At 66.9% G+C, this 91,730-nt stretch carries 77 protein-coding genes, 1 other RNA gene, 1 pseudogene and 2 riboswitches (1 of these 81 running past the window's edge); of the genes and pseudogenes, 54 read left to right on the top strand and 25 right to left on the bottom strand.

The features are described 5' to 3' along the window. Positions 1-600 precede the first annotated feature (600 nt). From AC5P78_RS16830 to pncB, 3 genes are all read left to right on the top strand, one after another. Complete coding sequence (locus AC5P78_RS16830) at positions 601-1,452, top strand: glycosyltransferase family 2 protein (protein ID WP_062607827.1); 852 nt, start codon at positions 601-603, stop codon at positions 1,450-1,452. Continuing rightward, positions 1,449-2,288 carry a glycosyltransferase family 2 protein gene (locus tag AC5P78_RS16825; protein WP_043033840.1) on the top strand — a complete coding sequence of 280 codons (840 nt, stop codon included), beginning with the start codon at positions 1,449-1,451 and terminating at the stop codon, positions 2,286-2,288. Before AC5P78_RS16830 ends, AC5P78_RS16825 begins: the two co-directional genes overlap by 4 nt. Before the next feature lie 101 nt (positions 2,289-2,389). Further along, positions 2,390-3,571 (top strand): nicotinate phosphoribosyltransferase, encoded by a 1,182-nt coding sequence (pncB, locus tag AC5P78_RS16820; RefSeq protein WP_099484707.1) that lies wholly within the window; start codon positions 2,390-2,392, stop codon positions 3,569-3,571. 22 nt (positions 3,572-3,593) lie between these two features. On the opposite strand, the gene AC5P78_RS16815 is transcribed toward pncB, so the two are convergent. Continuing rightward, entirely contained in the window at positions 3,594-3,959 is a 366-nt protein-coding gene (locus AC5P78_RS16815; RefSeq protein WP_005408037.1) for a hypothetical protein, read from the bottom strand. 459 nt (positions 3,960-4,418) lie between these two features. Between AC5P78_RS16815 and AC5P78_RS16810 the strand changes: the two genes are divergently transcribed. The 8 genes from AC5P78_RS16810 to AC5P78_RS16775 all read left to right on the top strand — a co-directional run bounded on the left by AC5P78_RS16810 (position 4,419) and on the right by AC5P78_RS16775 (position 18,071). Beyond that, a complete protein-coding gene (locus AC5P78_RS16810; RefSeq protein WP_005408038.1) occupies positions 4,419-4,958 on the top strand; it encodes a fimbrial protein in 540 nt (179 codons plus the stop codon). An 85-nt stretch (positions 4,959-5,043) separates the two neighbouring features. Beyond that, positions 5,044-5,772, top strand: coding sequence for a fimbrial biogenesis chaperone (locus AC5P78_RS16805; protein WP_088436096.1), 729 nt, complete (start codon positions 5,044-5,046; stop codon positions 5,770-5,772). A gap of 92 nt (positions 5,773-5,864) precedes the next feature. Then, positions 5,865-8,429, top strand: coding sequence for a fimbria/pilus outer membrane usher protein (locus AC5P78_RS16800; RefSeq protein WP_495217302.1), 2,565 nt, complete (start codon positions 5,865-5,867; stop codon positions 8,427-8,429). Continuing rightward, the gene (locus tag AC5P78_RS16795; RefSeq protein ID WP_099484705.1) at positions 8,420-9,451 is read left to right on the top strand and encodes a fimbrial protein; all 1,032 of its coding nucleotides are present in this window, start codon (positions 8,420-8,422) and stop codon (positions 9,449-9,451) included. Before AC5P78_RS16800 ends, AC5P78_RS16795 begins: the two co-directional genes overlap by 10 nt. 267 nt (positions 9,452-9,718) lie before the next feature. Beyond that, entirely contained in the window at positions 9,719-10,903 is a 1,185-nt protein-coding gene (gene wecB / locus AC5P78_RS16790) for a non-hydrolyzing UDP-N-acetylglucosamine 2-epimerase (RefSeq protein WP_099484704.1), read from the top strand. Continuing rightward, on the top strand, positions 10,900-13,101 hold the full coding sequence (locus tag AC5P78_RS16785) for a hypothetical protein (protein ID WP_414498559.1): 2,202 nt from the start codon (positions 10,900-10,902) through the stop codon (positions 13,099-13,101). The genes wecB and AC5P78_RS16785 overlap by 4 nt, the downstream gene beginning before the upstream one ends. Before the next feature lie 6 nt (positions 13,102-13,107). Beyond that, a complete protein-coding gene (locus AC5P78_RS16780) occupies positions 13,108-15,255 on the top strand; it encodes a glycosyl transferase family protein (RefSeq protein WP_414498560.1) in 2,148 nt (715 codons plus the stop codon). After that, positions 15,252-18,071, top strand: coding sequence for an NfrA family protein (locus tag AC5P78_RS16775; RefSeq protein ID WP_049461021.1), 2,820 nt, complete (start codon positions 15,252-15,254; stop codon positions 18,069-18,071). The genes AC5P78_RS16780 and AC5P78_RS16775 overlap by 4 nt, the downstream gene beginning before the upstream one ends. On the opposite strand, the gene AC5P78_RS16770 is transcribed toward AC5P78_RS16775, so the two are convergent. The 3 genes from AC5P78_RS16770 to ettA form a co-directional block, all read right to left on the bottom strand. After that, positions 18,065-19,069 carry a DUF4434 domain-containing protein gene (locus tag AC5P78_RS16770; RefSeq protein WP_414498561.1) on the bottom strand — a complete coding sequence of 335 codons (1,005 nt, stop codon included), beginning with the start codon at positions 19,067-19,069 and terminating at the stop codon, positions 18,065-18,067. The two genes, AC5P78_RS16775 and AC5P78_RS16770, sit on opposite strands and share 7 nt — an antisense overlap. A gap of 251 nt (positions 19,070-19,320) precedes the next feature. Next, complete coding sequence (locus tag AC5P78_RS16765; protein ID WP_005408048.1) at positions 19,321-20,637, bottom strand: NCS2 family permease; 1,317 nt, start codon at positions 20,635-20,637, stop codon at positions 19,321-19,323. Between the two features lie 163 nt (positions 20,638-20,800). Continuing rightward, complete coding sequence (ettA, locus tag AC5P78_RS16760; RefSeq protein ID WP_005408049.1) at positions 20,801-22,465, bottom strand: energy-dependent translational throttle protein EttA; 1,665 nt, start codon at positions 22,463-22,465, stop codon at positions 20,801-20,803. A gap of 253 nt (positions 22,466-22,718) precedes the next feature. Between ettA and AC5P78_RS16755 the strand changes: the two genes are divergently transcribed. The 7 genes from AC5P78_RS16755 (at position 22,719) to ribD (ending at position 27,896) form a co-directional block, all read left to right on the top strand. Then, on the top strand, positions 22,719-23,192 hold the full coding sequence (locus AC5P78_RS16755; protein WP_033834700.1) for an RcnB family protein: 474 nt from the start codon (positions 22,719-22,721) through the stop codon (positions 23,190-23,192). A gap of 188 nt (positions 23,193-23,380) precedes the next feature. Further along, positions 23,381-24,634, top strand: a complete 1,254-nt coding sequence (glyA, locus tag AC5P78_RS16750; protein WP_010481990.1) for a serine hydroxymethyltransferase — start codon at positions 23,381-23,383, stop codon at positions 24,632-24,634. Between the two features lie 66 nt (positions 24,635-24,700). Next, on the top strand, positions 24,701-25,174 hold the full coding sequence (locus AC5P78_RS16745; protein WP_049397397.1) for a hypothetical protein: 474 nt from the start codon (positions 24,701-24,703) through the stop codon (positions 25,172-25,174). Between the two features lie 6 nt (positions 25,175-25,180). After that, complete coding sequence (locus AC5P78_RS16740) at positions 25,181-25,597, top strand: hypothetical protein (protein WP_049397398.1); 417 nt, start codon at positions 25,181-25,183, stop codon at positions 25,595-25,597. Positions 25,598-25,624: 27 nt separating this feature from the next. After that, positions 25,625-26,074, top strand: coding sequence for a hypothetical protein (locus AC5P78_RS16735; RefSeq protein ID WP_049397456.1), 450 nt, complete (start codon positions 25,625-25,627; stop codon positions 26,072-26,074). Between the two features lie 136 nt (positions 26,075-26,210). Next, the gene (nrdR, locus tag AC5P78_RS16730; RefSeq protein ID WP_049397400.1) at positions 26,211-26,732 is read left to right on the top strand and encodes a transcriptional regulator NrdR; all 522 of its coding nucleotides are present in this window, start codon (positions 26,211-26,213) and stop codon (positions 26,730-26,732) included. 78 nt (positions 26,733-26,810) lie between these two features. Then, on the top strand, positions 26,811-27,896 hold the full coding sequence (gene ribD, locus AC5P78_RS16725; protein WP_049397401.1) for a bifunctional diaminohydroxyphosphoribosylaminopyrimidine deaminase/5-amino-6-(5-phosphoribosylamino)uracil reductase RibD: 1,086 nt from the start codon (positions 26,811-26,813) through the stop codon (positions 27,894-27,896). Between the two features lie 25 nt (positions 27,897-27,921). On the opposite strand, the gene AC5P78_RS16720 is transcribed toward ribD, so the two are convergent. The 4 genes from AC5P78_RS16720 to AC5P78_RS16705 all read right to left on the bottom strand — a co-directional run bounded on the left by AC5P78_RS16720 (position 27,922) and on the right by AC5P78_RS16705 (position 31,090). Beyond that, on the bottom strand, positions 27,922-28,335 hold the full coding sequence (locus tag AC5P78_RS16720; RefSeq protein WP_223846467.1) for a hypothetical protein: 414 nt from the start codon (positions 28,333-28,335) through the stop codon (positions 27,922-27,924). A gap of 55 nt (positions 28,336-28,390) precedes the next feature. Continuing rightward, positions 28,391-29,302, bottom strand: a complete 912-nt coding sequence (locus AC5P78_RS16715) for a hypothetical protein (protein WP_133050600.1) — start codon at positions 29,300-29,302, stop codon at positions 28,391-28,393. 129 nt (positions 29,303-29,431) lie between these two features. Beyond that, positions 29,432-30,316 carry a hypothetical protein gene (locus tag AC5P78_RS16710; protein ID WP_049397403.1) on the bottom strand — a complete coding sequence of 295 codons (885 nt, stop codon included), beginning with the start codon at positions 30,314-30,316 and terminating at the stop codon, positions 29,432-29,434. A 153-nt stretch (positions 30,317-30,469) separates the two neighbouring features. Continuing rightward, a complete protein-coding gene (locus AC5P78_RS16705; protein ID WP_049397405.1) occupies positions 30,470-31,090 on the bottom strand; it encodes a hypothetical protein in 621 nt (206 codons plus the stop codon). A gap of 187 nt (positions 31,091-31,277) precedes the next feature. Continuing rightward, positions 31,278-31,423, top strand: a riboswitch (FMN riboswitch). A 74-nt stretch (positions 31,424-31,497) separates the two neighbouring features. Between AC5P78_RS16705 and AC5P78_RS16700 the strand changes: the two genes are divergently transcribed. From AC5P78_RS16700 to thiL, 5 genes are all read left to right on the top strand, one after another. Further along, the gene (locus AC5P78_RS16700) at positions 31,498-32,124 is read left to right on the top strand and encodes a riboflavin synthase (protein WP_049397406.1); all 627 of its coding nucleotides are present in this window, start codon (positions 31,498-31,500) and stop codon (positions 32,122-32,124) included. Next, positions 32,121-33,221 (top strand): 3,4-dihydroxy-2-butanone-4-phosphate synthase, encoded by a 1,101-nt coding sequence (gene ribB / locus AC5P78_RS16695; RefSeq protein WP_099472890.1) that lies wholly within the window; start codon positions 32,121-32,123, stop codon positions 33,219-33,221. Before AC5P78_RS16700 ends, ribB begins: the two co-directional genes overlap by 4 nt. Positions 33,222-33,368: 147 nt before the next feature. Further along, the gene (ribH, locus tag AC5P78_RS16690; protein WP_012479138.1) at positions 33,369-33,836 is read left to right on the top strand and encodes a 6,7-dimethyl-8-ribityllumazine synthase; all 468 of its coding nucleotides are present in this window, start codon (positions 33,369-33,371) and stop codon (positions 33,834-33,836) included. Further along, entirely contained in the window at positions 33,833-34,312 is a 480-nt protein-coding gene (gene nusB / locus AC5P78_RS16685) for a transcription antitermination factor NusB (RefSeq protein WP_012479139.1), read from the top strand. The genes ribH and nusB overlap by 4 nt, the downstream gene beginning before the upstream one ends. A 203-nt stretch (positions 34,313-34,515) precedes the next feature. Then, positions 34,516-35,478, top strand: coding sequence for a thiamine-phosphate kinase (thiL, locus tag AC5P78_RS16680; protein WP_080334762.1), 963 nt, complete (start codon positions 34,516-34,518; stop codon positions 35,476-35,478). Between the two features lie 113 nt (positions 35,479-35,591). Here the strand turns inward: thiL and AC5P78_RS16675 are convergent, their stop codons facing one another. Next, complete coding sequence (locus AC5P78_RS16675; protein WP_012479141.1) at positions 35,592-36,314, bottom strand: fimbrial biogenesis chaperone; 723 nt, start codon at positions 36,312-36,314, stop codon at positions 35,592-35,594. Positions 36,315-36,370: 56 nt separating this feature from the next. Next, entirely contained in the window at positions 36,371-36,886 is a 516-nt protein-coding gene (locus AC5P78_RS16670) for a fimbrial protein (RefSeq protein WP_043033817.1), read from the bottom strand. Positions 36,887-37,084: 198 nt separating this feature from the next. Here AC5P78_RS16670 and AC5P78_RS16665 point away from each other — a divergent pair, with 198 nt between their 5' ends. The 4 genes from AC5P78_RS16665 to AC5P78_RS16650 all read left to right on the top strand — a co-directional run bounded on the left by AC5P78_RS16665 (position 37,085) and on the right by AC5P78_RS16650 (position 43,401). After that, the gene (locus AC5P78_RS16665; RefSeq protein WP_157804578.1) at positions 37,085-38,056 is read left to right on the top strand and encodes a fimbrial protein; all 972 of its coding nucleotides are present in this window, start codon (positions 37,085-37,087) and stop codon (positions 38,054-38,056) included. Between the two features lie 86 nt (positions 38,057-38,142). Beyond that, entirely contained in the window at positions 38,143-40,629 is a 2,487-nt protein-coding gene (locus AC5P78_RS16660) for a fimbria/pilus outer membrane usher protein (RefSeq protein WP_099470549.1), read from the top strand. Continuing rightward, entirely contained in the window at positions 40,626-41,129 is a 504-nt protein-coding gene (locus AC5P78_RS16655; RefSeq protein WP_012479145.1) for a fimbrial protein, read from the top strand. The genes AC5P78_RS16660 and AC5P78_RS16655 overlap by 4 nt, the downstream gene beginning before the upstream one ends. Before the next feature lie 271 nt (positions 41,130-41,400). Then, entirely contained in the window at positions 41,401-43,401 is a 2,001-nt protein-coding gene (locus tag AC5P78_RS16650; RefSeq protein WP_087802842.1) for an acyltransferase family protein, read from the top strand. Positions 43,402-43,503: 102 nt separating this feature from the next. Here AC5P78_RS16650 and AC5P78_RS16645 read toward each other — a convergent pair whose 3' ends face one another. The 4 genes from AC5P78_RS16645 to AC5P78_RS16630 form a co-directional block, all read right to left on the bottom strand. Further along, the gene (locus tag AC5P78_RS16645; protein WP_012479147.1) at positions 43,504-44,889 is read right to left on the bottom strand and encodes an FAD-binding oxidoreductase; all 1,386 of its coding nucleotides are present in this window, start codon (positions 44,887-44,889) and stop codon (positions 43,504-43,506) included. Next, on the bottom strand, positions 44,886-45,464 hold the full coding sequence (locus tag AC5P78_RS16640) for a metal-dependent hydrolase (RefSeq protein WP_012479148.1): 579 nt from the start codon (positions 45,462-45,464) through the stop codon (positions 44,886-44,888). The genes AC5P78_RS16645 and AC5P78_RS16640 overlap by 4 nt, the downstream gene beginning before the upstream one ends. A gap of 110 nt (positions 45,465-45,574) precedes the next feature. After that, entirely contained in the window at positions 45,575-45,943 is a 369-nt protein-coding gene (locus AC5P78_RS16635) for a YraN family protein (protein ID WP_012479149.1), read from the bottom strand. Next, positions 45,933-47,654 carry a penicillin-binding protein activator gene (locus AC5P78_RS16630; RefSeq protein ID WP_049459446.1) on the bottom strand — a complete coding sequence of 574 codons (1,722 nt, stop codon included), beginning with the start codon at positions 47,652-47,654 and terminating at the stop codon, positions 45,933-45,935. The genes AC5P78_RS16635 and AC5P78_RS16630 overlap by 11 nt, the downstream gene beginning before the upstream one ends. Before the next feature lie 81 nt (positions 47,655-47,735). Here AC5P78_RS16630 and rsmI point away from each other — a divergent pair, with 81 nt between their 5' ends. Together rsmI and rnpB are read left to right on the top strand one after the other, a co-directional pair. Next, positions 47,736-48,554: a 16S rRNA (cytidine(1402)-2'-O)-methyltransferase gene (rsmI, locus tag AC5P78_RS16625; RefSeq protein ID WP_005408070.1), complete on the top strand. Its 819-nt coding sequence runs from the start codon at positions 47,736-47,738 to the stop codon at positions 48,552-48,554. Between the two features lie 155 nt (positions 48,555-48,709). After that, positions 48,710-49,061, top strand: an RNA gene (rnpB, locus tag AC5P78_RS16620) — RNase P RNA component class A. Between the two features lie 138 nt (positions 49,062-49,199). On the opposite strand, the gene AC5P78_RS16615 is transcribed toward rnpB, so the two are convergent. Together AC5P78_RS16615 and AC5P78_RS16610 are read right to left on the bottom strand one after the other, a co-directional pair. Then, complete coding sequence (locus AC5P78_RS16615) at positions 49,200-49,670, bottom strand: DM13 domain-containing protein (RefSeq protein ID WP_049397418.1); 471 nt, start codon at positions 49,668-49,670, stop codon at positions 49,200-49,202. A 101-nt stretch (positions 49,671-49,771) separates the two neighbouring features. Further along, positions 49,772-50,548, bottom strand: a complete 777-nt coding sequence (locus tag AC5P78_RS16610; protein ID WP_201863833.1) for an NRDE family protein — start codon at positions 50,546-50,548, stop codon at positions 49,772-49,774. Positions 50,549-50,871: 323 nt separating this feature from the next. On the opposite strand from AC5P78_RS16610, the gene mraZ reads away from it, so the two are divergent. From mraZ to lpxC, 15 genes and pseudogenes are all read left to right on the top strand, one after another. Further along, entirely contained in the window at positions 50,872-51,318 is a 447-nt protein-coding gene (gene mraZ / locus AC5P78_RS16605) for a division/cell wall cluster transcriptional repressor MraZ (protein WP_004143635.1), read from the top strand. Positions 51,319-51,332: 14 nt separating this feature from the next. Then, positions 51,333-52,301, top strand: a complete 969-nt coding sequence (rsmH, locus tag AC5P78_RS16600) for a 16S rRNA (cytosine(1402)-N(4))-methyltransferase RsmH (RefSeq protein ID WP_012479154.1) — start codon at positions 51,333-51,335, stop codon at positions 52,299-52,301. Then, complete coding sequence (ftsL, locus tag AC5P78_RS16595) at positions 52,298-52,561, top strand: cell division protein FtsL (RefSeq protein WP_005408074.1); 264 nt, start codon at positions 52,298-52,300, stop codon at positions 52,559-52,561. The genes rsmH and ftsL overlap by 4 nt, the downstream gene beginning before the upstream one ends. Then, positions 52,558-54,402 carry a peptidoglycan D,D-transpeptidase FtsI family protein gene (locus AC5P78_RS16590; RefSeq protein WP_049451412.1) on the top strand — a complete coding sequence of 615 codons (1,845 nt, stop codon included), beginning with the start codon at positions 52,558-52,560 and terminating at the stop codon, positions 54,400-54,402. Before ftsL ends, AC5P78_RS16590 begins: the two co-directional genes overlap by 4 nt. After that, complete coding sequence (locus AC5P78_RS16585) at positions 54,399-55,907, top strand: UDP-N-acetylmuramoyl-L-alanyl-D-glutamate--2,6-diaminopimelate ligase (protein WP_065183601.1); 1,509 nt, start codon at positions 54,399-54,401, stop codon at positions 55,905-55,907. The genes AC5P78_RS16590 and AC5P78_RS16585 overlap by 4 nt, the downstream gene beginning before the upstream one ends. Then, positions 55,904-57,298: a UDP-N-acetylmuramoyl-tripeptide--D-alanyl-D-alanine ligase gene (locus tag AC5P78_RS16580; RefSeq protein ID WP_005408077.1), complete on the top strand. Its 1,395-nt coding sequence runs from the start codon at positions 55,904-55,906 to the stop codon at positions 57,296-57,298. Before AC5P78_RS16585 ends, AC5P78_RS16580 begins: the two co-directional genes overlap by 4 nt. Continuing rightward, a complete protein-coding gene (mraY, locus tag AC5P78_RS16575) occupies positions 57,288-58,373 on the top strand; it encodes a phospho-N-acetylmuramoyl-pentapeptide-transferase (protein WP_004154219.1) in 1,086 nt (361 codons plus the stop codon). The genes AC5P78_RS16580 and mraY overlap by 11 nt, the downstream gene beginning before the upstream one ends. 1 nt (position 58,374) lies before the next feature. Next, a complete protein-coding gene (ftsW, locus tag AC5P78_RS16570) occupies positions 58,375-59,694 on the top strand; it encodes a putative lipid II flippase FtsW (RefSeq protein WP_005408078.1) in 1,320 nt (439 codons plus the stop codon). Further along, a complete protein-coding gene (murG, locus tag AC5P78_RS16565) occupies positions 59,691-60,779 on the top strand; it encodes an undecaprenyldiphospho-muramoylpentapeptide beta-N-acetylglucosaminyltransferase (RefSeq protein ID WP_005412247.1) in 1,089 nt (362 codons plus the stop codon). The genes ftsW and murG overlap by 4 nt, the downstream gene beginning before the upstream one ends. Positions 60,780-60,819: 40 nt before the next feature. Next, complete coding sequence (gene murC, locus AC5P78_RS16560) at positions 60,820-62,256, top strand: UDP-N-acetylmuramate--L-alanine ligase (protein WP_005408080.1); 1,437 nt, start codon at positions 60,820-60,822, stop codon at positions 62,254-62,256. Further along, on the top strand, positions 62,253-63,215 hold the full coding sequence (locus AC5P78_RS16555; RefSeq protein WP_049402364.1) for a D-alanine--D-alanine ligase: 963 nt from the start codon (positions 62,253-62,255) through the stop codon (positions 63,213-63,215). The genes murC and AC5P78_RS16555 overlap by 4 nt, the downstream gene beginning before the upstream one ends. Continuing rightward, a pseudogene (locus AC5P78_RS16550) lies at positions 63,212-63,889 on the top strand (cell division protein FtsQ/DivIB); the annotation flags it as partial. The gene AC5P78_RS16555 and the pseudogene AC5P78_RS16550, both read left to right, overlap by 4 nt. 68 nt (positions 63,890-63,957) lie before the next feature. Next, positions 63,958-65,193 (top strand): cell division protein FtsA, encoded by a 1,236-nt coding sequence (ftsA, locus tag AC5P78_RS16545; RefSeq protein ID WP_005408083.1) that lies wholly within the window; start codon positions 63,958-63,960, stop codon positions 65,191-65,193. A 169-nt stretch (positions 65,194-65,362) separates the two neighbouring features. After that, positions 65,363-66,598: a cell division protein FtsZ gene (gene ftsZ / locus AC5P78_RS16540; protein WP_005408084.1), complete on the top strand. Its 1,236-nt coding sequence runs from the start codon at positions 65,363-65,365 to the stop codon at positions 66,596-66,598. Between the two features lie 192 nt (positions 66,599-66,790). Next, positions 66,791-67,702: a UDP-3-O-acyl-N-acetylglucosamine deacetylase gene (gene lpxC / locus AC5P78_RS16535; RefSeq protein ID WP_005408085.1), complete on the top strand. Its 912-nt coding sequence runs from the start codon at positions 66,791-66,793 to the stop codon at positions 67,700-67,702. Between the two features lie 282 nt (positions 67,703-67,984). Here the strand turns inward: lpxC and AC5P78_RS16530 are convergent, their stop codons facing one another. Further along, positions 67,985-68,434 carry a DciA family protein gene (locus tag AC5P78_RS16530; RefSeq protein ID WP_005408086.1) on the bottom strand — a complete coding sequence of 150 codons (450 nt, stop codon included), beginning with the start codon at positions 68,432-68,434 and terminating at the stop codon, positions 67,985-67,987. Between the two features lie 12 nt (positions 68,435-68,446). On the opposite strand from AC5P78_RS16530, the gene AC5P78_RS16525 reads away from it, so the two are divergent. From AC5P78_RS16525 to AC5P78_RS16515, 3 genes are all read left to right on the top strand, one after another. Then, the gene (locus AC5P78_RS16525; RefSeq protein WP_005408087.1) at positions 68,447-69,403 is read left to right on the top strand and encodes a M23 family metallopeptidase; all 957 of its coding nucleotides are present in this window, start codon (positions 68,447-68,449) and stop codon (positions 69,401-69,403) included. Between the two features lie 278 nt (positions 69,404-69,681). Then, complete coding sequence (gene secA / locus AC5P78_RS16520; RefSeq protein WP_005408088.1) at positions 69,682-72,414, top strand: preprotein translocase subunit SecA; 2,733 nt, start codon at positions 69,682-69,684, stop codon at positions 72,412-72,414. A 102-nt stretch (positions 72,415-72,516) separates the two neighbouring features. After that, the gene (locus AC5P78_RS16515; RefSeq protein ID WP_099475460.1) at positions 72,517-73,473 is read left to right on the top strand and encodes a Nudix family hydrolase; all 957 of its coding nucleotides are present in this window, start codon (positions 72,517-72,519) and stop codon (positions 73,471-73,473) included. A gap of 51 nt (positions 73,474-73,524) precedes the next feature. On the opposite strand, the gene AC5P78_RS16510 is transcribed toward AC5P78_RS16515, so the two are convergent. Next, entirely contained in the window at positions 73,525-74,109 is a 585-nt protein-coding gene (locus AC5P78_RS16510) for a DUF4124 domain-containing protein (RefSeq protein ID WP_060380070.1), read from the bottom strand. Between the two features lie 40 nt (positions 74,110-74,149). After that, complete coding sequence (gene metF, locus AC5P78_RS16505) at positions 74,150-74,977, bottom strand: methylenetetrahydrofolate reductase [NAD(P)H] (RefSeq protein WP_005412254.1); 828 nt, start codon at positions 74,975-74,977, stop codon at positions 74,150-74,152. 203 nt (positions 74,978-75,180) lie between these two features. Between metF and AC5P78_RS16500 the strand changes: the two genes are divergently transcribed. The 3 genes from AC5P78_RS16500 to AC5P78_RS16490 are packed head-to-tail and all read left to right on the top strand — an operon-like array spanning position 75,181 to position 77,906. After that, positions 75,181-76,107, top strand: a complete 927-nt coding sequence (locus tag AC5P78_RS16500; protein ID WP_060380071.1) for an alpha/beta fold hydrolase — start codon at positions 75,181-75,183, stop codon at positions 76,105-76,107. Between the two features lie 24 nt (positions 76,108-76,131). Further along, a complete protein-coding gene (locus tag AC5P78_RS16495; RefSeq protein WP_060380073.1) occupies positions 76,132-77,178 on the top strand; it encodes a sensor histidine kinase in 1,047 nt (348 codons plus the stop codon). Next, a complete protein-coding gene (locus AC5P78_RS16490; RefSeq protein WP_005408094.1) occupies positions 77,175-77,906 on the top strand; it encodes a LytR/AlgR family response regulator transcription factor in 732 nt (243 codons plus the stop codon). The genes AC5P78_RS16495 and AC5P78_RS16490 overlap by 4 nt, the downstream gene beginning before the upstream one ends. Before the next feature lie 6 nt (positions 77,907-77,912). Here the strand turns inward: AC5P78_RS16490 and AC5P78_RS16485 are convergent, their stop codons facing one another. Then, complete coding sequence (locus AC5P78_RS16485; RefSeq protein WP_099484692.1) at positions 77,913-79,430, bottom strand: amidohydrolase family protein; 1,518 nt, start codon at positions 79,428-79,430, stop codon at positions 77,913-77,915. A gap of 137 nt (positions 79,431-79,567) precedes the next feature. On the opposite strand from AC5P78_RS16485, the gene AC5P78_RS16480 reads away from it, so the two are divergent. Next, positions 79,568-80,125, top strand: coding sequence for a DUF3228 family protein (locus tag AC5P78_RS16480; protein WP_049441723.1), 558 nt, complete (start codon positions 79,568-79,570; stop codon positions 80,123-80,125). A gap of 75 nt (positions 80,126-80,200) precedes the next feature. Here AC5P78_RS16480 and AC5P78_RS16475 read toward each other — a convergent pair whose 3' ends face one another. From AC5P78_RS16475 to ahcY, 3 genes are all read right to left on the bottom strand, one after another. Beyond that, on the bottom strand, positions 80,201-80,686 hold the full coding sequence (locus AC5P78_RS16475; RefSeq protein ID WP_012479167.1) for a hypothetical protein: 486 nt from the start codon (positions 80,684-80,686) through the stop codon (positions 80,201-80,203). Continuing rightward, the gene (gene ybaK / locus AC5P78_RS16470; protein ID WP_012479168.1) at positions 80,686-81,159 is read right to left on the bottom strand and encodes a Cys-tRNA(Pro) deacylase; all 474 of its coding nucleotides are present in this window, start codon (positions 81,157-81,159) and stop codon (positions 80,686-80,688) included. The genes AC5P78_RS16475 and ybaK overlap by 1 nt, the downstream gene beginning before the upstream one ends. 201 nt (positions 81,160-81,360) lie before the next feature. Further along, a complete protein-coding gene (gene ahcY / locus AC5P78_RS16465; protein ID WP_004154241.1) occupies positions 81,361-82,806 on the bottom strand; it encodes an adenosylhomocysteinase in 1,446 nt (481 codons plus the stop codon). A 36-nt stretch (positions 82,807-82,842) separates the two neighbouring features. Beyond that, positions 82,843-82,926, bottom strand: a riboswitch (S-adenosyl-L-homocysteine riboswitch). A 120-nt stretch (positions 82,927-83,046) separates the two neighbouring features. On the opposite strand from ahcY, the gene AC5P78_RS16460 reads away from it, so the two are divergent. Continuing rightward, entirely contained in the window at positions 83,047-85,563 is a 2,517-nt protein-coding gene (locus AC5P78_RS16460; RefSeq protein WP_012479169.1) for a S9 family peptidase, read from the top strand. A gap of 172 nt (positions 85,564-85,735) precedes the next feature. Continuing rightward, positions 85,736-88,447, top strand: a complete 2,712-nt coding sequence (gene ppc, locus AC5P78_RS16455; RefSeq protein WP_012479170.1) for a phosphoenolpyruvate carboxylase — start codon at positions 85,736-85,738, stop codon at positions 88,445-88,447. Positions 88,448-88,534: 87 nt separating this feature from the next. Here ppc and AC5P78_RS16450 read toward each other — a convergent pair whose 3' ends face one another. Together AC5P78_RS16450 and metK are read right to left on the bottom strand one after the other, a co-directional pair. Further along, positions 88,535-89,041, bottom strand: coding sequence for an acyl-CoA thioesterase (locus AC5P78_RS16450; protein ID WP_414498579.1), 507 nt, complete (start codon positions 89,039-89,041; stop codon positions 88,535-88,537). Positions 89,042-89,204: 163 nt separating this feature from the next. Next, positions 89,205-90,416 carry a methionine adenosyltransferase gene (gene metK / locus AC5P78_RS16445; protein ID WP_005408103.1) on the bottom strand — a complete coding sequence of 404 codons (1,212 nt, stop codon included), beginning with the start codon at positions 90,414-90,416 and terminating at the stop codon, positions 89,205-89,207. A 323-nt stretch (positions 90,417-90,739) separates the two neighbouring features. On the opposite strand from metK, the gene olsF reads away from it, so the two are divergent. Beyond that, a protein-coding gene (gene olsF, locus AC5P78_RS16440; protein ID WP_049459460.1) for a bifunctional ornithine lipid synthase OlsF crosses the window boundary here: on the top strand, positions 90,740-91,730 show its 5' portion. 725 nt of this gene lie beyond the right edge of the window; 991 of the gene's 1,716 nt are visible here — the first part of the coding sequence; it begins with the start codon at positions 90,740-90,742; its stop codon lies off the right edge, out of view.

Raw genomic sequence — 91,730 nt, 5'->3', positions numbered from 1 at the left:
CCAGCAACTGTTCGGGCGGATCAAGGGAGATTCCGGCGTGGGCGCCAAGCTACATGGCGATCGTCGAGATCCAGGCTCGTACGGCGGCCCACGCCGGCTCTCGACACCTACGCTGACAGATTTTCATCAGATAAGGCTTGGTCGCCGCATCCATGCGGCTCACACCCCGCAAACCCACAGTGCCCCGCCTTCGACAGTTGCCTGCTGCTGTTGGTAGGTGTCGACCTTGGTCGACACGATCCACGCCATGCGTGGATGACTCTCCATCGAAATCGAATATTTCGAGATCTGAAACATCTGAGCCGAGCATGGCTCGGCTCTACAGAAGGCAATGCCCGACAGATCGCGGAAAACTGTCGAAGGCGGGGTGGGTCCGGTTGTGGGGGCGTGAGCCGCATGGATGCGGCGACCGAGCTTACATGGACGTACTTGCAGCGTCCCCCGCAACCGGACCCACCCCGCCATCCCCCAGGAACCCAGCTTTTGCTCCGGCTGTTGCTTCGGCTCTGGCTCTGGCCTCTGCCGGTGCCGGTGCCGGGTGCAACCCGGCCGATACCCTCCCGGTGCTAGGCTGTGGCTAACGACAACCACGGAGGCGGGATGGGGGCGATCGTGTTGTTGCCGCTGTGCGTGGACGATGCCGCGCTCGACCGCTGCCTGGCCGCACTGGATGCCGGCACCGCGCCGGGCACCGCGGTCTGGTTGGCCGACGATGCGCAGACCGGGCCGCGCGCGCAGGCGGTGGTGGAACATTGGTTGGCGCATACGCCACTGCAGGCCGAGTACACCCGCCGCGCGCGGCCGCTGGGCGAGGTGGCCCACCTGGACGAGATGTTGCGCGCCTGCGATGGCATGGACGTGGCGGTGCTGGCACCGGACAGCGTGCCCGCGCCGGGCTGGCTGCAGCAGCTGCAGGACACCTTCGCCCGCGATGCCGCCATCGCCACCGCAACCCCGTGGTGCAATGCCGGCGAAACCGCTGCGTGGCCACGGCTGGGCGAAATCAATCCCGAACCCCATGATCCGGCCCTGCTGGCGCATACCTGTGCCACATTGCCAACCCTGCACCCCGAGCTGCCGTCCGCAGTCACCCATGCGGTGCTGGTGCGGGGCAACGCGCGTCGACGTGCCGGGGGCCTGGACGTGGACAGCTACGCCGGCTGGAACGCGGCGCTGGTGGACCTGAGCCTGCGCATGGCCGGCCTGGGATGGCGCAACGTGCTGTGCGAGACCGCCTTCGTCAGCCGGGCAGGGGAGGCGGTCAGCCGTGACGGCGATCTTGAAGCGCTGGCTGCGCGCTGGCCGGGCTGGGTGCCTCGGTTGGCGGACTTCCTGATGCACGACCCGCTGCGCGGGCTGCGTGCCGACCTGCAGCAGCGCATGCGGCAGGCGATAATGCCGAAGGAACAGGGCGACCTGTTCGTTCCTTCCGCGCCGGAGCCACCCGTTTGAATGTTGCCATCGCCGCCATCGTCGTCACCTACCAGAGCGGCAGCACCATCGATGCCTGTCTCTCGCGCCTGCGCCAGGCGCGGGACGTGGCCGAAATCCGGGTGATCGACAACGGCTCGATGGATGGCACGCTGGATATCGTGCAGCGCCATGCCAGCCACGACCCGCGCGTGCGTTTTGTCGGCAATCCGGACAATCCCGGCTTTGCCGCCGCAAACAACCAGGGGGTGGCCGATTCGCACAGCCCGTGGCTGGCCTTCATCAACCCGGACCTGATGGTCGAGCCCGATACTCTGGCCGAGCTGCGCAGCCGTGCCGAACGGTTGGGGGATTGCCTGCTGGGTGTCGAACAGCTGGACGAGCATGGCCATGCCGACGAGGCCGTGCGCCGTCGTGATCCGGATTTCCTGTTGATGCTGCGTTCGCCCGGCAAAGGCTCGAAGCTGTCGGTCCCGCGCGATCCGCAGCAGGCGCTGCAGCGGGTGCCGGCGTTGTCTGGCGCGCTGCTGCTGATGCCGCGTGCGCTGTTCGACCGCATCGGTGGCTGGGACGCTGGCTATCGCCTGCACGCCGAAGACCTGGACTTGTGCCGGCGCGCACGTGAGGCTGGCGCGGTGGTGGCGATCGCCAACGACCTGCAGGTCACCCATGTGCGCGGTGTCTCCAGCCGCTCACGGCCGTTCTTCGTGGAATGGCACAAGCACCGGGGCCTGTGGCGCTATTTCCAGAAGTTCGAGGCCAGTCAGCGTTCGCTGCCGGTGCGCGTGGCGGTGTGGGGCGCGATCTGGGCGCACGCCCTGATGCTGGTGCCGCGCCTGCTGCGCAGGTCGTTGTAGAGCCGAGCCCACGCTCGGCTGCATGGATAGGGTCATCCACGCATGGTGTGGATCCACTGGCCGCGCCCCCGGTTCACCCTGCTGGGCGCATAATCCGCCCCATGCCTATCATCCAGTCCCTGCTCGACACCGACCTGTACAAGTTCACCATGATGCAGGCGGTGCTCCACCAGCACCCCGGTGCCCAGGTGCAGTACCGGTTCAAGTGCCGCACGCCCGGCATCGACCTGGCCCATTACATCGACCAGATCGACGAAGAGATCGATCACCTGTGCAGCCTGCGTTTCAGCGACGCGGAGCTGGATTACATGCGTGGCCTGCGCTTCGTGAAGCCCGACTTCGCCGATTTCCTCGGCCTGTTCCACCTCGACCGCAAGTACATCCAGCTGCGCGCGTCGAAGACCGTGCCCGGCGAGATCGAACTGGACATCACCGGCCCGTGGCTGCACACCATCCTGTTCGAAGTGCCGCTGCTGGCGATCATCAACGAAGTCTGGTTCCGCAACACCACCACGCCTGACTTCGCCGAAGGCGAGCGCCGCCTGCAGGCCAAGGCCGCGCTGCTGCGCGATACCCCCGGTTTCGAACAGTGCCGCATCGCCGACTACGGCAGCCGCCGCCGCTACTCGCGCGACTGGCACGCGCGCCTGCTGCCGCTGCTGCGCGATGCACTGGGCCCGCAGCTGGTCGGCACCAGCAACGTGCACTTCGCCCGCCTGTATGGCATGACCCCGCACGGCACCATGGCCCATGAGTATCTGCAGGCCTTCCAGGCGCTGGGCCCACGCCTGCGTGACTCGCAGGTGGCGGCGCTGGAATCGTGGGCACGCGAGTATCGCGGCGACCTCGGCATCGCGCTGTCCGACGTGGTCGGCCTGGATGCGTTCCTGCGCGACTTCGATATGTACTTCTGCAAGCTGTTCGACGGTGTCCGCCACGATTCGGGCGATCCGTTCGACTGGGGCGACCGCATGCTGGCGCACTTCCAGCAGCGCCGCGTCGATCCGCGCAGCAAGGTGCTGGTGTTCAGCGATGGGCTCGACATCGCCAAGGTCATGCGCCTGTACGACTACTTCCGTGGTCGCTGCCAGGTCGCGTTCGGCGTCGGCACCCACCTGACCAATGATCTGGGTCCGACGCCGCTGAACATCGTGATCAAGATGGTCCGCTGCAACGGCCAGCCGGTGGCCAAGCTCAGCGATTCGCCGGGCAAGAGCATGTGCGACGACCCCGGCTACCTGGCCTACCTGCGTCAGGTCTTCGAGCTGCCGCAGCCGGAGTAACCGCGCCGGCCTTCAGTGCTGCTTACAGGTAGTCGACCACCACCAGGTAGGCACCCTGCAGCGGCTGCTGCTTCGAAGCCTGCACGCTGTAGCGCTCGGAGAAGGCGATATCGCCGGCGCGCATCGCGCTGGCCGACACCGACAGCTTCTGCCCCTGGCGCTTGCCGTCGCGCAGCGTCGCGGCCTGGCCATCGGCCAGCGCCGTCACAGCCACCGTCGAGCCCTTGGCCGACGGCGGGCAGGCCGCCAGGCTCAGCTCGCCCTGGGACAGGTTGGTCATGCAGCCCGGCTCGGCGATACGGCCGCTGAAACGAATGCTGCCGCTGCTGGCCTGGGCCAGCGCACTGACGGACATCAGGGCCACGCACAGCAGAAGGGAGGTTCTCATGACACGTTCTCTGGTTCGGTGTGTCCTAGTTAGCGACAGGTTCGATCCGTCTTTAATAGGACGATTCCGAATCTGCTAGGGCCATCACCAACAAAGAGTGATGCGCATCAAATAAGGTGATTTCCACCTTAAAAAGGCCTGTTTCCGCGCATGCCGAATGCGCCGCCAGGTGCGTCATGCAGGGTCGTTTGTGGCCTGATCCGGCCACCGTCAAATTCCTTGCGCTCCCCCAACCATGATTTCGCCTAACACGTCACATTTGAGGCGTCAATGAATTGGCGTTCAGAAAAATAATGAGACTTTCATCACAGTTGTGCCTATACTTGCGTCACGGATTCAGGGGAAGGTATGTCCGAGTCCGGCCACAGGTGAGACGCAAGGATGGGTCTTGATAGCCCGGCAGTGCTCCTTGCTTCCTCCTCTACTTCTCATCTCTTCAGTAGGGTTAGGTAAAAGCGAATGCACAAGATCAACCTCATTGCCGCTCTGATGCTGGCCGCCGCTCCGCTGGCCGCCAACGCCGCCGACGGCACCATCACCTTCAACGGCAAGGTGACCGACAAGACCTGCACCATCTCGACCCCGGGCGGCAAGGACTTCGCCGTCAACCTGCCGACCGTGTCCAAGAACACCCTGGCCACCGCCGGTGCCGTCGCCGGTCGTACCCCGTTCGCCATCAACCTGACCAAGTGCAGCGCCGGCAACGTCGCGACCTACTTTGAGCCGGGTTCGACCGTTGACTTCAACACCGGCCGCCTGCTGAACCAGGCCTCGGCCAACGCTGCCACCAACGTGCAGCTGCAGCTGCTGGGCTCGAACAACCAGGTCCTGCCGATCAAGGCTGCCGGCGCTGGCCTGGCCCAGACCAACTCGCAGTGGGTCACCGTCGGCACCGACGGCTCGGCCGACCTGAACTACTACGCTGAGTACTACGCCACTGCCGCCGCCACCCCGGGCGACGTCACCAGCAGCGTCAAGTACACGATCATCTACAACTGATCGTAGCCGTACCCGCACTGGCCGGCGTACGCGCCGGCCCGTGCATCGCGGCCCCTGGCCACATACCTCGAGCGTAGTACTTCCGATGAAAGCATTCTTTCCCCGGGCGCTGCTGCTGGCAGCGTTCACGCTGCCCTTCTGCCAGAACGCTCTGGCCGGCGTGGTGGTCAATGGCACGCGAGTGATCTATCCGGCGCAGGCGCGCGAAGTCACCGTGCAGGTCGACAACGTGGGCGATTCGCCGGCGCTGGTGCAGGCCTGGATCGACAGCGGCGACGCCAACCAGACCGCCGATACCAGCGATGCCCCGTTCGTACTGACGCCGCCGATCGCGCGCGTCGAGCCGGGCCGCAGCCAGGCGCTGCGACTGATCTTCTCCGGCGCGCAGTTGCCGACCGACCGCGAGTCGGTGTTCTGGCTCAACGTGCTGGATGTGCCGCCGTCCCCGGACAACGCTGACAGCGGCGAACAGAATTACCTGCAGGTCGCGTTTCGTTCGCGCCTGAAACTTTTCTACCGGCCGCAGGGCCTGAAGGGCGTCGCCAACGATGCACCGGCAGCGCTGCGCTGGACCCGCAATGGCGACCGCCTGCGGGTGGAAAACCCGAGCCCCTTCCACGTCACTCTGGCCGAAGTACATGCCGTGAGCGGCAGCAGTGAAAAGGCCGTCGAGGACAAGGGCGCGATGGTCGCGCCGAAGCAGAGCCTGGAGTTCGCCGCACCGGCGGGCACCGACCAGGTCCGCTTCATCACCATCAACGACTACGGCGGCCGGGTGGAACACACCATCCGCCTCGGCAGCACCGGGGGCTGAACGCGCCGCGCCGGCCCCTGGCCTGCGCATCCCGCCACCGCCGCTGTGCGGCGAATTGAAGGAATGTCAGTGTGATCGGAAACAGATTGACATTGTCGATCCATCAGGCGCTTTGCCTGCTGGTTGCTGGTGTGGCCTGCCCAGGATGGGCGCTGGCTGCCCCGGCCAATCTCGGCGAACAGGCGCTGATGGCGCAGAGTGGTGCGGCCAATGCGCGTGCACCGGAATCGGCGCAGTTCAACTCCAGCTTCCTGTCTGGCCAGGCCAAGCAGGTGGACCTGGCGGCCTTCAGCAACGGCAACCCGATGGTGGCCGGCAACTATCGTGTCGACGTGTACGTCAACGGTGCCTGGCAGGGCCGTCGCGATCTGCAGTTCAAGGCCGATGCGCAGGGCCGTGTCGACGCCTGCCTGCCGCTGCCGATGCTGGAAGAAATGGGCGTGGACAGCGAGGCCATGCTGCTGCAGCAGGATCCGTCCGTGCCCACCGACAAGACCAGCTGCGTGCCGGTCCAGCAGCGCATGGCCAATGCCTATGGCGTCTATGACAGCGGCAACCTGCGCTACGACCTGAGCATCCCGCAGGTGTTCCTGCGCCGCGAGGCGCGTGGCTACGTCAACCCGGCGCTGTGGGACCGTGGCATCAATGCCGGTTTCGTCGGCTACAGCTTCAATGCCATCGACAGCGACAGCCGCGTCGAAGGTGGCCAGCGCAACCGCAGTGCCTACCTCGGCCTCAACGCCGGCATGAACCTGGGTGGCTGGCAGTTCCGCCACGATTCGAACCTGACCTGGTCCGAGGGCGACGGCCGCCATTGGCAGAGCATCGCCACCTATGCGCAGCGCGGCATTCCGCAGGTGCGCGGCATGCTCACCATCGGTGAGGCCTACACCACCGGTGAACTGTTCGATTCGATCGGTTACCGCGGTGCCAGCCTGGCCAGCGACGACCGCATGCTGCCCGATTCGCTGCGCGGTTACGCGCCGGTCGTGCGCGGCATCGCCGAGACCAACGCGCGCATCGAAGTGCGCCAGAACGAGCAGCTGATCTACTCCTCCACCGTGTCGCCGGGCAGCTTCGTCATCGACGACCTGTACCCGACCGGTTACGGCGGTGATCTGGAAGTGAGCGTGATCGAGGCCGATGGCCGCCGCCGCGAATTCAAGGTGCCGTTCGGTTCGGTGCCGCAGATGCTGCGCGAAGGCGTGTCGCGTTACTCGCTGACGGCCGGCCAGGTGCGCAACAAGCTGCTGGCCGATGAGCCGTGGCTGGTGCAGGGCACCTACCAGCGCGGTATCGGCAACCAGCTGACCCTGTACGGTGGCAGTGCACTGAGCGATGGCTACCTGTCGCTGCTGTACGGCGTCGGCCTGTCCACGCCGGTCGGCGCATTCGCTGCCGACGTCACCCATGCGCGTACCTCGTTCGATCACTACGGCAACCACACCGGTGCCAGCGTGCGCTTGAGCTACAGCAACATGATCGGCGAGACCGGGACCAACCTGACGCTGGCCGCCTACCGCTATTCGACCGAAGGCTTCTACAGCCTGCAGGACGCGCTGTACGGCCGTGATTCGGACAAGCGCGGCATCGATCCGACCACCCGTGGCCGCCAGCGCAGCCAGTTCCAGGTAACGCTGAACCAGCCGCTGGGCCGTCGCGGCGGTGCGCTGTACGTGACCGGTTCGGTGCGTGACTTCTACGACCGTTCCGGCACCTCCAAGCAGTACCAGGTGGGCTACAACAACGCTTGGCGTTCGGTGAACTACGGCTTCTCGGCGCTGCGCACCGAAGAGGGCGTGCTGGGCCGTTCCGACACCCAGTACCTGTTGTCGATGAGCGTGCCGCTGGGCCGTGGTTCCCACCCGGTGTCGTTCAGCGCCGATCTCGGCGTGCGCGACCGCGGTGGCTATGACAACAGCCACGTCGGCATCACCGGTTCGGCCGGTGTCGACAACAACTTCAGCTACGGCGTGGCCCTGTCCGATTCCCGCGAAGGTGGCACCACCGCGGTCGGCAACGCCGAGTACCGCAGCCGCTACTCCGCGTTGAACGCGACCTACAGCCACTCGCGCGATTTCCGCCAGGCTTCGGTCGGTGCCAACGGCAGCGTGGTCGTGCATCCGGGCGGCTTCACCTTCACCCCGCAGCGTGGCGACACCATGGTGCTGGTGGAAGCGCCGGGCGCACGCGATGCGATCGTCAGCAACGCCCCGGGCCTGCGCGTCGATGGCCGCGGCTACGCGGTGGTCCCGTACGTGTCGCCGTACCGCCTCAACACCGTCACCCTCGACCCGCAGGGCATGGCCCACGACGTCGAGCTGGAAAGCACCAGCCAGTCGATCGCGCCGTTCGCCGGTGCCATCAGCTACCTGCGCTTCGATACCCGCAAGGGCAACGCGCTGCTGATCCAGGTGCGCAACCCGGATGGCCGCACCATGCCGTTCGGTGCGCAGGTCAAGGATGAGCAGGGCCAGCCGGTGGGCATGGTCAGCCAGGGTGGCCGCCTGTACGTGCGCAGTGAAAAGAACCAGGGCAGCCTGCTGGTGGAGTGGGGCGCCGGCGCCGACCAGCGCTGCACCGTCGATTACCAGGTTCCGGCGGGCGCAGATGCGTCCAAGACCGGCTTCATTCCGCTGGAGGCAGCATGCCGATGATTTCTTCCCGTGGCCGCAAGGCATTCACCGGCCTCGCATTGCTGGGCGGTGTGTTGCTGGCACAGCAGGCCAGTGCGGCCTGCCGCATCCAGATCAACGGTTTCGTTGCGCAGGACGTCACCATGGACATGGGGCAGATCGTGATCCTGCCCAGCACGCCGGTCGGTGGCGTGATCAAGGAAATCAGCGAATCGATCAACCAGCGTGACCGGGTTGCCAGCTGTGACTGGAACGGCGGCTACTCGCGCGGAGAGTATGTCAACGCGGCGCAGAGGCGTCCGGTACCGGGATTTGCAGACACCTTTGAAACCGATGTCCCAGGCGTTGGCATCAAGCTGTTCCGAGACGCAGGGACGTTCCAGGTCTATTACCCGCATTCGATTCCCTTCGGCTACACGACCGTCACGCTGAACGGCGGTCGCTTCCGCATCCAGCTGATCAAGACTGCCGCTCAGACCGGTTCCGGCGTGATCGCGCCGAATGGCCGCTTCACCACGTACTACTTCGACGGCGATGGCCCTGGCCGGCCGGTGCTGACCTCGACCTTCAAGGGCTCGGGCACCACCGTGGTCAGCCCGACCTGTGAAGTGCAGGCCGGCAGCCGCAATATCGCCGTCGATTTCGGCAGCGTGCCCAACACTACCTTCACCGGTGTCGGTTCCAAGGCCGTTGACCGCGATTTCGAGATCCGCCTGAACTGCCAGGGCAGCAATGTCGCGCAGTACCAGAGCAAGATCGGCATCCGCCTCGATGCCGATCAGGACAGCTCGAACATGCCGGGCGTGCTGAAGCTCAGTGCGGCCACCAACAGCGCCACCCGCATCGGCATCCAGATGGTCCAGCGCGATGGCACCACCGAGCGCGAAGTGCGCTTCGGCCAGACCGTCAATGTCGGTACCACTACCCCCGGCACCAGCACGATGACCTTGCCGCTGCGCGCCCGCTATGTGCAGACCCAGGCCGGCACGGTCGGTGCCGGTGTCGCGAACGGCCAGGCCACCTTCACCATCCAGTACGAGTAAGGCGGCCCCAGGCCGCAGCCACTGCTGCGTTCCACCGCAACGTCGCCCGTGACACGGGCGACGTTGACTGCGTCTTGATCTTCCAACGATGAAGATCAATGCCACGACGCGCGTACCATCATTCGAATGTGATGTACGTCGCGATTTTGGAGTCTCCTCATGAGGTGACCGTCTCCTGCCTGCGGGTATTGGACGGGAACGCCGAAAGGATCCAGACGTGGCTACAGCTCCTGGCATTTCCCCGCACCGGCTGTCCGGAGCGCTGCGGTGAAGGTCCTGTCGGTGTTCGGCACGCGACCGGAAGCGATCAAGATGGGGCCGCTGGTGCGAGCCCTGGCCGAGGCTGCGGACATCGAATCGGTGGTCTGCATCACCGGCCAGCACCGGGCGATGCTGGACCAGGTGATGTCGCTGTTCGAGATCACCGCCGACCATGACCTGGATGTCATGGTGCCCAACCAGACCCTCAATGGCCTGTGTTCCAGGCTGTTCGAACGGCTTGACGCGCTGTACACGCAGGTCCGTCCGGACCGGGTGCTGGTGCACGGCGATACCACCACGGCGATGACCGCGGCGCTGGCCGCGTTCCACCACCGCATTCCGATCGGTCATGTCGAGGCCGGACTGCGCACCGGTGACATCAACCGGCCGTGGCCGGAGGAAATGAACCGGCGGGTGATCGATGTGGTCGGCCACCAGTTGTACGCGCCCACGCCCAGCTCGCGCGCCAACCTGGCCGGTGAACACCTGGGCGGGCAGATCCTGGTCACCGGCAACACCGTCATCGATGCCCTGCAGCAGACTGTAGAGCGCCTGGATGCCGACCCGGCGCTGCGTGCGCGGGCTGACGAACCCTTCCACATGCTTGACCCCGATCGTCGCCTGCTGCTGGTCACCGGCCACCGCCGCGAGAGCTTCGGGCAGGGCTTCGAGGACATCTGCCGTGCGCTGGCTGAACTGGCACGACGGCCGGACCTGCAGGTGCTGTACCCGGTGCATCTGAACCCGAACGTGCAGGGCCCGGTCAACGCCCACCTCGGCCATCTCGACAACGTGCACCTGGTGCCGCCGCAGGACTACCTGCGCTTCGTGCGGCTGATGCAGCGCGCCGATGTCATCCTCACCGACTCCGGTGGCGTGCAGGAAGAGGCGCCGGCGCTGGCCAAGCCGGTGCTGGTCATGCGCGACGTCACCGAACGCCCGGAGGCGGTCGAGGCCGGTGTGGTGACGCTGGTCGGCACCACGCCCTCGCGCATTGTCGAGGCAGTCAACGCGGCACTGGCACAACCACCGCACCCGACCCGCTTCGATCCCGGCGCCAGCCCCTATGGCGATGGCCGCGCCAGCGCGCGCATCGTCGCCGCCCTGCGTGGTACGCCGCTTCCCGAATTCTCGCCCGGCCTCCGCAGCAGCGGCGCCGTCCACCCCCATCCACGCGAAGTGACGCCATGACCCAGACCGGCCGCTCTCCCCTGTTTGCATCCGCCGCTGCGTTCGTCCTGTCGGGCGTGGTTGGCAGTGCCCATGCCGCCGACAGCGTCGCCGGCCAGTTCGCCGAGTGGAGCGGCGACAGCACGGTCAGCCGGCAGATGACCCTGCGTGAACTCGGTTTCCGCCAACCGCTGGTGCTCAGCGGGCAGGAGAGCCAGCGCGAGATCTACCTGCCGGTGCCGGCCGGTGTCGCCACTCACGATGCGCAGCTGCAGCTGGATGGGCGCTACGTGCGCGGCCACGCCGGGCGCACGTCCGGCCTGTGGTCGGTCGATGGCGATCCGATCGCCGCACGCTCGATCACCGACGCACAGGGTGACGCCAGCCAGCTGCTGGCCATCGATGGCGAACCCCGCCAGAACGGCTTCGTGCGGGTCGGCGTCGGCTGGTGGTCGATCGTGTCCGACTACCAATGTGCCGACCAGAGCGCGCCGGCCAACGTGCTGCGGCTGTCGCCGGACTCGCGCTTCAGCTACCGCTTCGACGGCCGCGCCGTGGACACCGTGGCCAAGGCCTGGGGCGCGCTGCCCCCGCAGGTGCGCCTGCTGGTGGACGGCAAGGCGCTGCAGGCCCCCATCTATGACGCGGCCTGGCGCATTGGCGCGGCCCTGCAGGCCGGTGGCAAGCAGGTGCAGGTGCTGGCACTGCCCAAGGTCGGTGACAGCGTCGACCTGACCGGCATCAGCATCCCGGCCAGCCTGCAGGTCGTGCCGGCCTATGCCGCGCTGGCCAATGGCGAGCGCGTGCATGCGATCAAGGATCTGGCCGAAGTGGGGGCACTGCTGTCGCTGCGTGACAGTGGGCCATTGGCCGCAGAGGTGATGATCGGCAGCGATGCGCTGCGCGCTGGCGTGCGCACGGCACTGGATGCGCTGGCCGCACAGGTTGCCACCGCTGGCGCCGACGCGGGCACGGCGTTCGCCGCGTGGCGCGGTACCGACATGGGTGGCCTGGAAAAGCCCACGGCCACCGCCTCGGTCCGCGTGGTGGCCGTTGCCGGCCGTCCGACGCTGGTAGTCGACCCGGCGGCGGCGGGCAAGGTCGCCGGGCTGTTCGCCGAGCAGTGGCGCAGCTATGCACTGGGCCTAAGCCTGCAGGTCAGCGCAGCGGGCACGCCGAAGCTGGACGGTGACCAGGTGCTGCTGAGCCGACTCGGCAACATCGCCGGCACGATGGATGTCGTGACCCGCGCGGACCGCAGCGCCAGCTTCGACCTCGGCGCGTTGTCGGCCGATGGGCGCCTGCCCGAGGAAGTGGTGATCGATGTCTCGGCGGCCCCCAATGCGGCCGGGCAGGGCGCGGTGGCCACGATCCATTTCAACGATTACCTGCTGGGCGGCAAGGTGCTGTCGGCCAACGGCCAGCCGCAACGGCTGGTGGCCAGGGTGCCGGCCTACGCGCTGTCGGCACGCAACGAGATCCGCGTCAGCTTCCTGCGCCAGCCGGCACGCCCCTATTGCCACGATCCGGCCACCGCGTATCCGGTCTCGATCCTGCCCAGCAGCCACCTGACCCTGGCCAAGCGTTCGCTGGGCAGTGACTTCGTCGGTGCCAGCAGCCAGCTGTCACGCGGCAACCAGATGTTCGTGCCCGCTACGTGGCTGCAGGACGCGCCGGCATCGCTGCGCAAGGTGATCGCGGTGGCCAGTGCAGTGGGGGCCTCGCCAGAGGCGTCGGAGCTGAAGGTGGTCGATGCCGGTGCGGCGATCAGCCCGGGTGCGCCGTGGCTGGCTTTCGGTGTGGCGCCGTCGGGTGTCGATGTGGCCGGCCTGAAGGACGGCCACCTGCTGATCGGCGGGAAGCCTCAGCCGCTGCTGGATGTCAGCGGCCTGGATCGCGCCGCGGTGGTGCAGGTCGGCACCTCCGGCGGCCAGCTTGGCGTGCTGTACAGCGATCTGGGTGCACAGGCACCGTCGTTCGGCGCACCGTTCCGGCTGCTGCGCGGTGATCTGGCGGTGCTCGACGGCAATGATGCCGTGCGTGAGTTTGATCGCCAGGATCCTTACGGGAGCCACGTTGCCCAGGATGGCAATCCACAATCAAAGTGGGAACGGCACATGGTCTGGTTGCTGCTGCTGGTCGGCGTGATCGTGTTCGCGCTGCTGGCCGCCCGCGTCACCCAGGTGCGCCGCCGCAAGTCCGCCAACACAGGGCACTGATCCACCGTGGACGGTCTGTTCTGGAACATCCAGCTGGCCAACTACTACGCCGTCCTGGAAACCACGGCGGCGGCGGTGGCCGTGCTGATCCTGATCTCCAGCCTCGATGATCTGTTCATCGACGTCTGGTACTGGGTGCGCGAGAGTTGGCGCGCGCTTACCATCAAGCGCCGCGAAGCGTACCGGCCGCTGACTCAGGAAGACCTGATACAGCGGCCGCAACAGCCGCTGGCAATCATGGTGCCGGCGTGGATGGAGTACGACGTCATAGCGCAGATGGTGGAAAACATGATCAACGTGCTCGACTACCGCGAGTACGTCGTGTTCGTCGGCACCTATCCCAACGACCAGCAGACCATCGATGAAGTCGAGCGCATGCGCCGCCGCTACAAGCGCCTGCGCCGCGTTGAAGTGCCGCACGACGGGCCGACCAGCAAGGCCGACTGCCTGAACTGGCTGATCCTGGCGATCTTCGATTACGAAAAGCGCCACGACATCGAATTCGCCGGCGTGATCCTGCACGACAGCGAGGACGTGCTGCACCCGATGGAACTGCGTTTCTACAACTACCTGCTGCCGCGCAAGGACATGATCCAGCTGCCGGTCACCTCACTGGACCGCGAGTGGTACGAACTGGTGGCCGGGGTCTACATGGACGAATTCGCCGAATGGCACGCCAAGGATCTGGTGGTGCGCGAGAGCGTGTCCGGCATGGTGCCGTCGGCCGGTGTTGGTACCTGTTTCTCGCGGCGCGCGCTGCTGGCATTGAGCGCGCAGACCGACAACCAGCCTTTCAACACCGACAGCCTCACCGAGGATTACGACGTCGGTGCGAGGCTGGCAGCCATGGGCATGCAGTCGATCTTCGCCCGCTTCCCCGTGCAGTTCCGCGTGCGCCGCCCATCCTGGTTCGGCTGGGGGCCGGTGCGCGAGCGCACCCAGCAGATGGCGCTGTGCGTGCGCGAGTACTTCCCCGACAACTTCCGCGCGTCGTACCGGCAGAAGGCGCGCTGGGTGCTGGGCATCGGCCTGCAGAGCTGGGAGTCGCTGGGCTGGCGTGGCTCGCTGGCCACCAAGTACCTGCTGGCGCGTGACCGAAAAGGCATCATCACCTCGTTCGTCAGCATCGTCGCCTACATCATCTTCCTGCAACTGCTGCTGTTCTGGCTGTTGAAGATGACCGGGCTGTGGACGATGCAGTTTCCCAGCGTGTTCCAGGCCGGTACCTGGCAGATGAATGTCGCGCTGCTGACCACCGCAGCGCTGGCGACCCGGGTCGTGCAGCGCTTCTACTTCGTCAACCGGTTGTACGGCTGGGAGCACGCGCTGATGTCCATCCCGCGCATGGTGGTCGGCAACATGATCAATTTCATGGCCACCGCCCGTGCCTGGAAGGTGTTCCTGGCCTACCTGCTGTTCGGCAAGCGCATGGTCTGGGACAAGACCATGCACGACTTCCCCGATGCGGCGCAGCTGGTGCAGACCCGCAAGCAGCTCGGTGAGCTGTTGACCACCTGGCAGGCGGTGGAACCCGAACGCCTGCAGCAGGCGCTGGAGCAGCAGCAGGCAGGCCGCCAGCAACCGCTGGGCCGCATCCTGCTCACCCAGGGCTGGTTGGATGATGAAACGCTGGCCGAGGCCATCGCCTTCCAGGGTGACCTGCCACGCGCGGTTATCGACGTGGACTACCTGCGCGCCTGCCAGTTCCCGATCAGTGCCGATGCCTGCGTGCAATGGCGCATGCTGCCGCTGCCGCCGCGCCAGGAAGGCACCCTGCGGCTGGCCGTAGCCAGCCCGTTGCCCGAAGACGCGTTGGCCCTGCTGAAGCAGGAAACGCGCAGCAACCACATTGAACAGAGTATCGCCCGCGAAAGCGAGATCAACGCCGGCCTGCGGCTGATCGGTGGCGACCGGCAATGGCAGCTGGACAACGTGCCCCTGCTGGGCGATCTGCTGGTGGAAATGCGCCTGATCGATCACGCACGCTTCGAGATCGCACTGGACGACTACATGCCGCAGCGCGACGGCCGCATCGGCGACTACCTGGTCAAGCAGGGCATCACCACTGAAGAGGCCGTGGCCCAGGCCATGCAGGAGCAGCGCCGGCGTGCGGCCACGCTGCAGTCACCGCCGCCCGGAGCCTTGCCGGCATGAAGACCACGCTGCTGTCCACTGTCATCACCGTGGCATTGGCCACGGCCGCCGCGCCGGTGCTGGCACAGACCGATGCACCACTGCCATTGTCCGGTGCCGCCTACCGCATCGCCGAGCAGGCGTTTGCCGCCTATGAACGTGGCGATTACCCCGCGGCCTACCGGCAGTCCAGCGAAGCGATCCGGTTGCGCCCGGACGTGGTGCGGCTGCGCCTGCTGCAGATCTATGCGCTGCAGAAACTGGGGCGGGGTGCCGAGGCGCAGCAGCAGGCACGTCGTGCACTGGATGCGGGGTTGAAGGATCCGGCCTTGCCGGCGCTGGCCGCTGCGCCCAGGACGAGCACAGGTGCGGCGCGTACCGGAGCGGTACCGCGTGCACCCGCAACGGTGACCGACCGCAATAGCCGGCAGGCCTATATGCTGGCAACCGAAGCCTATGCGGCCTACGACGCCGGCCAGATGGGCGTCGCCGCCAGCAAGGCCGAGCAGGCGTTCCGGCAGCAGCCGCAACAGGGCGCATGGGCGCTGCTGTGGGTGGCGGCGCTGGAGGCACAGCAACAGCCCGGACAGGCCGACGCCGCCATCGGTACCGCGCTGCAGCTGGGCGCACCGAATGTTGAGGAGTTGCGCGCGCGGCGGGTGGCACTGGGCCGCCAACGCGCGCTGCTGCTGGCCCAGCAGGCCTATCAATCGCTGTCTGCAGGTGAGAATGCCGCCGCCATTGAGCAGGCGCACGCTGCCGTGGAGCTGGCCCCCGACGTTGCTTCATACCGGTTGCTGCTGATCACCGCGCAGCTGCAGGGCGATCAACTGGCCGACGCTGAGCGCAGTGCCGACCAGGCGTTGCAGGCCGACGGCCAGGATCTCAATGCACGGGTGATGCGCGGCTACCTGCGCCAGCGCCAGGGCAATACCGTGCTCGCCAATGAGGACTTCGACACCGCACTCGCTGCGCCGGGGTCAGCAATGCAGCAGCGCAACGTGCGCCTGCTGGCGGTGGATGCGGCGCTGGCCGCAGGCGATCGGTTGCGCGCAGCTGCACTGCTGGCACCGTTGCAGGCGGCGGTACCGGCAGGTGAAGGCGATGCACGGTCACAGCAGCTTTTGCAGCAGGGCATCGAGCAACGCAGCCGGGCGATCCGCTCCAGTCGCGAGCTTCCCCGCATCGGTGCCGAAGCGTACCTGGCACCAGTCCAGCACTGCCAGTCCGTTGACAGCGGCAGCGTCTGCGAGCTGATGCCGGCCGACCTGCAGGGCGATGGTGGTGCCGCACAGCGTGCCTACGCTGCCTATGCGCGCCAGGATTACGCCGATGCCATCGGTGAGGCACGGCAGGCCGTGCAACTCGCGCCGGACGACGCGAACCTGCAAGGCCTGCTGACCACCACGCTGGCGGCGGGCAACCGTGCCCAGCAGGACGAAGCGCGGCAGCGCCTGGATGCGGCACTGGCACAGCGCCCTGATGACGCGGGGGCGCTGATGCAGCGCGGCTACCTCAACCAGAAGGCCCATGAGCCGGCGCGCGCACTGGCTGACTTCCGGGCCGCCGAGGCCACCGGCAGGGCACCGAAAAGCGTAGTGCTCGACCAGGCCTACGCCAGCGCTGCCAACGGTGACCATCCACAGGCGGTGACGCTGCTGCGTAGCGCCATTGATCGCGCCGATGCCGGTGAGCTGCCACTGGATGAGCGCCAACGCTACAACGTGCGCAATGCCATCGCCAATTACTCGCGCGAGTGGGGCGTGATCGCCTCGGCGGGTTTCCGTGGTGCGCGCCAGGCGGCGACCAATGTCGGCGGTGCAGCGATCAGCACGCCGGGCGATTCGGTGTTCAGCACGCTGGAGGCGTTCTGGCGGCCCCCGGCCTTCAACGACCAGCATGGCACGCTGGAACTCTACGCACGCCTGCTCAACACGCTGTACGACGAGGGTGGCACTTACGAATCGATCCGCGCGGTGGACCCGTGCACCGGCGAATCAACGCCGGATGCGCGTGCACGCGCCGAACGCCTCAGCCATTCGCGTTCCACCACCGGCTGGCCGTCCACCATCGCTTCGTTCGGCATGCGCTACGCCTTCGGCCAGACCGGCCTGAGCGCCGGCATCGAGCGCCGCCAGTTCCTCGGCAGCGCAACCCGCCAGGGCGAGGTCTACCCCGCATCGGCGGCCGTGCAGTGCCGCCTGCAGCTGGCCCGGAACCCGCCACTGGAAGCCAGCACGCTGGCCCGCTACCGCTTGGCCAGCGATTCCGGTGGCTGGATGTCCTACCTGACCTATGGCTATTACCACGGCACCGATCTGCGCACCGACGTCAACCAGTGGTGGATGGTCAGCGGCTACGCGCAGGGCGGCTATACCTGGGATGACAACAGCGCGCACTTCACCCTCGATGCACTCGATGCCAATGGCACGCCGGTGCGTCGAATCGGCGATGCCAACGGCCGCCTGCATCGCAAACAGTGGTTCGCTGCCGGTGAACTACGCGCCGGGCGCAGCTTCCGCTTTGGTGCCGGGCAGACTCATTGGGTGGTCACGCCGTATGTGGTGGTGGGGGCGGACTGGCTGGACCAGCGCTCGCGGGTGCACGACATCCGTTCCCCGCTGTTCCCGGCGCAGTCGTTCGCGCTCAACGATACGCAGCGCAGCTGGTCATTCGGCGCAGGGCCAGGCGTGGGCGTGCGCTACTGGTTCCGCGAGGACCACTACAACACGCCGCGTTCCTACCTGGACCTGACCGTGCAGTACCGCTTCGCGATCGGCGGTGGTGATACGCAGCGTGCCAAGGGCCTGTTCGCCACCGCCATCCTCTACTACTGAGGCAGGCCCCAACGTCGTCGCAGCGCCGCGGCCTGCGGCGTGTCCTGGGTCAGCCACGGCTCCAGCGCATAGACCAGCACGTGCTGCGCACCGCTGTCGCGTGCCCACGCCAGCTGCCGCTGGATGCGCGCGGCATCGGCGGTTTCGCCCTTGAACCCGCTGCCATCAGCGGGACCGCCGGGCAGCTCGCGGAACAACTCAACGATCGCATCGAAACCGATGCCGTGTGCGTGGAAATGATCGAGCAGCGGTTGCAGCTGCTGCACGTTGCCAGCGCCGGCAACGCCCACGCCGTCCTGCACCATCGGCCGCAGCGTGGCCTGTGCCAGCACCGCCTGCCACAGCATGACCAGGTTGCCGTCGGTCTGCAGGCGGCTGAAGTAGCAGGAAATCGCACAGTCGCCGCCGCGCGCGCTGGCGGCCTCCACCAGCCGGTGCAGCCATTGCGCCAGCCACTGCTGGCGGGCCGGGTCAGCCCAGTGGTACTGCTCCAGTTCGCAGGGCAGGTACCAGCCCTCGAAGGCCGGCTGCTGCGCCCAGGGGGCCTGTGCCAACCAGTTGCGTGCATGCGCGAGGCTGTCGGCCAGGAACGCCTGCAGCGTGGCATCGTCGGCCCCGATCGCCTGCCACCAGCGTTGCTGGAAGGGCAGGCCGACGCGGATGCGGATGTCGTTCTCGCTGGCCGCGGTGAACAGCTGCTGCAGGCTGCCGTCGGGCAGCGACCAGTCGCCGTCGCTGCCACCGACGATGCCAGTCCACTGCAGCACCAGCTGACGGCAGCCCAGCGTACGCGCAAGCTTCAAGGATCGCTGCCAGTCGGCCAGGCCCCACTGCAGGTGGCTGCGCCACGGCTGCAGGAAGGTGCCATCCACCTGCACCGGCAGCGAGCAGCCGGGCAGGGTGGCGAGCATGCTGGCCAACGGCGCCAGCACCGCCGCGCGCAGCAGCCGGCGGCGCAACGGCGAAGACGGATCCGCGGGAAGGTCGGGCCGAACCATGCCTGCATCATCCCAGAGCGCCGTGCGTGGCGGGTGAACCCCGCGCCTGGTAGTGCCGGCCGCTGGCCGGCATCGCGCCCAAGGTGGCAGGTGAATCACCACCCGGTAGTGCCGGCCGCTGGCCGGCATCGCGCCCCGGATGGCAGGTGAATCACCATCTGGTAGTGCCGGCCGCTGGCCGGCATCGCGCCCCGGATGGCAGGTGAATCACCATCTGGTAGTGCCGGCCGCTGGCCGGCATCGCCTACCGCTTATTCCAACGCGTAGCGCAGGGTGAACAGCACCGCCACCAGCCACACCGCCGGATGCACTTCGCGCCAGCGCCCGGTACCCGCCTTCAGCGCGGCATAGGCGATGAAGCCGAACGCCAGGCCGTTGGCAATCGAGTAGGTGAACGGCATCGCCAGCGCACACAGCGCCGCCGGCACCGATTCGGTCAGGTCGCTCCAGTCCACTTCCACCAGCTCACGCAGCATCAGGCCAGCCACGAACAACAGGGCCGGCGCGGTGGCATAGCTGGGCACCATCGCTGCCAACGGCGAGAACAGCAGCGCCGCCAGAAACAGCGCCGACACCACCAGTGCGGTCAGGCCGGTGCGGCCGCCCACCTGCACGCCGGAGGCGCTTTCGGCAAAGGCCGTGGTGCTGCTGGTGCCGAGCATCGAGCCCGCCACGATCGCGGTGCTGTCGGCCAGCAGCGCGCGGCCGAAACGCTTCTGCGCGCCCGGCAGCTTCAGCAGGCCAGCCCGGCCGACTACGCCGTACAGGGTACCGGTGGCATCGAACACTTCCACCAGCACGAACACCAGCACCACCTGCAGAAGTACTGCGATGGGTGCGCCGCCGTCATGGTGCAGCAGGCCCGGCAGGTCCAGCTGCAGGAAGGTGGGTGCAAGGCTCGGCGGCAGCGAGACCAGACCCTGGTACTGCACGTCGCCCAATGCCCAGCCAGCGCCGGTCACGGCCAGGATGCCGATCAGGATCGCACCGCGGATGCGGCGCGCTTCCAGCACCGCGATCAGCAGGAAGCCGGCCAGTGCCAGCAGCGGCGGCGCCGTGTTCAACGGGCCCAGTGCCACCAGCGTGTCTTCATTGCCGACGATCACGCCCGACTTCTGCAGCGCGATGATCGCCAGGAACAGGCCGATGCCGGCCACGATGGCCGAGCGCAGCGATGAGGGAATACCCGATACCAGCCACGCGCGTACTCCGGTCAGCGACAGCACCAGGAACACCAGGCCTGAGATGAACACCGCACCCAGTGCCTGCTGCCACGGCAGGCCGGCGGCGCCGACCACGGTGAAGGCGAAGAACGCGTTCAGGCCCATGCCGGGCGCCATGCCGACCGGGAAGTTGGCGGCCAGCGCCATCACTGCCGAACCCAGTGCGGCGGCCAGGCAGGTGGCCACGAACACCGCACCCGCATCCATGCCGGTGGTGCCGAGGATCTCGGGGTTCACGAAGACGATGTAGGACATCGTCAGGAAGGTGGTGACACCGGCCAGCAGCTCGGTGCGCACGGTGGTGCCGTGCTGCTGCAGCTGGAACAGGCGCTCGAACAGGGACATGGGGCTTCTCGCGACAGTAAGGTGTCACGACCAACGGTCGTGACCTACCCGAATGCAGAACGTGGGTACCGACCGTTGGTCGGTACGCTTCAAAGCGTCACCACCAACGGTGGTGACCTACCGAAATGAGAAAGGCCGCGCGAGCGCGGCCTTTCCGGTTGCCTTACTTCAGCGCCTTGAAGCGCAGGCGCTTCGGCGCGGCGTCGTCGCCCATGCGGCGGCGCTTGTCTTCTTCGTACTCGCGGTAGTTGCCCTGGAAGAACTCCACGTGCGAGTCGCCTTCGAACGCCAGGATGTGGGTCGCGATGCGATCCAGGAACCAGCGGTCATGCGAAATGACGAAGGTGTTGCCCGGGAACTCCAGCAGCGCATCTTCCAGCGCACGCAGGGTTTCGATGTCCAGGTCGTTGGACGGTTCGTCGAGCAGCAGCACGTTGCCACCCTGCAGCAGGGTCTTGGCCATGTGCAGGCGGCCACGCTCACCACCGGACAGCGAACCGACCATCTTCTGCTGGTCCTGGCCCTTGAAGTTGAAGCGGCCGATGTAGGCGCGCGACTGGATCTCGATGCCGTTGATGTTGAGGATGTCCAGGCCGCCGGCGATTTCCTGGAAGACGTTGTGGTTGCCTTCCAGCGCGTCGCGGCTCTGGTCCACGTAGGACAGCTTCACGGTCGGGCCGACCACGATCTCGCCGGTATCCGGCTTTTCCTGGCCGGTGATCATCTTGAACAGGGTCGACTTACCGGCACCGTTCGGGCCGATGATGCCGACGATGGCACCGGCCGGCACCAGGAAGCTCAGGTTGTCGAACAGCAGGCGGTCGCCGAACTTCTTGGAGACGTTCTTGAACTCCATCACCGCATTGCCCAGGCGCTCGCCCGGCGGGATGAAGATTTCGTTGGTCTCGTTGCGCTTCTGGTAATCGACCGACTGCAGCTCTTCCAGGCGGGCCAGACGGGCCTTGCCCTTGGTGCGGCCGCCCTTGGCGTTCTGGCGCGACCACTCCAGTTCCTTCTGGATCGCCTTCTGGCGGGCCTTTTCCTGGTTGTCTTCCTGCTTCAGGCGCTCGTCCTTCTGGGTCAGCCAGTCGGTGTAGTTGCCCTTCCACGGAATGCCGCGGCCGCGGTCCAGTTCCAGGATCCACTCGGCGGCGTTGTCCAGGAAGTAGCGATCGTGGGTGACGGCCACCACGGTGCCGGTGTAGCGCGCCAGGAACTGTTCCAGCCATTCCACCGACTCGGCGTCGAGGTGGTTGGTCGGTTCGTCGAGCAGCAGCATGTCCGGCTTCTGCAGCAGCAGGCGGCACAGGGCCACGCGGCGCTTTTCACCACCTGACAGCTTGCCGACGATGGCATCCCACGGCGGCAGGCGCAGCGCGTCGGCGGCCACGTCCAGCTGGTTTTCCAGCGTGTGTGCGTCGCCAGCGGCCAGGATCGCCTCCAGGCGCTCCTGTTCCTTGGCCAGCGCGTCGAAGTCGGCACCTTCCTCGGCGTAGGCGGCGTACACCGCTTCCAGCGCGGCCTGTGCCTGCAGCACTTCGCCCACGCCTTCCTCGACCGCTTCACGCACGGTCTTGGTCGGGTCCAGCTCCGGTTCCTGCGCCAGGTAGCCGACCTTGATGCCGGGCTGCGGGCGGGCTTCGCCCTCGAAATCGGTATCCACGCCGGCCATGATCTTCAGCACGGTGGACTTGCCGGCGCCGTTCAGGCCCAGCAGGCCGATCTTCGCGCCCGGGAAGAAGGACAGCGAGATGTCCTTGATGATCTGCCGCTTGGGCGGGACCACCTTGGACACGCGGTTCATGGTGTAGATGTATTGCGAGGACATGCGGTCTCCGTAGGCGCGGCCCTGCGCCCGACCCGTCACGGGAACATCCCGTTGCGGCAGCGGGCACAGACTGAAATGGAATACCACCAATTATAGCCGGAACCGGTTCCGGGCCGCTCCCGGGAGGCGCCGCCGGGCTGGCTATCGCCTGAATACTCGGTCACAGTCCTGCAGCGGGAAGCGTTTCCAGCCGGAAACGGTTCAGATCGGTTGCGCAATATGGGTTCACCACCCACCCAAGCAGAGGTCTGACATGCGCATCAATCGAGTAATGGCCAGTGCCGTGGCCTCTGTGCTGGCACTGGGCGCCGTGGCCCCGGCCTTCGCCGACAACGACCATCGCCGCGACCACGACCGCCGTGAATGGCGGGAGGATCGCCGTGAGTGGCGCCAGGACCGCCGTGACTGGGAGCGCGACCGCCGCGAGGCCCGGCGCGACTGGGAGCGCGACCGCCGCGACTGGCACCGCGACCATGACCGCTACTACCGTCCGGCACCGCCGCGGGTGGTCTATCGCCCTGCCTATGGCCCCGGCTACGGCTGGAAGGTCGGCCACCGCTACCGCGACTACTACCGTGGCCCGATCTACGTGGTGAACGACTACCCGCGCTACAACCTGCGCCGCCCGCCGTACGGCCACCAGTGGATCCGCGATGATCGCGGCAACATGCTGCTGGTCGCCATCGCGACCGGTGTGATCGCCCAGTACGTACTCAGCAGCCGCTGAGGGGCGCGGCTGGGGTCGGATCCCTTTCCAACGGAAAGGGCTCTGACCCCACGACATCAATCGAAACCATACGGGGCCGGATTCCTTCGGGGATGCCGGCCCCGTCTGTTTCGGCCCCAGCGGGCCGGTGCGGGGCTACAATCGAGGGCTGAGCCGTACCCCTTTTTCCCTGCCTGCTGGAGTACCCGATGTTCCCGCGTGACGTCCGCATCGAATCCTACGATCCCGAACTGGCCAAGGCCATCGCCGCTGAAACCCAGCGCCAGGAAGACCACGTCGAGCTGATCGCCAGCGAGAACTACACCAGCCCGGCGGTGATGGAAGCCCAGGGCAGCCAGCTGACCAACAAGTACGCCGAAGGCTACCCGGGCAAGCGCTACTACGGCGGCTGCGAATACGTGGACATCGCCGAGCAGCTGGCGATCGACCGCCTGAAGCAGCTGTTCGGTGCGGACTATGCCAACGTGCAGCCGCACAGCGGTTCGCAGGCCAACCAGGCCGTGTACTTCGCGCTGCTGCAGCCGGGCGACACCATCCTTGGCATGAGCCTGGCCCACGGCGGCCACCTCACCCACGGTGCCAAGGTGAATGCCTCGGGCAAGCTGTTCAACGCCGTGCAGTACGGCGTGAACGACCAGGGCCTGATCGATTACGACGAAGTCGAGCGCCTGGCCCTGGAGCACAAGCCGAAGATGGTCGTGGCTGGTTTCTCGGCCTACTCGCAGGTGATCGACTGGGCGCGCTTCCGTGCCATCGCCGACAAGGTCGGTGCCTACCTGTTCGTGGACATGGCGCACGTCGCCGGCCTGGTCGCCGCCGGCGTCTACCCGAGCCCGCTGGAACATGCTCACGTGGTCACCTCGACCACCCACAAGACCCTGCGCGGCCCGCGTGGCGGCATCATCGTCGCCAAGGGCGCCGACGAAGACCTGGTCAAGAAGCTGCAGTCGATCGTGTTCCCGGGCATCCAGGGTGGTCCGCTGATGCACGTCATCGCCGGCAAGGCCGTGGCCTTCAAGGAAGCGCTGGAACCGGGCTTCAAGGCCTATCAGCAGCAGGTGGTGAAGAACGCCCAGGCGATGGCCAACACGCTGATCGCGCGCGGCTACAAGATCGTCTCCGGTGGTACCCAGAACCACCTGATGCTGGTCGACATGATCGGCAAGGACGTGTCCGGCAAGGACGCGGAGGCCGCGCTGGGCAAGGCCCACATCACCGTCAACAAGAACTCGGTGCCGAACGACCCGCGCTCGCCGTTCGTGACCTCGGGCCTGCGCCTGGGCACCCCGGCGGTGACCACCCGTGGCTACGTCGAACAGGACTGCGTGGACCTGGCCAACTGGATCGCCGACGTGCTTGATGCACCGAACGACGACGCTGTCATCGCCCGCGTGCGCGACGCCGTCAGCGCGCAGTGCCGCAAGTACCCGGTCTACGGCTGATCGAAACAGGGGTCGGATCCCTTCCCGCAGGGAAGGGCTCTGACCCCGGTATTGGAGCAACCGCGCATGGATGAGCGCCGCCTCAAGTATCTGTACGTGGTGCTGGCCGCGCTGTTCGGCCTGCCCAGCCTTTTCGCGGGCGGCGTCGGTGCCTGCATCGCCCTGGTCATGGGGGTGATCGGCCTGGTCTCGCTGGATGCTGACAAGCTGTGGTTCGCTGCCGTCATGTGCGTCTGGGGAACGGCCGCGCTTGCCGGCCTGGTGGCCTGGGTCGCGCTCAGCGTCATCTGGTTGCGTGATGGACTGCAGGGCCTGCGCACGGCCTCGCCACGCTGGTGGTGGTTGCTGGGCATGGGCGTGCTGGCGGGCCTGCCGTTGCTGGGATTGGCGATATATACCTTCTCCGGGTTGGGCCCGGCGGTGGTGAGCGGTCTCTTCGCAGGGCCGTCGCTGCTGGTGCCCACCGGCATGCTGATGTTGCTGCGTGCGCGTGCCGATACCGTGGATGTGCCGCCCGTACGAGCGCGGGCATCGGAGTAACCGCGCATGGATGAGCGCCGCCTCAAGTACCTGTATGCCGCGTTGGCGGTACTGCTCGGCCTGCCCGGCCTGGCGATGGGCGGCGCGGTCGCGGTGATGTTCCTGGTTGTTGGCGTGCAATCCTTCGGCGGCAACCGCTCCCCCGATCTGGTGCCACTGCTGTGGGGCCTGGCCGGCGTGGCGGGTTGCCTGGCCTGGCTGTGGCTCAGCGCCGGCTACCTGCTGCAGGGCCGGGCCGGCCTGCAGGTGCGCGCGATCTGGTGGTGGCTGCTGCTGGCCGGTGGGCTGGCAGCGCTGCCGGTTCTCTGGATGACCGCATGGTTCGGCTTCCAGCAGGGGGGCGCCGCGTTGGAACTACTGCTGCTGGGGCCGTCGATGCTGGTACCGGCCGCCATGCTGGTGTGGCTCAAGCGCCGCGCCTGACGCGGCCAATCAAAGGGAATGGAACGCATGGATGAGCAGCAGCACAAACGATGGATGGGGATAGCAGGCCTGCTGGTGGGCCTGCCCACCGCGGCGGCAGGAGGCACCGGGGCAGTATTGGGGTTGATGGTCGTGCTGGATGGCAAGTATCTGACTGGCGATGAGCACTCGCTGTTGCTGCTCTGGTCATCGGCCGGAGTGCTCGGCCTGCTGTCCTGGATGTGGCTGAGCGGCCTCTTCCTGTGGCGTGGTCGCGCAGGCCTGCATCAGGCGCCGGTGGTCGCATGGATTGGCCTGGTGCTGGGAATACTGGCCGCGCTGGGTGTCGTCGCCGCCACGCTGTATTTCACCTTCAAGGAAGGGGAGATCTCGACCTTGGGCTTTCTCGGGTTTGGCCCACTGCTGCTGGTGCTGGCCGCGCACCTGTTGTGGTTGCGCTGGGGCGGGAATACTCCGGCGTCCGGCCCGGCCGGCTGAGTGGCGGCCCAAGAGCGCATCAGGCGCCCATTCCGGCTTTCGCGCAGGCAGCATTTGCTGCTGGACCCTTTCTCAGGTACCTTTGCGACGCTGCCATGACCGTGGCATCTAGGTTGCCCCCTGAGCCAGGCGTTCCATGCATTGCCCCTTCTGCCAACATGCCGATACCCGGGTCATCGACTCGCGCGTCTCCGAAGACGGCGCGACGATCCGCCGTCGGCGTGAATGCGAAGCCTGCGGCGAGCGCTTCAGCACCATGGAAACGGTTGAACTGAAGCTGCCGGCGATCATCAAGAGCGATGGCACCCGCGAAGCCTTCGACCAGCGCAAGGTCCGCGCTGGTTTCGACCGCGCACTGCAGAAGCGTGCGGTGGCCGAAGACAAGATCGAAGCGGCGGTGCGGGCGGTGGTTCACCAGCTGCGCATCAGCGGCGAGCGTGAAGTGCCTTCGATCAAGGTCGGCGAGTTCGTCATGAACGAACTGCGCAAGCTCGATCATGTCGGCTATGTGCGGTTTGCTTCGGTCTATCGCAGCTTCGAGGACGTTGCCGATTTCCGCGAGGAGATCGAGAAGCTGGAACGTGACCTGCCGTCCAGTACCGAACAGCTGCAGCTGCTGGGCGACGTGATTGCCCTGACCAAGAAGAAGAAGGGCTGACCGCTTCTGCCTTGGTGGGTGCCAACCTTGGTTGGCACTGATGGCATGGATCTACGCCAGCGGCGGTACCATGGTGGCATGAGCATCCCGTTCTCCGTCCTCGACCACCTGCACATGGCCAACGCACTGCGCCTGGCCGAGCGTGCTGCCTATACCACCCGCCCCAACCCAATGGTCGGTTGCGTCATCGCCCACGGCGAACGCGTGGTCGGGCAGGGCTGGCATCAGCGCGCCGGCGGTCCGCATGCTGAAGTGTTCGCCCTGCGCGAGGCCGGAAGCGAGGCGCGTGGTGCCACCGCCTACGTCACCCTGGAGCCTTGTGCGCACTACGGGCGCACACCGCCGTGCGCGCTGGCCTTGATCGAAGCGGGCGTGTCGCGCGTCGTTGCCGCGATGCGCGATCCGTTCCCGAAGGTCGATGGTGGTGGCTTCGATCTGCTGCGCAATGCCGGCATCGAGGTTGCCGAAGGACTGATGGCGACGCAGGCGCGTGAGCTCAACAAGGGCTTCCTATCGCGCGTGGAGCGCAACCGGCCGTGGCTGCGGGTGAAGCTGGCGGCCAGCGTCGACGGTCGCACCGCGATGGCCGATGGCAGCTCCAAGTGGATCACCGGCCCGGCCGCGCGCGAAGACGTGCAGCACTGGCGCGCGCGCGCAGGTGCGATCCTGACCGGCGCCGATACCGTGCTGGCCGACGACCCGATGCTGACCGCGCGCCTGGCCGATACCGAGGTGATGCCGCCACTGCGCGTGGTGCTGGATTCGCGCCTGCGCTCACTGGAGTGCAGCCGTGTGCGCGAGGGTGGGGCACCGACGCTGTACCTGCACGATGCAGCGGTGAGTGCACCGGATGCGGCCGACGCCGAATTCGCCAGCGTGCCCTGCGTTGAAGGGCGGCTGGACCTGGGCGCGGTGCTGGCGCTGCTGGCCGAGCGCGGCATCAACGAAGTGCATACAGAAGCCGGCGCGACGCTGGCCGGTGCGCTGCTGCGCGGCGGCTGGGTGGACGAGCTGCTGCTGTACCAGGCCCCCACGTTGCTGGGCGATAACGGACGCCCGCTGCTGGCCGGCCTCGGCATCGATGCAATGGACCAGCAGCGCCGCCTGCGTGTGGTTGACCAGCGCCAGGTGGGCGAGGACATCAGACTGTTGTTGCGCCCGTGAGGGAATGACGGCATCTCCTGTGTCGTCAGGTGCCCTCGTCCTCGTCGGCGGGGCACTGCTCTGCCCATTGCTGCTTCCACAGCATGTGCAGGTCCCGGCAGTAGGCACCGAGCGCTTCCCCCGTCAGTTGCGTTGACTTCGACCGCAGCCTGCGCCGGCTGATGCCGTCGTCGTACTCGTCCGGCAATACCGTCGGCGCACATTCATCGTGGTATATCAGGAATGCACGGCAGTCGTCGTCTTCGCTCAGCTGTGCATCGATGTCCCTGTCGCGTAGCTGGTTCGACTCGAAGGCAACCGATGGGCGGATGATGAAGGTCTTGGGCCTGTGCGCTTCGGCCTGCCCACACACCATCAGCGCCAGCAGCATGACCGTGGTCGACCCTGTACGATGTTTCATGCGGTTGCCCCGGTGGAAGAGAGCAACAGCATTGACCATGCACACCGCAATGGGCCATGCAACGGTTCTGAAAGTGCGTTCGGCTGTTCGCGGCCTAGTGGCACTCATGCGTCCAGAGTGCCTGCATTGCGGGCCGCAAGGCCATGCATTGCTGCAGCAGCTCCGCCTCGGGAATCTGCTGTCGCCGCTTGCTCAGGGTAGTGGCCAGGTCACTCACCCCCTTCAGTTCCTGCGGCGCAATGCGTGCCATGCAGCGGCGATGCTGTTGCAGCAGGTCGTCACACTCGACGATGCCTGTCATCTGTGCGATGGCGTCACGCGTGCCCGCGCGGTCCAGGTGGCGCGGCTGTGCGATCAGTGCTTCGGTCAGAACCACGTATATGTCATGTTCGACGCGGCCGGAGGGGAAGTCTTCATTCGGATGCCTCGACTTCTCGCTGTGCCAGGCGGGTTCGCGAGTGGTCGATACCACGCGCGTGGTGCCAACGATCTCGTGGAAGGGGCCGTCGCGCAACGTCTCGATATAGGCTCTCCAGAAGCGCTGCTCGCTCTGCTCACCGCCATCGAAGACCGTAGCCTCGGACAGGTACCGAAGACGCTCGACATCGCCCACGCGGCAGCTGAAGTGCACGTCGGCAACCTGCATGCCTTCGGTCAGACTGTGCCATGCCTCGCTTCGGTAGGGCTTGCATCGGCTGTTGGCCAGAACCTGCAGCGCCCAGACAAGATGTGGCGAATCCACGCCGTCGATCGGATCGACATGGCGCTCGATGTTCCTCGTCCAGGTCGCCAGCAACTCCGCCATGGGCGGAGCATTGAAGAGATCACTGGTTGCACCGGTCCGGTCGGCCTGCTGCTTCTGGACAAGCATCTGCAGTGCGAAGTCGTTGCGTTCATGCATGGCCTGCAGATGCTGGGAAACGACGTCTTCCGGGGTTCTGTCGCGGGCAGTTGCCAAAGGCAGGTGCATGCCCAGGGCAAGCAGGCAGAGAAGAGGGCGGTGCACGGTGATTCCATCGGGACGGGGCGGGGGAGAATGCCCCCCGCCCCCAGGCCTGTCCATGCAACTCGTCCGAACCTGCGGCCGGGGTCGAGCCGGATATCGCCAATGCGGCTGCGTTCGGCCCCTGCGCCCTCACCTGCACTCGTCGGTCCACATCATCTCGGCGATCGGGCGCAGTGCCTTGCACTCCTGCGTCATCGCTTCGGCCGACTGCACCTGCGCCTTTGTTTTCAGTTCCTCGGCCATCGCATCCACGCCGCTGATCTGGTCCGGCGCGATCTTCGCCACGCAGGCGCGGTGCTGCTGCAGCAGCAGGTCGCAGCCCGGTACGCCGGTCACCTTCGGTGCGCTGGCGGCCTGCACGTCCTGCATCCAGTCTTCGAACGGTGCCAGTGCACCGGCCACGGTGCCTACCAGATCATCGAAGTTGCCGCTGTACCAGTAGCCATTGTCCTTGGCCGGGTACAGGGTGAAGGTGCCGCTGACCGGCACGCGCGCGCCACTCTGCAGTGCCTGGGTATAGGCATCGGTGAACTGCTTGCGCGAGGCCGGGCTGGCATCGGCGGCCAGGCTGGCGGCGAACAGCGGGCGCACCTTGCCCAGGTCGGGCACCTGGCAGCTGAAGCTGATGCGCGCCAGCTTCTGGTCTTCAACGTATTCGTTGTCTTCGACCACGCTCTTGGTCGCGCGGCACTTTGAATCGCGCAGGGCCTTGGCGTACAGCGCTTCAGTGGCCGCAGCGCCGGTCTTGTCACCGGCGCTGGCCAGCACGGTCTGCCACGGTTCGGCCAGGGCCTTGGCCAGTGCGCCCGGGGTCGGGGTCACCGCGTCCTGGCCTTCAAAGGCGGGTTTCAGCGCATCGTTGAGCGTGCGGGTAGCAGCCGCGTCGTCTTCCAGCAGGGTGCGCGCGTACAGGTCGAAGGCCTGCTCGGGGGTCAGCTGGGCCGATGCGGCGCCGGCCATCAGCGGGGCGCACAGCAGGGCGCTGGCCAGCAGGGTACGGGTGAAGGTCTTCATGACGGTGTTTTCCTTTTCCAGAGGCGCGCAAGCCTAGCGCATCCAGCAGTACTTTCGATGGCGACCAGCGGTCACATGGTGGCTGCACACCGGCCAAAAAAACGGGCCCCTTGCGGGGCCCGTTCGATCGCTCGACGAGAAGCGATCGTTGGATCAGAAGCTGGCGCGCACGCCAACCGAGTACTGGGTGACGTCGCGGTAGCCGGAGATCTCGCCCACCAGACCCCAGGTCCTGGTGAAGTTGATTTGGCCGCCGACCGTGCCAACCCAGGTGCCCTTGAAGTTGTTGCCGCCATCCATGTAGCCGGCCTTGGCCCAGGCTTCGGTCATGCGCGACGGCTTGCCGCGGATACCCATGGTGACGCGGCCCAGGTTGGTGTGGTCCTTGCCGTGGTAACGCACGCCGTCATAGCGCAGGGTCGATTCGGCGTTCTGACGCACCCAGGCGGCATCGGCGGTGAAGTCCACGCGATCGGACCACGGCATGTGGTAACCAATGCCCAGCTCCGGCTGGTTGAGTTCCAGCTTCAGCGAATCTTCGCCGTAATGGCGGGTCTTGCTGGTACGCGACCAGCCGCCGAACACGTAGACCTGTTCGGCCAGCGCGACCGAACCACGCAGGTAGCCGCCGTCGACCTTCGGGTCGTCCAGTGCGTTGTCGTCAACCTTGACCTGCGTCCAGCCACCTTCAACGTAGGTGTAGCTCAGGGCGTCGGCCGACGCAGTGAACGGGGCGGCGGCCAGCAGGGCGGCCACGATCAGGATCTTGCGCATGGGAATTCCTGTGAATTTCAGTCCATTGGCGGGCCTGCCCTTGCGGCTGCCCGTGGCGACATCATGTCGTCCAGGGCAGGATTTTAATGAAAGTTTTACAAATTGCGAGCGACGGCCGTCACAGCTGTGGCATCCGACCCCGTTCAGCCCGGGCTGGTACACTGGCCAGGCCGGTTCGCCGGTACACAAACGTCTTCAGGGCGGGGTGCAATTCCCCACCGGCGGTAGGTGCGCAAGCACGAGCCCGCGAGCGCCCCGGCCCACGGCCGGGGGTCAGCAGATCCGGTCCAATGCCGGAGCCGACGGTCATAGTCCGGATGAAAGAAGACGGTGCCACAGGGCGAATGCCCTGCGTGCGCCTGTTTGCCTTGCGGCGTTTTTCGCTCACATCCTGCGGAGAACGTTTCTTGTTTACTGGAATCATCGAAGGCGTCGGCCGTCTGGCCGCTCGCGAACCCATCGGCGGCGATGTCCGCTTCACCTTCAATGTCGGGAATCTGCCGTTCGACAACGTGCAGATGGGCGAGAGCATCGCCATCAACGGTGTCTGCCTCACCGTCATCGCATTCGACGCCAGCAGCTTCCAGGCCGATGCCTCCACCGAGACCCTGGGCCTGACCACGCTGGGCCAGCTCGGCGAGGGTGCGGTCATCAACCTCGAACGCGCCATGCGCCCGACCGATCGTCTCGGCGGCCATCTGGTCAGCGGCCACGTCGATGGTCTCGGCCAGGTGCTGTCCATCCACGAAGACGCGCGTGCCCAGCGCTGGCGCTTCGCCGCGCCGGCCTCGCTGCGCCGCTACATCGCCAAGAAGGGCTCGATCTGCGTGGATGGGGTCAGCCTGACCGTCAACGAAGTGGACGATGAAGGCTTCGAAGTCGCCCTCATCCCGCACACCGTGGCCAACACCGCGTTCTCCGCCGCTGGCGTGGGCAGCGCGGTCAATCTTGAAATCGATCTGGTCGCCCGCTATGTCGAGCGCCTGATCAGCGTGCCGGCCAACGGTCAGCACCCGCAAGGAGATGCAGCATGAATTTCGCCCCTATTCCGGAAATCCTGGAAGACATCCGCCTGGGCCGCATGGTGGTCATCGTCGATGACGAGGACCGCGAGAACGAAGGCGACCTGATCATGGCCGCCGAGCTGGTCAAGGCCAGCGACATCAACTTCATGGTCACCCACGGGCGTGGCCTGGTGTGCCTGCCGCTGAACCGTACCCGCGCCGCCGATCTGGGCCTGGCGCCGATGGTGCAGGCCAATACCGCGCAGTTCCAGACCAACTTCACGGTCAGCATCGAGGCCGCCGAGGGCGTCACCACCGGCATTTCGGCACACGACCGCGCCCATACCATCCGTACCGCGGTGAAGCCCAACGCCAAGCCGTCGGACCTGCACCAGCCGGGCCACATCTTCCCGCTGATTGCCCAGCCGGGCGGCGTGCTGACCCGCGCCGGCCACACCGAAGCCGCGGTGGACATGGCCATGCTGGCTGGGCTGGAGCCGGCCGGCGTGCTGGTGGAGATCCTGAACCCGGACGGCAGCATGGCGCGCCGCCCGGAACTGGAAGTGTTCGCGCGCGAGCACGGGCTGAAGATGGGCTCCATCGCCGATCTGATCGCCTACCGCCTGGCCACCGAAAAGACCGTTGAACGCGTGGACGAGCGCGAGATCGACACCGAATTCGGCCGCTTCAAGCTGGTCACCTATCGCGACCGCATCGCCCACGACCTGCATTTCGCGCTGGTCCGCGGCACGCCGGATGCCGATACCCCGACCCTGGTGCGCGTGCAGGTGGAAAACCCGCTGGCCGACCTGCTGCACTGGCGCCGTGACGATTTCGGCGTGGCTGCCACCGATGCCCTGCGCGCGATCGATGCCGAAGGCGCTGGCGTGATGGTGGTGCTGCAGGCCCCGCGCGATGGCGAGGCCCTGCTCGCCCGCCTGCGCCAGCAGCCGGCGCCGGTGGTGCCGGGCAAGGACAAGGACGTGAGCCAGTGGCGCCGCAACGGTGCCGGCGCGCAGATCCTGTCCGACCTGGGCCTGGGCAAGCTGCGCGTGCTGGGCACCCCGCGCCGACAGATCGGCCTGGCCGGCTACGGCCTGGAAGTGGTGGAGACGGTCACCCCGTAAGCTCCACCGCACGTGGGATCGGTAGTGCCGGCCGCTGGCCGGCAACCATGTTCCCCGGGTTGCCGGCCAGCGGCCGGCACTACCCACGGGCGCCCTGGGGCCCATCCACGCTAGAATTACCCCTTAATCGAATCCCCCAAGCCGCATATGAGCCACTACGAAGGCGATCTTCGCACTCCCGAATCGGCGCGCTTCGCCATCCTGGCCAGCCGCTGGAACGCCCGCATCACCGATACGCTGGTCGCCGGCGCCCGCCAGAGCCTGGCCGGCAACGGCATCGCCGAAGCCAACATCGACGTGATCCGCGTGCCGGGTGCCTGGGAGCTGCCGCTGGTGGCCGCGCGCCTGGCCGCCGCCCATGAACACGCCGCCATCCTCACCCTGGGCTGCGTGATCCGTGGCGACACCCGCCACTACGAACACGTGGCCGACCGCTGCGCCGAAGGCCTGATGCGCGTGCAGCTGGACTTCGGCGTGCCGGTGCTGAACGGCGTGCTGGCGGTGGAACGCGTTGAAGACGCCGAGGCCCGCGCAGGCGGCAGCCACGGCAACAAGGGCGAGGAAGTCGCACTCGCCGCATTGGAAATGGTCAACCTTCTGGAGCAGCTGCCATGAACAAGAACACCCAGGGCAAGCCCTCCGGTAAACCCGTCCGCCGCGATGGCGTCGACCCGGTGCTGCGCTCGCGCGCACGCCGTCGCGCCGTGCAGGCCATCTACGCCTGGCAGATCTCTGGCGGCAACGCCCAGTCGCTGATCGCCCAGTTCGCCCACGAGCAGGCCCGTGAAATCGCCGACCTGGCGTATTTCGAGGCGCTGCTGCACGGTGTGCTCGACAACCGTCGTGATATTGACGAAGCCCTCGGCCCGTACCTGGACCGTGGCATCGAGGAAGTGGACGCGATCGAGCGCGCGGTGCTGCGCCTGGCCGGCTACGAGCTGCGTTATCGCCTGGACGTGCCGTACCGCGTGGTGATCAACGAAGCCATCGAATCGGCCAAGCGCTTTGGTTCCGAACATGGCCACACCTACGTCAACGGCGTGCTGGATCGTGCCGCCGTGGAATGGCGCAAGGTCGAATCGGGTCACTGACCCGCTGCGTCCCGCATCGTTCATTGAACGGCGCGGGAATCTGCTTCGGTAGAGTCGACTGTCAGTCGACTGCCTTTCGATCAGCAGTCGTAGTGTCGGACCGGAGAGCAGTCGACTGACAGTCGACTCTACCCCCCCCCAGCCGGTTCACCTGGTCGGCATCCGCGCCCGCCGCCCATCCATGCAACCCGCCGGAACGCCCCATGTCCCTGGCCGAATTCGCCCTCATAGACCGTATCCGCGCCCGCACCCTCGAGCGCGACGACATCCTGCTCGGCATCGGCGATGACGCTGCGCTGCTGCAGCCGCGGGCCAACGAACAGCTGGTGGTCACCGCCGACACGCTCAACAGCGGTGTGCATTTCCCGGTGGAAACCCGGGCCTTCGACATTGGCTGGAAGACCTTGGCGGTCAACCTGTCGGACCTCGCCGCGATGGGCGCGCGCCCGGCGTGGTGCACGCTGGCGCTGTCCCTGCCGGAAGCCTCTGAAGACTGGATCGAGGCCTTCGCCGATGGCTTCTTCGCCCTCGCCGACCAGCATGACATTGCACTGATTGGTGGCGATACCACGCGTGGCCCGCTGTCGCTGTCGGTTACTGCGATGGGACAGGTCGGCCGTGGCCAGGCATTGCGCCGCGACCGCGCGCAGGTGGGCGACGACATCTGGGTCAGTGGCACGCTGGGCGATGCCGCCGGTGCGCTGCGCCTGTGGCAGCAGGGCGCGCTGAACCTGGCCACCGCCACGTTGCTGGCCGACTACGAGAGCCTGCGTCTGCGCCTGCTGCGGCCGACGCCGCGCGTCACCCTCGGCCTGCGCCTGCGTGCGTTCGCGCATGCGGCGGTGGACGTGTCAGACGGCCTGCTGGCCGACCTGGGCCACATCGCCGCACGCAGCAACGTGGCCGCGCATGTGGATGCCGATTCGCTGCCGATCTCGCACGCGCTGCGTGAGCTGCTCGGCCGCGACGATGCACGCGACTGCGCACTGCGCGGTGGCGACGACTACGAACTGTGCTTCACCGCCGCCGCCGACCAGCGCGACGCACTGCACTACCTGGCCGAATCGCTGGACCTGCCGCTCACCCGCATCGGCCGCATTGCCGAAGGGCAAGGCGTGCACGTGGATGGCGAAGCCGCCGACGGCGGCTACCAGCACTTCGCGTGACCGGCAAAGGTCTGCACACGATTCGTATCCTGTAGAGCCGAGTCATGCTCGGCTGCTTCTACGCAATACATGAAAGGTGGGCGCAAGCTCGGCTCTGCATCAGCGACACGGGTCTACCGCTCAACGCGGGCTTCCGAATCGCGAGGTGTGCCGTAGTCATCCAGCCATGTGAATGACACTGACGCTGGGATGACTGCGCCATCCGGCAGTGCATAGCGTACCTGTGCTCCCGGCGCGATCATGTCCACCTCGACGCTGCGGCCGTCGGCAAGCGTCAACGAACTCAGCGACACGTGGTACGCGCTTGGGTTACGCACCTGCAGGCCATCGCCATCGCCGGACCACAGCAGGGCAGCTGCTGCATCGCGCGCATTGCCCGGCAGCCCTGCCGGGCGATGGAACAGCTTCACCCGCGTGCGCACTGCGAACTGAAGCAGGTTGCGGTCTGCAGTTCCGGAAGGCTTGGGCGGTATGTCCAGCAGATTGAAGTAGAACACCGACTCGCGATCCATGGGCACCGGCGGATCCGAGGGGCGCGGTGCATAGGTGATGCGAAATGCCTGGGCATGCTGTGACAGCAGCAGGCGCGGTTCGGCCGGCGTCAGCCGGAAGGGCGTGCGTACATCTTCCGGTCGTGCGTGGCTGTCGCCATCGTCGATCCAGACCTGGGTCATGGCAGGCTGCTCGCCGACGTTGCTCGCTTTCACTGTGACATCGCGGCCCTTGGCGGCATCGTGCACGATGCGGGTTCCCTGCAGTGTCACGGCGGCCTGGCCGGGAAGGGCGAATAGGGCAGCCAGCAACGCGGACAGCCCCGAAAGGAATGAGAATTTCATGCGGCGCCTCGCTGGACGACGACAGCCTGGCGCATCCGGCCAGGCTGCCACGGAAGTCAGTCGTAGAGAACGACGAAGTCACCGGATGCGTTGGCCTGCCCGGCCTGCGCATTCTGTGAGGGCGATGCGTACCAGGCGCTATACGTCAGCTGTCCACTGCCACCGGCGGCAATCGTCAGCCACCGCGTCGGGTCATCACCGATGCGCTGGTGATTGTCGTCCGCGTCATACAGCGCAACCCCGACGTTGCGTGCTGTCGAGGCCGCTGTCAGTGCGAGATTGCCGGTGCTGTCATGCTGCGTACCACCGAAGCGGACGCCAACCTTCTGCGCGGCACCGGAGCCGCTGCAGTCAAGGTTGATGGTGAAGTTCTTCTGGCCTGCACGTGTTGCCGCGTTCACCGAGACAAGATCAACCTTGCCCATCGGCACGGTGATCGCGCCACCGGTCGTGCCGACCGTACAGGTGGACGTTTCCAGCGATCCGGTGATTTCCAGGCGCTCGGCGTGGGCCAGGGAGGGAATCGTCAGGGCCAGGAAGGCCCCGCACAGCAGTTGCGTTTGAAGGGGCATGGACTGTTCTCTCTGCAATGGAATCCTGCACGACAGCGATGTCGTGGGTTGGCGGGAGTCTGTCCGGGTGTAGTCCCCAACGATATGAAGAATGTTGCAAAAGCCCGTCATTGCGGCAATTGCAACTTTCTGCATGGGCGATGGCTCGGCAAGCGCGTACGGTGCGTGTCCCCGCCTTTGCCCCAGTAGATGCCAATGATGTCGCTCTGTCCTGCATACGCTGGCTGCCTCGCCCTGTTGGGAGCGACGGTTGCTTTCAGTGCGAGCGCGACCTGCCGCGCACCGGGGGGCGACGCACAGCTCGATCACGTTTTCGACGTCGCCTTTACCGACCGTGCCGATATCACTCTGGGCTTCCATTCTGGAATGCTGACCCTGGTCTGCGACGCAGGTGAAACGCAGATGGAGGAGCTGCTTCAGCTGACCGGAATGAAGTACGTTCGCGACGTGCCCTGGGGGAGCCGCGCGATTGCCGCCTACGAAATGGATTCCACCTCGCCCTTGTTGGCCTTCAGCTACAGCTATGGTGGCTGCGAAATATCCGATCCCGAATGCCCGATCGAGGAGGTCGAGGAAGGTGGCGTTCCGCTGCGCGACGGTGTTCCGAGCCGGTACTCGCTGAATGGAGCAAGAAAGAACGTCACCGTGCAGGTCATCGCGTTCTCACGGGGCGGACCAATGCACGACGTGGCCCGCCGGCCTGCGGGCTCCCTGCGCACGACGTCTGGCGGCACGGGTGGGTTCCATCGTTTCAACCTTGGTTTCCGCTTTCGTGCCCAGACCTGCGCGGTCACTCCGCAGAACGTCGACCTGGATCCGGTGGACGCGGTAACCCTGCAGCGCAACGGCAGCGCGGGCGAGAAGTCGTTCAATGTGCGCGTCAGCTGTGCCGCCTCCGGGCGCCGACTGGTTCTGGAGCTGGTGGACGTTCACGATCCTGCCAGCACGTCAAACACGCTGAAGGCGGCGCCGGGCAGTACCGCCAATGGTGTGGCAGTGCAGATCCTCAGTGGAGGGAATCCTGTGCGGATGAAAGCCCCCTGGACCCATGGCGCCGCATCAGGCAGTACCCTGCCGGTTCCATTCAGTGCGCGCTACCTGCGCACGACCGGGACGCTGCGCACCGGATCGATACGTGGTGAAGCAACGTTGCTGGCAGATTACTACTGAGGTGCGTCGCGCATGAATGGAATGCGGGCATGATCCCTTCCACTACGCCGCGTCCAGGTCTGTGTGCTTCACGGCTTGCATCGGCCATGGCATTCGCTCTGTCGGGACTGGCGTTACCTGCCCACGCGGAGACCGAAACGGGCCTTGAATTCAGTGACGGCTTCCTCGTGGGTGGGCGAACCATCGATATGCGTCGCTATGTGCGCGGCAACCCCATGCCCGCAGGCGACTACCGCGTTGATGTGCTGGTCAACGGCCAGTACCTGCAGACACGCGACATCACCTTCGTAGCGGGCGACGACCCTGACCGGGCGGGTGCCTGCCTGTCTGCGGATCTGCTGCGGGAGCTGGAACTGCAGGCCACCTATCGAATGGCGCTGGAGCGGGCAACGGGTTGTATCGACCTGCCGTCCGTGATCGCGGGGGCAACAGTGACATTCGACAGCGGCACGCTGCAGCTGCTGATCTCCGTGCCGCAGGCTGCACAGGCGAGGGCGGCACGAGGCCTGGTGCCGGTTGAGCTACGTGATCCAGGCATCAACGCCCTGTTCGTGGACTACAGCGCCAGCCATGGCCGTAGTGCAGGCGTCGATCGCAGCCACCTCGGCCTGCGCATGGGTGCGAACATCGGGAGCTGGCGCTTCCGCCATCGCACCGCCTTCAACCATGCGCGGGGGCAGGTGCGCCGTACCACCATCAACAGTTACGCCCAGCGTGACATTCCCGGGTGGAACAGCCAGCTGTTGCTGGGTGAGGGCAACACCAGTGGGCAGCTGTTTGACAGTGTGCCGTTCACGGGGGTGCGTATCGCCAGTGATGAACGGATGCTGCCTGATTCACTGCGCGGATATGCACCGGTGGTACGTGGCATTGCCGACAGCAGTGCAGTGGTGCGCATCGAGCAGGACGGTGTTGTCATCCATGAAGTAAACGTCGCTCCAGGGCCGTTCGCGATAGACGATCTGTATCCCACCAACTTTGGTGGTGACCTGCAGGTGATCGTAGTGGAAGCCGATGGCCGGCAGCAGCAGTTCACCGTCAGCTTCTCGGCGGTGCCACAGGCGCTGCGCGCGGGTACGTCCCGCTCAAGCGTGACCGCCGGTGCACTAAGAGGCCGTCACGTCCTGCAGCGGCTGGGCTTCGCCGAGGCCACCCATGCGCATGGACTGAACAATCGACTGACAGCTCTCGGGGGATTGCAGCTGGCTGAAGGATACGGTGCCGGCCTGCTGGGGGTGGCGGTCAACACTCCTGTCGGCGCGCTGGGCATGGACGTCACCCATTCGCGCGCCCGCCAGGCGGACGGGCGGCCCCTGATCGGCAACAGCTACCGGGTGAACTATCAGCGCTACCTGGCAGAAAGTGGCACCAACTTCGGGCTTGCGGCGTATCGTTACAGCACCCGGGGCTTCCTCACGCTGCACGATCTGGCAACGGCCCGCCCGGACGAGTGGCATCCAGTGGGACGTGCGCGCCAGCGCTACCAGCTGAACTTCTCACAGAGGATCGGGGAGCGCAGCAGCCTGCATCTCGACGGCGGCCACGTCGCGTACTGGGACAGCACGCAGCGCCAGAATGATCTGCAGCTGAGCTTCAATACCGTTGCGGGGAAGGTCAACTACGGCGTATCCGTCATGCGTTTCCGGCAGGGAAACGGTCGTCAGGACACCCGCTACGACCTCACGGTCAGTCTGCCCTTGGGATCCCACGGCAGCACGCAGCGGACCAGCACCCGCGTGGGTCGCTCTGACGGTGGAGGCCAGGCCCAGCTGAGCCTGACAGGTGCGGTGGGAGAGCGTCGCGCGCTCAACTATTCACTGTCTGGAGAGCAGCGGGCGGGCGGGGTACGCAGCAGCACTGCATTCGCCGATTATCAAGGCCGCTACGCACATCTCAGCGCGGGCTTCACCCGAGCCGGGCATTTCAGCAGTCACACGCTGGGGGCCGCTGGCAGCATCGCCTTGCACCGTGGTGGGATCACCCTGGGGCAGCCAGTGGGAGAGGGATTTGCGCTGGTGCAGGCGCCCGGCGCGCACGGCGCCCGCATCGGAGCCGGTGCTGATCTCCGTGTTGATCGCCGTGGTTATGCGCTGCTGCCGCACATCAGCCCTTACCGCTGGAACCGCATTGATCTTGACCCGTCCGGTTTGCCGCTGGAAGTGGAACTCCTACAGACCTCCCGGCGCATCGCGCCGACAGCGGGCAGCATCGTACGTGTTCCGTTCGAAGTGCGACGCGAGCGCTCCTTGTTCATCGATGCGACGGACGCGCTTGGGCAGCCGTTGCCGTTTGCCGCGCGCGTGCAGGAGGAGAACGGCACGCCGCGCGGAGCCGTTGGGCAGGGGGGCGTGATTCATCTGCGCGGTGCCCAGGATGAAGGAGCATTGATCGTCGATGCCGATGGCCCCAGCCGCTGTCGACTGCTGTACCGCATGCCCGCCAAGCCTGACGCCTATGGCCTGTCCTGGACCCAGGCGCTGTGCACGCCAATGGGCGACGCCGGGTTGCGGGTAGAGACCGCGATTCCAGGTCCTGACATTCAATCTTCGCTTGCTCCAGGAGAATCTCCATGATCGATCAGTACCGTCATCTGCCGGCCATGCTTGCATTGCTGATGGCCGCATCGCCGGCCAGCAGCCAGACACTTTCCATCAGTGGCCGAGTGTTGCCGGGTACCTGTGCGCTGGCCACCCCCGCCATCACGCTCGACAGCGTCAAGGCCGATGCACTCAATGTGGGCAACAACAATCTCAAGACCAGCAATCTGAATTTCACCGGATGCATCGGCGTCACCAAGGCACTGCTTTCCTTTGATGGGACCGCTGCGGAGGGCGATGCCCTGCGGTGGAAAAACACGGCGACGAGCGAGCCCGCCAAGGGCCTTTCCATTGTGCTGCTGGCAGGCGCGAGCGGATCGACACCTCTGAAGAAGGGAGACAAGGACATTCCTGTCATAGTGACTGGAGCGACGGCCAGCTACACGCTGCGTGCGGGCTACTACCTGCCCTCCACCAGTGGTATCAACGCGGGCTCGGTGCAGACCGAGATCACCATCACAGCAACCTACCAGTAGTCTTCATCCAGTCGCTGCATGGGGAAGAACTCAGGTTCCAATGAGCTTGCCATTGCGAATGGATGCTTCACCTCCATGCCGGATGACGTGCGCGTACGGCAATGACGACCTATCTCGCCTTGCCGATGTGCCGGCGAGGGGGGGAATGGTCGTCAGTCGACTGGGGTACACCGCGCGGAGAAGCAGATGGCAGGATCGAAGTCTTGACTGTATCTGAACGAAGGCCCCATCTGTCGTGATTGTCCATTGAGTGACTGTGCAGCCGGTGGCGATGCTGCCGGATCGCTCGCTACTGACCACGCGCATGTCCCCTCCCGAACGTTCCCACAACGCCGCCATCGATGGCCTGCGTGCATTGGCGGTGCTGGCCGTCGTGGTCTTCCACACCAATGCGGCGTGGTTGCCCGGCGGTTTCACCGGCGTGGATCTGTTCTTCGTGGTGTCCGGCTTCGTGATCAGCCAGTCGCTGGCCTCGCGCGCCAATGCGTCGCTGGGCGCAATGCTGCTTGATTTCTACCGGCGCCGCGTGCTGCGCTTGTTGCCGGCGCTGCTGGTGATGCTGATGGCGACCTTTGTGCTGTCGGCGCTGTTCATTCCCCGCGCGTGGCGCAACGAGCAGTTCGACCAGACCGGCTGGGCCGCGCTGATCGGCTTCAGCAACATCGTGCTGGCGGGTCAGCAGGACGATTACTTCTCACCCGGCGTGGAACTGAACCCTTTCCTGCACACCTGGACGCTGGGCGTGGAGGAGCAGTTCTACCTGGTCTTCCCGCTGCTGTTCTTCGTGTGGTTGCGTGGGCGTGAGCGCTGGCCATGGTCGCGTTGGCTGTTGCCGGTGTTGACCCTGCTGTCGCTGGCGTGGGCAGGCTGGCAGGCGCAAACGGCACCGGCGGCGGCGTTCTATCTGCTGCCCGCACGGTTCTGGGAGTTGGCCGCGGGCGCGCTGCTGTACCAGTGGATGCGCACGCGCACGCCGGGCCAGAACGGGGATGCGGTTGCCGTGGCCGGTCTGGCGCTGCTGGGTGCAGGCGTGGTGATTGCACCGCAGCTGGCGATGCCGGTTCCGGGCGTGCTGGCTACCGTGGCTGGCACGTTGATGCTGCTGGCGAGTGTGTCGGCGCCGGGTACATCGCGCATCGGCCGCGCATTGGGGTGCGCGCCGCTGGCGTATCTGGGCAGGCTGTCCTATTCGCTGTACCTGTGGCATTGGCCGCTGCTGGTGCTGCTGCGCTGGACCTGCGGCCTGCACGGTGCTGCGCTGTGGCTGTATCCGGTACTGCTGCTGGCGGTGTCGGCCGCGTCCTACCACTTCATCGAGCGCCCGCTGCGCAGTGCGGCGCCGCTGCTGCGGCTGGCACCGGCCAAGGTGCTGGCGATGGGGCTGCCAGTGGTCGCGCTATGCGGCGCAGGCGCGTGGGCTACGGTGGAATACCACGAGCAGATCTCGCTCAGCGTTACCCGCGATGGCTACGCATGGCAGGCGCGTCGCTATCCCGCATGGCGGTCGCTGGAGCCGGTGAGCGCGCCGGCGCTCGAAGGGCGGCGCCTGTTCGTGGTGGGGGATTCGCATGCGGCGGCCTACCGCACCATGACCAGCATGGTCGCGCGCCAGACCGGCATGGAGATGCGCCAGGATGACCGCGGTGGTTGCAGCTTCGTCAATCTACTGCGGGCCAGCCCGGCCGACTGTCGGGACTTCATTGAAAACGCATTGTCGAATATCGAGCGTGAGGCGCGTCCGGGTGACATCGTGCTGCTGGCAGCATTGCGCATGCCGGAGCTGCGTGGGTTCGATTGGCAGCGCCAGGATGCACAACAGATCTATCAACAGCTGTTGGACGAGCGCACCCCGGCCCATGCACAGGCCGCGCGTGACGAGGCTGATCGTGTTCTTGGGCGTTTGCAGGAGCTGGCCGTGCACGTGGTTGTGGATGCACCGCTGCCGTTGTTCAAGGCCGGGGCCTACCGTTGTTCGGATTGGTTCAACCGCCGCAATCCTGCCTGTGCCGGTGGCCTGAGCATGCCGCGTGCCGATCTGGAAAGGCTGCGCGCGCCGCAGATGGCGTTGCTGGCCGAGCTGGCGGCGCGCTATCCATGGCTCACGGTGTGGGACCCGCTACCGTTGCTGTGCGGGCCGCAGACCTGCTCGGCGGTGGAAGAGGGTGAACCGCTGTTCTTCGACAATGATCACCTGAGTGGGCATGGCAACCGCGTGCTGCTGCCCAGCTTCCGGCAGACGCTGATCGATAGTGCAAGCGACAAGTCCTTGTAGAGCCGAGCCCACGCTCGGCTTGCCACGCGCAGCGCGGGCTTGATCGGGACCGGGTCGACGAGCAGCCGAGCATGGGCTCGGCCCTAAAGGAGTGCACGCGGCCTATGCCAGCGGCAGCACCTTGCCTGGATTGAGGATGCCGTCCGGGTCCAGCGCGGCCTTGATCGCGCGCATCGTCGCCAGCGTGGCCGGGCTGAACGCCTGGGCCATGAAATCGCGCTTGGCCAAACCAATGCCATGCTCGCCGGACAGCGTGCCGCCCAGTGACAGCGTCAGTTCGAAGATCTTCGGCAGTGCGGCATGCGCGCGTGCGTTCTCGTCGGCGTCGTCCGGGTGGTAAAGAATGTTGACGTGCAGGTTGCCGTTGCCAGCGTGACCGAAGGTGACGATGGTCAGCGTGTAGTCGCGCGCCAATGCCTGTACACCGGCCACCAGTTCCGGAATGCGCGACACTGGCACCACCACGTCTTCATTGATCTTGCCGGGCGCGACCGTCCGCAGTGCCGGCGACAGCGCCTTGCGCGCCGCCCACAGCTGGTCGCGCGCGCGGCCTTCCATCGCCACGTCCAGCTCGATCATGCCGTCGCCTTCGGCGGCGCTGGCCAATGCCTGCAACAGATAGGGCAGGGTGTCGTGGTCACCATCGGCCTCGACCAGCAGCATCGCACCGGCCTCCGGAACATCGGCGCCATTGAGCCGCAGCAGCTCCAGGCTGCGTGCGTCCATGAATTCCAGGCGGGTGGGTACCACCGGCTGCGACATCAACCGCGACACGGCGGCTGCGGCGGCATCCGCATCGCGGTACAACACGCGCAGCCCGGCCTGGCTGACCGGCAGCGGAGTGAGCTTGAGGGTGGCTTCCACGATCAGCGCCAGCGTGCCTTCGCTGCCCACCAGCAGGTGGGTGAGGTCGTAGCCGGTGGAATCCTTGGTGTAGGCACCACCGCAGCGGATCACCTCGCCGGTGCCGGTGACGGCGACCAGGCCGAGTACGTTGTCGCGGCTGGTGCCGTACTTCACCGCGCGCGGGCCACCGGCGTTGCAGGCCAGGTTGCCACCCACGCTGCAGATCTCCGCGCTGGATGGGTCCGGTGCCCAGAACAGGCCATGTGGCGCCAGCGCCTGCTGCAGCGTTCCATTGAGCACGCCGGGCTGCACCACGGCGCAGCGATCACCGGCACGGATCTCCACGATGCGGTCCATGCGGGTGAACGACAACACGATGCTGCCCGGCAACGGCACGGCTGCACCGGTGGTGCCGGTGCCGGCGCCGCGCGCGACCAGCGCTACGCCATGCACGCGACAGGCACGCACCAGTGCCTGCACCTGTTCGACGCTGGCGGGCAGCGCGACGGCAGCGGGGCGCTGGTGGCGCCACGAGTTGTCCTGCGCGTTCGCCTCCAGCGCGTTGTCATCCATGCGCCAGCCCTCCGCGCCCAGCAGGGCAGACAGTTCGGCAATCAATGCGGCGGGCAGGGCAGTACTCATGACAGATCTCGTGGGGCAGCAGGAGCGGGTTGGATCAGTTTCCAGGCAACAACGGCGCCGGCCAGCGGCAGCCAGACCCAGCGCAGTTCAGAGAGCAGGGTAGCGATGCCGCGCGCGCTGAAGAACTGCGGGGCAAACGGTGAAACGCGGATCGGCCGCCACGGGGCGAAGAAGCGCTGTTCGCTCCACGGCCAGGCCAGGGCAACGCCAAGGCCGCCGGAGGTCATGGCGTCGAGCAGGGGATGGCTGGCCGCGCAGATGAAGACGAACACGGTGGCTTGCATGGTCGATGCCACCGTTGGCCGCGCCTTGGTAGGTGCCAACCTGGGTTGGCACAATGCAGACCACAACGCCGCCAATGCGGCCAACACCCCGGCAAACAACAACGAATGGCTGGCACCGCGATGGCCGAACGCATCGGCATAGGGAATATGCAGGGCAAAGGCCAGTACATCGGCATCGGGCAGCATCGCGGCGACCACACCGGCGGCCAGCAGCCATGCCGGAATGCGGCCACGATCCGCGGCGCACCACAGCGCCAGAGGCACAGCGGCATGGGTGATGATCGAAGGCATCAGTCACGCACCATGGTCGTGCCGGCCAGGCTGCGCTCTGGTAGCTGCCAACCTTGGTTGGCACAGAAGCGCCGACCAAGGTCGGCCTCTACCAAAGCAAACGGTAGCCATCAGCAATCATCCAACCGGAACGCATCGCGCAGCCACTGCAACTGCGGCGGCTCGCCCGTAGCTTCCACCACATCAAAGCGGCACGGCGCATCGGCCAGCGCGGGATGGTCCTGCAGGTACAACAATGCGGCATGTGCCAGGCGCCGACACTTGCGCACATCCACCGAGGCCGCGCCGCCACCGAAATCAGATCGCGCGCGGTAGCGCACCTCCACGAACACCACGGTGCCGGCGTCGTCCATCACCAGGTCCAGCTCACCGCCACGATAACGCACGTTGCGCGCACGCGGCTGCAGTCCGGCCCGTTGCAGATGCTGCTCGGCGGCGGCTTCCACCGCCGAGCCCCGTTGGCTGCGCTCAGCGACCACCGACGATCGGCATCGGCCGGCCGCCATTGAAGGTGGACCAGGCCGGCTGGCGCAGGATGTTGCCGTTGCTGTCCAGGAACAGGGTGCCGGTGGCACCGTCCAGGCCACCTTCGTTGGACAGCTTGTCCAGGTAGGCGGTGATCTTCCAGGCATCGGCGCCGAAGGCGAACAGGCGGCCGGCCGCACCGCGTGCGCTGGGCAGGGTGCTGGCGACCTGGCTGGCCGACGGCAGGCCCGACACGCTGCGCACGTTCCAGGCTTCGTTCGGGTAGACGATGCCGTCCAGCGCCACGTCTTCTTCCATCTTGCCGCTGCCGACGGTCAGCTGCGAGGTGCCGACGCGGGTGGCGCCACCGGCACCGGCCAGCGCCAGCTGCGGCGCCAGCAGGCGAGCCTGCGGGGCGCGCACGGCGAGGAACACGGCATCGACCTGGCCGGCATTGCGCACCTGCGCACCGACATCGCCAACCGCATCGCTGACGCCGACCGTGGCCACCACCTGGCCGCCGCGCTGGGCGAAGCGCTGGGCGAAGGCGGCGGCGGCACGGCGACCGGTATCGTCGGCGCTGTTGATCACCAGCGCCTTGCCGCGCTCGCGGCCACGCAGGTATTCGGCGGCGACGATGCCGTCGTCTTCCGGCGCCAGCGAGAAACCGGCGCTGCCGGCCGGCGGCGCGTCCTTGCCACGGTTCAGTGCCAGCACCGGCACCTGCAGCTGCTGGCGGCCGTACACCGCGTCCACTTCGTCGCGGCCCAGCGGACCGACCACGAAGTCGGCACCGGAGGCGACGGCCTTGTCATATGCGGCCAGCGCACCGGCCGGGGTACCGGCGGTGTCGATGAAGTTGATGTCCGGGCGGCGGCGGGTCTCGCCGTAGTAGGCGGCGAGCAGGCCATCGCGCACCGGCTGCGCGGCGGTGGCCAGGCGGCCGCTGAGCGGCAGCAGCACGGCCAGCTTGGCCGGCGGGCGGTAACCGTCGCTCATCGCCGGCGGGCGCTTGCTGGTATCGAACTGGGCGGCGCCGTCGCGGTCGAACGGGCGCGGCAGCGGCAGGCCGCGTGCGATCAGCGCACGGCCAGCGAAGTTGTACAGCGGGTCGTTGGCCGGCAGGGCGGCGGCACGGCTGCGCAGGGTAGCGTCGTCGAGCGTGCCGAGCAGGCCGGCAATGGCGGCCTGGTTTTCGCTGCGGGCGCTGCCGGTCAGGCTGGCGTGCGCGCGGGCGCGCTCGGCGGCGGCGCCGAAGCTGTCGCCGGTGCCTTGCAGGGCATTCGCGCGTGCCACGTACCAGCGCGTGCGCAGGGCCGGCAGTACGTTGTCGCCGCTGTCCTTCAGCAGTGCCAGCGCCTGCGCCGGCTGCTTGTCGGCCAGTGCCAGCTCGGCGCCGGTCAGCTGGTAGCGCTGCAGGCTGGCGCCGGTCAGCTGGCGGGCGGTGAGCTGGCCCAGCAGGCTGCGCGCGCGAGCGCTGTCGCCGGCCAGGTGCCAGGCCCAGGCGGCATCGGCTAGGGCGTTGCTGCGGGCGCCACCTTTCAGGGTTGCGGCCAGCGCTTCCAATTGCAGGGCGGCGTCGCGCGGTTTGCCCTGTTCGATCAGCGCCAGCGCCTGGCTCTGGGCCGGCGATTCGGGCGCGCTGGTCAGGCTGGTGGTGGCACAGCCGGCCAGCAGCATCAGCGACAACGACAGGGCGGAGATCCGTGCGGCGGGCTTGTTCATGATCGGGTCCATGCGATGAGGGCAGCGGCCTTGGCCGGGTACACGCTACGATTCTACCCTTGCCCCGTGAGTACCGCTGAAATGAGTGTCCCAACCCTGTACGTCGTCGCCACCCCGATCGGCAACCTGGCCGATCTGAGCCCGCGCGCGCAGGAGGTGCTGCGCTCGGTGGCGGCCATCTGTGCCGAGGACACCCGCCGCAGCGGCCAGCTGCTGTCCCATTTCGGCATCCAGCAGCCGCTGGTGGCCCTGCACGAACACAATGAAGAGGCCCTGTCGCAACGCCTGGTCTCGCGCCTGCAGGCGGGCGAATCGCTGGCGCTGGTCAGCGATGCGGGCACCCCGCTGGTCAGCGACCCCGGCTTCCGCCTGGTGCGTGCTGCCCGTGCGGCCGGCATCAAGGTCAGCCCGATTCCCGGTGCCTGCGCCGCCATTGCCGCGCTGAGCGTGGCGGGCCTGCCCAGCGACCGCTTCAGTTTCGAGGGCTTCCTGCCGGCCAAGGCCAGTGGCCGTCGCGACCGCCTGCAGGCGCTGGCCGGCGAAGTGCGCACGATGGTGTTCTACGAATCCTCGCACCGCATCGCCGAATCGCTGGCCGACATGGCGGCGATCTTCGGCGGCGAGCGCCCGGCAGTGCTGGCACGCGAGCTGACCAAGCTGTTCGAGACCGTGCTCGATGGTGATCTGGCGGGACTGCTGGCCAAGGTGGAAGCCGACGAGAACCAGCGCAAGGGCGAGTTCGTGGTGATGGTGCAGGGTGCTGGTGACGACGAGGAAGCGCAGCTGGCGCATGGTCGCCGCGTCTACGCGAAGCTGAGCGAGCACCTGCCGCCGTCGACCGCCGCCAAGCTCGCCGCCGAGTTGACCGGTGCACCGCGCAAGGCGTTGTACGGGAGTTGATGGATCGTGCGGACCAAGGTCCGCACCCACCAGATCGGAATCTGCACCCACCAGGGCAGCGACATCGGTAGATCCACGCCATGCGTGGATGGATGAACCGGACGCCGCGATCGGCACGGCAGGAAGGACGTGCGTGCGCTAGAATATGCGCTGGCGGAGCCGGCCAGACAGTCGCGTCATCCCTTCGGGGGTGCCGAGGAAAGTCCGGGCTCCATAGGGCAAGGTGCCAGGTAACGCCTGGGCGGCGCAAGCCGACGGAAAGTGCAACAGAAAGATACCGCCTACGTCTTCTTCGGAAGGCCGGTAAGGGTGAAATGGTGCGGTAAGAGCGCACCGCGAGTCTGGCAACAGACCGGCACGGCAAACCCCACCTGGAGCAAGACCAAATAGGGATCCTTTGGCGCGGCCCGCGTTGGATCCGGGTAGGTTGCTTGAGCGTTGCGGTGACGTAACGCCTAGAGGAATGACTGTCCACGACAGAACCCGGCTTATCGGCCGGCTCCGCCTCTTTCTTCCATCCACGCATGGCGTGGATCTACTGATGCCATGCGTGGGGGATCTACCGGCGCCCATGCGTGGCGTCGGTGCGCCAGCATTACGGGGCCGGCTCCCTTTCCGCAGGAAAGGGAGCCGGCCCCTTTTTGATCAGCGGTACTGCCCAGCGGAAATGAACTGCTCGAACCGTTCGCACCACACCACTACGGTGGTGTAGTCGTCCACGTTGATGCTTTCGGGCACGTCCACCAGGAAGCGGTTGAAGGTCTTTACCTCGCCGATGCGCTGGGCCTGCGCCTTGGTCTTCAGGAAATCGGCCTTGTTGTCGACGAAGTCGCGGACCAGGTAGACCTTGTAATCCGGTCCCGGGCCCATCTTGCCGTCGAAGGCGACCTGGCGCGGGCTGACGCTGACCTTGCCTTCGGCCCAGTGCACCGCGTCGCTGCCCTTGAGGTGGCGACGGAAGGTGGTGTGGTAGCGGGCTTCGGCCATGGCGGCCTGCACCTGTGCGACCGGCGGGTCGTCGGGGGCGATCAGGATCGGCAGCAGGTAGATGCCCAGGCCGAAGCCCAGGCCGAGGGCGAGCAGGTGGGTGGCGGCAAGTACAAGAACACGGCGCATCGATGACTCCCTGTGGATCGGTGGGGCGCGCGGCAGGACCGCGCCGGGTCATCGTGTGGCGTGTGTGCAGACATTTATAGACACAGAAAACAGGTACAGGGTCAGAAATCGACCTGGCTCTGGCCAAGTGCGACGCCCTGTGGGCCGAAGCGGCGCTCGTGGATCTCGCCGTGGCCATCGGCATCGATCAGCAGCACGGTGCTGGCGCGGGTGCCGTAATCGTCGCCGCGGATGAAGGCCGGGCTCAGCCAGCGCTCGCGTTCCAGGCCGATGCCGGTGTCGGGCAGGTCGCTGTCGGCCGGGCGGTGTTCGTCGGCGAGGGCGTTCCAGAGCGGGGTCAGATCCCTTTCCCCTTGGGAAGGGGATCTGACCCCGTCTTCCTGCAGCCACGCGGAAAGCGCAGCCATCAGCCGTCGGGTCTTCGGCCAGGGCGCGTCCAGCGCGCCGTTGGACATGCCATGCACACCCGGGCCCAGGCTCTGACGCTCGGCGGGGTGGTTGCCCAGGTACTCCAGGCTGTCGCCATCGGCCAGCAGCAGGTTGAAGGGCGCATACGCGCCCGCCACGGTGGCCAGCCGGTCGATATGCACGGCGGCGGGGTCGCGGCCGCGCAGGAAGTCGGCCACCAGTGCTCCCCGGGACGGGCCGGTCTGTGCGGCCAGCGGATCACGGACATTGGTGACCACGGCCATGCGGCCGCCGGCGCCGACGGCGGCCCAGCCACCGCCGGAGCGCAGGTCGCGCCCTCCGATGACGGAGGTCTCATCCTGCCAGGGGGCCAGCGCCGCGGTCGGGCGGGCGTGGAACTCATCACGGTTGCCGGTCATCACCAGCCGCCAGCGCGGGTGGTGCATCCAGCCAAGAGCGAGCAGGCACATGGCCTCATTGTGCATCGTTTGCGCAGTCCGGCGGCGTTTCCGGCCGGTTCCGGATGAATGCGCGGGCGATGTTTCACGCCTTGTCCACAGCCCTGAACTTCCGTTCAATCTCAAAAATTGAGACGGATCAGCAACTTGTGGATAAGCCTTGAACAATTCTCTAAAGGTTGTTGCAAGCCATTGATGCGGCTGGCGATTTCCCCGCTGAAAAGTTGTTGACAACCCTTCGGCCGCTGCTAAGGTGGGCATCAGAGGGAAATCCGGGTGTTTTGTGGGTTTTCGTGGTTCAATGTTTCACCGGGCGAAGGATAGGTGCACGCGTCGTGTTCCAGGGCGAGACGGCCATCACAGTTGACGATAAAGGGCGCATGGCGGTTCCCACCGCTTACCGCGACCTCGTCGCGCGCGCCAGCAACAACCGTCTCGTGCTGACCTACAACCCGTTCGAAGCCGGCTGCCTGTGGCTGTATGCAGAGTCGGAATGGGAGCGGGTCCGCGACGACGTCATGTCCAAGCCCAACACCCAGCGCGTCGTGCGCCTGTTGCAGCAGAAGCTGGTCGGCTCGGCCGCCCATCTGGAACTGGACGGCAACGGTCGCATCAGCATCCCCGCCAGCCACCGCGGTGCGGTGGGCATTGAGAAGAAGGCGGTATTGCTCGGTATGGGCGACAAGTTCGAATTGTGGAGCGAGCAGGCGCATCGGGCCCTGATCCAGCAGACGTTGTCTGACGAGGATCTGGGTGATGGGTTGCTCGACCTGAAGTTGTGAGCCGGGGTGCCCGGATGCGCCCAGAAGCGCAGACCGGTCACCTTCCGGTGTCGCAGTCGCCGGCGGTGCACCTGCCGGTCCTGTACACCCAGGTCCTTGAAGGCCTGAGGGTGATCGAAAACGGACGTTATCTGGATGGCACGTTCGGTCGTGGCGGTCATGCACGTGGCGTGCTCACCCAGCTCGGTCCCGAGGGGCGCCTGCTGGTCATGGACAAGGATCCGGAAGCCATCGCCGTTGCCGAGCGCGATTTCGCGCCGGACCCGCGCGTGTCCATCTTCCGTGGCAGCTTCGCCCAGCTGCTGCAGTGGGATGCGACGGCCGAAGGCCTGGACGGCGTGCTGTTCGACCTGGGCGTGTCGTCGCCGCAGCTGGACGTGGCCGAACGTGGCTTCAGCTTCGGCAAGGACGGCCCGCTGGACATGCGCATGGACCCGGACAGCGGTGAAAGCGCCGCGCAGTGGATCAACCGCGTGGAAGAGCGCGAAATTGCCGACGTGCTGTGGACCTATGGCGAAGAACGCCAGAGCCGCCGCATCGCCCGTGCCATCGTGGCCCGCCGTGAGAAGCAGCCCTTCTCCCGCACCGCCGAACTGGCCGAGCTGATCGCCTCGGTGATGCCGCGTGGGAAAGACAAGATCCACCCGGCCACGCGCAGCTTCCAGGCCATCCGCATCCACATCAACCGCGAGCTGGCCGATCTGGAAGCCGGGCTCGATGCGGCCGTGGAACGGCTCAAGCCCGGTGGCCGGCTGGCGGTGATCAGCTTCCATTCGCTGGAAGACCGCATCGTCAAGCAGTACATGAACCGCCTGGCCAAGGCGCCGCCGGCCAACCGCCGCCTGCCTGAGGCGGTGGCGTTCGTGCCGACGCTGGACCTGATCGGCGGTGCCATCAAGGCGACCGACGAGGAACTGGCCGCCAACCCGCGTGCGCGCAGCGCCGTGCTGCGCGTGGCGCAGAAGCGGGAGGCCGACGCATGAGCCGGCTGCTGCTGATCATCCTGTTGGCCTCGACCGTGGCCTCGGCGATCGGCGTCGTGTTCGTGCGTCACCGTCACCGGCAGACGTTCATCGAGCTGTCGCGCGCCGAACGCAAGCGCGATGACATCAACCTCGAATTCGGCCGCCTGCAGCTGGAGCAGGCGACCCTGGCCGAAGCCAACCGTGTCGATCGCATCGCCCGCGAAAAGCTCGGCATGAAGTTCCCCGAAGCCGGGGACATCGTGGTGGTGCGGCCATGAGCAAGACTGGCCGCAACCGCCCGCGCAACGCCTTCAACCTGCGCCAGCGCCTGCGCTGGGTCGCGCTGGCGCTCGGCCTGTGTTCGGTGTCGCTGGTCGGCCGCGCCGCCTACGTGCAGATCATCAACAGCGACTTCTACCAGCGCCAGGGCGAGGCCCGCTACCTGCGCGAGCTGCCGATCAAGACCTCGCGCGGCATGATCACCGACCGCAACGGCGAGCCGCTGGCGGTGTCCACGCCGGTCGCCTCGATCTGGGTCAACCCGCAGGACCTGCTGCGTTCGCCCGAGCGCATCCCGGAGCTGGCCCAGGCGGTCGGCATGTCGGTGGACGAGCTGAGCAGCCGCCTGTCGCAGAAGTCGGACAAGGAATTCATGTACCTGCGTCGCCGGATCAATCCGGACGAGGCAGAGAAGGTGGTCGCGCTGAAGATTCCGGGCGTGGCCGCGCAGCGCGAGTTCCGCCGCTTCTACCCGCAGGGTGAAGCGATGGCGCACGTGCTGGGCTTCACCAACATCGACGACCGCGGCCAGGAAGGCCTGGAGCTGGCGTTCGACGAATGGCTGCGCGGCAAGGCCGGCGCGAAGCGGGTGATCCGCAACCGCAAGGGCGAGACCGTCGAGAGCGATCTGCTGCGCGCCGCCGAGCCGGGCAAGGACCTGACCCTCAGCATCGATCGCCGCATCCAGTACCTGGCGTTCAAGGAACTGCGCAACGCGCTGGTGGCCAACAAGGCAGCGGGCGGTTCGATGGTGATCATGGACGTGACCACCGGCGAGATCCTGGCCATGGTCAACCTGCCGACCTACAACCCGAATTCGCTGACCGGCGCGCTGCCCGATGCGCGCCGCAACCGTGCGGTGACCGATCTGGTCGAGCCGGGTTCGACGATGAAGCCGTTGACCATCGCTACCGCGCTGCAGGCCGGTGCGGTGACCAAGGACACCATCATCGACACCAATCCGGGCTACATGACCCTGGGTCGCTTCACCATCCGTGACGTGCCGCGCAACAACGGCGTGCTGAACGTGACCGGCGTGATCACCCGCAGTTCGAACGTGGGTGCGGCCAAGGTCGCGGCGAAGATGCCGGACCAGGTGTTCTACGACGGCGTGCGCCGCTTTGGTTATGGCTCGGTACCGCACAGCGGTTTCCCCGGTGAATCCGGCGGCGTGGTGCTGCGCCCGGCGCGCTGGTCGGGTACCACCAAGACCACGATGTCCTACGGCTACGGCCTGAACGTGACGCCGCTGCAGATCGCTACCGCCTATTCGGCACTGGCCAACGGCGGTCGTCTGATCGCGCCGACCTTCGTCAAGGGCCAGCGCAATGAAGGCCAGCAGATCATCGACGAAAACGTCGCCAGGCAGGTGGTGGCGATGATGGAAACCGTGGTCACCCAGGGCGGCGCCAAGCAGGCGGCGGTGCTGGGCTACCGCGTGGCCGGCAAGACCGGTACCGCGCGCAAGGCCGGTCCGGGTGGTTACGAGCGGGGTCATTACAACGCGCTGTTCGCCGGCGTGGTGCCCGCCACCAACCCGCGCTTCGCCACCGTCATCGTCATCAACGATCCGCAGGCCGGCAAGTTCTACGGCGGCCTGGTGTCGGCGCCGGTCTATCACAACGTGATGGAAGGCACCCTGCGCCTGATGGACGTGCCATTGGACGACCTGCAGTCGTGGCTGGCCGCACAGCAGTCCGGCAAGGTCGGCCACTCGGCCTCGATCCTGCCTGCGCCTCCGGCCGAGACCGCGCTGCCGGTGGATGCCGCCGCTGAATTCGATGCTGCGCTGCCGAGCGCGCACGCCCAGACGCCGCCCACTACGGGAGGCACGCAATGAGTCCTTCGATGTTGCTTTCGCAGTTGCTTCCGGACGTTGCCCTTGCAGGGCACGACCCCGTTCTGACCGGCCTGGTGCTGGACAGCCGCGCCGTGCGTCCCGGCAATGCCTTCGTCGCCATCGCCGGTTTCGGCGCGCATGGCCTGGGCTTTGTCGAGCAGGCCCGCGCCGCCGGTGCCAGCGTCATCCTGTTTGAACCGCCGGCGCCCGCCGAACTGCCGGCACCGGCCGATGCGATCGCTGTGCAGGGTCTGCGCGCACGCATGGGTGCGATGGCCGACCAGTTCCATGGCGCGCCGTCGCGGGCGATGGCGATGGTCGGTGTCACCGGCACCAACGGCAAGACCTCCACCGTGCAGCTGCTGGCCCAGGCCTGGCACCTGCTCGGTATGCCCAGTGGCAGTATCGGCACGCTGGGCGCCGGACTTTATGGTGCGGTCGAACCGACCGGCTTCACCACGCCGCTGGTGCTGCAGATGCATGCGCTGCTGGCGCAGCTGCGCGACGCCGGTGCGCGCGCGGTGGCGATGGAAGTCAGCTCGCATGCGCTGGACCAGGGTCGCGTGGATGCCGTGCACTACGACGTGGCGGTGTTCACCAATCTCACCCGCGACCATCTGGACTACCACGGCGACATGGCCAGCTACGGCGCGGCCAAGGCGCGGCTGTTCCACCGTCCGGGCCTGAAGGCCGCGGTGATCAATCTGGACGACGCGTTCGGCCGCCAGCTGTTCGCCGGCCTGCCGGCGGGCGTGCAGCCGATCGGCCTGAGCTCGCGCGGTGCCACCGACGCCAGCGTGCGCGCCGAGGCGCTGCAGCTGGATGGCCGTGGCATTGCCTTCGAACTGGTCATCGACGGCCAGCGCGCGGCGGTGCAGTCGCCGCTGCTGGGCCGCTTCAACGTGGACAACCTGCTGGCGGTGGCCGGCACCCTGCACGCGCAGGGCCAGCCGCTGCCGCGCATCGCCGAAGTACTGTCGGCGCTGCAGCCGATCCGTGGCCGCATGAACCGCCTGGGCGGCGAAGGCGGCCTGCCGACCGTGGTGGTCGACTACGCACACACCCCGGATGCGCTGGAACAGGCGCTGGACAGCCTGCATGGTCACCTGCAGGGCACGCTGTTCTGCGTGTTCGGTTGCGGCGGCGAGCGTGATACCGGCAAGCGCCCGCAGATGGCCGCCATCGCCGAGCGTCTGGCCAACCAGGTCATCGTCACCGACGACAACCCGCGTGGCGAGGATGGCGACGTGATCGTGGCCGACATCCTGGCCGGCTTCACCGATGCCTCCGTCGTGACCGTGCAGCGTAGCCGCGCCCGTGCGATCGGCCTGGCGGTGAAGCGTGCCGGTGCCGGTGACATCATCCTGATCGCTGGCAAGGGCCACGAGCCGTACCAGGAAGTGAATGGCGTGCGCCATGACTTCGACGACACCGAAGTGGCCGCCGCTGCACTGGCGGCCAAGGCCGGTGTACTAGAGGCGCAGGCCGGGGAGGGCACCGCATGAAGCGCACCCTGCTTTCGCTGATCGCACACTGGGCCGGCGGTGAGATCCACGGCGACGACGTGGCCATCGATGCGGTCAGCAATGACACCCGCAGCCTCGGCCCGGGCAGCCTGTATGTGGCGCTGCGCGGCGAGCGTTTCGACGGCCATGACTTTGCCGCCGACGCGCAGGCGCGCGGTGCCAGCGCACTGCTGGTCGAGCGCCTGCTGCCGATCGAACTGCCACAGGTGCTGGTGGCCGACAGCGAACTGGCACTGGCGAAGATCGCCACCGGCATGCAGCGCGACCGCGGCACCGAGGTGTTCGCGATCACCGGCAGCAACGGCAAGACCAGCGTGAAGAGCCTGCTGCTGTCGATCCTGCAGCAGGTGGCACAGCACGCCCACAAGGTGGTCTACGCCAACCCGGGCAACCGCAACAACGAGATCGGCCTGCCGCTGGCGGTGATCGATGCGCCGGAAGATGCCGACTACGCCGTCTACGAGATGGGCGCCGGCAAGCCGGGCGATATCGCCTATCTGACCGACATCGCCCGCCCGCGCTATGCGCTGGTCAACAACATTGCCCCGGCGCACCTGGAACGCATGGGCAGCCTGCTCGGCGTGGCGGTGACCAAGGGCGCGATCTATGCAGCGCTGCCGGCCGATGGCGTGGCGGTGATCAATGTGGACGATGCCTACGGCCGCTGGTTCGAACAGCACTTCGTCGGCACCCCGCCGCGTTGCCGCGTGCTGCGCTACGGCCTGGAACATACCGCCGAGGTGACCGCGCGCGACATCCGCGCCGGCGCGCAGGGCAGCCAGTTCACCCTGGTCGCACCGAGCGGCGAAGCCCGCGTGGTGCTCGGCCTGCCGGGGCGCCACAACGTCAGCAATGCGCTGGCCGCCGCCAGCCTGGCGCTGGCCGCCGGTGTCGACCTGGCGCTGATCGCGACCGGCCTGGCCGAAGCGCAGCCGGTGCCGGGCCGCCAGATTGCCCATCAGCTGCGCAATGGCGCGGTGCTGGTGGACGACAGCTACAACGCCAACCCCGGTTCGCTGGCTGCGGCCATCGACGCCCTGGCCGCCGCGCCGGAAGAGGGCTGGCTGGTGCTGGGCGACATGCGCGAGCTGGGTCCGGACGGCGAGGCCCTGCATGCGCAGGCCGGCATCCGTGCACGCGCCGCCGGCCTGAAGCGGCTGTATGCACTGGGTCCGCTCAGTGCCGCCGCTGCGGCCGCCTTCGGTGAAGGTGGACGCCATTTCGATACCCATGGTGCGCTGTCACAGGCGCTGCAGGACGAGTTGCACGCTGGTGTGCGCTGCCTGGTCAAGGGTTCCCGTGGCAGTGCCATGGACCTGATCGTCAAAGCGCTGCTGGCGCAAGGAGAGGAATCCCCGCATGTTGTATGAACTGGCTCGATGGTTGCAGCAGTTGGAGAGCCTGTTCGGGCTGTTCAACTACCAGACGTTCCGCGCCATCCTTGCCGCGCTGACGGCCCTGTTCCTGTCGCTGTGGCTTGGCCCGGCGATGATCCGCAAGCTTGCCCAGTTCAAGGGCGGCCAGCCGATCCGCAAGGACGGTCCGCAGACCCATTTCTCCAAGGCCGGCACGCCGACCATGGGCGGTTCGCTGATCCTGCTCACCATCACCCTGTCGGTGCTGATGTGGGCCGACCTGCGCAACCGCTACGTGTGGCTGGTGCTGGCGGTGATGCTGTGCTTCGGCGCCATCGGCTGGTATGACGACTGGATCAAGATCGTCCGCCGCGACCCGAACGGCCTGAAGTCGCGCTGGAAATACCTGCTGCAGTCGATCTTCGGACTGGCTGCTGGCCTGTTCCTGTTCTACACGGCCGACGTGCCGGCGGCGCTGACCTTCTACATCCCGATGTTCAAGTCGGTGGCGTTGCCGCTGGCCGGCATCGGCTTCGTGGCCATCGCCTACTTCTGGATCGTCGGCTTCTCCAACGCGGTGAACCTGACCGACGGCCTGGACGGCCTGGCCATCATGCCCACCGTGCTGGTGGCCTGCGCGCTGGGCGTGTTCGCGTATGCCTCGGGCAACGTGGTGTTCGCCAACTACCTGCAGATTCCGCAGATTCCAGGCGCCGGCGAGCTGGTCATCATCTGCGCGGCCATCGCCGGTGCGGGCCTCGGCTTCCTGTGGTTCAACACCTATCCGGCCATGGTCTTCATGGGCGACATCGGCGCGCTGGCGCTGGGCGCGGTGCTGGGCACGATCGCGGTGATCACCCGCCAGGAACTGGTGCTGGTGATCATGGGCGGCGTATTCGTCATCGAAACACTGTCGGTGATGATCCAGGTGGCCTCGTTCAAGCTGACCGGCAAGCGCGTGTTCCGCATGGCGCCGATCCACCACCATTTCGAACTGAAGGGCTGGCCCGAGCCGCGCGTGATCGTGCGCTTCTGGATCATCTCCGTCGTGCTCGTGCTGATCGGCCTGGCCACGTTGAAGGTGCGCTGAGATGAACGACCTGTCCCGCCAGGCAACACGCCTTGAAGCCATCGAAGGCAGCTACGACAAGTGGCTGCTGGGCGCGATCATCGCGCTCACCGGCGTGGGCGTAGTGATGGTGGCGTCCAGCTCGATCGCCTTGATGAGCAGTCCGTTCTACTACCTCAACCGCCACCTGATCTTCCTGGCGGTGGGTATCGTGCTGGCGGTCATCGCCGCCCGCACTGAACTGAAGTCCATCGAGCAGTACAACCAGATGCTGCTGCTGGGCTGCTTCGTGCTGCTGCTGGCGGTGTTCGCACCGGGCCTGGGCAGCACGGTCAACGGTGCGCGCCGCTGGATCAACCTGGGCATCTCCAAGTTCCAGACGGTCGAAGCGGTGAAAGTGCTCTACATCGTCTGGCTGTCCAGCTACCTGGTGCGTTTCCGCGACGAGGTCAACGCGACCTGGCCGGCGATGCTCAAGCCGCTGGGCGTGGCCGGGGCGCTGGTGGTGCTGCTGCTGCTGCAGCCGGACTTCGGCTCGTCCACCCTGCTGCTGGCGATCACCGCCGGCATGCTGGTGCTGGGCGGGGTGAACATGCCGCGCATGTCGATGCCGGTGATCATCGGCCTGGTCGGCATGAGCGCACTGGCGATCATCGAGCCGTACCGCATGCGCCGCATCACGTCCTTCCTGGACCCATGGGCCGACCAGCAGGGCGACGGCTACCAGCTGTCCAACGCGCTGATGGCGGTGGGCCGTGGCGAGTGGACCGGCGTCGGCCTGGGCAACTCGGTGCAGAAGCTGTACTACCTGCCCGAAGCGCATACCGACTTCATCTTCTCGGTCACCGCCGAGGAATTCGGCTTCCTGGGCACCTGCGTGATCGTGGCCCTGTACGCGCTGCTGGTCGGCCGGACCTTCTGGCTGGGCATGCGCTGCGTGGAGATGAAGCGGCACTTCTCCGGCTACATCGCCTTCGGCATCGGCCTGTGGATCAGCATGCAGACCTTCGTTTCGATCGGCGTGAACCTGGGCATCCTGCCGACCAAGGGCCTGACCCTGCCGCTGATCTCTTCCGGCGGCTCGTCGGTGCTGATGACCTGCGTGGCGATGGGCCTGCTGCTGCGCGTGTCCTATGAACTCAAGCGCGCCGAGCGCCGCCAGGCCGTGCGCATCGGCGGCACCGAAGACGCCGCTGCCGAGCCGAGCGACGAGCCGGCCGCGCCGGTGGCCGCCAGCGTACCGATGAGCGCCGAGCCGGTGGCTGCCGCTGCAGCGAACGCTGCGCGTGGCACCAGCCGCCTGCAGTCGCGCATCGAACCGACCTTCGGGAGGCTGTCATGAGCACAGCCACCGACAACGTGCGCCCGGTGATGATCCTGGCCGGTGGTACCGGCGGTCACATCTTCCCCGGCCTGGCCGTGGCCCGCGTGCTGCGCGCGCGCGGCGTGCCGGTCACCTGGATGGGCGCCGACGGTGCGATGGAAACCCGTCTGGTGCCGCAGCACGACATTCCGATCGACACGCTGGCCATCACCGGCCTGCGCGGCAAGGGCAAGCTGGCCCTGCTGGGCGCGCCGTGGCGGCTGATGCGCGCGTTGCGCGCGGCCGGCATGATCATCCGAAAGCGCCAGCCGCGTGCGGTGGTGGCCTTCGGTGGATTCGCCTCCGGTCCCGGCGGCATGGCCACGCGCCTGCATGGCCTGCCGCTGATCGTGCATGAGCAGAACCGCGCACCGGGCCTGACCAATCGCATCCTGTCGCGCTATGCACGCCGTCTTCTGACCGGCTTCCCGGGCACCTTCGCCAAGGGCGAGGAGTTTGTCGGCAACCCGGTGCGTGCGGAGATCGCCGCCATCGCACCGCCGGAACAGCGCTTCGCCGACCGCCAGGGTCCGCTGCGCGTGCTGGTGGTGGGCGGCAGCCAGGGGGCACGCGCGCTCAATACCGGCGTGCCGCAGGCCATCGCTGCGCTGGGCGCTACAGTGCCGGTGCAGGTGCGCCACCAGAGCGGCGAGAAGATGCATGCCGAAGCGGTCGAGGCCTATGCCAAGGCCGGCGTGCAGGCGGAGATCACCCCGTTCATCGCCGACATGGCCGAGGCGTTTGCCTGGGCCGATCTGGTCGTATGCCGCTCCGGCGCGTCCACGCTGGCCGAGCTGTGCGCGGTCGGTGTCGGCAGTGTGCTGGTGCCATTCCCCGCTGCCGTCGACGATCACCAGACCCGCAATGCGGAGTACCTGGTCGAGCGCGGCGCGGCGGTTTTGCTGAAGCAGGACGGAACGCTGGCCGACGGCATTGCCGCACTGCTGCGCGATCTGTCCGAAAATCCCGCCCGCCGCATGCAGATGGCGCAAGCCGCGCGTGCCCTGGCCAAGGTCGATGCCGCCGAGCGCATCGCCGATATCATTCTCGAGGAAGCTGTATGAAGAAGGCATGCCACCGCGCCTGCCCTGCGCGAGGCCGCGCATGATCCGCCGCCTGCACGACACCAACGACCTGGTGCGCGCGTTCCCGCGCGTGCATTTCGTCGGCATCGGCGGCACCGGCATGAGCGGTATCGCCGAAGTGATGCTGACGCTGGGCTATGAAGTGTCCGGCTCGGACAACGCCGACAACGTGGCGACCCGCCGCCTGGCCAGCCTGGGTGCGCGCATCATGCGCGGCCACTCGGCGGCCAACGTGCTGGGCACCGACTGCGTGGTGGTCTCCAGCGCCATCCGCGAAGACAACCCGGAACTGATGGAAGCGCGCAGCCAGCGCATTCCGATCATGCCGCGTGCGGCCATGCTGGCCGAGCTGATGCGCTTCCGTCGCGGCATCGCCGTGGCCGGTACGCATGGCAAGACCACCACCACCAGCCTGACCGCTGCGGTATTGAGCGAAGGCGGCCTGGACCCGACGTTCGTGATTGGTGGCCAGCTGCTGGCCGCCGGCGCCAACGCCAAGCTGGGTGGTGGCCAGTGGCTGGTGGCCGAGGCCGACGAAAGCGATGGCAGCTTCCTGCGCCTGAATCCGTTGATGTCGATCATCACCAACATCGATGCCGATCATCTGGAGAACTACGGCAACGACTTTGCCCGCGTGCAGGCGGCGTTTGCCGAGTTCCTGCAGCGCCTGCCGTTCTATGGCCTGGCGGTGCTGTGCATCGACGACCCGGAAGTGGCTGCGCTGGCCGCCAGGACCCCGCGCCACGTGATGAGCTACGGCATGAGCCCGCAGGCCGACGTGCGCGCCGAGAACGTGGTGCAGGAAGGGTCGCGCATGCGCTTCACCCTGCGCCTGCCGCAGGGCACCAGCCAGGAAGTGGTACTGGCACTGCCGGGCAGGCACAACGTACTCAACGCACTGGCCGCCGCCGCAGTGGGCTGGCAGCTGGGCGTGGCCCCGGACGCCATCGCGCGTGCGCTGGAAGGCTTCGCCGGTGTCGGCCGTCGCTTCAACGATCTGGGCGAAGTGACCACCGCCAGTGGCGCCAAGGTGCGCATCATCGATGACTACGGTCATCACCCGAGCGAGCTGGAAGCCGTGTTCGCCGCCGCCCGTGGTGGCTGGGCCGACAAGCGCCTGGTGGTGGCCTTCCAGCCGCACCGCTACAGCCGAACCCGCGACCAGTTCGACAAGTTCGCCGCAGTGCTGTCCAGCGTCGATGCGCTGGTGCTGAGCGAGGTCTACCCGGCTGGCGAGGAACCGATTGCCGGTGCCGACTCGCATGCGCTGGCCCGCGCCATCCGCGCGCGCGGCCGCAGCGAACCGGTGGTGGTTGGCAAGGCCGCCGAGCTGGCCAGCGTGCTGCCGGACGTGCTGCAGGACGGTGACCTGCTGCTGATGATGGGGGCGGGCGACATCGGCGCCGTGGCTACCCACATCGCGGTGGAAGGCTTCAAGGGGGAGGGCGAGGCGTGAGCGCGCTGACCTTCCCGCCGCTGCGCGTGACCGACCCGGCTGTATTCGGCCGCGTCGCCGTGCTGCTCGGTGGCACTTCCAGCGAACGCGAGGTGTCGCTGGATTCCGGCCGCAACGTACTGGAAGCACTGCAGTCGCGCGGTGTCGATGCGTTCGCGGTGGACGGCATTCCGGCGCTGGCCAAGGCGCTGGCTGCCGGCGGCATCGACCGTGTGTTCAACATCCTGCACGGCCACAACGGTGGTGGTGAGGACGGCATCGTGCAGGGCCTGATGGACGCCTTCGGCGTGCCGTACACCGGCTCGGACGTGCTGGGCTCTGCGCTGAGCATGGACAAGATCCGTACCAAGCAGGTGTGGTTGTCGCTGGGCCTGCCGACCCCGCAATACCGCAAGGTCGACGCATCGAACGTGCATGCACTGGCGGCCGAGCTGGGCCTGCCGGTGGTGGTGAAGCCGGCCAACGAAGGCTCCAGCGTGGGCATCAGCCGGGTCACCGACGACGCCGGCCTGGATGAGGCCGTGGCCTTGGCTGCGCGCTACGACGGCCAGCTGCTGATGGAGCAGATGGTGGTCGGCGACGAACTGACCGTGGCCATTCTCGGCGACGTCGCGCTGCCGTCGATCCGCATCGTGCCCAAGGGCCAGTGGTACGACTACAACGCCAAGTACATCGCCGAGGACACCCAGTACCTGTGCCCGGGCCTGGACGGTGGCGACGAAGAGGAAATCCGCCGCATCGCGCTGGCCGCGTTCCGCGCTGCTGGCTGCCGTGGTTGGGGCCGCGTGGACGTGATGCGCGACCGCAGCAGCGGCCGCTTCTTCCTGCTGGAAGTGAATACCGCGCCGGGCATGACCAGCCATTCGCTGGTGCCCAAGGCCGCAGGCCAGGCCGGCATCAGCTTCGAAGAGCTGGTGTGGCGCGTGCTGGAACAGACCCTGGAGGCCTCGCACGCATGAACGCGGTGCTGCGCATCTTCGTCTGGCTGTTGGCGCTGTCGGTGGTTGCACTGCCGGTGGTGGCCGTGGTCAATGGCTGGGTCGGCGCCGAGCGCTGGCCGCTGGCGAAGCTGCGCGTGCATGGCGAGTTCAAGCGGGTACCGGCCGAACAGCTGCAGCAGGTGCTGCTGCCGTATGCGCGCGCCGGGTTCTTCGCGGTCAAGCTGCAGGATGCCCAGGACGCACTGGAAAAGCTGCCGTGGGTGGAAAGCGCACGGGTACGCAAGCAGTGGCCGGATGTGCTGGAAGTAACCCTGGTCGAGCACAAGCCGTTCGCGCGCTGGGGCAACGACCGCCTGGTTTCCGAGCAGGGCAAGCTGTTCCCCACGCCGAAGAAGCTGGCCGACCTTGCGCTGCCCGAACTGGATGGCCCGGACAGCCAGACCGAGGAAGTGATGAAGCTGTACAGCGACTCGCGTGCATTGTTCGCACCGGCCGGCGTCGATGTGCGCCGGGTGACGATGGATGCACGCGGCAGCTGGTCGCTGGTGCTGAGCAACGGCACCGAAGTGGTGGTCGGCCGCGACGACGCGCGCTCGCGCATGCAGCGCTTCGTCAAGGTACTGCCGCAGCTCAACCGTCAGGACGCGCCGATCGAGCGCGCCGACCTCCGTTACACCAATGGTTTCACGCTGAGCTGGGGTACCCCGGCCACGCCGGCGAAAGCGCCGGCGACCCCGGCCAGAAGCACGCAGGAAAGGACATGAATCGCAAGGGTGACAAATCGCTGATCGTTGGCCTGGACATCGGCACCTCCAAGGTGGTGGCGCTGGTGGGCGAGTATTCGCCGGGCAACCCGATCGAAGTGATCGGCATCGGCTCGCACGAGTCGCGCGGTTTGAAGCGCGGCGTGGTGGTGGACATCGAATCGACCGTGCAGTCGATCCAGCGCGCGGTGGAAGAAGCCGAGCTGATGGCCGGCTGCGAGATCCGCTCGGTGTACGCCTCGATCTCCGGCAACCACGTGCAGTGCAAGAACTCGCCGGGCATCGTGCCGATCCGCGACGGGGAAGTGACCTGGGGCGACCTGGATCGCGTGCTCGATGCGGCCAAGGCGGTGGCGATTCCGGCCGACCAGAAGATCCTGCACGCGATCCCGCGCGAGTACGTGCTGGACGATTCGCAGGAAGGCATCCGCAATCCGGTCGGCATGACCGGCGTGCGCCTGGAGGTGCATGCGCACCTGGTGGTGTGCGCGCAGTCAGCCGCGGCCAACATCAGCAAGTGCGTGCAGCGCTGCGGCCTGCAGGTGGATGACCTGGTGCTGTCCTCGCTGGCCTCCAGCGTTGCGGTGCTGACCGCCGACGAACGCGAGCTGGGCGTGGTGCTGGTCGACATGGGCGCCGGCACCACCGACATCGCGGTGTTCGTGCAGGGCGCGATCTGCCACACGGCTTCGCTGCCGATCGCCGGCGACCACGTCACCAATGACATCGCGCACATGCTGCGCACGCCCACCCCGGAAGCCGAGCAGATCAAGGTGCGCTACGCCTGCGCCCTGGCCCAGCTGGCCACTGCCGAGGAAAGCATCCAGGTGCCGTCGGTGGGCGACCGCCCGCCGCGCCGCATGCCGCGCCATTCGCTGGCGCAGGCGGTGCAGGGCCGTTACGAGGAAATCTTCGAGATGGTGCAGGCCGAACTGCGCCGCTCCGGCTTCGAGGAACTGGTGCGCGCCGGCATGGTGCTGACCGGTGGTGCCTCGAAGATGGAAGGCGTAGTCGAGCTGGCCGAGGAAATGCTGCAGATGCCGGTGCGCGTGGGCATCCCGCAGCACGTTACCGGCCTGGGCGAAGTGGTGGGCAACCCGGTGCATGCCACCGGCGTGGGCCTGCTGCTGATGGGCAGCCAGATCGAGCACCCGCGCCGGCCGTCGCTACCGACCGGGCGCGCCGGAAGCATGTTCAAGAAACTCAAGACCTGGTTCCGCGGCGAGTTCTGACGCGGAACCCGTAACACCGGGGTCACCCCGGCGCAGCACCTGCAGTACCCGCATCACAACGCAGCAACGCAATACACAACCCACACAGCCGCAACGGCAACATGACACGCGAAGGCAGGAGGCCCGACCGTCCATGCCACCGACAAGCGGATACAACGAGGACACGGACATGGCGCATTTTGAACTGATCGAAAAGATGGCACCCAATGCGGTGATCAAGGTGGTTGGCGTGGGCGGCGGCGGCGGCAATGCCGTGGCGCACATGGTCAACTCGGCGGTGGACGGCGTGGAATTCATCACCGCCAACACCGACTCGCAGGCCATCAAGAATTGCGGTGCCAAGCTGCAGCTGCAGCTGGGTACCAACGTGACCAAGGGCCTGGGCGCAGGCGCGAACCCGGAAGTCGGCCGCCAGGCCGCGCTGGAAGACCGTGAGCGCATCATGGACGCCCTGCAGGGCGCGGACATGGTGTTCATCACCGCCGGCATGGGCGGCGGCACCGGCACCGGCGCTGCACCGGTGGTGGCGCAGCTGGCCAAGGAGATGGGCATCCTGACCGTGGCCGTGGTCACCAAGCCGTTCCCGTTCGAAGGCCGTCGCCGCATGCAGGTGGCGCTGAAGGGCATCGAGGAACTGAGCCAGCACTGCGACTCGCTGATCACCATCCCGAACGAGAAGCTGATCACCGTGCTGGGCCGCAACGCGACCATGATCCAGGCATTCCGCGCCGCCAACGACGTGCTGCAGGGCGCCGTGCAGGGCATCGCCGACCTGATCGTGCGTCCGGGCCTGATCAACGTCGACTTCGCCGACGTGCGCACCGTCATGTCCGAAATGGGCCTGGCGATGATGGGTACCGGCACTGCCCGTGGCGATGACCGCGCCCAGGCCGCTGCCGAATCGGCCATCCAGAACCCGCTGCTGGACGACGTGAACCTGGCCGGTGCCAACGGCATCCTGGTCAACATCACCGCCGGTGCGGACTTCACCATGGCCGAGTTCGACGAGATCGGCCGCACCATCGACGGCTTCGCTTCGGAAGACGCCACCGTGGTGGTCGGCACCGTGCTCGACCCGGACATGCAGGACGAAGTGCGCGTGACCGTGGTGGCCACCGGCCTGAACCGCGTGTCGGCCAGCAAGGCCCAGCGTCCGGGCGAGCGTGCGCCGATCAAGCTGGTCCGCAACGCCACCACCGGCCAGCCGGAGTTCGGCGACTTCGACAACGGCGGCGACGCCGTGTCCAAGGCCGTCGGCGGCATGGGCCTGGGCCTGCGTCGCGCCAGCAGCGATACCGCGGCGGCTTCGGCCCCGTCGGCGCCGTCCTCTTCGGCCCCGGCCGCGGCAGAACTGCCGAACGATTACCTGGACATCCCGGCGTTCCTGCGCCGCCAGGCGGACTGAGCGGGCCGGCCCGGGGTTGTCCTCCCCGGGTTGCGCCACCATGTCCTGAAAACGCGGGCGCCGGGCCAGGATGGGCCCGGCCGCCCTGCTTCATGTGCGTCCCATTGGCGCGCCGGTGTGTCCTGCCTGCCTTTCAGCCGGGGTAGGGGACCGTGCGTGTTAATCTAATGTGTCACTTCCGGTCCATCCCCCATGATCCAGCAACGCACCCTCAAGAACACGATCCGCGCCACCGGCGTTGGCCTGCACAGCGGCGACAAGGTCTACATGACCCTGCGCCCGGCACCGGTCAACCATGGCATCGTGTTCCGCCGCGTGGACCTGGACCCGGTGGTGGAAGTGCCGGCCAAGGCCGAGCTGGTCACCGAAGTGACCCTGTGCACCGGCCTGACCTGCAACGACGCCAAGATCCAGACCGTCGAACATCTGATGTCGGCGCTGGCCGGCCTGGGCGTGGACAACATCATTGTCGAACTGTCCTCGGCCGAGCTGCCGATCATGGACGGTTCGGCCGGCCCGTTCGTGTTCCTGCTGCAGTCGGCGGGCATCGTGGAACAGGATGCGCCCAAGCGCTTCATCCGCGTGCTGAAGACCGTGGAAGTGACCGAAGGCGACAAGGTGGCCCGCTTCAGCCCGTACGAGGGCTACAAGCTGGGCTTCACCATCCAGTTCGACCACCCGATGATTCCGGCCAAGCAGTCGCGCCAGGAAATCGAGTTCTCGACGCTGGCCTACACCAAGGAAATCTCCCGCGCGCGCACCTTCGGTTTCATGCGCGACCTGGAATACATGCGCGAGCGCAACCTGGGCCTGGGCGGTTCGATGGACAACGCCATCGTGCTGGACGAGTTCCGCGTGCTCAACGAAGACGGCCTGCGCTATGCCGACGAATTCGTGCGCCACAAGATCCTCGATGCGATCGGCGACCTCTACCTGGCCGGTGGCCAGGTGCTGGGTGCCTACGAAGGCTTCAAGTCCGGTCACGCCCTCAACAACAAGCTGGTGCGGGCGCTGATGGCCGACGCCACTGCCTGGGAATGGGTCAGTTTCGACTCGCCGGCGACGCCGGATCCGGTCGAATATGCCACTCCGGCCTACGCCTGATTTCTGTAGGCTGTTGAATTTAAAGACAAAAACGCCGCCTTCCAGGGCGGCGTTGTCGTTTCAGGCGTGTTCGGCGCATTCAGCATGCTTGATACGCGTCAAGGCCGGTTCGAGGTCACGGTTTTGTGAACCTGTTGGATCGGAAGCCTGAATTTAACGCAGTTTTAACAACAATCTAACGACAGGCCCCCGGATGGCAGCTAGGATGCGACCCGGCCCCCGAAATGTTTCACGCCGTGGTGACACGTGCGACGGGGAGCGGAGCCGGATGCTCCGTTGTCGTCAGGACCGCTTCTTCGGCTTCGAAGGAACGTCCTGCAGGCAAGCCAAGGCGTCGCGTAGCCCTTTGTGCGTGGCGGCTGAAACTGCGTGGGGTCCATTCCGGTTGTCGAGCGCTGGGGAGCGCGTGGGAGTGGGAGACGCAGTCTTGATGGTCACCCTGGTGGCCTTCAGCCCGATGGAACGGGCCGCGTCGAGCAACTGGGCTTCGGCAAGCCGCAACTTGGCATGCCAGACCGGGGACTCGACGAGAAAAACGAGGTGTTCCCCGTCCACATTGGCCAGCCGGCAACGGCTGCGCAGAGGTGGCGGCAACTGGGGGCGCAACTGACGGTCCAGCGCGTCGAGCCACAAGGCACGCCGCAGCGGGTTCCCGCTTTTGTCCGCCATCACCGCATCCAGCGCCGGCTTCGGCACTGACGCGGGGCGAACGCTGGATTTCGGCTCAGACATGAAAACTCACTGATGGCATTCAAAAAGATCGTAATCAAAACGCGTGAAGGACAGGCCAAGTCGTCGCCGATCGCGCGTTTGCGGTTCTATTTCGAGGACCGCCCCCGCGCCCTGCTGGGCAGCGTGCTCGGGGTAGGCTGCATTATCGGCCTTGCTGGCGGCATTGGCGCCAGCGCGCTGAATGATTCCCGGCTGCAGGCCAAGGTCGAGCGCCAGGATGCGGAACTGGCCAAGGTCAAGCGCGATGCGCAGACCCAGGTCAACGCGCTGGCGGCACGCCTCGGCGAGCTGCAGGCGCAGGCTACCCGCCTGAACGCCCTTGGCGAACGGCTGACCCAGATGGGCAAGCTGGAAGACGGCGAGTTCGACTTCAACGAGACCCCTGGCCTCGGTGACGGCGATGCCGGCGGCCCGACCAGCGACATCCCGGTCAAGGACGTCAACGCCGACTTACAGGTGCTGGAGCAGCGTTTCGCTGCTTCAGGCCGCCAGTTGTCGGTGATGGAGTCGCTGATGTTCGACCACCAGCTGCAGCAGAACGCCGTGCCGTCGCGCATGCCGATCCGCAACAGCTACGTGACCTCCGGCTTCGGCACCCGTGCCGACCCGTTCGGCCGCGGTGCCGCCACCCACAAGGGCATGGACTTCCACGCCAAGGTCGGCGACCCGGTGATGGCCGTGGCCGAAGGCGTGGTCAGCTTCGCCGGCGTGAAGGGCGGCTACGGCAACGTGGTCGATGTCGACCACGGTAATGGCTACGTCACCCGCTACGCGCACAATTCGCGCCTGGTGGTGAAGGCCGGTGACCTGGTCCGTGCCGGTCAGGAAGTGGCCAAGGCCGGTTCCACCGGACGTTCGACCGGCGCCCACGTGCACTTCGAGGTGTGGGAGAACGGCAACGTGGTCAACCCGCGCAAGTTCCTCGGCGACGGCGGCAACACGCCGGTCGGCCGCATCAGCCGCGGCTGATGCCCGGGTCGGATCCCTTCCGCGCCGCGGTAGGGCTCTGACCCGATGCGGTTGATCTGGTAGTGCCGGCCGCTGGCCGGCAACCTCATGATCTTCGGCAGCATCGCGGATCACCGGCCAGCGGCCGGCACTACCTCTCGGGGTTGAAACCTCAGCCGCCCGTCCCAAGCTACAATGGGTGTTGCCATCGACAGGGCGCCAGGCGCCCTGTTTCGTTTGCGGCGGACGGATCCCAAGGGGGAGGCCGGGCGTCGTGTCCATCCAACCCGGTTCCTTCAATGATCAACAGCCTGCTTACCCGCGTATTTGGCAGTCGTAACGAACGACAGCTGCGCCAGCTCAACCGCATCGTCGCCAAGATCAATGCGCTGGAGCCGGAGATCGAGAAGCTTTCCGACGAGCAGCTTCAGGCCAAGACGCCGGAGTTCAAGCAGCGCATCGCTGACGGTGAAGCCCTGGACAAGGTGCTGCCGGAAGCCTTCGCGGTCTGCCGCGAAGCCGGCCGCCGCGTGCTGGGCATGCGCCACTACGACGTGCAGCTGATCGGCGGCATGGTGCTTCACCTGGGCAAGATCGCAGAAATGCGCACCGGTGAAGGCAAGACCCTGGTGGCGACCCTGCCGGTGTATCTCAACGCGCTGGAAGGCAAGGGCGTGCACGTGGTCACCGTGAACGACTACCTGGCGCGCCGCGACGCCGCGCAGATGGGCAAGCTGTACAACTGGCTGGGCCTGAGCGTGGGCGTGGTCTACCCGGGCATGCCGCACAGCGACAAGCGCGAAGCCTATGCTGCGGACATCACCTACGGCACCAACAACGAATTCGGCTTCGACTACCTGCGCGACAACATGGCGCTGTCCAAGGCCGACCGCTACCAGCGCGGCCTGCACTACGCCATCGTCGACGAAGTCGACTCCATCCTGATCGACGAAGCGCGTACCCCGCTGATCATCTCCGGCCCGGCCGATGATTCCCCGGAGCTGTACATCCGTGTCAACCGCGTCGTGCCGCACCTGGTCAAGCAGGAAGCGGAAGACGGCGAAGGCGACTTCTGGGTCGACGAGAAGGGCAAGCAGGTGCACCTGTCCGAAGCGGGCATGGAGCACGCCGAGCAGCTGCTGGTGGAAGCCGGCATCCTCAACGGCGAAACCGAAGGCCTGTACGCGGCGCAGAACCTGACCGTGGTCCACCATCTCAACGCCGCCCTGCGCGCGCACGCGATCTACCAGCGTGACGTTGACTACATCGTGCGCGACGGCGAAGTGGTCATCGTCGATGAGTTCACCGGCCGTACCCTGGCCGGCCGCCGCTGGTCCGATGGCCTGCACCAGGCGGTGGAAGCGAAGGAAGGCGTGCCGGTCCAGCGCGAGAACCAGACGCTGGCGAGCATCACCTTCCAGAACCTGTTCCGCATGTACAAGAAGCTGTCCGGCATGACCGGCACGGCCGATACCGAAGCCTTCGAGTTCCAGAGCATCTACGGCCTGGAAGTGGTGGTGATCCCGACCAACCGCCCGACCATCCGCAAGGACAGCCCGGACCAGGTGTTCCTCAACCGCAAGGGCAAGTTCAATGCGGTGCTGGCCGACATCGAAGAGTGCGCCAAGCGCGGCCAGCCGGTGCTGGTCGGTACCACCTCGATTGAAACTTCGGAAATGCTGTCCGAGCACCTGAGCAAGGCCGGTGTGAAGCACGAAGTGCTCAATGCCAAGCAGCACGACCGCGAAGCGACCATCGTCGCCAACGCCGGCCGTCCGGGCGCGGTGACCATCGCCACCAACATGGCCGGCCGTGGTACCGACATCGTGCTGGGCGGTTCGTTGGAAGCAGAGCTCCACGCGCTGGGCGAGGACGCGACCGACGAGCAGAAGGCCGCGGTCAAGGCCGACTGGCAGAAGCGCCACGAGGCAGTGAAGGCGGCGGGCGGCCTGCACATCGTCGGCACCGAGCGCCATGAGTCGCGCCGTATCGACAACCAGTTGCGTGGCCGTTCGGGTCGCCAGGGTGACCCGGGTTCGTCCCGCTTCTACCTGTCGCTGGAAGACAATCTGATGCGCATCTTCGCCTCCGACTGGGTGCAGAAGGCCATGCGCATGATGGGCATGAAGGAAGACGACGTCATCGAAGACCGCCTGGTCAGCCGCCAGATCGAGAAGGCGCAGCGCAAGGTCGAGGCCCACAACTTCGACATCCGCAAGAACCTGCTGGACTTCGACGACGTCAACAACGACCAGCGCAAGGTGATCTACGCCCAGCGCGACGAACTGCTGGACGCCGAGTCGGTGAAGGACAACGTCGACGGCATCCGCGACGACGTGATCTTCGACGTGGTGGCCCGCTTCGTGCCGCCGAACTCGATCGACGAGCAGTGGGACCTGCGTGGCCTGGAAGCGACCCTGGAGTCGGACTTCGGCCTGCAGATGTCGCTGACCGACCTGGTCAAGGAACACGAGGAGCTGGACGCCGAGGCCATTGCCGCCAAGGTGCAGGAACGCGTCAACCAGCACTTCGCCGAGAAGGAAGCCGGCGTGGGCGAAGAGACCATGCGCGCGCTGGAGAAGCACGTGATGCTGACCGTGCTGGACCAGAGCTGGAAGGAGCACCTGGCGCGCATGGATTACCTGCGCCAGGGCATCTACCTGCGTGGTTACGCGCAGAAGCAGCCCAAGCAGGAATACAAGAAGGAAGCCTTCGAGCTGTTCTCGGACATGCTGGAAAACGTCAAGCGCGAAGTGGTGACCCTGCTGTCGCGCGTGCGCATCCGCAGCGACGAGGAAGTGCAGGCGCTGGAAGCGGCCGAACGCCAGCAGGCCGAAGCCCGCCTGAGCCAGTCGCAGTTCCAGCACCAGGACGTGGGCGGTTACAGCGCCGACGAGGAAGCCGCGCAGGTGCAGGCTGCCCAGCAGGGCGTGGCGCAGATGCAGCGCGACGAGCCGAAGATCGGCCGCAACGATCCGTGCCCGTGCGGCAGTGGCAAGAAGTACAAGCACTGCCACGGCCAGCTGAGCTGATGCCGAAGAGCCCCGCGAAAGCGGGGCTTTTCGTTTGTGGCAGGGGAGTTGCAGCGCATCCGTGATTGCGCCGGCCGCCCTGTTCTGGGCATGCTTCCCCCCATGCCTTCCCCCACCCGATCGATCCATGTCGTGGCCGCCGTCATCACCGACGCCCGTGGCCGCGTGCTGCTCAACCGCCGTACCGAGAACCGCGACATGGCCGGCCTGTGGGAGTTTCCCGGCGGCAAACGCGAATCCGGCGAGACCTCCGAACAGGCGCTGGTGCGCGAGCTGCGCGAGGAACTGGGCATCGAGGCCGATGTCGGCGAGTGGCTGATGGATGTGCCGCAGCGCTATCCGGACAAGCACCTGACCTTGGAGGTGCGCCATGTACGCAGCTGGAAGGGGACGCCGCGCGGGCGGGAGGGCCAGGCAATCACCTGGGTGGCGCCGGACAAGCTGGGCCGCTATTCAATGCCACCGGCCGACCTGCCGGTGGTGGCTGCCCTGCGCCAGCCCGACAGCTACCTGATCACCCCGGCACCGGCCGATGATGAGGGCGGCGTGCAGCATTGGCATGAACAGCTGCAGCGCGTGGTGGCCGCGGGCCAGCAGCGCATCCAGCTGCGGTTGCCGACGGCGCATCCGCAGCGGCAGGCGATGGTCGAACAGGCCGTGCGCGCGCATCGTCGCAGTGGGGTGCAGTGGCTGCTCAATCGCGATATCGAACTGGCGCGTGCATTGGGCGTGGGCGTACACCTGGGCAGCGAGCAGTTGCAGGAACTGTCGCAGCGTCCACTTCCCCAAGGCCAGCTGGTGGCCGCATCCTGCCACGACCTGCAGCAGCTGCAGGCCGCACAGCAGCTGGGCTGCGACTTCGCCGTGCTGGGCCCGGTGCAGGCCACGGCCAGCCATCCGGACGCGGTGCCGCTGGGCTGGGACGCGTTCGCCGAGCTGCGCGCGCAGGTGTCACTGCCGATCTATGCGCTGGGCGGCATGGGCCGCGGTCACGTCGCCGAAGCGCGTCGCCATGGCGGGCAGGGCATCGCCGCCATTCGCGGGCTGTGGCCAGAGTGAGCCGGCATGCGGGGTCAGATCCCTGCGCAGCAGGGCTCTGCCCCCTCCCGATCACAGCGTGATCCAGAAACAACCATATTGCCGCCGCAACCCCAGCACCGTCGAGGCGCGCGCCACGCTGCCCGGCAACGTCTGCTCCAGGCGCAGGCCGACCGGATGGCGCACGGCCGGCGGCTCGGGGTCGAACCCCTGCGCAGCAGGGCTCTGACCCTCCTCCGGCACTGCGACCTGGTCCTGCCGCGGATACACCGGCACCACGTCCACCAGCGGCCGCCGCGCCAACGATTCCAGTTGGCCGAGAATGCGCTGCGCGCCCGCGTCGGACACCGAGCCCCACAGGTACAGCGAGGACAGCCGATTGACGTCGTTGCTGAGGATGCCGTTGCGCAATGCGTCCACGAGCTCGCTCAGCCGGCGCGGGCAGCGTGCACCCAGCGTGTCGCGCGCTGCGGTATTGCCGGTCGGGGAGGGCGGCGGCAGCCGTGACCGTGCACCCACGCTGTCGCAGGGCCGGTCGGTATACACGCTCTGGCCCTGCGCATCGGTGCAGCGGTTCAGGCGCGTGGACTGTGCGTGGGCGACGTTCGACAGCACGCATAGCGGCAGCAGCAACAGCAGGAAGGAAAGCCGGATCATCCTCGCAGGGTAGCGCCGATCCGGTCCGCATGGCGTGCTTTCAGCCGTGCAGCAGCTTCAGCACCGAGGTGGTCGGCTTGGCCAGGTTCAAGGTGTAGAAGTGCAGGCCGGGCGCGCCGCCTTCGATCAGGCGCTGGCACAGCCGGGCCACCACTTCCGTGCCGAATGCACGTACCGACTCGGCGTCATCGCCGTAGGCCTGCATCTTGCGGCCGATCCAGCGCGGAATCTCCGCACCGCACTGTTCGGAGAAGCGGCGCAGCTGGCTGAAGTTGGCGATCGGCATGATGCCGGGCGTGATCGGCACCTGCACGCCGAGCCGGCGCACTTCATCGACGAAGTGGAAGTAGGCATCCGGGTTGAAGAAGTACTGGGTGATCGCCGCATCGGCACCGGCATCGATCTTGGCCTTGAAGTGCTTCAGGTCAGCCAGCGCATCGGTCGCCTGCGGATGCGTTTCCGGATACGCGCCCACTTCGATGTGGAACGCATCGCCGTGCTCGGTGCGGATGAAGTCGATCAGCTCGGCGGCGTAGCGCATGTCGCCGGGGAAGCCCATGCCCGAGGGAAGGTCACCGCGCAGCGCGACCAGGCGACGGCAGCCGATGGCGCGGTACAGCTTGAGCAGTTCGCGGATCTCCTGGCGGGTGCCGCCCACGCACGACAGGTGCGGCGCGGCATCGAACCCATGGTGCTGGTTGAGGTGGCGCACGGTCTCGGAGGTATAGCTCAGGGTCGAGCCACCGGCGCCGAAGGTACACGACACGTATTCGGGGGCGTAGTCCTTCAGCTTGGCCGCAGCACGGTCCAGCTGGCTGCGCTGTTCGTCGGTCTTGGGCGGATAGAACTCGAAGCTGATGGCGGTCATGGCGCGGATGGCGGCGGCGGGTGCAGATCAGTATATCGCTTCATCAAGATGGATGTGCGATTGATATGTGAGGGTGGGCCATCCATGGCATGCGACCGTTCGCCCCGCCGTGCGGCCGCTGCTCCGAAATCGCAACCGGGGTGCCTCCGCCAGGCCCACGCTGCTCCCATCCCGGCACCACCCACCCAATGAAGGAGCAGACGATGAAGATCTTCCTGGCACTCTGGTACGCAATGAAGGCCCTGGCCCGGCTGGCGATGATCGGCATGGCGATGGCCGTGCTCGGTTCCGGCTCGGCGCATGCGGCGGCCGCCACCGGCACCGGCAAGGTGCAGGTCGAGGTGGTCGGCAAGGGCCGTCCGCTGCTGATGATCCCCGGCCTGAACAGCAGCGCCGAGGTCTGGCGCGAGACCTGCCTGGCGCTGAAGGACGTGCAGTGCCATCTGGTGCAGCTGCCGGGCTTTGCCGGCGCTGCGCCCGTCGACCCGCGCCCGGCCGAATTCCTGCCGGCCATGCGCGGGCAGCTGCTGGCCTACCTGCATGACCAACAGCTGGGCCCGGTGGTGGTGATCGGCCACAGTCTTGGCGGCCTGCTGGGGCTGCAGATGGCGCAGGCCGAGCCGAAGGCAGTCAGTGCGCTGGTGGTGGTCGACGCATTGCCGTTCCTGCCGGCCGCGCGTGACCCGAACGCCACCGCAGACAGCGTGCGGCCAATGGCCGACCAGCTGCGCAAGGGCATGCTCGCCGCCGATGCCGCGCAGTGGCAGGCGCAGCTGAAGGCCGGCCTGCCGGGCATGACCCGCGATCCACAGCGGCAGGCCGAGCTGGGGCGCTGGGGCGAAGCCAGCGACCGCCAGACCACCGCTGACGCCATGCATGCGGTGATGACCACCGACCTGCGTGACAACATCGCCTCGATCACCGCACCGACGCTGGTGCTGGGCAGCTGGGCCGGCTACCAGCCGATGGGCGGCACCGAGGACAGCACGCGCGCGGTGTTCCAGGCGCAGTACGCGAAACTGCAGGGCGTGCAGATCGCGATGAGCGCGCAGGGTTTCCACTTCCTGATGTGGGATGATCCGCGCTGGCTGCGCGGTCAGGTGCAGGCCTTCCTCGACCACCACCACTGAGTTTCAACACGCCTCGGAATGGACATGCCGGATTCCTCCTCGACGGTACGCTTCTGGCTGCTCAATGCGCTGGTGTGGGTGCTCTATGGCGTTGCCGGAATCGGCCTGCGCCAGGCCTATTTCAGCGATGCCGGAAGCGCAGGCGTGTTGATCACGCTGGGTCTGGCGTTGGCCCTGTTCGGGTGCAGCGGTGCCATCCGCGCGCTGGCGCTGCGTGCCGACTGGTGGGCGCGCGGCACGGCCGGGCTGTTGCTGCGGCTGGCGCTGTCGGTGGCATTGGGCGCGGCAGTGGCGCAGCTGCTGGTGAACATCGCGCTGCACTCGGCGCTGGCCTGGAACTGGGTGAGCCTGGGACGGCAGACGGCCGACTTCAGCCCCAAGGCGCTGCTGCTCTACTGGTACACCACTGCGGTGATGCTGGCCCTGTGGGGAGCGCTCTGGGCAGGCCTGCACAGCCTGCGCCGGATACGCAGTGCGGAACTGGCGCGCCTGCGTGCCGAGGCCGAGCGCAGCGCGCTGGAGCGCGATGCACTGCGTGCACGGCTCAACCCGCATTTCATGTTCAATGCGCTGAACAACCTGCGCGCGCTGATCCTGGAAGACCCGGAGCGTGCGCGCGATATGGTCACCCGCCTGTCGCGCACGCTGCGCCAAGCGCTGGCGCACAACCGCAGCGAGCAGGTCACCCTGGCCGAGGAACTGGTGGTAGTGGACGACTACCTGGCCATCGAGGCAGTCCACTTCGAACAGCGCCTGCAGGTAAGCCAGCACATTGATGCCGATGCCATGCAGGCACAGCTGCCGGCGATGGCGCTGCAGCTGCTGGTGGAGAATGCGATCAAGCATGGCATCGCCAGCCGCCCGGGCGGCGGTGAGGTGCAGATCCGTGCCACGCTGGACAATGACGTGCTGCGCCTGCAGGTGGACAATCCGCTGGGCAGCGCCAACGAGCCCACCCATGGCCATGGCGTTGGCCTTGCCTACCTGCGTGCGCAGCTCGGCACGCAGGGTCGTTTCACCCTGCAGCCGGTCGGCGACCGCATGCAGGCCCTGCTGGAGATTCCGCAATGAGTGGCGTGCTGCGTGTGTTGATCGTTGATGATGCACGGCTGGCGCGCCAGGAGCTGCGCACGCTGTTGTCGGCGCTGCCATGGGTGCAGTGCGTGGGCGAGGCCGACGATGTGCCCGCTGCACGCGAGGCGATCGCCACACTGGCGCCAGACCTGGTGCTGCTGGATGTGCAGATGCCCTCCGGCAGCGGCTTCGATGTGCTGGATGGGCTGGAGACGGTGCCGGCGGTGGTCTTCGTTACTGCCTACGACACTTACGCGGTGCGCGCCTTCCAGGCCAATGCGCTGGACTATCTGGTAAAGCCCGTCGAGGCGCCGCGCTTGCTGGAAGCGTTGCAGCGGGCGCGCCAGCGCGAGGTGGTGGCGGGCGAAACGCCGGAGCCGCGCAGCACGCTGGGCGCGCAGGACCAGGTGTTCGTGCGCGAGGGCGAACGCTGCTGGTTCGTCGCGGTCTCGGAGATCCGTCGGCTGGTGGTGGATGGCAACTACACACGGCTATGGTTCCGCGACCAGAACGCCCTGCTGACCCGCAGCCTGAGCGCGCTGGAAGCACGCCTGCCGCCGGAGTTGTTCTTCCGCGCCAACCGCAACACGCTGGTCAACCTGCGCCGCATTCGTGGCGTGACGCCCAGCATTGCAGATGGCTACGATCTGGCGCTGGACGACGGCAGCGAGGTGGAGGTATCGCGGCGGCAGGCACGTGAACTGCGCGAGCGGATGGCGTTGTAGCTGCCGCTACAGCTCGGCACTGACCGGGCTGGTGATGAATCCCCACAGCAGGCGTGCCATCACTGCGGGCGAGCGTGCCTGCCTGCGCGCATAAGTCTGTAGCGCATCCAGCCGCGGGCGGTCATAGAGGTGGCCGGCCAGCAGCACGGCATGCACGCGGCGGGTATTGGCGATGTCGTGCAGCGGGTTGCCATCAAGCAGCACCAGGTCTGCGGCTTTGCCGACCTCGACGCTTCCATGCGATGCCTGCCGTTGCAGATGACGTGCGGCCTGCAGCGTAGCTGCGCGCAGCACGTCGGCCTGGCTCAGGCCGGCCTGTCGCAGCCACTGCAGTTCATCGTGGTAGCGGAAGCCGCCCAATCCGGTATCGGTGCCGACCAGCACGGTGACGCCGGCACGATGGGCCGCACCGGTGAGAGCCAGGCCATGCTCGAAGTAGGTCTTCAGTGCGTCTTGGCCGCGTCGGCCGGGATAGCGCGCTGCGGTGGCCTGCAGGTCATCACGCCACGCCCAGCGTGAAAGCGGGTCCAGATAGGCCAGGCTCGGATCGTCGACGAAGGCGGGGTCGCTTGCGCGTGCATCTTCTTCGCGGGTGACATGGGTCGGTACGAACGCGGCACCGCTGGCCTGCATCAAAGCGAACGCCTTGTTGCAGAGCGTGGGCTGATAGCTGGCAACCATGCGTTCGGCCAGTACGATCGGGTCTTCGCCGTCGAGCGTGCCACCGCGCCATGCCGCCGCGTTGTCGAAGCAGTGGCGCACGAACAGATGGGCGTGCTCGAAGCTGCGCTGGCCCGCCTGCACCGCGTCGTCCAGAGGCACCGCCTTGGGCAGGTGGCCGACCAACGGACGGCGCAGCTGCTGCGCCTCGGTGGCCAGCCGCTGATAGGTGTCCGCACGCAGCCGGTTGTAGACCTTCAACGCCTCGACCCCGCGCGCGCTGTACGTCCGTGCACGCGCAGCGGCGGCCTCCGGCGTGAGTGACGGATCTTCGAAGTAGAAACTGGCGATCTGTACGAAGCGCGGTGCAACCTGCTGCCCGGCAATGGCCTGTGCGGTCCAGCGGCGCTTGTCGGCCACGCAGGCGATCAGCGGATCGGTGGTCTGCGGGCAGTCCATCATGTCGCGGGTGCCGGTGATGCCGTTGGCCAGCATCAGCGGGAACTGCAGCTGCGGCGACAATTGCAGTGCGTGGGTGTGCATGTCCCAGAAACCGGGCAGCAGCCAGCGGCCGCCGGCGTCGAGCACGGGAAGCCGCGCGTCCTGCGGATCTTCCCCAATGGCAGTGATGGTGCCGTGGCGCACTGTCACGGTGGTGGGTTCGCTGACCTGGCCGCGCGCCACGTCCACCACCCGCGCGTTGACGATCACGCGGCTGTTGCCCGGCTCGGGCAACGGCGGAGCCGACAGCGGCCAGAGCAGAGCGGCGGCGAACAGCAATGGCGGCGCCAGCAGGAGGATGACCAGTACGATCGGCCACTGCCGACGGTGGGCGGAACGGGGCAATGCGCATGCTGCATCCATGAGCCGGCGATCCTTGTAGTGGGTCGCCCGCAGGGTGCTGCAAGCGGGACGCTGGCGCCAGTGACCATCGGCATCCGGCCCTGTCTGCCTCCGGGGCGGTTACCCTGTGCAGCAGAACTCCTGATCACACCCGCGCCATGTCCATCGTCCTCACCCATTTCGCCCGTCCCCGCCTGTTCCCGCGCGTGCCGCGTGGCAACACCATCCAGGACTGCACTGCCGAGCAGTTCGAGGCACACCTCAATGCGCATGCGCCACTGAAGGTACTCGACGGCTACGCCCCGTTCTGCAAGCTGTTCGTCTACGAGAACTGGACCAGCACGCGCTGCCTGACCGTACCGATCACCGAGGCCAACCGCCACCTGCTGCGCAGTGGTTACGAAGCGCGCAACCGCGAGGAACTACCGGTGCTGGTGCGCTGGTTCGAGGGCGTGGAATCACCGCGTGCGAGCTACCTGGTGGTGATCCTGTACAGCGCCGGGCAGCTGGCCAGGGAAGGCTCGCCGATCGAGGCCGACTGGGGCATCGTCGGCTGCATCTACACCGCCGAACCGGAAGAGGTACCGATGGCACCGATCACGATGATGCGCAATGCGCTGGGCGTGGACGAGGGCGGATCCGGCGTGCCGCTGGACCGCGAAGCCTACCGGCGTTCCGTCGAGTTCTGGGAGAACAACGCGAACTGGCGGCCGTGAGCAACATTTGTCATCCACGCATCGCGTGAATGTGCGGACCGCAGTAGAGCCACGCCATGCGTGGCCGCTTGGCCTTCAGGCAGCTTTCCATTCCCACCACGGGTAATGGTACTCGCGGTCGATGGCCTGCCAATGCTGGCCGCATTGCGTGCAGGCAACGGCGTGGCAGTCGCCCCAGCAGCCCTCAGCCTCTTCCACCGAGAGCAGCTGCATCTGTCCTTGTTCAATCAGGCGACGGGGATCGAAGAACGGGTAGCCGGGGTTGAGCGCGCACAGGCAACCCTCGCGTGCACGCCAGTAACGCAGCCGACGCAGGGCGGCCTTCAGATACGCCTGGTTGCTGATCAGCATGCCGCCAAGCGCGATGCCCTGGCAGCGTTGTTCGATCAGATCCACATGTGCGCTCAACGCGTCCAACGATGAGGCACTGAACAGTCGTGCGACGACGCGGGCGGCATCGGTGATGCGCGTTGCGTCGCGCGACAACAGGTCCTGCAGCAGCACATCGGCCTGTGCATCGTCGAGCCGGGGTATCGGCGCTGCAGACCACGGCCAGCGCATCAGCGTGACTTGCCGATGGCAGCGTAGTTGCCGGTTGTCAGGCGCAGCAGATCGGCCGGCGCCAGTTCCACTTCCAGGCCACGGCGACCGGCGCTGACATGCAGGCTGGGCAGCGCTTCGGCGCTGGCGTCCAGGAAGGTGCGCAGGCGCTTCTTCTGCCCGAGCGGGCTGATGCCACCGACCAGGTAACCGGTCGCGCGCTGCGCGGCATCGGCGGCGGCCATCTCGCACTTCTTGCAGCCGGCGGCTTCGGCCAGTGCCTTCAGGTCCAGCTGGCCGGCCACCGGCACGATCGCCACCAGCAGTTCGTGTGTCTCGGTGCTGGCCAGCAGGGTCTTGAACACCTGGGCCGGATCGAGGCCGAGCTTGTCCACGGCTTCGCCGCCATAGGATTCGGCGTGGGCGTCGTGCACGTAGCTGCGCACGGTGTGGGCGATCTTCTCGCGCTTGAGCAGGTTGATGGCCGGGGTCATGGCTGCATCGTAGCGCGCGCTGGGCGCGTTGCCTTGACCGAAGCTACTGCCGGAGCATCCACGCATGGCGTGGATCTACCAGTGGGGACTGGATGCGGGGTGTACGACCACACGCAAACGCAGAACGGACGCCCGAAGGCGCCCGTTCCGTGGTGTTGCATGCACAGGTAGTGCCGGCCGCTGGCCGGCACCCCGCAGGCATCAGTAGCGGTAGTGGTCCGGCTTGAACGGGCCTTCCACCGGCACGCCGATGTAGTCGGCCTGTTCCTGGCTCAGGGTGGTCAGCTTCACGCCGATCTTTTCCAGGTGCAGGCGGGCCACTTCCTCGTCCAGCTTCTTCGGCAGCAGGTAGACCTTCTTCTCGTAGCTGTCCTTGTTCGCCCACAGGTCGATCTGTGCCAGGGTCTGGTTGGCGAAGCTGTTGGACATCACGAAGCTCGGGTGGCCGGTGGCGCAGCCCAGGTTCACCAGGCGGCCTTCGGCCAGCAGGAAGATCGCGTTGCCGTTCGGGAAGATGTACTTGTCCACCTGCGGCTTGATGTTGACGTGCTTGATGCCGGCGAACGACACCAGCGCATCGACCTGGATCTCGTTGTCGAAGTGGCCGATGTTGCAGACGATGGCCTGGTCCTTCATCGCGCTCAGGTGCTCGATGCGGATGATGTCCTTGTTGCCGGTGGTGGTGACGTACAGGTCGGCACGGCCCAGGGTCGATTCGATGGTGTTGACTTCATAGCCTTCCATCGCCGCCTGCAGGGCGCAGATCGGGTCGATCTCGGTGACGATCACGCGCGCGCCGTAGGCACGCAGCGAGGCGGCGCAGCCCTTGCCGACGTCGCCGTAGCCGCAGACCACGGCCACCTTGCCGGCCAGCATCACGTCCATCGCGCGCTTCAGGCCGTCGGCCAGCGACTCGCGGCAGCCGTACAGGTTGTCGAACTTGCTCTTGGTGACCGAGTCGTTGACGTTGATCGCCGGGATCAGCAGGGTGCCGGCCTGGGCCAGTTGGTACAGGCGGTGCACGCCGGTGGTGGTCTCTTCGGAGACGCCCTTCCAGTCCTTGACCACGCGGCCCCAGTAACCCGGGCGCTCCTTGGCGACGCGCTTGAGCAGGTTCTTGATGACCTGTTCTTCGTGCGAGGAGGAGGCGGTGTTGACCCAGTCGCTGCCGTTTTCCAGCTCGTAGCCCTTGTGGATCAGCAGGGTCACGTCACCGCCGTCGTCCACCACCAGCTCCGGGCCGGTCAGGGTGCCATCGGCCAGGGTGAAGGTCAGCGCGTCCAGGGTGCAGTCCCAGTACTCTTCCAGGGTCTCGCCCTTCCAGGCAAACACCGGGGTGCCGGTGGCCGCAATGGCGGCGGCCGCGTGGTCCTGGGTCGAGAAGATGTTGCACGAGGCCCAGCGCACGTCGGCGCCGATGTCCTTCAGGGTCTCGATCAGCACCGCGGTCTGGATGGTCATGTGCAGCGAGCCGGTCACGCGCACGCCCTTCAGCGGCAGCTCGGCCTGGTACTTGCGGCGGATCGACATCAGGCCCGGCATTTCGTGCTCGGCGATGTCCAGTTCCTTGCGGCCCCAGTCGGCCAGCGTGATATCGCGGATCTTGTAGTCACCTTCGGTGGAGAAGGTCTTGGCAACAGCGTTCATTCGTGTGCTCCGGTTGTGGACGAGCGGATGCTCGCATCTAGCCGGGCGCCGTTGTTACAAAGCCACCTTACCGAGCCTGGCCGGGCCTCGTGGGATCCGGTCGCAGCGCCCCTCGGCAGGGGAGAACCCCCATTATATCGCGGCCCCGACGTGACATCCGGATGACCCAACCATCGGCAGATGGGGCCGCGTGCACGGCCTGTTAAGGTCGGTGTTTTCACGCATCACACAGGTGGAACGATGAGCATGCACGCGCGCCGTACTCGGCGCTGGACCGGCCTGGTCCTGTCGATGGGACTGCTGGCGGTGGCCCCGCTGGCCTGGGCCGCAGCGCCGCAGCCGGTGGCCGCACAGGCCCAGGGCGTCAACGGCTACGAACTGCCGTCGGCCGCGCTGCAGGCGGTGGTGGACGCGCCGCGTGCACCCTCGTTGTACCTGTCGCCGCGCCGCGACGTGGCCGCGATGATGCAGATGCCGTCGCTGCCTTCGATCCAGGTGGTGGCGCAGCCGGAACTGAAGCTGGCCGGCCTGCGCATCAACCCGCGCACGTTCTCCGACAGCCGCTTCAGCTTCGGCGAGAAGCTGTGGCTGATGAACGTGGCCGACGGCAAGGAGCGGCAGATCAGCGGCCTGCCTGCCAAGCTGTCGATCGCCAGTGTGACGTGGTCGCCGGACCAGAAGTGGCTGGCCTTCAACCAGGTCGACGCCGGCAGTGGCGCCAATGAACTGTGGCTGGTGGACGTGGCCGGCGGCAGCGCCCGTCGCCTGGTTGCCGGCCTGAACACGGTGATCGGCAGCGGCTACCAGTGGCTGCCGGACAGCCGCGGACTGGTGGTGTTCACCCGCCCGGCCAACCTCGGTGCGGCCCCGGCCGCCGACGGCATTCCGACCGGCCCGGCAGTGCAGCAGACCAGCCAGGGCGGCGGCGTGGTGTCGATCCGTACCTACCAGGACCTGCTGAAGAACGAGGCTGATGCGCGCCAGTTCGATTACTACGCGACCACCCAGCCGATGGAAGTCAGCCTGGATGGCAGTACCCGCGCGATCGGCGCGGCCGGCATCTTCATGGGCTTCTCGGTGTCGCCGGATGGCCGCTTCGTGCTGCGCCAGCCGGTGCAGCGCCCGTATTCGTACGTGGTGCCGGTGGACAGCTTCCCGCGCCGCATCGAAGTGATCGACCGTGCCAGCGGCAAGCTGGTGCACACCGTGGCCGTGCGCCCGCTGGTGGAAGGGCTGCCGACCGGCAACGACGCCGAAGTGACCGGCGTGCGCGACATCCGCTGGCGCGGTGATGCCGACGCCACCCTGGTCTGGGCCGAAGCGCAGGACGGCGGCGACCCGAACAGGGACGCCAAGGTACGCGATGCGGTGCTGATGCAGGCCGCGCCGTTCGACAAACCGCCGGTCACCCTGGCCCAGCTTGGCAGCCGCCTGGCCGGCATCAGCTGGGGCCGCGGTGACCTGGCCCTGCTGACCGAATCGTGGTGGAAGACCCGCAGGACCAAGACCTGGTTGATCGCCCCGGACAACGCCGGTGCCGAGCCGCGCCTGATGTGGGACCGCGATGCGCAGGACCGCTACTCCGATCCGGGCCGGCCGCTGTTGTCCAGTGACGAGCGGGGCCGTTCGCTGCTGCAGACCAGCGCCGATGGCAGCAGCCTGTATCTGGCCGGTGCCGGTGCGTCGCCGGAAGGCGATCGTCCGTTCGTGGACCGCTTCGACATTGCCAGTGGCAAGGCCACCCGCCTGTTCCACTCGCAGGCGCCGAGCTATTCGCTGCCGGTGGCATTGCTGGACAACCAGGGCGGTTCGCTGCTGCTGAGCCGCGAGAGCCCGGACGAGCCGGCCAACTTCTACGTGCAGTCGCTGGCCGATGCGGGTGCTGCGCCGCGTGCGCTGACCCGCTTCGCCCATCCGCTGCCGCAGTTGAAGGGCGTGCAGAAGGAGCAGATCCGCTACAAGCGCAAGGATGGCGTCGACCTGACCGCGACCCTGCTGCTGCCGCCGGGCTACGACCCGAAGCGCGACGGCCCGCGCCCGCTGCTGATGTGGGCCTATCCGGGTGAGTTCAAGAGCGCAGCCGCGGCCAGCCAGGTGACCGATTCGCCGTACCGCTTCAATGCGGTCAGCTACTGGGGCCCGCAGGCGTTCCTGGCCAAGGGCTACGTGGTGCTGGCCAGCCCGTCGATGCCGATCATCGGCGAGGGCGACAAGGAGCCGAACGACACCTACATCGAACAGCTGGTGGCCAACGCGCAGGCAGCGGTGGATGAAGTGGTGCGCCGTGGCGTGACCGATCGCGACCACATCGCCATCGGCGGCCATTCCTACGGTGCGTTCATGACCGCCAACCTGCTGGCGCATACGCGCCTGTTCAAGGCGGGTATCGCGCGCAGCGGCGCCTACAACCGCACACTCACGCCGTTCGGCTTTCAGGCCGAGGAGCGCAACTACTGGCAGGCGCAGGACGTCTACCAGAAGATGGCGCCGTTCAACTACGCCGACAGGATCAAGGACCCGATCCTCTTCATCCACGGCGTGGACGACAACAACTCCGGCACCTTCCCGATCCAGAGCGAGCGCATGTTTGCTGCGGTGAAGGGCCTGGGTGGCACCGCGCGGCTGGTGATGCTGCCGAACGAATCGCACGCCTACCGCGCACGCGAATCGATCATGACCATGCTGGCCGAAAGCGAGCGCTGGCTGGAGCAGACCATCGGCCCGGCCGAGCAGGGCAAGGCGAAGAAGAAGCGCTGACCGGGCCTGGTAGTGCCGGCCGCTGGCCGGCAACCTCATGGAGACATGCAACCTGAGGTTGCCGGCCAGCGGCCGGCACTACCAGATGAAACCATTTTTGCATCGCAGCACGACGCCCGATCTGGGATAGGCTTGGGGCCTGGATCCGTTGACCGAGGCCTGTGCGTCGCCGATGAACGAGTACCGCAGCAGCATCGAGTTTGCTTCTCCCGATCTTCCGCTTCGCGATGATGTGCGCCGGCTTGGCGCACTGGTCGGCGACCTGCTGGTCGAACAGGTGTCGGCCGCGTTTCTTGATGACGTCGAGGACGTGCGTACCCGCGCCATCGCCCGTCGCGAAAACCAGGCGCCGCTGTCGGAGCTGGCCGATGGCCTGGCCGGGCGCACGCCGCAGCAGGCCGAGACCATGGTGCGGGCCTTCAGCACCTACTTCCAGGTGGTCAACATCGCCGAGCGCGTGCATCGCATCCGCCGCCGCCGTGACTACCAGCGCGCCGGTACCGCAGGGGCGCAGCCCGATGGCCTGCAGGATGCACTGCAGCACCTGAAGGCGCAGGGCGTGGGCCTGGACGAACTGGCGCAGTGGCTGCCGCGCATCGACATCGAACCGGTGTTCACCGCGCATCCGACCGAAGCCGTGCGCCGCGCGTTGCTGGAAAAAGAGCAGCTGATGGTGGCCAGCCTGGTCGACAACCTCGACGGCCAGCGCACCCCGGGTGAGGCCGCCGCCGATGCCGCGCGCTTCCGCATGGCGCTGACCGCGTCGTGGCAGACCACCGATTCCTCACCGGTGCGGCCGACCGTGGATGACGAGCGCGAGCACGTCGGCTTCTACCTGGTGCAGGTGCTGTACCGGGTGATCCCGGTGCTGTACGAATCGCTGCAGCAGGCGCTGCGCGATACCTACGGCGAAGAACTGCCGCTGCCGCGCCTGCTGCGCTTTGGTACGTGGGTGGGCGGCGACATGGACGGCAATCCGAACGTGGATGCCCACACCATCCGCAATACGCTGGATGCGCAGCGGCAGGCGGTGCTCGGGCGCTACCAGAAGGAACTGCTGCAGCTGGCCAGCCTGCTCAGCCAGTCCACCGAGCGGGTAGGGGTGAGCGATGCGCTGCAGGCGCGCGTGGCGCAGTACCAGCAGCTGCTGCCGCAGGTGCAGTCGCGCCCGCGCCACGCCGATATGCCGTACCGCCTGCTCAACGACCGCATGCGCGCACGCCTGCAGGCCACGCTGGACAATGGCGGGGGCGCCTACGCCGGCCCCGCCGAATTGATCGACGACCTGCAGCTGATCCTCGACAGCCTGCTTGCGAACCGTGGCGAGCACGCTGGTGGTTTTGCCGTGCAGCGCCTGCTGTGGCGGGTGAAGACCTTCGGCTTCCATCTGGCGCGGCTGGATGTGCGCCAGGAGTCGAGCGTGCATGCGCGCGCGCTGGCCGCCGTGCTGGGTGGCGAAGAGGCCTGGCAGGCGCTGGATGTGGCGGGCCGTGCGCGGCTGCTGAGCCCGCATGCCAGCGGTGAAACGGCATTGCCCAACGGCGACGACGAGGGCAACCAGCGGCTGGACGCGGTGTTCGCTGCACTGGCCGATGCGCGTGCGCGGCATGGCAGCGATGCGCTGGGCAGCTACATCATCTCGATGGCGCACGACCGCAGCGACGTGCTCGCGGTGCTGGCGCTGGCACGCCGTGGCGGCCTGGTGGAAGAGAACGGATCAGTACCGCTGGATATCGCACCGCTGTTCGAGACGGTGGATGATCTCAAGCGCGGCACCGCGACCCTGCGTGACCTGCTGGCCGACCCGATCTATCGCGCGCACCTGCAGGCACGCGACGACGTGCAGATGGTGATGCTGGGCTACTCGGACAGCAGCAAGGACGGTGGCATCGCTGCCTCGCGCTGGGGCCTGCAGCGTGCACAGGTGGAGCTGCTGGAGGTGGCGGCCGAGGCGGGCATCCGCCTGACCTTCTTCCATGGCCGTGGCGGCTCGATCAGCCGTGGCGGTGGCAAGACCACGCACGCGGTGGATGCTTCACCACGCGGCAGCATCGATGGCCGCCTGCGGGTGACCGAGCAGGGCGAGGTGATTCATCGCAAGTACGGTATCCGCGCGCTGGCTTTGCGCTCGCTGGAACAGGCCACCGGCGCGGTGCTGCGCGCCAGCCTGCGCCCGCGTGCTGCCGAGCCCCGCGAGGACGACTGGCGGCCGGTGATGGATGCGGTGGCTGGGGCCAGCAGTGAGGTGTATCGCGCGTTCGTTGGCCAGGCCGGCTTCATGGATTACTTCCGTACCGCCACGCCGATCGATGTGATCGAGCGGATGACGCTGGGCTCGCGTCCGTCGCGCCGGCTCGGCCAGGACGCAGCACTGGGCAACCTGCGCGCGATTCCGTGGGTATTCGCCTGGAGCCAGGCACGCGCGGTGATTCCCGGTTGGTATGGCGTGGGCAGTGGCCTGCAGGCGGCGGTGGATGCCGGCCACGAACAGACCCTGCGCGATATGGCGCGAGACTGGCCGTTTTTCCGTACGTTCCTGGACGATATCTCGATGGTGCTGTCCAAGGGCGATATCACCATCGCCGAGCAGTTCTCGCAGCTGTCCGGCGAGTTGCACGGGCGCTTCTTCCCGCAGGTGCAGCGCGAACTGGAACTCACCCGGCACTGGCTGCTGGCATTGATGGACCAGCAGACGCTGCTGGACCACGATGCGCGGCTGGCGCTGTCGATCCGTCTGCGCAATCCCTATGTCGATCCGATCAGCATGCTGCAGGTGGACCTGCTGCAGCGCTGGCGGGCCAGCGGACGCGAGGATGACGATCTGCTGCGTGCGCTGGTGGCGTGCGTGAACGGTGTTTCACAGGGCGTGCAGAACACCGGGTGAGGTGTAGCGGTAGTGCCGGCCGCTGGCCGGCAACCTCATGATGTCTGGCGGCACGCACGAGGTTGCCGGCCACCGTCCGGCACTACCTCATTCCTCCGGCGACGGCGGGTTCGACGCCACCAGTTCCAGATGGCGCTGTTCCATTTCCTGGCGCAGCTGGCGGCGGATCAGCGCGGCAGCCTGGCGGCGCTTCTCGTCGGATGTGGCCGGCTGCAGGGGCGGCACCGGCGTCGGCCGGCCTTCCTCGTCCACCGCCACCATCGTGAAGAAGCAGCTGTTGGCGTGGCGCACGCTGCGCTTGAGGATGTCCTCGGCCACCACCTTGATGCCGATCTCCATCGACGAGGTGCCCGTGTAGTTCACCGAGGCCAGGAAGGTGACCAGCTCGCCCACCGCGATGGGCTGGCGGAACATCACCTGGTCCACCGACAGGGTGACTACGTAGCTGCCGGCGTAACGGCTGGCGCAGGCGTAGGCGACCTGGTCGAGCAGGCGCAGGATCGCACCACCGTGGACCTTGCCGGAGAAATTGGCCATTTCCGGCGACATCAGCACGGTCATGGACAGCTGGTGGGTTTTCAGTTCGGTCGACATGCGGCGGATTGTATCGGCAACCGCGCGATTGTTTCCGGAGGCCATGAAAAAGCCGGCCAGCGGCCGGCTCTACCAGAAAGCAGAAGGGCCGCTTGCGCGGCCCTTCTTCAAGGTCAGCCGACTACTAACAGTCGGCTCTACCGGTCGGCTCTACCAGCCGGTTTTACTTCAGCTTCGCATCGGCGCGCAGGGCGGCGGCGCGGTCGGTCTTCTCCCAGGAGAAGGCCGTGGCGTTGACGGTCTCGCCTTCGCCGTTGAGGTAGCTGAACTCCTTCGGCTTGCGGCCGAAGTGGCCATAGGCCGCGGTCTGCTGGTACATCGGGTGGATCAGGTCCAGCATCTTGATGATGCCGTACGGGCGCAGGTCGAAGTGCTTGCGGATCAGCTTCTCGATCTTGTCGTCGCTGATCTTGCCGGTGCCGAAGGTGGTGACCGAGATCGAGGTCGGCTCAGCCACGCCGATGGCGTAGGAGACCTGCACTTCGCAACGGTCGGCCAGGCCGGCGGCAACCACGTTCTTGGCGACGTAGCGGGCCGCGTAGGCCGCCGAACGATCGACCTTGGACGGATCCTTGCCGGAGAAGGCGCCACCACCGTGACGGGCCCAGCCGCCGTAGGTGTCGACGATGATCTTGCGGCCGGTCAGGCCGCAGTCGCCCACCGGGCCGCCGATCTCGAACTTGCCGGTCGGGTTGATGTGGAACTTGGTGCCCTTGTGCAGCCACTTGGCCGGCAGCACCGGCTTGATGATCTCTTCGCGGACGGCCTCGATGAGGTCCTTCTGCTTGATGCCCGGGGCATGCTGGGTCGACAGCACCACGGCGTCGATGGCCGAGACCACGCCGTTTTCATAGCGCAGGGTGACCTGGCTCTTGGCGTCCGGACGCAGCCACGACAGCGGCGAGTTCTTCTTCTTGCGGATCTTGGCCTGCTGCTCGACCAGGCGGTGCGACAGGTGGATCGCGGCCGGCATGTAGCTGTCGGTCTCGTTGGTGGCATAGCCGAACATCAGGCCCTGGTCGCCAGCGCCCATTTCTTCCGGCTTCTTGCGGTCCACGCCCTGGGCGATGTGCGGCGACTGCTTGCCGATCAGGTTCAGCACGCCGCAGGTGGCGCCGTCGAAGCCGACGTCGGAGCTGTCATAGCCGATGTCCGTGATGACCTTGCGGGTCAGGGCTTCCAGGTCGATCCAGGCGCTGGTGGTGATTTCACCGGCCACGATGGCAACGCCGGTCTTGACCATGGTCTCGCAGGCCACGCGGGCGCGCTGGTCCTGGGTCAGGATCGCGTCCAGCACCGCATCGGAGATCTGGTCGGCAACCTTGTCCGGATGGCCTTCGGAGACCGACTCGGAGGTGAAGAGATAGCTGGACATCAGGCGTAATATCCCTTGATTCGGATGGAAAGATGGGCGCGCATGATACACGGGGTGCGCCGCCTGTGCATTGTGAACCTGTACCGGTTGCCGGTGGTTAAGCCCGCGTAGGCCCGGCAAGGGCCGTCCTGACGGGATTGGGCCCCGGCCTCGAGGCCCAGTGTTCCACCAGTGTGACGGCGGGCCGGGTGGCGAGGGGGGCGGTTGCGGCCCCTCCGGCCGGGGACGACCGTCATCGTTCTGCCCCGAAACCGCCATCTGGCTGCCGCCTGCCGGGCGCAGGCTGTCGGCCAATACGGCCGCCGGGCATGAGTGGATCCGCCATGCAGGAACTTGAACAGCGTCTCCAGCAACGCTTTCCCGATTGGTTCCATGGCCGTCGTGGCCAACTGGCGCGGCCATTGCTTCGCAGCGTCGGGCGCTGGTCGCGGTTGGACCAGATCGAAGCGTTCCTGCAGCGCAGTGCAGGATTGCGCGGATTCGGCTTCGTCGCCGCCGGGCTGGAGTTCATCGATGGCCAGTACCAGGTGGATCCGGCCGCGTTGGCGAAGATCCCGGCCACCGGTCGCTTGCTGATCGTCGCCAACCACCCGTCCGGCGCACTGGACGCGCTGGCCCTGCTGGACGCGGTCGGCCGCATCCGCCGCGATGTGCGGATCGTGGCCAACGACCTGCTGGGGGCGATTGCGCCACTGCAGGACCTGCTGTTGCCGGTGCGCATCCTTGGTGGCAAGGCCCAGCGTGGCAGCCTGCACGCTGTGGAGGAGGCGTTGGCCGCCGAGCAGTGCGTGATCGTGTTCCCGGCCGGCGAGGTCTCGCGCCTCTCGCTGCGAGGCATCCGCGATGGTCGCTGGCAGCGCGGTTTCGTCCGCTTTGCCCGTGCCGCCGGCGCGCCGGTGCTGCCGGTACGGGTGGAAGCGCGCAACTCGGCGCTGTTCTACGGCGCCTCGACCCTGTTCAAGCCGGCCGGCACCGCGCTGCTGGCGCGCGAGATGTTCACCCGCCGCGGCCGCCCGCTGCGCCTGAGCATCGGTGAGCCGATGCAGCTGGGCAAGGGCGGTGACCCGGGCGCGCAGCTGCTGTCGGTACGCCGCGCGCTGTATGCGCTGGGCCGCAATGGCGCGGCCGGCAATGCCGCTGCCTTCGCAGGCCCCGAGCCGCTGGCGGCGCCGGTGCCACCCTCGCAGGTCGCCGCTGGGATTGCCGCAGCCACCCAGCTGGGCCAGACCGCCGACGGCAAGCAGATTCTGCTGGCCACTTGTACTGCCGATTCGCCGCTGCTGCTGGAGCTGGGCCGCCTGCGCGAACTGACCT

It is taken from the genome of Stenotrophomonas sp. YJH_SMC_133 (assembly GCF_059370655.1).
The sequence above is the reverse complement of the archived record's forward strand: the minus strand, read 5'-3'. Positions and strand labels throughout refer to the sequence as shown.

What these genes read in the sequence shown, in the direction of transcription:
- AC5P78_RS16745 (WP_049397397.1), top strand. Translation starts at nt 24,701, where the DNA reads ATGGATGAGCGCCGCCTCAAGTATCTGTACGTGGTGCTGGCCGCGCTG.
- AC5P78_RS16770 (WP_414498561.1), bottom strand. Translation starts at nt 19,069, where the DNA reads ATGGTTCGGCCCGACCTTCCCGCGGATCCGTCTTCGCCGTTGCGCCGC.
- AC5P78_RS16480 (WP_049441723.1), top strand. Translation starts at nt 79,568, where the DNA reads ATGTCCATCGTCCTCACCCATTTCGCCCGTCCCCGCCTGTTCCCGCGC.
- AC5P78_RS16660 (WP_099470549.1), top strand. Translation starts at nt 38,143, where the DNA reads ATGGCATTCGCTCTGTCGGGACTGGCGTTACCTGCCCACGCGGAGACC.
- metF (WP_005412254.1), bottom strand. Translation starts at nt 74,977, where the DNA reads ATGACCGCCATCAGCTTCGAGTTCTATCCGCCCAAGACCGACGAACAG.
- ribH (WP_012479138.1), top strand. Translation starts at nt 33,369, where the DNA reads ATGAGCCACTACGAAGGCGATCTTCGCACTCCCGAATCGGCGCGCTTC.
- AC5P78_RS16775 (WP_049461021.1), top strand. Translation starts at nt 15,252, where the DNA reads ATGAAGACCACGCTGCTGTCCACTGTCATCACCGTGGCATTGGCCACG.
- AC5P78_RS16585 (WP_065183601.1), top strand. Translation starts at nt 54,399, where the DNA reads ATGAGTCCTTCGATGTTGCTTTCGCAGTTGCTTCCGGACGTTGCCCTT.
- ettA (WP_005408049.1), bottom strand. Translation starts at nt 22,465, where the DNA reads ATGTCCTCGCAATACATCTACACCATGAACCGCGTGTCCAAGGTGGTC.
- nrdR (WP_049397400.1), top strand. Translation starts at nt 26,211, where the DNA reads ATGCATTGCCCCTTCTGCCAACATGCCGATACCCGGGTCATCGACTCG.
- AC5P78_RS16630 (WP_049459446.1), bottom strand. Translation starts at nt 47,654, where the DNA reads ATGAACAAGCCCGCCGCACGGATCTCCGCCCTGTCGTTGTCGCTGATG.
- AC5P78_RS16460 (WP_012479169.1), top strand. Translation starts at nt 83,047, where the DNA reads ATGAGCATGCACGCGCGCCGTACTCGGCGCTGGACCGGCCTGGTCCTG.
- thiL (WP_080334762.1), top strand. Translation starts at nt 34,516, where the DNA reads ATGTCCCTGGCCGAATTCGCCCTCATAGACCGTATCCGCGCCCGCACC.
- AC5P78_RS16670 (WP_043033817.1), bottom strand. Translation starts at nt 36,886, where the DNA reads ATGCCCCTTCAAACGCAACTGCTGTGCGGGGCCTTCCTGGCCCTGACG.
- AC5P78_RS16645 (WP_012479147.1), bottom strand. Translation starts at nt 44,889, where the DNA reads ATGAGTACTGCCCTGCCCGCCGCATTGATTGCCGAACTGTCTGCCCTG.
- AC5P78_RS16485 (WP_099484692.1), bottom strand. Translation starts at nt 79,430, where the DNA reads ATGGATGCAGCATGCGCATTGCCCCGTTCCGCCCACCGTCGGCAGTGG.
- AC5P78_RS16495 (WP_060380073.1), top strand. Translation starts at nt 76,132, where the DNA reads ATGCCGGATTCCTCCTCGACGGTACGCTTCTGGCTGCTCAATGCGCTG.
- lpxC (WP_005408085.1), top strand. Translation starts at nt 66,791, where the DNA reads ATGATCCAGCAACGCACCCTCAAGAACACGATCCGCGCCACCGGCGTT.
- AC5P78_RS16640 (WP_012479148.1), bottom strand. Translation starts at nt 45,464, where the DNA reads ATGCCTTCGATCATCACCCATGCCGCTGTGCCTCTGGCGCTGTGGTGC.
- AC5P78_RS16830 (WP_062607827.1), top strand. Translation starts at nt 601, where the DNA reads ATGGGGGCGATCGTGTTGTTGCCGCTGTGCGTGGACGATGCCGCGCTC.
- ftsW (WP_005408078.1), top strand. Translation starts at nt 58,375, where the DNA reads ATGAACGACCTGTCCCGCCAGGCAACACGCCTTGAAGCCATCGAAGGC.
- glyA (WP_010481990.1), top strand. Translation starts at nt 23,381, where the DNA reads ATGTTCCCGCGTGACGTCCGCATCGAATCCTACGATCCCGAACTGGCC.
- ahcY (WP_004154241.1), bottom strand. Translation starts at nt 82,806, where the DNA reads ATGAACGCTGTTGCCAAGACCTTCTCCACCGAAGGTGACTACAAGATC.
- rsmH (WP_012479154.1), top strand. Translation starts at nt 51,333, where the DNA reads ATGCGCCCAGAAGCGCAGACCGGTCACCTTCCGGTGTCGCAGTCGCCG.
- AC5P78_RS16490 (WP_005408094.1), top strand. Translation starts at nt 77,175, where the DNA reads ATGAGTGGCGTGCTGCGTGTGTTGATCGTTGATGATGCACGGCTGGCG.
- AC5P78_RS16665 (WP_157804578.1), top strand. Translation starts at nt 37,085, where the DNA reads ATGTCGCTCTGTCCTGCATACGCTGGCTGCCTCGCCCTGTTGGGAGCG.
- rsmI (WP_005408070.1), top strand. Translation starts at nt 47,736, where the DNA reads ATGAGTGTCCCAACCCTGTACGTCGTCGCCACCCCGATCGGCAACCTG.
- ribB (WP_099472890.1), top strand. Translation starts at nt 32,121, where the DNA reads ATGAATTTCGCCCCTATTCCGGAAATCCTGGAAGACATCCGCCTGGGC.
- AC5P78_RS16815 (WP_005408037.1), bottom strand. Translation starts at nt 3,959, where the DNA reads ATGAGAACCTCCCTTCTGCTGTGCGTGGCCCTGATGTCCGTCAGTGCG.
- AC5P78_RS16450 (WP_414498579.1), bottom strand. Translation starts at nt 89,041, where the DNA reads ATGTCGACCGAACTGAAAACCCACCAGCTGTCCATGACCGTGCTGATG.
- AC5P78_RS16675 (WP_012479141.1), bottom strand. Translation starts at nt 36,314, where the DNA reads ATGAAATTCTCATTCCTTTCGGGGCTGTCCGCGTTGCTGGCTGCCCTA.
- nusB (WP_012479139.1), top strand. Translation starts at nt 33,833, where the DNA reads ATGAACAAGAACACCCAGGGCAAGCCCTCCGGTAAACCCGTCCGCCGC.
- secA (WP_005408088.1), top strand. Translation starts at nt 69,682, where the DNA reads ATGATCAACAGCCTGCTTACCCGCGTATTTGGCAGTCGTAACGAACGA.
- pncB (WP_099484707.1), top strand. Translation starts at nt 2,390, where the DNA reads ATGCCTATCATCCAGTCCCTGCTCGACACCGACCTGTACAAGTTCACC.
- AC5P78_RS16805 (WP_088436096.1), top strand. Translation starts at nt 5,044, where the DNA reads ATGAAAGCATTCTTTCCCCGGGCGCTGCTGCTGGCAGCGTTCACGCTG.
- AC5P78_RS16765 (WP_005408048.1), bottom strand. Translation starts at nt 20,637, where the DNA reads ATGTCCCTGTTCGAGCGCCTGTTCCAGCTGCAGCAGCACGGCACCACC.
- AC5P78_RS16580 (WP_005408077.1), top strand. Translation starts at nt 55,904, where the DNA reads ATGAAGCGCACCCTGCTTTCGCTGATCGCACACTGGGCCGGCGGTGAG.
- ftsA (WP_005408083.1), top strand. Translation starts at nt 63,958, where the DNA reads ATGAATCGCAAGGGTGACAAATCGCTGATCGTTGGCCTGGACATCGGC.
- AC5P78_RS16795 (WP_099484705.1), top strand. Translation starts at nt 8,420, where the DNA reads ATGCCGATGATTTCTTCCCGTGGCCGCAAGGCATTCACCGGCCTCGCA.
- AC5P78_RS16510 (WP_060380070.1), bottom strand. Translation starts at nt 74,109, where the DNA reads ATGATCCGGCTTTCCTTCCTGCTGTTGCTGCTGCCGCTATGCGTGCTG.
- ppc (WP_012479170.1), top strand. Translation starts at nt 85,736, where the DNA reads ATGAACGAGTACCGCAGCAGCATCGAGTTTGCTTCTCCCGATCTTCCG.
- AC5P78_RS16500 (WP_060380071.1), top strand. Translation starts at nt 75,181, where the DNA reads ATGAAGATCTTCCTGGCACTCTGGTACGCAATGAAGGCCCTGGCCCGG.
- metK (WP_005408103.1), bottom strand. Translation starts at nt 90,416, where the DNA reads ATGTCCAGCTATCTCTTCACCTCCGAGTCGGTCTCCGAAGGCCATCCG.
- AC5P78_RS16590 (WP_049451412.1), top strand. Translation starts at nt 52,558, where the DNA reads ATGAGCAAGACTGGCCGCAACCGCCCGCGCAACGCCTTCAACCTGCGC.
- ybaK (WP_012479168.1), bottom strand. Translation starts at nt 81,159, where the DNA reads ATGACCCCGGCCATCAACCTGCTCAAGCGCGAGAAGATCGCCCACACC.
- murG (WP_005412247.1), top strand. Translation starts at nt 59,691, where the DNA reads ATGAGCACAGCCACCGACAACGTGCGCCCGGTGATGATCCTGGCCGGT.
- AC5P78_RS16705 (WP_049397405.1), bottom strand. Translation starts at nt 31,090, where the DNA reads ATGCGCAAGATCCTGATCGTGGCCGCCCTGCTGGCCGCCGCCCCGTTC.
- ftsZ (WP_005408084.1), top strand. Translation starts at nt 65,363, where the DNA reads ATGGCGCATTTTGAACTGATCGAAAAGATGGCACCCAATGCGGTGATC.
- mraY (WP_004154219.1), top strand. Translation starts at nt 57,288, where the DNA reads ATGTTGTATGAACTGGCTCGATGGTTGCAGCAGTTGGAGAGCCTGTTC.
- AC5P78_RS16530 (WP_005408086.1), bottom strand. Translation starts at nt 68,434, where the DNA reads ATGTCTGAGCCGAAATCCAGCGTTCGCCCCGCGTCAGTGCCGAAGCCG.
- AC5P78_RS16525 (WP_005408087.1), top strand. Translation starts at nt 68,447, where the DNA reads ATGGCATTCAAAAAGATCGTAATCAAAACGCGTGAAGGACAGGCCAAG.
- AC5P78_RS16755 (WP_033834700.1), top strand. Translation starts at nt 22,719, where the DNA reads ATGCGCATCAATCGAGTAATGGCCAGTGCCGTGGCCTCTGTGCTGGCA.
- AC5P78_RS16655 (WP_012479145.1), top strand. Translation starts at nt 40,626, where the DNA reads ATGATCGATCAGTACCGTCATCTGCCGGCCATGCTTGCATTGCTGATG.
- AC5P78_RS16735 (WP_049397456.1), top strand. Translation starts at nt 25,625, where the DNA reads ATGGATGAGCAGCAGCACAAACGATGGATGGGGATAGCAGGCCTGCTG.
- AC5P78_RS16650 (WP_087802842.1), top strand. Translation starts at nt 41,401, where the DNA reads ATGCTGCCGGATCGCTCGCTACTGACCACGCGCATGTCCCCTCCCGAA.
- murC (WP_005408080.1), top strand. Translation starts at nt 60,820, where the DNA reads ATGATCCGCCGCCTGCACGACACCAACGACCTGGTGCGCGCGTTCCCG.
- AC5P78_RS16810 (WP_005408038.1), top strand. Translation starts at nt 4,419, where the DNA reads ATGCACAAGATCAACCTCATTGCCGCTCTGATGCTGGCCGCCGCTCCG.
- AC5P78_RS16515 (WP_099475460.1), top strand. Translation starts at nt 72,517, where the DNA reads ATGCCTTCCCCCACCCGATCGATCCATGTCGTGGCCGCCGTCATCACC.
- ribD (WP_049397401.1), top strand. Translation starts at nt 26,811, where the DNA reads ATGAGCATCCCGTTCTCCGTCCTCGACCACCTGCACATGGCCAACGCA.
- AC5P78_RS16610 (WP_201863833.1), bottom strand. Translation starts at nt 50,548, where the DNA reads ATGTGCCTGCTCGCTCTTGGCTGGATGCACCACCCGCGCTGGCGGCTG.
- AC5P78_RS16720 (WP_223846467.1), bottom strand. Translation starts at nt 28,335, where the DNA reads ATGGTCAATGCTGTTGCTCTCTTCCACCGGGGCAACCGCATGAAACAT.
- AC5P78_RS16785 (WP_414498559.1), top strand. Translation starts at nt 10,900, where the DNA reads ATGACCCAGACCGGCCGCTCTCCCCTGTTTGCATCCGCCGCTGCGTTC.
- AC5P78_RS16710 (WP_049397403.1), bottom strand. Translation starts at nt 30,316, where the DNA reads ATGAAGACCTTCACCCGTACCCTGCTGGCCAGCGCCCTGCTGTGCGCC.
- AC5P78_RS16740 (WP_049397398.1), top strand. Translation starts at nt 25,181, where the DNA reads ATGGATGAGCGCCGCCTCAAGTACCTGTATGCCGCGTTGGCGGTACTG.
- AC5P78_RS16475 (WP_012479167.1), bottom strand. Translation starts at nt 80,686, where the DNA reads ATGCGCTGGCCGTGGTCTGCAGCGCCGATACCCCGGCTCGACGATGCA.
- ftsL (WP_005408074.1), top strand. Translation starts at nt 52,298, where the DNA reads ATGAGCCGGCTGCTGCTGATCATCCTGTTGGCCTCGACCGTGGCCTCG.
- AC5P78_RS16615 (WP_049397418.1), bottom strand. Translation starts at nt 49,670, where the DNA reads ATGCGCCGTGTTCTTGTACTTGCCGCCACCCACCTGCTCGCCCTCGGC.